This window comes from Paenalcaligenes hominis (genome assembly GCF_011927625.1).
In the GTDB taxonomy this organism is placed as follows: domain Bacteria; phylum Pseudomonadota; class Gammaproteobacteria; order Burkholderiales; family Burkholderiaceae_B; genus Paenalcaligenes; species Paenalcaligenes hominis.
In genome coordinates, this window is sequence record NZ_JAATIZ010000005.1 from 1 (window position 1) to 115,343 (window position 115,343).

A 115,343-nucleotide genomic window follows, 5' to 3' on the forward strand; every position below is an offset into this window, starting at 1 on the left:
ATAACTATGTGGCGCATCCTCGTGAAAGGATGTTAGCTCACTCATTCCAAGCGCCCACACTTATCGGCTGTTAAATTGTTAAAGAGCAAAGAAATACGCCCGAAGGTTTCTTTCTAGGCCGCTACGCTGACAAACGTGTTAACGTTGCAGTAAGTAGCGAAAGATGAATTATGAAGTGTTTTTTAAAACCTGTCAAGCATTTTTTGCAAGACCTTCATTTCACCGCTTAAATCAAAACACTTGGCAAAGCACTTCAATTTAAGCCCTGACTAAGCAGGTAAGCTTTAAATCATAACTTGAAAAAATTATTTTTGCAAGCTTTTCTTTTTTTCTGCCCTGCGGGCTAGGAAAGAAAAGAATTATGACTTGTTTTTTATTTGGCGTCAAGTGGTTTTTAACACCGACTTGTTTTTGCTGCGCTTTATAAGCCGCGATCGCCAAAGAAATGAAACTATAGCAAGACTAAAGTAAAAGTGCAAGCCCTATTTTAAAATTAATCCATATAGCGCTTTACCAAGTCACCACATTGAACGCAGCTAGCGTGGTTAAGAGATCTATTCTTTTTATTTGTGCTGCTCGTTAGTGCTGCCCTGAACCTTTAGGCTTTTCGCCTTATCTCAGTAAAATGCCGTAAGCTATGTGTTTCCTCCCCCTCTCTATATAAGTGCACTTATGTCTGAAGATATTCTAATTAATGTAACCCCTTTTGAAACTCGCGTTGCGTTGGTCGAACAAGGGCAAGTTCAAGAGCTTCATATAGAACGCAGTATTCAACGTGGCTATGTCGGTAATATCTATTTAGGCAAAGTCGTACGCGTACTGCCTGGCATGCAAAGCGCGTTTATAGAGATCGGGCTAGAACGCGCTGCGTTTATTCATGTGGCTGATTTACGGCAAAACCGTAAAGAACGACTTGAAGGTTCACCTACCACACCCATAGAAAAGCTCTTATTTGAGGGGCAGTCATTAATTGTGCAGGTAACTAAAGACCCGATTGGTACTAAAGGGGCGCGCCTATCAACTCAAATTAGTATTGCTGGGCGCATGCTGGTTTACCTACCTTACGATCCGCATATAGGGGTGTCACAAAAAATAGACGAGGAAGAACGCCGTCAAGAACTTAAAGAGCGCGTACAAGAACTCGCGGCTAATCAAGACGGAGGGTTTATTGTGCGTACGCAAGCAGAAATGGCCACCGATGATGAGCTGATTGCCGACAGTCTTTATTTGAGAAAACTGTGGGGGATTTTATTACAACGCCTTAAAACGCATGGCGCTCCTTCTACCTTATATACCGAGCTGCATTTACACCAACGTATCTTGCGCGACGTGGCGTCGCCCCATACAGATAAAATCATTGTGGATTCCCGGATGGTATTTCAACAAATGCAGGAGTGGGCCGAGGTATATACACCCGCCTTGGTTGAGCGCATTCATCATCATAGTGGTAGCCGCCCCCTCTTTGATACAGTACGTGCCGAGGAAGAAATTCAGCGCGCATTAGCTCGACGTGTAGAACTTAAATCCGGCGGCTACTTAATTATTGACCAAACCGAAGCGCTGACTACGGTCGATGTCAATACAGGCGGCTATGTAGGCGGCAAAAACTTTGGCGATACCATTTTTAAAACTAACCTAGAAGCCAGCGTAGCTATAGCTCGGCAATTACGTCTACGCAATTTGGGCGGGATTATTATTCTTGATTTTATTGATATGGATAACCTAGAGCACCGCGAGTCCGTATTAAAAGAACTCCGCAGTGCGTTAGCCAAGGATCGCACCCGGATCACCATTAGTGGCTTTAGTCAGCTAGGTTTAGTAGAAATGACACGTAAACGCACACGGGACTCTCTTAATAACCAGCTCTGTGAACCCTGCCCTACTTGTCAATCAAGAGGCTCTGTATTAACGGCTCGCAGCGTGTGCTATGAAATTTTACGTGAAGTCCTACGCGAATCACGTCAATTTAATCCACGCGAGTTTCGAATCCTCGCGTCCCAAGACGTGGTGGATTTATTTTTAGAAGAAGAAAGTCAACATCTAGCACAAACCGGTGATTTTATTGGTAAGCCCATTTCACTAGAGGTTGACAGTCATTACTCGCAAGAACAATACGATATTATTTTGTTTTAGGTGACGCGGCTGGGCATAGCTCAGGTTTTGCTAAGGCTTGCAAAAAGGCATCAACCAAAAAAGCTTGGCGGTTGTAATAGGTATACCCTTTTACTTGTAGCTTGCCATTCGCAAAATAGGTGAGATCCAACAACGCTTGCTCGCTAGGGTCTGTTTGGTCCGCTAAGCCATAATACACCGTTGCATAGTGCACCTCGTTAGGTTGCAAGCTAAAGTTAAAATCAACCGCGCACTGAGCTCGATGCTGATAAAGACGACTTTGAACCTGGGGTAAGGTCAGATCCGCAAACACTTTAGTGGTGCGTAAATTAGTTTCCGCCCGTATGGTTTCGGCCTCTAGGGAAATCTCTTGGGTGCTAGCGCACCCTGCAAGCCATATCGCCAGGCCTGCTCCTAGTAAAATTCGTGTGCTCATGCTTTTCCTTCAGTTAAGTCAAATTGCATTTCATACAAACTGGCATAGATGCCTCCTAAAGCGACTAGCTCGTTGTGTGTGCCAGACTCTAGAATTTGCCCTTCATCTAAAACAATAATACGGTCTGCTTTTTGCACAGTGGAAAGACGATGGGCAATAACTAGGGTGCTGCGATTTGTCATCAAGCGTTCGAGTGACTGTTGAACTTGACGTTCCGACTCATTATCTAAGGCTGAGGTAGCTTCGTCTAATACCAAAATCGGGGCATTTTTAATTAACGCACGTGCAATGGCAAGACGTTGGCGCTGGCCGCCAGATAAGTGACCGGCATTCTCACCGACTTGCGTATCGAGTCCCGCAGGAAGTGAATGCACAAACTGAGTGAGATTCGCGGCATCAAGGGCTTGCCAAATTTGCTCCTCGGTGACTTCCTCAAACGCCCCATAGGCCACATTTTCGCGGATAGTGCCTTCGAACAGCACAACGTCTTGACTCACAAATGATTGAAATTGGCGCAATGAAGCCAGGCTTAATTCACTGGTGGGAATGTCATCAATGAAGAGCTCTCCCGCCGTCGGGATCACAAAACGAGGCAGCATGTTAGCGAGCGTCGTTTTACCACTCCCTGAGCGGCCGACTAAGGCCACTGTTTGCCCAGGCTCAATGGTAAATGACACATTATTAATGGTTAACCGATCTTGGCTTGGGTAACGATGACTGATGCCACGGAATTCAATTTTTCCAGTAATGGGAGCGGTTAAGGTGCGCGTACCTTGGTCTAGCTCTGGCTCCTCGTCTACTAAAGCAAACACACTTTCCGCAGCAGTGAGCATTTTTTGTACTGTGCCAGCCATATTGGCTAGGCGACGGATCGGATCAAACAATTGCACCAAGGCAGCCATAAACGCAGCAAAGCCACCCACTGTTAAACCTTTGGTGCTGGCTTGATATAACGCTACCGTAATAACCGCCGCTACGGCAATAGAGATAAAAAACTGCGTAATGGGGGAAAGGGCTGCACTGGCACTGGCGGCACGCATTGCAAAACGTCGAATCCGCCCGTTCACATAATGAAAACGCTCTGTTTCGCGTCGATAGCCGTTAAAAAGTTTCACTACGCGCTGACCATCGATACTTTCGCCTACAACGCGTGTGAGCTCAGCATTCATGTCTAAGGCGCCACGATTAATAGTCCGTAAGCGTTTAGAAATGATACGCGCTGTAGCGTACGCCAAGGGCAGCATAACAAAAACAATAAGCGTTAATTGCCAAGACATATAAAGCAATACGGCGATCAGCGCTACAACGGTCAGAATTTCCCGTACTAAAACCGTAATGACTTCGGTGGCAACGTTCGTTAAGGTACCTGCATCAATAGTAAAACGATTTAATAATCGCCCCGTATCACCCTCTTTGAACTTGCTGTCGGGCAGCTGTAAAAGGCGCTCAAACATCTCGGCACGTAAATTGCGCAACATATTATTAGCGACCAAGGCAAGCAAGTAATTACTCGCATAAGCCGCCATACCGCGTATGAGCATGATGCCCACCACAGAGAGAGGAATTAGCCAAATGTAATACGGTTTGGCTCCGGTGAAACCATCGTCTAGCAAAGGCTTCATAATCACCGCTAAAATGGGCTTGGTTGCCGATACCACGCTAACGAGAATAACGGCAAAAAGAGTAATTTTCCAATACGGACGCAATCGACCATAGATACGGCGCCAAATATCGGCTTCCACATTAAAATTGCTTTTTAGTGTGCTGGTCTTAGAACTAGTCAACAGAAGTCTCACTTTAATACTCGAGGATATGCGTATTCTAACGCTTAAGCCTCTCTGCTCCTAGCTAGATCATCCATTAGGTTTGTTTTATGAGTTCTTCCCCTATTTTGTATTTACGTTTACCGAACTGGCTGGGTGACGTATGTATGACACTGCCTGTACTTGAGGCATTTTTAGCGCGCAACTATCAGGTCATTGTTTGCGCTAGGCCTTGGGCTAAACCGTTATTATCTGGGTATGCGTTAACCGACTTTGTTCCCATGACAGGAAAACTCAAAACTGATGCCTCAGCCTTACGACATCATAAAAAAGACCACGGCCATGGCGAAGCAGTAGGACTTAGCCTGCCCGATTCGTTGTCAAGTGCGTTAATTTTCAAATGGGCGGGTGTGCCCTGTGCGGGCTATAAAGACGATGGTCGTAGCTGGCTCTTAACCTGGCCAATTGCAAAGTCTACTGCACGCTTGCATGCGGTAGAATCTTGGTATTATCTTGCGCACCGCGCTGCCGAATACTGGCAACATTCTATTGCACCTACGCCCATTAAAAGCTTACATTTAGCTGGCGTTCCTTCGGCAAATCCTGCTAAATTTGGGTTGGACCCCACCCAAAGGAATGTACTCATTGCCCCTACTGCCATAGGGTTACATAAAGGACGCATCAAGGTGTGGCCTCATTTTGAAGAGCTAACTCAGCAGCTGCAAGCGCATTCAGTTAACGTAATTATGTGTCCGCCTCCTAATGAAATTGACCAGGCTTTGCAGAATGCCCCCTCGGCAATGCGTTTAGAGCCTTTACCTCTGCTTGAGTTTGCCCAACTTTGCAAGAGCGTGGATTGGGTGGTGTGTAACGATTCTGGTGTGTCGCATTTGGCGGCAGCCGTAGGCAGTACCCAGCTCACCTTAATTGGCGTCACAGACCCAGCTCATACAGGACCTTGGTCTGATCAAGCAACGTGTCTTGGCTCCCTTAATCATTGGCCTACGGTTCAAACGGTACTGACTCCTTTAATCGAATCAATGACCTTAAAAAAATAAATTTTATTTATGAGTATTGCTCAATATCTGGCTCAGTTAATTATTCCCAGCAACCTCATGGTGGCACTACTGCTTATTGCTACGGTGCTTTGGATAATCAAACAGCGACGAATTGCTTTATTTATTGCCTTAGCTGGCAGCGGTTGGGCGCTATTTTGGTCCTTGCCGGTATCATCTATGTGGTTAGGCGGTCACTTAGAAAACCGCTATGAGTACGTTCAGGCAGAGCAAATGCCGAACGCTCAAGCTATTGTGGTGCTAGGGGGGCACACTGCCAACAATCGAGCTAACTGGTTTGAGGCGTTTGACCCAAGTACAGCGAGAAGTCGCATTCAGCGCGGAGCTAAGCTATTTGATGCCCAACGGGCGCCCTTAATATTGGTCTCGGGGGCTGCATTAGATGGCGGTACAAGCGAAGCCCAAGTGATGGCGCGCTATTTACGTCAACATGGAATCAATGACGACCATATCTTGATCGAAGAACGCAGCTACACCACCAAAGAAAATGCGCTATTTAGCGCAGAGCTGCTGCACAAATTACAATTAAACCAAATTTTATTAGTGACTTCGGCATTGCATATGCCACGCTCTGTCGCCGCCTTTGAAAAAGAAGGGCTTGAAGTCATTGCGGCCCCCGTAGCTCCACAGATTACGCCCCCAAAAAACGATTTAGGACGTTTATGGAAACCCAGCTTACAAGCCATGAACGCGAGCCGGTCTATTATTAAAGAGTATGCAGGCTTGTTGGTGTATTGGGTACGAAGTTGGATCTAAACCTACGCTTTATTCACCTGGCGGCGGCTTAGGTTGCCAATTCGTTTTGCGGTTAAGCAACCACAGCTTACTGTAACGAAAAAAGCTGCCGGAGGCCGCTACCCCCGCCAAAATAAAACCTGCTCGACCATCTAAAAAACCTCGTCGTAGCACATAGATTCGTATAAAGGTCCAGAACGCTTTCAGAGCTATGCCAGCAATAGGGATGTGTTTGCCTTTTTCATAAAGACTTAATGCAGCAGCCGTTGAATAAAAATTGGTTTTTGTAATAAGGGTTTCTAAGCTGTCATAGGGATAATGCAGCAAGTGACCACGTAGTTCTGCAACGAGGCCTTCCACTACTACGCTTTCATGAACGCGCACGTCCTTAAAACGCCCGGCATCCCGTTTAAACAAGCGTACTAAACGATCTGGCCACCATCCGCTGTGACGAATCCATCGGCCAGCAAAACAGGATAAGCGCGCTACGCTATAAGCATTGGCTTGAGGGGCCCGCAATACGCTTTGTATTTCTGCGGCTAATGCCTCTGGCACTCGTTCATCGGCATCAATAGATAACACCCACTCATGGGTGGCCAATGCGAGGGCACGATTTTTTTGTACACCAAAGCCAGGCCAGTCTGTCGTGTGGTGAACTTGCGCGCCATGTGCCGTAGCTAGCTCGCAGGTTTTATCGGTACTGCCCGAGTCCAACACAATGATTTCATCGGCAAATTGCACCGACTTTAGGCACGCTGCAATGTGCGCCTCTTCATTTTTGGTAATGATGATGACTGATAACATAGTGCGCTAACGCCACACCTTTTATAAAAGTTTGTACTGGCTGAGCCACTGTCGATAATGGCTTTCGGTGAGTTGCTGCTGGGTTGCCTGAGTAAAACGACCTGAGCCTACAATGTAGTCATAACCCGCTGCTGCCATTGATTGACGTAAAGCGGGGTCTTGAACTAAACGCTGTAATGCCTTACGTAATGCCACAATGTCATGCACCGGCACTAACATGCCACTTTTCCCTACCTCTATCATTTCAGGAATCGAACCAACCTGAGCGGCCACTACGGCCACCTGAGCCGCGGCCTTGGCAAACACGATAGCACTGGCTTCGGTCGGTGCGGCTAATGCAAAAACATCCAGCTCACCCATAAAAGACACGATTGATTCGGTTGGCGCTAGGCGATGCACCTGCTTGTGTACGTCTAGTTGTTCGGCAAACGACACTAAGGTATCGTCTGAATCTGTGTTATTTGCTATGACCAGATGGAGCTGAGGCGACTCGCGCATCAAGGGCGCTAAGGCTTGAATAAGTTCTAGGGCCCCTTTTTCTTTGCCAGCAGCCACCATACTGCCCACCATTGTCGCCTCGTCAGCTACACCAAGGCGCTGGCGCAAGGAAGTTGTGTTGAGTGATGGTGTATCGACCGCCGGATAGACCACCTCGATACGCGAAGCAGTTACTCCTTTTTGGACTCGACTTTTTTTCACAAAGTGACTTAAGGCGATCACCCCATGTGCTAACCATCGATCTGTAAAGGCGGAATCTGACTGACCAAAATGCTGAGTACGTACGATGAGGGGGTGACGTGCAAGACGAGCAGCCAGCCCTACGGACAATGAATCGTGGTGGGTTTGGGTGTGAACCACGTCAAAATGCTGCGATAGTAAAAGACGTTTTAATGGCAATACGGTACGTAAAACACCCCAGCCTGAGCCCATGTGCAATGGATGAACATGGAATCCGTCTTGTTCAAGACGTTGTTTTAATGGCGCCTTGGGCTGGCATAAGGCCTCGACGTGGTGACCTTGCGCACGCATCGCTTGCATCAGGTTATGCGTGTAGCGTTCAGGCTCACCCTCATCCAAACTTGCATTCGCATAAAGTATCCGTAACGGGTTCATTAGTAGGCGATCTCCACTGCATGTTGGCCAAGCCAATCGTGTAACTGCTCAAGCATCGTATCGGCCAAGCGGACTCGCCATTCGGAACCTAAGCGTAATTGACACTCATAACGACTATTTTCCAAAAGCAGCTCAACCGCTACCCCAGGAATATTGTTTTCTGGTTCGGCACGATACGGGTTCAGTATCTGATACAGTTTCTGAGTGTCGTAATTCTTTTCATCCAACAAAAGCTGCAGGCTGCGCGCACGGGCTTCTCTAGCTAATTGCAAATCATAGATCTCATCGGCTGTGATTCGTAAACCACCGGAATAGTCATCATAGCTGACTTTTCCTTTGACTATAATGAGTTGGTCTTCTTTGAGGCGTTGACGGTTTTGTTCAAATACCTCATTAAATATAGTGACCTCTATTTGCGCTGACCCATCGTCTAAGGTGGCAATTAGCATCCGCCCGCGTCGCGTCATGCGCACCCGAACACCCGATAACACGCCAGCAAACCATTGTGGTTCACGTGATGGCTCTAGATTGGCCAATGGGCGTGGGGCAAAGCGACGTACCTCATCGCGCCACGCATCGAACAAATGCCCGCTAAAATAAAAACCAAGGGCAGTTTTTTCCTGCCGTAATTTTGTTTGTAAATCCCACTCGGGTACTTGCTCTAGCTCGAGTTCGATTAAATCATCAGACGTGTCATCAAATAAAGAAACCTGATGGGCATTGCGAGCCGCCTGATCCGCTGCCTCCATGGCTTTACCCACGGTAGCCAATAGCGCAGCTCGGTTTGAGTCAATGGAGTCAAAGGCACCGGCTTTAATTAAGGCTTCTAAGGTACGACGGTTTAAGGTGCTGCGATCAACACGTTTACAAAAGTCAAAAAGACTTTTAAACGCCCCGCCAGTTTGTCGGGCAGCCACAATAGCATGAATGGCTGCCTCGCCTGCCCCTTTTACAGCGCCTAACCCATATCGGATCGTACGCGGTGGCTTAGCTTGGGCGCTGTGGGTATCCTTGACAGGTACAAAGCGGTACTCAGACGCATTCACATCTGGAGGCAATACCGCCACCCCGTTTGCTAAGGCATCTTTCCAAAAGATCTGCATCTTATCGGTGTCATCCATATCGGACAACAGGGTTGCCGCTAAAAACTCGGCCGGATGATAGGCTTTTAACCACGCTGTATGGTAAGCAATTAATGCATAAGCCGCAGAGTGACTTTTATTAAAGCCGTAGCCTGCAAATTTTTCCATCAAGTCAAAGAGCTTGACCGCTAAATCGCCATCGTAGCCCTTTTCTACGGCACCTTTTTCAAATATCTCGCGGTGCATGGCCATTTCTTCGGGTTTTTTCTTACCCATGGCACGGCGTAATAAATCGGCGCCCCCTAGCGAGTAACCTCCGATGATTTGTGAGATCAGCATGACCTGTTCTTGGTACACAATCACACCATAGGTACTCTCGAGCACAGACTCAAGATCGGGGTGAAAGTAGTCCACTTCGGCTCGACCGTGCTTACGATTCACAAAGTCAACCACCATACCAGACTCAAGCGGGCCGGGACGGTACAACGCCAACATCGCAATAATGTCTTCAAAGTTACTAGGACGTAAGTTGCGCAGTAGTTCCTTCATGCCCCGCGACTCAAGCTGGAACACAGCGGTGGTATTGCCATCACACAAGACTTGATAGGCATTTGCGTCATCAAGGCTAAGCGCCATGAGGTCAAAGTCTTTCTTATCTTCGTTAAACTCGCGCACGTATTTGACGGCCCAGTCCAGAATCGTCAGATTACGTAAGCCCAAAAAGTCGAACTTAACGAGTCCTGCATCCTCAACGTCGTCTTTATCGTACTGCGATACCGCATTGGCGTCCTCGCCTGGCTGCCGATAAAGAGGACAGAAATCAATGAGCTTGCCCGGAGCAATCAAAACACCCCCCGCGTGCATACCGACACTGCGCGTTAAGCCTTCGAGGGGTTTAGCTAAGTCAATTAACGCTTTTACTTCCTCGTCGGTTTCATAACGTTCTTTGAAAGCGGGCTCATCGGATAGAGCGCGACTTAGGCTCCAGGGGTCAGCTGGACTAAATGGAATCAGTTTGGATAAGCCATCACACAAACCATATGGCAACTCTAATACTCGCCCCACGTCACGAATCACCGCTTTTGCGCCTAATGTGCCAAAGGTGGCAATTTGACTGACCGCTTGACGCCCATACTGATGTTTTACGTAATCGATCACTCGCTCTCGGTTGTCTTGACAGAAGTCAATATCAAAGTCAGGCATCGAAACGCGTTCGGGATTTAAAAAGCGCTCAAAAAGCAAGTCGTAACGTAACGGGTCTAGGTCTGTAATACCCATGCTGTAAGCCACTAATGACCCAGCACCGGACCCTCGACCTGGCCCAACGGGAACACCATTAGCCTTGCCCCAATTAATAAAATCAGCGACGATCAAAAAGTAGCCGGGAAAACCCATATCAATAATGGTTTTGCATTCCCAGCGTAATCGCTCTAAGTATTTAGGGCGCTCGGCATCGCGTTCGGCGGTGTCAGCATACAGCTGCTCTAGCCGCAACTCGAGCCCGCGCTCTGCCTCGTGCGTTAAAAAGTCACCTAAGCTCATGCCCTCGGGGGTGGGGAAATCAGGCAAATGAGGCTTACCTAGCTTTAGCTCTAAGTTACATCGTTTGGCAATTTCAACCGTGTTTGCTAAAGCTGAAGGAATATCAGCAAACCGTTGCTGCATGAACTCAGAGCTAACAAAATACTGCTCTGGGGTAAATTTACGCACCCGACGGGGGTTAGCTAACTGCTCACCTTCTGCAATACATACTCGCACCTCGTGAGCCCGGAAATCCTCGGGCTCGGCAAATTGAATGGGGTGCGTTGCAACGACGGGCAGGCCTATGTCTTGAGCCAGTCCGAGGGCTGATTGGATATAACGCTCTTCGTCTTCAAACCCGGCACGCTGCAGCTCAAGAAAATAGCGATTGGGGTAGTGCTGCTGCCATTTTTTAGCCCACGCCCAAGCCTGATCAAGCTTGCCTGATAATAAGGCTTGGCCTACATCGCCTTGATGCGCTCCTGAAAGCAAGATTAAGTCATCTTGGCCATACAACCACTCGCGTTTTACTTCGCCACGGCCTTTGTACTGATTATCTAGCCACGCTTTGGTGAGGATATCGCATAACGCCAGATAACCCGCATGGTTCATGGCCAACACCGCTACACGAAAAGGCTTGTCTCTGTCTTGTTCGTTTTCTAGGTAGAGATCACTGCCTGCAATCGCTTTAATACCATTTTTACGGGCAGCCTTATAGAATTTAATTAATCCAAATAAGTTACCTAAGTCAGTTAACGCCAATGCGGGTTGATTGAATTCTTTTGCTTTGCTGACCATTGCTGAGATTCGGGTGATTCCGTCCACGACCGAAAACTCTGAATGACAGCGCAAATGCACAAATGATGGAGTGCTCATAAATAAAAACTCTATTGATCTTAATACTGCATGGCGTGCCAAGCACGTTCGAGGCGTTTTACAGAAATAGGCATAGGGGTACGAAGCTCTTGGGCAAATAAAGACACACGTAGTTCCTCAAGCATCCAAGCAAACCGTTCTAGTTGCGTATCGTCTGCCCCTTTTAAGGCAATTTTGGCACGTAAGAACTTGGTCTGCCAAGGCAGTACCTCGCCTAACAGGCGTTGATCGCGGCTGGGATCGGTGCGCAATTTATCGAGACGCACTTGAGCCGCCTTTAGATAACGGGGCAAATGCACTAACTGTTGGGGGTCGGTATCACGAATAAACCACTTGTGTATTAAACGTGTGTGTTGAGCCTGAATGTCTTCGTAAGCCTGAGTATGGGCTTTAAAACCGGCCAGTTTACGGGTGAGCTCAGCCCATGCCTGTAAAATAACATAGGCTTGCTTGGCGATTTCCTGTGCCACCAGACCTAAACGTTGGCGCGCATCGACAACTCGCTGTTCAAACTCTTGTTCGTTAGTAGGCCAAGGTTCCATCAAACACGTCTGATCAATGGCCGCATCAATAATTTGTTGCCTTAGATCGTCTTGGGTGCCCAAATTCATATACAGCATAGCCATACGCGTTAAGTCAGGGATGTTTTTTTCCTGATAACGCACTGTTTCACGTAAAGCCAACCTAAAGAGACGACGCAAACCTAACTTATGCTGCTTAAGGGCCACGTGTTGGTCATCAAACACATCCAACTCGCAGTATTCGCCTTGGTCTACCAAAGCCGGATACCCTACTACAGCCTGACCTTTACGACGTATTTCCAAAATTTCAGGTAGCTTGCCAAAAGACCAACCGGTAATGCGATCGTGATCTAAGGCTTTGGCCACTGATTTGTCTTTGACCGCAACCTCTTGGAATGATTCCTGAGCCGCCTTGCCATGCTCTGTTTTTAATTTATCTAGGTTGCGCCCCCCCGACAACATACGCCCATGCTCATCAATAACTTTGAAATTCATTAGCAAATGGGGCGGTACATTTTCCAACTTAAAGTCAGAGGGCTGTAAACGTACGCGTTTTTGCTGCCAGACATCGTCGATTAAGGCGTCGATCAAGCTTTTGGATGGGGCGTGGGCACGGTCAAACCAACGCGCATGAAAGGCTTCAGCATAATCCGGAATCGGTACACAGCTACGTCGTAATCGTTGGGGCAAGGAACGCAATAGATGCTGAACCTTTTCCTTTAACATACCGGGCACAAGCCACTCTGCTCGTTCGGCATCAATCTGGTTTAAATGGAATAACGGCACAGTAACGGTCAAGCCATCGCGTACTGAGCCTGGCTCAAAGTGATAATCAGCTTTGAGCTTAACGCCTTTCCACTCAATGCTACGAGGAAACACATCGGTGGTTACCCCCGCGGCTTCGTGCTGCATCAGTTGATCTCGATGTAGCTCGAGCTCTTTGGCTTTGGTTGGGCTTAACTTTTTATACCAGCGCTCTAGCGTAGCGGTTTGGTACATGTCAGCGGGCAGCAAGCGATCATAAAAAGCGTAAATTAAGGCATCATCTACAAGAATGTCAGGTCGACGAGCTCGATGCTCTAAGCGTTCAATGGCTTCAATTTGCTGCTGATTGTGCTTAATAAAGGGTAGGTGTGATTGAATATCTAGACCCACTAGCGCATCGCGAATAAAAATCTCTCTTGCTTCAACGGGATTAATGCGGCCATAGTGAACCCGACGCCCACTGTAAATCGTTAACCCATATAACGTGGCTTTTTCATTAGCAACCACTCGACCCGCTTTCTTTTCCCATCGGGCATCAGACCAGGTGCGCTTAAGCAAATGCTCGCCAACGCGCTCTATCCAACCTGGCTCAATCCGAGCGACACAACGCGCATATAAACGCGTGGTCTCGACTAGCTCTGCCGCCAACACCCAACGGCCAGCTTTTTTGCCTAAGGTAGACCCAGGGTGCAAGTAAAAACGAATATCACGCGTACCTTGGTATACATGGCTGTCTTCGGTTTTGTGACCAATATTTCCTAGTAAACCGGTCAGCAAGCACAGGTGAACTTGCTCATACGTTGCCTCGGTCTCGTTAAGACGCCATTTTTGTTCACGCACCAACGTTAATAACTGCTTGTGGACTTCGCGCCACTCTCTAAAGCGCATGGGCGATAAAAAACGTTCTTTGAGGGTAGCGGCCAGCTTACGATGTGAGAGACGGCTTTTTACCTGGTCCCCGTACCATTGCCACATTTTAAGGTAGGACAAGAATTCGGACTGAGCCTCTACAAAAACCTGATGCGCTCGTTCGACGACGTCACGGCTTTCTAGCGGCCGCTCACGCGGATCTTGCACGGACAACGCGGAAGCAATAATTAGCATTTCGTTTAAACACTGTTGATCGCGGGCCGCTAAGATCATACGAGCAATACGTGGGTCAACCGGCAACCGAGAGACCTCTTTACCAATCGCGGTGAGTGTGCGTTGGTCATCAATGGCTCCGATTTCCTGTAAGAGCTGATAGCCGTCAGCAATGGCGCGCCCAGAAGGCGCATCGACGAAGGGAAAATCTTCGACCTCGTTTAAACGCAATGCTTTCATGCGTAAGATGACAGACGCTAACGAGGAACGTAGGATTTCTGGATCCGTAAAAGGTGGGCGTTGGCTAAAATCGGCCTCGTCATAGAGCCGAATGCATACACCCGGGCCTACACGCCCGCACCGCCCCGCACGCTGACTAGCTGAAGCCTGACTAATTGGTTCAATACGAAGCTGTTCAACCTTGTTACGCCACGAATAACGTTTTACTCGTGCTAAGCCACTGTCAATCACATACCGAATACCCGGTACGGTTAAAGAGGTCTCAGCCACGTTGGTCGCTAAGACGACTCGTCTTGCATTGCCTTGGGGTCTAAAAATACGCGACTGTTCGGCATGACTTAAGCGTGCATATAAAGGCAGAATATCCGTGCCAATTAAGTTTTGTTTTCGTAATGCATCAGCGGCTTCGCGAATTTCACGCTCGCCGGGCAGAAATACTAAGATATCACCACTACCCATACGTTGGCATTCGTGCACGGCATCAAGAATGCCATCATTTAAATCACGTTCTTCGGTCTCAGTTTTTTTATCACCATGTTCGTTAGCTTTATCCGTCAAAATGGGACGATAGCGTATTTCAACAGGATAGAGCCGACCAGAGACCTCAATAATTGGGGCAGGCTTGCCACCTACTGCGAAATGCTCAGAAAACTGCTTAGCATCAATAGTGGCAGACGTAATAATGATTTTCAGATCACTTCGCTTGTCGATGAGCTGTCGTAAAAAGCCCAACAAAAAATCAATATTTAAGCTGCGCTCATGGGCCTCATCAATAATGATGGTGTCATAAGCTCGCAGTAACGGGTCGCGCTGGGTTTCTGCAAGCAAAATCCCATCGGTCATAAGCTTAATTGCAGAGTGCGGGCTGGTTTTATCTGTGAAGCGAATTTGATATCCTACCCATTCACCGATTTCTGTTTTAAGTTCTTCAGCAATACGATAGGCGACGGAAGTCGCTGCAATACGACGTGGCTGGGTATGCCCAATCATTTTTTTACGCCCACGGCCAAGCTCTAAGCAAATTTTAGGCAGCTGTGTGGTTTTCCCTGAACCGGTTTCACCGCTTACAATAACGACTTGATGGTTTTGTATGGCTTCGGCTATTTCATTGCGACGCGCACTAACTGGTAAATCCTCTGGGTAGAGAATATCTGGAAAAGGAAAAGGTTCAGTTGATTGTTCTAAGGTCTTATGCATGAAATTCGTTTTTTCGTAATCAGTCCATCATTATAATTTTGGTTTTGTCTTTGTTCACCCCTATTCATCACATCATTATGAGCCAACCTGACCTTGATACCCTCTCTGCCCTTGATGCACCCGAGTATGCCCCTGCGCAATTTGTGCGTTGGTTTCGCGAGGTGGCGCCCTATGTGCATCGATTCAGAGGCAAGACCTTTGTGATTGGTTTTGGCGGAGAGTTAATACGCGATGGGGTGTTAAGCACTCTTATTCCGGATCTTTCCTTAATGTCCGCCCTAGGAATTAAACTGGTGTTGGTACATGGCTCTAGGCCTCAGGTGAATGAGCAACTGCGTGTCAAAGGGTATGACTTAAGCTTTGGTCGCAAAAATGAGCCAACCAGCGCCGCCGCCCTAGAGTGTGTAAAAGAAGCCGCCGGAGAAATTCGCTTAGACATCGAAGCGGCATTTAGCCAAGGCTTACCGAATACCCCTATGTCGCATGCTCAAATTCGAGTCATTTCTGGAAACTTCGTGACGGCGCGCCCCATGGGGATTATTGATGGGATCGACTACAAACACGCAGGTGCTGTGCGCAAAATCGACACCAACTCTATTCTACGCTCATTAGAGCAAGAAGCCATTGTACTGCTTTCCCCTCTGGGTTTTTCACCTACTGGCGAAGCGTTTAACTTGGCCATGGAAGAGCTCGCTTTAAGTACCGCCGTGGCGTTGCGCGCAGAAAAGCTGATTTACTTAACCCCTAGTACGCTGACTGTTGGCACAGAGCACGAGGAAATAGCTGGCGAGCTGGCCCGACTCGAGGCTGACAAACTTTTGGCATCTAACACCTTAGACGAAGACGCCTCTTTTTTTCTTGCATCGGCCTCTCAGGCCGTTAAACGCGGCGTGCCTCGAGCGCATTTGGTGCCCTACGAAGCCGATGGTAGCGTATTACTTGAAATTTTCACTCACGATGGGGTGGGTACTATGGTGGTCGAGGACAAGCTAGATGACCTACGACCCGCCACGCTGGATGATGTGGGAGCCATTTTACAGCTTATCGAGCCACTTGAAGCCGACGGTACTCTCGTGCCTCGGGGCCGCGCTGTGGTAGAGCGCGAAGTGGAACGTTTCACTGTACTAGAACACGACGGCATTATTTATGGCTGTGTATCTATTACTCCGTATCTTAGCGAAGGTATGGTTGAAATGGCCTGCTTAATTGTTCAACCCGAGTGGCAAGGCGAAGGCGAAGGCGAGTTGCTGTTACGTCACGCCGAGAGCCGTGCACGCACTCTAGGGGCCACGCATTTATTTGTCCTTACTACGCGCACATCTCATTGGTTTATTAAACGGGGGTTTGTGCAAGGCTCGGTTACTGATTTACCTAAAGAGAAAAAAGCCCATTATAATCGGGCCCGCAATAGCCTCGTTTTTATTAAAAAGCTATAGACACATAAACTCCGCGACATCGTAGATGTTGTAAGCCTGCTCTACTACAATGGGGGCAGATTACTATTTTATAAAGGGATGATATGACCAGAATGGTGCAATGTGTGAAATTAAAAAAAGAAGCCGAAGGCTTAGAGTTCCCTCCGTATCCTGGCGAGCTTGGCGTCAAAATTTGGCAGTCAATTTCTCAAGAAGCATGGACAAACTGGGTACAAATTCAAACGCGTATTGTGAATGAAAACCGTTTAAATCTTGCGGACTCACGCTCACGTAAATACCTAGCCGAGCAAATGAAGCAATATCTATTCGAAGACCAAGATATCGAAGCCCAAGGTTTTGTCCCCCCTGGGCCATAAAACAAAAAAGCCTGATATTTTCCTATCAGGCTTTTTTAACAACCATTACGTGTTACTCGTCGAAGTTGACATCTTTACCCAAAGCAGTACGTACGGTATTTTTCATGCCGGTGTGACGAACATCGTCGCCAAGCACCATATAAATGACGCGCTCGGCCATGTTTTTGGCATGATCGCCCATTCGCTCAAGAGCTCGAGCAATAAAAATTAAATCAATGGATCGGGAAATAGTACGCGGGTCTTCGATCATGTAAGTGATGACATGACGTAGTGAACCTTTCCATTCTTTGTCTACGTCTTTGTCTTTGCGCACCACATCGGCGGCAACCACCATGTCTTGGCGTGCAAACGCATCTAAAGACTGGTTGATCATGCTTGCCACTGAGTTGCTCATGTGACGTAGCTCGACCACAGGCTCGTAACCGGAATCCGCCTCGTGCAAGCGTCGTGCCATTTTTGCTATGCGTTCGGCCTCATCACCACACCGCTCTAGGTCGGTCAACATTTTAGAAATGGATAGCAACGTGCGCAAATCAATAGCCGTAGGCTGATTACGTGCAATGATATACGTAATGCGCTCGTCAATTTCGACCTCTAGACTGTTGACCTCTTTTTCACGCTCTCGGACCTGATCGACGAGCCGCAAGTCGCCGCTGAATAACGCCTCCATGGCTTGTTCGACCATGGATTCTACCACCCCACCCATTTGTAAGAAAAGAGAGCGAGTGGCTTCGAGCTCGGTATGAAACTGTTTATTTGTATGTTCAATCATAGGAACCAACGTAAACGCAAAAGATCACCAGAAATGGACGCTAGGATTACTATACTACGGCATTATGACAGCGTGGTGACACCGTCTTGCCCAGCAACTAAGGCAATACTAGCCCCAGTAATGGCAAACAGGCCACAACATACCACCCCAGGGATATCATTAATCTGGGCTTCGAGTTGCGCAGGTGCTGTAATCTGTAGCCCATGCACATCTAAAATGCTGTTGCCGTTGTCAGTGACAAAGCCTTCGCGCCACACAACACGGCCACCGATGGCTTCGAGTCGTTGCGTTACGATACGACGCGCCATAGGAATGACTTCTATGGGCAGCGGAAATGCACCTAGCTGCTCTACGACCTTGCTCTGGTCAACAATACACAGAAAGTGTTTGGCGACGGACGCCACAATTTTTTCACGAGTTAAAGCGCCACCGCCCCCTTTGGTCATATGCAGATGATGAGTAATCTCGTCGGCACCATCGATATACCAATCCATCGAATCCACGTCGTTTAAATCAAGCACTGTAATACCGTGCTGTTGCAAACGTAAGGTGGAGCGCTCTGAACTTGAAACCGCGGCTTTAAATAAATGCTTGTGTTGAGCAAGCGTGTCGATAAATACATCAACCGTTGACCCAGTACCTATACCCAGTAGTGTGTCAGGGGTAAGCATAGGCAAGAGATAGTCAACCGCTGCAGTAGCGGCGTGTTGTTTTAATTGGTCTTGAGAATACATAATAAATTAAGCGAAACGCTGTGCGTAAGCGTCGGCCTTGAAGCCAACAGAGACGTGGTGTGCATCGACTGTGACGGGGCGACGAACTAAGGTGGGATATTCAGCAATTAATTGTAGCCAATCTTCATCACTTTCTGGTGATTTACTTGTTTCAGGTAATTGACGCCACGTAGGTGAAGCCCGATTGACTAACTTGGCCCAGCCTCCCAGTTGTTGCGCCCAAGCCGTTAAATCGGTGGCAGGGATGGGGTGGTCTCGGTAATCAATAAACGTATGCGTTATGTGGTGGTCGTTGAGCCATTTCAACGCGTTTTTACATGTACTGCAATTTTTTAAACCAAAAATCGTAACCATAATAAAAAACAGCCGCTATGCACGGCTGTATAAAAAGTTAATGATCCTTTTTCTGTAAACGGCTTGCTAAGATCACAAACAAACCAATTACAAAAATAAACAAGGTGGCTAATGCATTAATTTCCGGCTTTAACCCAAGCCGCACCCGTGAGAACACCTCGACGGGCAAAGTAGTGTAACCCGGGCCTGATAAAAACGATGCAATCACTACATCATCTAAGGACAGCGTAAATGCCAGCAACCACGCAGCCATCAGTGCAGGCATGATTAGAGGCAACGTAATACTAAAAAACACCTTGATGGGCGTAGCGCCTAAATCCAATGCGGCTTCTTCCAGGGATTTATCAAAATCACGGATCCGCGCCTGAATCACCACCGCCACATAGGCCACACACAGCACCACATGCCCTACCCAAATAGTGAAAATCCCATTGCCATCGGGCCAACCAAATAACTTGGACATTTCCACAAACATTAGCAACAGCGAAATGCCTAACACGACCTCAGGAATAACTAAGGGCGCACTTAGCATACCTACATAGAGTGTAAAGCCCTTGAATTTGCCCATGCGTGACAACACATAAGCCGCCCAGGTCCCTAATGCTACAGCGGCAGTGGCCGTAAGCGCAGCAATCAAAAAAGAAAGCTTAGCTGCGTTTAATAACGCTTGATCATTGAACAATGACTGATACCAGCGCAAAGAAAAGCCCGACCACGACGTCATAATGGCGGAGTCGTTAAAGGAAAACACCACCAAAAACACAATAGGCAGGTACAAAAAACCAAAGCCCACGGTTAGACTGAGCGCACGCCAATATGGATTTGTTTTCATTAGGATTACCCCTTCTTTTTATCGGCATGCAGGTGCTTTACCTGACTGTATTGGAAAAAGATCAAGGGCACAATTAACAGCACTACCATGACGCATGTAACGGCTGCTGCCATAGGCCAGTCTGCATTATTGAAGAACTCGTTCCACATAACACGACCCATCATAAGCGTATTCGCACCGCCTAACATTTCAGGCACAACGTATTCCCCCACTGCGGGAATAAAAACTAGCATCGCCCCCGATATCACACCGGGCATCGATAACGGCAAAGTGATCTGACGAAAAGCGGTAAAAGGTCTGGCGCCAAGATCGTAAGCCGCTTCAAGTAACCGCGTATCCAGTTTTACTAAACTGGCATATAACGGCAAAATAAAAAACGGCAAATACGCATACACCAAACCAATGTAAACCGCCAAATCGGTACGGTAAATTTCTAAAGGCGCATCCACTACGCCTAGCCATAACAAAATGGAATTAAGTATGCCATCGTTACGTAAAATACCCACCCACGCATAGACCCGTAACAGCAATGAAGTCCAAAAAGGCAAAATTACTGCCAATAACAACAAATTACGTGTCGCAGGATTAGACCGAGCGATGTAATACGCCATGGGGTAGCCAATAAGCGCACAACATAGCGTAGTAATCAGCGCCATTTTAACGGAGCTAAAGTACGTTGCTAAATACAGGTTATCGGTGACTAATAAGATATAGCCCCGTAGGTGCATCACCAGATTTAGCGTTTCATCGCTGTAATCAATTAGGGGCGTATAGGGGGGTACCCCAAACTGTAGATCCGCAAAACTGATTTTAAATACCAGCAAAAACGGAATGAACAAAAACACCAATAACCAAGCAAACGGGGCAGCAATAAGTAAACTGCGCCCCGATGGTTTTAAATGAGAGAGCTGGAGCTTTTTCATGAGGCTAACACCGTTGCACTGTCATCAGACCAAGACACATACACTTCGTCTTCTACCTCGGGCGCATCGGCTTGCGTTAACACCATGCTGGGTACATTTGCTTCCATGAGCATGCCGCTATCGAGTCGAATTTGATAGCGCACGTAGCTGCCCATCCAAGCCACATGAGTGACCTCGCCCCGCGCCCAGTTTTTTTCCTGCGTAGGTTGTGTGTGACTGACGTGAATTTCTTCGGGTCGAATGGACACATGCACTTCCATGCCTAGTGGCTCGCTGACACCGTGGTCTACTAATAGATTAACGGGTAGCTCTTCACTATGAATTTCCACGCGATCCGCCTCATCCACCACAATTTCACCTGTGAATAAATTGGTGGAGCCAATAAAGCTGGCCACAAAACGAGAGTTAGGAAACGCATACACATCGTAAGGGGTGCCAAGCTGAACAATCTGGCCCCCTGTCATGACGGCAATACGGTCTGCCATGGTCATGGCTTCCTCTTGGTCATGCGTGACCATAATGCATGTCACACCCACCTGTTCTAGAATTTTCACCAGCTCCACTTGGGTTTTTTGGCGAATTTGTTTGTCTAATGCTGACATGGGCTCATCAAGCAATAACAGCTTGGGGCGTTTCACTAGACTGCGAGCCAAAGCGACACGTTGTTGCTGCCCACCCGAAAGTTGGCTGGGCTTGCGACGGGCAAAGCCCGCCATTTGCACTAGGTCGAGTGCCTCAAAAACGCGCTCGTGAATCTCGTTCGCTGCCACCCCTTCTTGCTTTAGACCAAATGCCACATTGGCCTCGACTGTCATATGCGGAAATAAAGCATAGGACTGGAACATCATGTTGATGGGGCGTTTATAAGGCGGCAAATCCGTTATGTCTTCGTTGTCTAAATAAATTCGACCTGAAGTCGCTTCTTCAAACCCCGCTAACATACGCAACAAGGTCGATTTGCCTGACCCTGAGCTGCCTAATAACGCAAAGAACTCGTGACGCCGCACGGACAAGTCAACCGATTTAACGGCGACCGTGTCCCCAAAAATCTTAACTACATTTTCTACGCGAACGAATTCATCTTCTACCCCCGCCCAAGAGGAGGCACCCGAACGATTTTCAACCATTGATTTACCCTTAAATCGTAGAGTAGGTAAAAATTAACGACCTGATTTAAGCTCAGACCACATGCGTGTTTGTAAACGCTGAATAGCAAGCGGCTGGGGCTTAATCACATACAAGGTTTTTGCTACATCAGCAGGCGGATAAATCATCGGGTTATTGGCCACCTCTGGCATGACAAACTCGCGTGCCGATTTATTCGCATTGGGGAAGAACATCGTATTAGTGATAGCAGCATGGACCTCGGGCGTTTCAATATAGTTGATAAACACATGGGCAGCATCGACGTGGGCCGCGCCCTTAGGAATAGCCATTGTGTCAAACCAAGCAGGCGCACCGCCAGCAGGAATGTAGTAGTCAACGGTATAGTCTTTATTGGCTTGTTTGGCTCGATAAGACGAAATCATGACATCGCCCGAGAAACCATACACCATGCATAAATCGCCGGCAGCTAGCTCATCAATATAGCCTGATGAGCTAAATTGACGAATATAAGGACGAATGCTTTTTAATAGCTCTAGCGCCTCTTTGTAGTCATCCGGGTTAGAGCTGTTTGGATCCTTGCCTAAGTAATGCAACACAGCAGGAAATACTTGAGCCGCCTCATCAAGCATGGAGATACCGCACGCTTTCATTTTTTCTGCATTTTCAGGCTTGAAGAGAAGATCCCAATTGCCTAGCTCGACATCCTCGCCAAAAACTTCCTTGGCGCGCGTCACGTTAAAACCCAAGCCGTTGGTGCCATAACCCCAAGGGATAAGGTACTCGTTGCCAGGGTCCACTTCGGCCAGCACGGCCATAAGATCTGGATCAAGGTGCTCCCAGTTAGGTATTTTGGACTTATCCAGTTTTTGAAAAAGCCCCCCTTCAATTTGACGAGCCGCATAGTGCGTAGACGGCACAACGACGTCATAACCGGACTTCCCGGTTAATAGCTTAGCTTGTAAGGTGTCATTGCTGTCAAAGGTGTCGTAGCGCGCTTTGATGCCGGTGGCTTTTTCAAAGCCAGAAATCGTATCAGGCGCCGTGTATTCCGCCCAGTTATAAACGTTAACAACGTTTTCCTGCGCCTGAGTTGCAGAAAAAGCAGCAGTAAGAGCCGCCCCCACAAAAATTTGTTTGGCTAAGCCGAAGTTCATAATGTTGAACCCCTTTAAATAAAACATGGAAAACCAAAAGGCGAGTTGCGTTTAACTCAACGCAAAAAATAGGACTAGGCTTGAGAGAGTTGTTGATAGGCCTGATAAAACTGCTCATACCATTGCTGCCCCGTATCGCCCCGCACTTTAATCAAGGAGCGACGTAGACGCAACAAATTATTTAGACGCTGTTTGCTATCCACAACAGTTAATCGGCGCGCCCGGTCAAAATCAATCAAGTAAATGCGGTCGCTTTCGTCTTTTAAAATATTAAAAACATTTAAATCCGCATGCCATACTCCGGCATCATGCATTTGTTTCACCGCAAAGGCAACGGCTTTTGGTGGGGTTTTTTCAAGCTGGTGCGCTATAGGTAAAGCCTGTGGAATGCGAGCCACCAGTATGGCGGCTTTATAGCCCCCTAACTGCTTTTTCCACTGTGCTGCAATGGGCAGTGGCACCGCCACACCGCTGTTGTAAAGGTGCAACAAAACACCATATTCTGCCCAAGAACGCGTGCGCTCCGCCCCCAGCCAAAAATAACTAGAGCGAATCACTTTTGCTATGAGACCCCCACGCTTGTAATGCCTTAATACCGCAGCTACGCCCTCTATCTGCACAAACCACGCTGCATTGCGCCCGCCTTGCGTGACAGGTTGTGCATTGAGCTTAGGATTGCTTGGGTCAAATAAATGCGCTGATGGCTGCGACAGTACAGTGGCGTTAAAACGTATGCCTTGATGCGCTAAGGTTTGGGTGGTGAAGGAACAGGTCATTATTTAGAGCGTAGATAGTCCACAGCTTCTTCGATGCGCTCTACCGCCCACACCTCGAGCCCTTCAATTGCCTGCTTGGGCGCATTCGCTTTAGGAATAAGAGCAATAGAAAAGCCCAATTTTGCTGCCTCGCGTAAGCGCTCCTGACCTCGGGGGGCAGGACGTATTTCCCCTGCTAAGCCTACCTCGCCAAATACTACCAAGCCCTTAGGTAAGGGGCGGTCGTTAAGCGATGACATAATAGCAAGCAATACTGCTAAGTCGGATGCTGGTTCAGTAATACGCACCCCACCCACCGCATTGACAAAGACGTCCTGATCATAGGTAACAATGCCTGCGTGACGATTCATTACCGCCAACAACATAGATAAACGCGCCCCTTCGAGGCCAACTGACAAGCGACGCGGATTAGGCACGTGGGCGGTGTCGACTAAGGCTTGGATTTCCACTAATAAAGGCCGTGTGCCTTCTTGGGTGGCCATCACACATGAGCCAGCGACCTGCTGTTGATGTCTAGACAAAAAGAGTGCTGAAGGATTGGTTACCCCTCGCAGCCCTTTGTCTGTCATGGCAAAAACCCCTAGTTCATTCACCGCACCAAAACGGTTTTTAAATGCGCGAATGAGCCGATAGGATGACTGTGGGTCGCCTTCAAAATACAATACCGTATCGACAATGTGCTCTAAAACACGCGGCCCAGCCAACGAGCCGTCTTTGGTGACGTGACCAATTAACACCATAGCGATACCATTCTGCTTAGCCAACCGCGTCAGCTGAGCCGCGCACTCTCGAACTTGGGACACAGAACCTGGTGCTGCGGTGAGCTGAGCCGAGTACAGCGTTTGGATTGAGTCGATCACCGCAACTTTAGGTTTACGTTCAAGCAAGGTTTGCGTGATGTGCTCAAGCTGAATTTCGGCCAGTAAATCTACCCCTTGAGTCGGCAAGTCTAACCGGCGTGCCCGTAAGGCGACCTGTTCCGCGGATTCTTCTCCGGTGACATATAAAACTGGCACGACTTGCGCCAAGGTAGACATCGCCTGCAAGAGCAGTGTCGATTTTCCTACGCCAGGGTCACCCCCGATGAGAATCACCCCCCCGTCCACTAGCCCTCCACCTAAGGCGCGATCAAGTTCTGATAAGCCCGTGGGTTGACGTGGTAGCTCGCGTGCTTGAACATCGGTCAAGCTTTGTACTGGGCTAGCCCCACCTAAAGATTCGTAACGATTGCTTACGCTACTGCTAGAGGCAGGCTCGACCACCACCTCTTGCATCGTATTCCACTGATGGCACTGAGAGCAGCGTCCCTCCCAGCGGGGACTATCTGCCCCGCATTCGGAGCATACATAGGCCGTTTTGGCTTTTTTACTGGTTTTTCGCGTCACCATACTGTTATCGCCCTGTTAGGCTACTGCCGCCATCAATGAGCAGCTCTTGACCGGTAATATACCCGGCTGCATCACTTAGCAAAAAGGCAACGGCAGCGGCAATTTCTTCGGTTTGGGCGAAACGGCCCATCGGAATGCTTTTTAACAAACGCAACTCGTCTTCGCTGCGCTCTGGACAGTTTTGTCTAAAAAGCGCCGTTTCGGTAGCGCCAGGAGAAATCGCATTGACCGTAATGCCATAGGGCGCCAGCTCGAGCGCCCACGTATTAGTACAACCAAGCAGTGCACTTTTTGCCGCTGCATAGCTAGTGCGATCATACGCCCCATGGGCTGCTCGGCTAGAAATATTGATGATGCGCCCTTCTTGTCTGGCTTTCATTGAGGGGATAAAGGTTTGGGCCACTTGCACAGCAGCTCGCACGTTTAAATCGAAGACCTGATATAGGACATTTAGGTCGACCTCGCCGATTGGCTGCGGCATGACGGAGCCGACATTATTCACTACGGCATCGATTGGGTATTTTTCGCGCAGCATCCGTAAGACTTCTTCGCTTTCCCCTGCATTCGCTAAATCACAGGCATACAAATAGCCTGGAAAGTCGATGTCTTGGGTATTACGTGCTAAACCCACCACATGAGCCCCTAAATCTGCCAGATGTTGGCTAATCGCCCAGCCGATGCCTTTGGTGGCGCCGGTTACTAATACACATTTATTTTTCATTTGTATTCCTACTTTTCAACTACTACACGTGGCACGCGTGGCGCAACCGCACATAATAACTCATAGCCAATGGTGCCTGCCGCCAACGCTACCTCGTCCACAGAAGGCCCATCCTGCCCCCACAACACCACCTCTGAGCCCACTTGAGCCTGAGGAATAGAAGTTAAATCCACCATCAGCATATCCATAGAGACGCGGCCGACTAACTGTGTAGCTTGACCTTGGACCCAAATGGGGGTGCCTGATGGGGCATGACGAGGGTACCCATCGGCATACCCGCAGGCCACCACCCCAAGGCGCATAGGGTGCTGACTAATAAAACTGTGGCCATAGCCTACCCCTTGGTGGGCAGCGAGATCACGAATGCTAATAATTTCGGCCCGCAAGCTTTGAGCGGGAACTAGACCCAAACTGTGTGCTGGCACCGCAGCAAAAGGAGACGCACCATACAAGCAAATACCAGGGCGCACCCATTGTTCAAACTGTGTCGACAAATGTTGTTGCAAACTGGCAGTGAGTGTACCTGCTGAATTACAGACACTGATGCGTCCGGGCAGCTGAGAGGTGTACTGCGTAAAACATTGTAGCTGCTGATAAGTGATACTAGGATCGTCATCAGCGCGAGCGAAATGGGTCATTTTTCCTAGTTGACCAATCGTACCTTGGGACTGCAATTGGAGAAGTCGGCGATAAACGGACTCGAAGTGCTCGGGGGCAAACCCTAAACGGTTCATCCCGGTATTGAGTTTCACCATCACATCAAGTGGATGTCGTAGCCGAGCCGCATGCTGCTCTAGGAGCTGCAGCTGTTCAATACTGTGAATCACGGTAGTAATCTGGTGTTCATCAATAGTAGTCAAGTCTTCTGGACCAAAGAAGCCCTCGAGTAACATGAGTGGCTTGTTCCATCCTCGTTCACGACAGCGTACCACTTCGTTAATATCTAGCATTGCTAAGCCATCAGCTGCTGCAAACCCCTGCACCGCCTGGTCAATGCCATGGCCATAAGCATTGGCTTTAATTACCGCCCAGATAGACGGCGTAGGACGCTGTAATGGCTGCACCTGATGAGTTAACGCAGTACGTATTTGTGCTAAGTTGTGACGTAAGGCAGGAATAGAAACCTGAACACGTATGGGACGGGGCATGAAAAAACCTAAAAATAAAAAACGCCTAAAGACTACCTATATAATGCCTCATTAAAACGTAGATCAATCCGTTTACGCAATGGTGCTTTATACTTGCAGCTATGTCAGTCGATCATTATGAAAATTTCCCTGTCGCCTCGTGGCTGTTGCCTAGACGACTACGTCGCCCCATTCACCATATCTATTGGTTTTCACGTAGTGCGGATGATATTGCCGATGAAGGTGACCACTGCCCTAACTGGCGCCTAGACCAGCTGCAAAGTTACCGCGATGCGCTACAGCAAATTGCCTCTGGTCAGCTCCAACTAAGCCCTAACGATTCGCGTTTTGCTATTTTCACGCCGCTGGCCCCCGTCATTATTGAGCAGCAGCTGCCTATATCGTTATTTAATGACCTCATCACGGCATTTGAGCAAGATGTGACCGTAAAACGGCATACAAATTATGAGGCGCTTTATTATTATTGCACTCATTCAGCTAATCCAGTAGGACGCATTCTATTACATTTATATAACGAGCAGCGCCCAGACAGTTTGGACATGTCCGATGCCATTTGCACGGGATTGCAACTCACTAACTTTTGGCAAGATATTGCTATCGATTGGGAAAAAGATCGCGTCTATATCCCAACAGACACCTTAACTCAATTTGAGCTCAGCGAAACCTACATCGCAGATCGCTGTGCTCAGAGGCCCACTTCTGTCACAGACAACAAGCACTGGCTTCGTATGATGCAACAGCAAGTCGAACACGCACGACAATTGCTGCTTAGCGGTATGCCACTTGCTACTCGGTTACCCGGGCGTATTGGGCTTGAATTACGATTAATTATTTTAGGTGGTTTACGTATTCTTGAGCGTTTGGACGAGGTTGATTACGATGTGTTTAACCATCGCCCCCAATTAGCTAAAGCAGACTGGATGCGCTTAGGCCTACGTCTTTTGACCACTTCATTTCACAATAAATAACGATGACACCTGATGAATACTGCCAAGACAAGGCAGCCCAAAGCGGCTCGAGCTTTTATTATGCTTTTTTATTTCTACCCCCCGAGCGTCGTAAAGCCATAACGGCTTTGTATGCCTTTTGTCGTGAAGTGGATGATGTGGTCGATGAAACCTTAGAGTCTTCGGTAGCACGCATGAAGCTCGTCTGGTGGCGCGATCAAGTCAATGCACTCTACCATAGCCCTAAAGACGTAACACACCCTGTTATGAAAGCACTGGCACCGCATATTCCTGTCTATGATTTAAAAATCACCGAACTGCTTGCCGTCATTGATGGCATGGAAATGGACCTAGAGGAAGTGCGCTACCAGACTTGGGAAGACTTGAAGCGTTATTGTTGGCATGTAGCCAGCGTAGTAGGCATCTTATCCGCTAAAATCTTTGGTCAAACGACCCCAGCCACCAGTGACTATGCCACTAAGCTAGGGCTTGCCTTTCAGCTAACAAATATTATTCGTGACGTAGGCGATGACGCGCGTCGTGGTCGTATCTACTTACCCCTCGAGGACTTAGAGCGGTTTCAAGTACGCCCGAATGAAATCTTAGATGCCCAGCACAGTGATCGATTTGAGGCATTAATGCAATTTCAAACTCAACGTGCGTATCAGCTCTACAAAGAGGCCGCCGAAGCCCTTCCCGAAGCCGATCGACGTAGTCAGCGTCCTGGCTTGTTGATGGCGGCCATTTATTTCGCTCTATTAGAAGAAATTGCTGCCGATCGTTGGGAGGTGTTAGATAAACGCACCTCTCTCACCCCTATCCGTAAGTTTTGGTTAGCGTGGAAAACCTGGGTGACTGGGGGTAAATCGCTCTTACGTCGGCTCAAGCAATGCGCATAGGAATTATTGGTGCAGGTTGGGCGGGTGCAGCGGCTGCCTGGCAACTGCACAAAGACGGGCACGAGGCCATCGTCTTCGAGGCGGCACCTCAAATAGGGGGGCGTGCCCGCAATTACCACTCTAAGCTTTTAGGCCAAACCCTAGATAATGGGCAGCATATTTTGCTGGGGGCGTATACCTCAACCTTAGCGATTATGGATGAACTCGGCCTTAGCCCAGACAAGCATTTTTACCGTTTCGACTTGGATATTTATAGCGCTGATCAGCGTTTTCGTTTTAAGACGGCCCCCCTTCCTGCCCCCTTTCATTTGCTTGGTCCTTTAGTGAATGCTAAGGGCTTAGCGTTTAAAGACCGCTTCGCTTTGGGTAAGCTGTATCGCTACTTGCGTACGCGTCAGTGGCAGGTTCCAGCTGGGCAAACCGTGGCAATGCTGTTACAGCACACCCAACAACCCGAGGTATTAATACAAAAGCTCTGGCACCCACTGTGTTTAGCAGCACTAAATACACCTATTGATGCGGCCTGCGCCCAGCTTTTTGCCCATGTATTACGGGATAGTTTGGGGGGGGCCCGTGCCGCTACGCAAATGCTAATACCGTTACGTCCTATGGGCAGTCTTTGGGCTGAGCAGGCATTGCAACATGCGCAAATACACACGGGCAGCCCTGTACGTACTATAGAAACCACAGCCAACGGTTATCAAATTAATGGTCACCACCTAGATGGGGTGATTGTGGCAACAAACTCCCCGTCTTGTCATCGCCTGCTACAAAATCTGGATAAAGACAATCAAAACAAGGCTTTTATTGATTCGATATCGCACTTTTGTTTCAACCCGATTGCCACTTTGTATTTGTTGCCCCAGCACGCCTGGGAAAACCCGCACCCCATGTTGATGCTTGAAGAGGATCTACATGGCCTCCAAGCGGGTCAGTGGGTATTCAATCATGCAGCTTTACCTGACAGCGATTTGGGTCAAGTCATTGCCGTCACCATTAGTTATGCCAATCGCTTACAAGGCCACAGTAAAGAAGCAATCACAGCAGCAATTAGGCAGCAATTACAAACCCAGTCTGTGTTTCCTTTGCCGCCTATCGTGGCTAGTGAACTCATTACAGAAAAAAGAGCGACGTTTGTGGCTCGTCCCCATTTAACTCGACCTAGTACTCACACCCCATGGCCGCGTCTTATGCTGGCGGGTGACTGGGTCCAAAACCCTTATCCAGCAGTGCTTGAGGGTGCCGTACAAAGTGGGTTAGCTGCAGCATGCGCTTTTCACTGAATCCCCACTGACAAAAAAACCCACATACTGATATGTGGGTTTTTTGTCTAAGGCAGTGTGAAACCACCTAGGTGTGCTGTTCCATATAAGTACGCACCTGTTCCACATCGGCATCCATTATCACCACACGTTGTGGTAAATCATTGAGATGTGTTAGGTGCTGAGGCACAGGAGCTGGCTGACCAATGGCTTCCTCGATGGTTTCAGAGAATTTCGCAGGTAGCGCGGTTTCCAGTACCAACATGGGTATACCTGGCTGCACATAATCAGCAGCCACCTTTACGCCATCGGCTGTGTGGGGGTCGATAAGAACACCCGTACTTTGGTAGGTTTGAGCAATGGTATGCAACCTATCGTTATGCGAGCTTTGGCCGGCCACAAACCCGTAGTGTTGCTCAAACAAAGGCAACATATGGCTAAGATCGAAGTAGCCTTGCTGAGCCAGCTGCCCCCACAGCGCATTGAGTTTGGCCGCATCACGTCCAACTAAATCAAACACAAAGCGTTCAAAGTTAGAGGCACGAGAAATGTCCATAGAAGGGCTGGAGGTCGCAAAGGTATTTTGTGCCGTACGAGGACGATAAATACCTGTGCGGAAAAACTCTTCCAGAACGTTGTTCTCGTTAGTGGCTAAAACTAGGCGCGCAATAGGCAAGCCCATTTGGCGTGCAATGTGGCCGGCTAGGATATTACCAAAGTTCCCAGAAGGAACCGTGTAAGACACCTGTTGCGACGCATGGGTTGTAGCGCGCAACCAACCCCAAAAGTAGTAGACGACCTGAGCTGCAATACGGGCCCAGTTAATGGAGTTTACCGCGCCCAAATGCATAGACTGCTTGAAGGCGAGGTCTCCGCCTAACTGTTTAACAATGTCTTGGCAATCATCAAAGACGCCTTTCACCGCTAAGTTATGAATGTTTTCGTCTTGGAGCGAATACATTTGCGCGCGTTGAAAAGCGCTCATGCGACCATAAGGCGATAACATAAACACATTGACGCGCTTTTTACCACGCAACGCGTATTCAGCGGCTGAACCGGTATCGCCAGACGTCGCACCTAAGATATTAATGCGACCATCGCGCTTTTCTAAAACGTATTCAAAGACTTGCCCCAGAAACTGCATAGCCATGTCTTTAAATGCAAGCGTAGGCCCTTGAGACAAGCCAAGCAGCGCCATTTCCCCTTGCAAGGGTTTGACAGGAACCATGTTGGTGCCTACATACAGGCTTGGGTCATACGCTGCCTGCGTCAAGGTGCGCAGGTCTTCCGCAGGAATGTCATCAATGAATAATGACAAAATCTCAAAAGCCAGCTCGGCATAAGAGAGCTGGCGCCACTGTTCTAGCGTCGCCGTGGTGATTTGAGGATAGTGTTCGGGAATAGCTAAGCCCCCATCAGGGGCCAAGCCTTCGAGCAAAATATCACTGAATGGTTGTGGCGTCATGCCGCCACGCGTGGATATATAGTTCATCACAAAGTCTCTACACGCAAACGTGTAACAGGTGAGCGCACAAAATCAAGCGTTTGTATTTTTAATATAGCATTAAGAATATCGCCTTCGCGAGCTTCGTGCGTCAAGAAGATAATATCCGTCTCGTCATTGACGGCTGGCTCTTGAAACATGGAGCCAATGGATATGGAAGTGTCAGCCAAAATGCGAGCAATGTCTGCCAATACCCCTGGACGGTCCTCGACGCGTAAGCGTAAGTAATACGCTGACTGCACGTCATCCATGGCCATAATTGGGGTGTCAGCCATGGCGTTTTGTTGAAAAGCCAAATACGGCACACGGTGATCGTGGTCCGCATCGACCAAACGGGCGACATCGACTAAATCGGCAACTACCGCTGACGCAGTAGGCAGCTCGCCCGCCCCAGCGCCATAGTACACCGTAGAGCCTACGGCGTCGCCGTGCACCATGACGGCATTCATAGCCCCTTGGACATTGGCTAACATACTTTCAGAAGGAACCAACGTGGGGTGAACACGTAGCTCGATGCCCTGCTCGCGCGCACGCGTAATACCTAATAGCTTAACCGTGTAACCCAAGCGCTCGGCATGAGCAATATCTTCGGCCGCCAACGTAGTAATGCCTTCGATGTGGGCTTTATCAAACTGTACCGGCACCCCAAAAGCAAGCGAAGACAGCAAGCTAAGCTTGTGTGCGGCATCGACACCCTCGATATCGAAGGTGGGATCTGCTTCGGCATAGCCTAAACGCTGCGCATCGGCTAATGCGTCAGCAAATGACAAGCCCTGACTACGCATTTCAGACAAGATGAAGTTGGTGGTGCCATTAATAATGCCTGCCACCCACTGAATACGGTTTGCTGTTAGGCCTTCGCGCATGGCTTTAATAATGGGAATTCCCCCTGCCACCGCGGCCTCAAATGCCACCATTACATTTTGCTTTTGCGCGGCAGCAAATACCTCGTTGCCATGCGTTGCCAACAAGGCCTTATTGGCAGTGACCACATGCTTGCCTTGCTCAATCGCTTTCATGACCCAGTCTTTGGCCAGCGTGTCGCCGCCCACTAGCTCGACCACTACATCAATGTCGGGATTCAACACTACATCCATACCATCGGTAGTAATGTGAATGTGATCACCAACTAGCTCTTTTGCTTTTGCAACATCACGTACGGCTACGGCAGCAACCTCAATACGACGACCTGCACGACGAGCAATTTCGTCTGCGTTTTGGTTGAGGACTTTCCACGTACCGCCCCCGACCACGCCTAAACCAAGTAGGCCAACCTTGATTGGTTTCATTTAAGCAACCCATCCTTTCGGAACATATCTTTAATGCCGCGTATCGCTTGACGGATACGCTGCTCGTTTTCAATTAGCGCAAAGCGCACGTAATCATCACCGTACTCACCAAAGCCCACACCAGGGGACACAGCCACCTTGGCTTCAGACAACAACCGTTTAGAAAACTCTAAGGAGCCGTCTTTACTGTAGTGCTCTGGAATTTTGGCCCAAATATACATAGAAGCTTTAGGAATATCGACATTCCAGCCGATTTCCTGTAAGCCTTTGGCCAATACGTCTCGGCGGTTTTTATAACTGGCGGTGATTTCGGCCACACAATCTTGTGGGCCTTCAAGCGCTGCAATAGCCGCCACCTGAATAGGCGTAAAAGTGCCATAGTCATGGTAGCTTTTTATGCGTGCTAGCGCATGAACCAGCTTTTCATTTCCCACCATAAAACCAATGCGCCACCCCGCCATGTTATAGCTTTTACTCATAGTAAAAAATTCAACGGCCACGTCGCGGGCACCCTCTACTTGTAAAATGGAGGGGGCAACGTAACCGTCGAAGGTGATGTCTGCATAGGCTAAATCATGCACAACTAAAATGTCGTGCTCACGAGCCAACGCCACAATACGCTCGAAAAACTCGAGCTCTACACATTGTGCGGTTGGATTGCTAGGAAAGCCTAAAATCATCATTTTGGGCTTAGGAATCGTCTCTTTAACGGCTCGTTCAATTTCTTCGAAAAAATCAACACCGGGCACCATCGGTACAGAACGAATATTTGCCCCAGCAATGACCGCCCCATAAATATGAATGGGGTAGCTCGGGTTGGGCACCAATACCGTATCCCCACGATCTAAGGTGGCCAACATTAAATGGGCGAGACCTTCTTTGGAGCCAATGGTCACAATTGCTTCGGTCTCTGGATCAAGTTTGACCTGATAGCGGCGATCATACCAATTAACAATCGCTTTCCGTAGACGAGGAATACCACGCGAGACGGAATAACCGTGGGTATCTGGACGGCTTGAGGCCTCGACCAATTTGTCTACAATGTGTTGTGGAGTGGCACCATCAGGATTACCCATCGACATATCAATAATGTCTTCGCCGCGACGTCGCGCCGCCATTTTAAGTTCGCCGGTAATATTAAATACATAGGGTGGCAAACGATCTATGCGAGGAAAGCTACTCATGGGATTCCTTAGATGTGCAAAAATGAACAAAAAGTCCGAATCAATTAGTTTAATCGAACATAGGCAAAGTGGAAAATCCACATTCTAAAAAGACTAGGCTTTGCGTTATGATCAAGGTATGTTTTGTGGAGATGGATCGTGCATATTCAAAAAGAAGTTAACCCAGCACTTAACACCGTAACGGCCTATGGTGATGATTATATTGAAATCAATAAAACACGCCATACGCAGTCTGTTTATTTCACCCCCGAGGGGCAAATCCATGATCTAGGCATTCAAAGCCCCACTGATTTTACTACAGAGCTCTTACAAAAGATCACTGGATTAGTGCCTATTAAAGCCGATGCGATGGCTTTTTTAGATAATTCGCCACCCTCCTTTGATAACCCAGAGCAAATAGAAGTAGTACTGATCGGCACGGGTGCGCACCAACACTTTTTACCTCCTCAATTAACGAACCTGTTATTGATGGCTCGTATTGGCGTAGAGGTCATGGACAGCCAAGCCGCTGCACGCACGTATAATATCCTTATGTCTGAAGGCCGACGCGTTGTCGCCGCCTTAATTATTTAACTATCTAAAGGAAGACTATGACCCCCATTGCAGTAGGCCAAACCGTTCCCTCATTTAGCGCCGAAAGCACCGAAGGCCTTATTCATTCCGCCGAATTAATTGGTCAGGCCTATGTGTTGTACTTTTACCCTCGCGACAACACACCAGGCTGCACCACCCAAGCGCAAAACTTTAGAGACCTCGCCCAAGAATTCAATGACGCAGGAGTTAAAATCATTGGCGTTTCTCGCGATACCATGAGCTCTCATGAACGTTTCGCTGCTAAACAAGAACTCCCTTTCGCTCTCATTAGTGACCCCGAGGAAACCCTTTGCGAGTTATTCGGTGTCATGAAAATGAAAAATATGTACGGTAAACAAGTACGAGGCATTGAGCGTAGTACCTTTTTAGTCAATGCCAATGGTGAGCTTGTTCAAGAGTGGCGTGGTTTACGTGTACCTGGCCATGTGGATCAGGTTCTAGAGGCCGCGCGCGCCCTATAATTTTTTTCGCGTTGCTGCCCTTAAGCAGCGCAAGTCTGGAGTACTTTATGCCACTACCTTCGCTACCCTCTAAACTAGGGGAAATTTTAAGCGCAGATGAAATTAAACATGCACCTAAAGCGACTCCGCCCAAACAGGTGCTGAAACCGACCCAAACTAAAGCAAAAACGGTGACAGCCAGCCCCACCCCTCCCCCTGCAACGCCTTTAGAGACTGGGCCTGCTCCCATCGTCGAGAGCGCACCCCCAACAACCCCTGCCACCCCACGACTCAGCAACAAAAAAAAGAAAAACCAAGCCAAGTCCGTCACAGAACCAGTTAGCCCCTCTATCAAAAAGCTTTTTGTGTTGGACACCAACGTGCTCTTGCACGACGCCAACTGCTTATTCAAGTTCGAAGAGCATGATGTGTTCATTCCAATGATTGTCTTAGAGGAACTCGACCATCAGAAAAAGGGGCTTTCTGAGGTGGCGCGCAATGCACGCCAAGTTAGCCGCCACCTCGAAGCGCTTGTGGACGACCAAGATATCCATCAAGGCATTGCATTAAATCACCTCGGCCATATCGAGGCCCGAGGGCAGCTCTTTTTCCAAATTTCCGCACTGGAATCAAAGCTACCGATCGAGATCCCTAAAGGGGTAGCGGATAACGCCATTTTGCATGTAGTGCATGCGTTACAAAACCAGCATCCCGACAAGCAAATTGCGTTGGTGTCAAAAGACATCAACATGCGTCTTAAAGCACGCACCCTAGGTATCCCTACCGAAGACTATCGCCACGACCATGTCATTGATGATTCCGATCTATTGTTTTCAGGGGCGCGTGAACTTCCTGACGATTTCTGGCAGACTCACGGCCACAACATGGAATCATGGCAGCAAAACGGCGTTACTTATTACAAAATTCAAGGCTCCCTTTGCTCTGAACTGTACGTCAACGAGTTTGTCTATACGAACCAAGAGCCTGGTCTCATTGCCCAAGTCAAACAGGTCAATACCAATAAAGCCGTCTTAGCCACCATTCGCGACTACAGCCATAACAAAAATAATGTGTGGGGCATTACAGCGCGCAATCAAGAGCAAAACTTTGCTCTGAATCTGCTTATGAACCCCGATTGCGATTTTGTTTCTTTATTGGGTCAAGCCGGAACAGGAAAAACCTTGTTAGCTTTAGCAAGCGCGTTAACTCAAACACTGGAAACCCAACTTTATAACGAAATCATTATCACGCGCGCTACGGTCCCCGTTGGCGATGAAATCGGCTTTCTACCTGGCACCGAAGAGGAAAAAATGGCGCCATGGATGGGCGCACTTGAAGACAACCTCGAGGTTTTGCACTTAGGCAACAATCGTCTATCCGCATTAAAACAAGACGCTAACCGTAACGCCACCATGGACATTATTCGGTCTCACATCAAAGTTAAATCCATGAGCTTCATGCGAGGCCGCACGTTCCAAAACAAGTTTCTTATTATTGACGAGGCCCAAAACCTGACCTCTAAGCAAATGAAAACCTTGGTGACACGCGCTGGTCCCGGCACAAAAATTGTATGTATGGGGAACATTGCTCAAATTGACACGCCCTATTTAACAGAAGGCAGCTCGGGGCTTACGTATGTGGTAGATCGCTTTAAAGGCTGGCCTCATTCAGGCCATATTACCTTGCATCGTGGCGAGCGTTCCCGTTTGGCTGATTATGCTAACGAGGCTTTATAATGAAAGTCACTGACTTACCCATCGGCATCACTATGGGCGATGCCGCCGGTATTGGTCCTGAAATCATTTTAAAGCTGTTTGATCAAGGCCTGCCGCACCCGGCTGTCGTGTATGGCGATAGGGGGGCGCTTCAGCGTTGCGCCACCGACCTTCAGCTAGACATTCCCATTTTCAGCATCACCTCACCTGACCAGTGTCCTGCTACGGGCATTGGCGTACTAAACCGATGGCAAGCCTTGCCCGAGCTGCCCTATGGGCAAATCAACGGGCTTGCTGGTCGGGGCGCTTACGAATACCTTTGCCACGCTATTGATGATGCTACGCAACACCGCCTACGCGCTATTGTCACTGCCCCTTTGCATAAAGACGCCATGAAAGCCGGCGGCATTGACGCGCCAGGCCATACGGAGATTCTTGCTGAAAAAACAGGCACAACGAATTTTGCCATGATGCTGAGCAACCCTGAGCTTCGCGTGTTGTTGGTCACCATTCATATTCCTATTACTCAAGTCAGTGCTACGCTAAGCATAGAGCGAGAGCTAACAACGATTCGCTTGGCTCATCAGGCGTGTCTGCATGCAGGTATTACCGCACCACGGGTTGCTGTGGCCGGACTTAACCCCCATGCCGGCGAAAACGGTCGCTTTGGCGTCGAAGAAAAGCATATTATCGAGCCCGCGATTGCTGCGGCTCAAGCCGAGGGCATTTTGGCTTCTGGCCCATGGCCTGGTGATACCATTTTCATGCGGGCTCGCCGAGGTGAATTCGATATTGTGGTGGCACAATACCACGATCAAGGCTTAATTCCTGTCAAATACCTAGGTGTAGAGGAAGGCGTCAACACCACCATTGGTCTCCCTTTTATCCGCACTAGTGTAGATCATGGCACGGCCTTTGATATTGCGGGGCAAGGTATAGCTGACCCAGGCTCTTTATTAGCGGCCTTTAAGGCTGCATTAACGATGACCACCTCCCCCCTGCCTTAAAAAGAAAACCCGATGCATGCATCGGGTTTTTTTCATTGGCTAAACTCTAATTCAATGAGGCCTGAGTCGCCCCACTTAGCTTAAACACACTAACCAGTCGCACTAAATGCTCAGCCTGTTCATTTAAATTCGTCGTGGCTGCAGTGGACTGTTCGACCAACGAAGCATTATGTTGAGTAACGCTATCTAACTGGCTAACTGCTTGATTTACTTGCTCGACGCCCATGCTTTGCTCTAGAGTTGCAGTGCTAATTTCATCAATCAATGTAGTCACTTGTTTAACTTGCGTCACCATTTTTTCAATGGCTGCGCCGGCCTCATTGGCGTTGCCCCAACCTACTTCAACTGTGGCAGCGCTCTGTTCAATGAGAGCTTTAATTTCCTGAGCCGCTGTGGCACTGCGCTGCGCTAAGGTGCGGACTTCACTGGCGACTACTGCGAAACCTCGCCCTTCTGTGCCTGCCCGAGCGGCCTCAACCGCCGCATTTAACGCTAAGATATTAGTTTGAAAAGCAATACTATCGATCACGCCTAATATATTGGTGATTTTCTCTGAAGCGTTTTTAATCTCTTGCATTGAGGCAATGGTGGCCTGGACAGCATCTTGACCACTAATCGCTGAAGCACGCACCACACCTGTAAGTTGCGTTGCCTCTTTAGACGAGGCTGCATTGGAATGCAAAGTGCTCGCAATCTGGTTCACCGCCGAAGCCGTTTCTGTGACATTGGCCGCTTGTTCATCAGTACGTTGACACAAATCCAGATTCCCTTTAGCGATTTGCTCCAGCCCCACCGCCATCTGCTGCGTGCTTGAGCGGACATTGCTGACAATACCACGCAATGCAACTTGCATTTGTGCTATTGAATACATAACGCTTTGTGGATAGACCTGGGTTGATTCCACCTCATCGGTTAAATCACCTGCAGCAATGGCATTAGCTACCTGACGCAAACGCACTGGTTCCGCACCTAACTGGCACATCAAATGATGGGCCAAAAGCAACCCTAAGGCTAAACCTAATGCGACCCCAATTGCTGTAAAACCTATTAGCCAACCTAAAGATCGGCCAAATACAGAGGCAATTTCTGCGTTGTAGGCATGCGCAGCAGATTCTTTACGCGTGACTAGACGCTCCATCATTTGCTCAGCACGATCTCCCGTCGTCACCACTTGCGCCCCAATGTACGCCGTTAAATCTGATTCCTCATAAAAAGGCTCGTTTTTTATTTGCGCTAGTACATACCCCACATGCTTTTTATAGGCAGCAACTTCGTCTTGAAGCTGCTTCACCATGCTTTGGCCTTCAGCACTAGCGAAACGGGTTAAGCCTAGGGCTAATGTGTTTTCTAATTGTTGAAATAATTGCTGAATGGTTTGTTCTCGTTGCTGCCGTTCTTTTAGCGAAGAGGCTAAAAACAAACCGCGCAGCTCTCGACCTACGGCGACCAACTGCACATGCGCCTCGGCTGTATCACGTATTCCTAATGTCTCGTAGCTATACATGCGTTCTGACATATGATTTACGTTGTTCAATGACAACCAGCCCACCAGACCAATCAGTGCACCAATCACTGAAATCAATAAAAAACCGATAAGTAGTTTAGTTTTAACGCTAAACCTTGTTAAAAAAGACACTGCATTTCCTTAAATTACTGTATTTACTATCATTGATTACTATTTACATTAACTCGGCCGCTGATCTGTGTTTAATAAATCACATCAAAGACTTAAAAATAAATGAATAATTCTAAAACCGAGCTTAAGAAGATCCATTGCAAATAATATAAAAAAACCCCTCTTTCTAAATGAAAAGAAAGAGGGGTAAAAATACAATATCAATAGGTATTAAACCGGACTGTAATTTAGGAATCGCGTACTTGACCCTTGGAATGCCACTCGAACTGTGCCAATAGGACCATTACGCTGCTTACCAATAATGAGCTCGGCTGTGCCTTTGTCGGGCGAGTCCGGGTTATAGACCTCGTCTCGATAAATGAACAAAATCAAATCCGCATCTTGTTCAATGGCACCGGATTCGCGCAAATCTGACATAACAGGCCGTTTATTTGGACGTTGTTCTAGACTGCGGTTGAGCTGTGACAAAGCAATTAAAGGGCAATTTAACTCTCGCGCCAACCCTTTCAACGCTCGACTGATCTCTGAAATTTCTGTGGCTCGGTTTTCCGAGCCAGAACTGCCAGACATTAACTGCAAATAGTCAATAATAATTAGACCTAGCTGCCCACATTGACGCGCCAAGCGTCGGGCCCGCGCTCGGACCTCCATGGCGGTTAAACCTGGACTTTCATCAATATAAATTTGCGCCTCTTGAACTTTTTTTACTGCATGCGTCAAGCGCGGCCAATCTTCATCGGTTAGTTTTCCAGTACGCATACGGTGTTGATCCAACAGCCCCACCGAACCCACCATACGCATGGCCAACTGTACCGCACCCATCTCCATAGAAAACACAGCAACGGGTAAGCCCTGCTCGATAGCAATATGCTCGCCGATATTCATCGACAAAGACGTTTTACCCATAGAGGGTCGGCCCGCAACAATGATTAAATCACCCGGCTGTAAACCAGAGGTCATGCGATCTAAATCCACAAAACCGGTAGGCACGCCAGTAATTTCCGAGTCGCCTTCTCGGTGATAGAGCTCGTCGATACGCTCTACGACTTGCGCTAAAAGAGGTTGGATATCTTGAAAGCCTTTATTCCCTTTGGCGCCTTCTTGGGCAATTTGAAAGACACGCGCCTCGGCATCGTCCAAAATTTGGCGAGCTTCTTTGCCTTTAGGATCAAAGGCTGCCGAGGAAATTTCATCAGCCACTGAAACCAGTTTGCGTAACATTGATCGTTCGCGCACGATCTCAGCATAGCGTCGAATATTGGCGGCCGAAGGCGTGTTGTGCGCCAAGGCATTTAAATAGGCCAAACCGCCAGAATCCTCGTGTTTGCCCGCCGTTTCCAACGATTCAAAAACGGTCACTACGTCCGCTGGTCGTGCCAAACCAATTAAACGGGTAATATGCTGCCAAATAAGACGGTGATCAAAACGGTAAAAATCATCGTCTGTAATAATATCGGCAATGCTATCCCAAGCACTATTGTCTAACAACAAGCCACCCAGCACGGATTGCTCGGCCTCAACAGAATGAGGCGGTACACGTAAATAGCCCAGCTCATGCTCTTCTGCGGTTGAACTTTGTTCTAACATAAGCCCTCAAAATAAAACAAAAAAGCCGGCTTGCACCGGCTTTTTATTTGGTACAGATCAAACTGTACCATGCATCAAGACGAGACGTCTTAAGCGATATCACCCAGTACTGCTACAGTAATATCTACTGATACGTCTGGATGCAATACGATAGTTGCGGGGTATTCGCCCACTGCTTTGTAAGCACCATCTGCTTGACGAACCTGTGATTTAGCAATGCCCTCGAAACCTAAGGCAGCCAATGCAGCCGCTACGTCCATGGTGGTAACGGAACCAAATAGGCGACCGTCAACACCGGCTTTTTGGGTGACTTCAACACGTAGATCATTGAGCTTAGAAGCCAATGCTTGTGCAGCAGCCAAACGATCAGCTTGAAGTTTTTCTAGCTCAGCACGACGTGCTTCGAACTCAGCAATAGCATCAGGTGTAGCACGACGAGCCATTTTTTGCGGGATGAGGAAGTTACGTGCGTAACCGTTGCGTACACGCACCACATCGCCCAAATCACCTAGGTTTACGACCTTTTCGAGCAAAATAACTTGCATGATTATTCCCCGGATTATTTGTGGTTGTCAGTGTAAGGCAACAAAGCCAAGAAACGAGCACGCTTGATAGCGGAGTCGAGTTGGCGCTGGTAGTTAGCCTTGGTACCTGTCAAACGAGCAGGAATGATCTTGCCGTTTTCTTGGATGAAATCACGCAAAGTGTCTAAATCTTTGTAGTCGATTTCTTTCACACCGGCCACGGTGAAGCGGCAGAATTTACGGCGTTTGAATAGGGGGTTTTGTTGACCAAAACGACGACGGCGTTCTTTGCCTTTACGAGCGAAAGCCATAATTAACCTCTTTAAATTCAGTACAACGGAATACGCAATACTACGTGGAACCGTTTGCTAGTTATACGAGCACATTAGGCGCCGCATTTGGAGTTTGAAATGATTGAATATGCAAAATCAAACGCGACGAAGATTTACGTAAGGGAGCAATAAAGCCATGGATGTCTATGAACTGCCCTACTTCTAGGGAGCTAAGCAACACCGCGGTATCGCCCATCGCAATGGCATCTACCTCGAAGCTAAGCTGACGTGGTAGAGAGGCTTGCTGCACCGTGGAGTCATGCTGCAATACGATTTCACATACTGCGACCCCTGCCGGACTATAACGTAGGGGGTTAACTGATACCACCCACCCTTGAAAACGTAAATGATTCACCTAACTGCAATTAGTCTTCGGACTCTTCGTCCTCGCCATCTTCCTCGTCTGCTGCGTAGTCAGCACGTGTGTCTGCAGTGGCTGCAGTTTTACGGCTTTCTTCGCGCTCGACGGACTTCATCATTACTGATGCGCCTTCAGGAGCCTCTTTGGTCTTAGCGATTAAGTAGCGTAAAATCGCATCGTTGTAACGGAAAGAATGCTCTAGCTCGTCTAAAGTGGACTGACCAATTTCGATGTTTAAGCAAACGTAGTGCGCTTTAACGAGTTTCTGAATAGGGTAAGCCAACTGACGACGACCCCAGTCTTCTAGGCGATGAATTTGACCGCCTTCGTTTTTGATAATGGCTTCGTAGCGCTCGATCATGGCGGGCACTTGCTCGCTTTGATCGGGGTGCACAATAAACACTACTTCGTAGTGACGCATGTATGACTCCTTGTGGATATCGCTCTAATGAGCCTGACAGCCCGACTCCACCTAATAAAGTAAAATTCGAGCAAGAAATAAGCCTATAACTATAACGTAAAATGGGTTTTAAGCGCAAGCATTGCACCTAAAACCCACAGTTTTTCGCATAATAAAGTTATGCGTTGTTAGCTTAGCCCTCTACAACAGCGTAAGCAGAGTGATTATGGATAGATTCAAAGTTTTCTGCTTCAATGCGGTAGCCCTGAATACCCTCGAGCTGCTCTATAGCCACTGCCACATCACGCACTAAATCCTCGACAAATTTAGGGTTCTCGTAGGCTTGCTCTGTGACATACTTTTCATCAGTACGCTTAAGCAGACCCCACAGCTCGCATGAGGCTTGCGCCTCGATAGCCTGGATCAACTGATTGATGTTTAGTTGGTCTGGGTGCGCCACCACTGATACGGTGACATGTGAACGCTGATTGTGGGCCCCATATTTTGAAATGGCTTTAGAGCACGGGCATAAACTGGTAACTGGTACCAGTACAGTAAGCTCGAACTGCACATCCACTTCGTTATCGACGGTAGCCACGGCATTGGCTGCCCAACTGACCTGATAATCTAACAAACTAGACACCTCGGAAACAGGAGCCACCTTGTTAATGAAGTAGGGGAAGGTAGCTGTCACATCGCCCTCTGTGGCATTAAGTAGCTCTAACATTTCTGCCGTCATGTGACAAAAACCCTGCATAGACATGGGCTGTGCACGATGTTGTTCGAGCAAGGCCAAGAAACGCGACATATGTGTGCCTTTTTCCTCGGCAGGCAAAGCAACGGTTAGCTCCCACTCGGCAACAGTAGGTAACGCTTCTGTACCTGTATCAATAAGCATTGGATAGGTCACATCACGCACCCCTACTTTTTGAATAGGAATATGACGAGTATCCACACTGCTTTGAACATCAGGCATGGTTTCGACTAGGGAAGTCATCGTAGACATAATGGTTCCGATTTACGCTATTACGTATATATAAATAAAAATCAATAGGTTTATTATTCAATAATTGAAGCTTAAACCCTAGGATATCCTGAGTTCGATGTGGGCTTTAGACCGCAGGCACAGCCAAAAGCTCGGCAAATCGTTTTTCTATACGTTGTTGAATGCCCAGGCTATCTAAACCAATTTCTTGGTGCAGCTGCTTTTGATCGCCATGGTCAATAAACCGATCGGGATACCCTAATAGCAACGTCGGCACAGGTTGTTCTGTCGCACTGAGGTATTCCAGTACGGCACTGCCAGCGCCACCCATCATGCAGCCGTCTTCGATCGTAACGAAGGCTTGGTGAGTACGCGCCAACTGCGTTAAAAGCGCCTCGTCTAGAGGCTTTACAAAGCGCATATCAACCAGTGTTAAATCATGCGCCTCGGCGACTTGCCAAGCATTTTGCAACAAGGTGCCAAATGCCAAAATGGCAATTTTTTTTCCCTGACGACGCACCACCGCTTTACCTAATGGCACGCCATCTAAGGTATCGGTAGGCTCAGCCCCACAACCCGCCCCCCGGGGATAACGGACCGAGGCAGGCCCTGGGTATTGATAACAGGTATTAAGCAATAAACGGGTTTCATGTTCATCTGAAGGGGTGCTGATCACCATTTTGGGTAAACAACGTAAAAACGCAATGTCATAGTTGCCCGCATGGGTAGCCCCGTCAGCCCCAACTAGCCCTGCACGGTCTAAAGCAAAGGTCACGTCTAAATCTTGGAGCGCCACATCGTGCACGACTTGATCGTAGCCTCGTTGTAAAAACGTGGAGTAAATAGCTACCACGGGCTTAAGACCTTCGCATGCGATTCCAGCAGCAAAGGTCACGGCGTGCTGCTCGGCAATTCCCACATCAAAATACCGCTTGGGGAATTTTTTCTCGAAAGCCACCATGCCGCTGCCCTCACGCATCGCGGGCGTAATACCGATGAGCTTTTCATCTGCCGCCGCTTGATCGCAGAGCCATTGACCAAAAACGTGGGTAAACGTAGTAGGGCCAGGCTGGGTGGGTTTCTGGATACCTACAGCAGGATCAAACTTGCCAGGACCGTGATAAAGCACAGGGTCGGCTTCAGCTAATTTATACCCCTGCCCTTTACGGGTGACGACATGAAGAAACTGCAACCCGCCTAAATGACGTAAGTTTTCTAATGTGGGCAACAAAGAATCAAGGTCATGCCCATCAATAGGGCCAACGTAATTAAAACCTAACTCTTCAAATAGCGTAGCTGGCGTCAGAACGCCCTTGGCATGCCCCTCGAAACGACGTGCTAACTCGAGCACAGGCGGTACGTGTTGCAATACGGCCTTGCCTACGTTTTTGGCTTTAGCATAAAACTGCCCTGACATTAACCGTGCAAAATAACGGTTTAATGCACCTACTGGCGGCGATATAGACATATCGTTGTCATTTAATATCACCAACATATTGATGTCTGGTGTTACCCCTGCATTATTTAGGGCCTCGAATGCCATACCAGCAGTCATCGCCCCATCGCCAATCACAGCAATATGCTGGCGAGAGATGCCTTGGTTGCGCGAAGCAACTGCCATACCCAATATGGCAGAAATAGAGGTGGATGAGTGGGCGGTACCGAAATCGTCGTAGTCCGACTCAGAACGCTTTGGAAAACCGGAAATCCCACCATGCTGACGTAACCCCGCCATTTGATCGCGTCTGCCCGTCAAAATCTTATGGGGATAGGACTGATGCCCAACATCCCACACAATACGATCATGCGGAGTATTAAATACATAGTGCAAGGCAACGGTAAGCTCGACCGTGCCTAAATTTGAGGAAAGATGTCCACCAGTACGTGCTACCGATTGCAGTATATATTCACGCAACTGGTTAGTGATCTGATCTAGGTCTGCACGCTTAAGGGCGCGAAGATCCTGAGGAGATTGAATATGCTGCAAAGATATATTAGCCATACAAGTCGTGTTGGGCAAAAAATAGGCGCTATAGCGCCTATAAAGTAAATCAAATAGGGTCTATTGTAGACCTAATTGCGACCATTGCGGAATGTGTTAGTGATTTCGATCAACAATAAAGTTAGCTAGCGCATTAAGACTCTGTGCGCCCGACCCTAGAGGAAGAATGGCTTTCTGAGCTTGCTGCTTTAAGTCAAGCAAAAGCTGCTGCGAAGCCTGTAAGCCCATGATGGTCACATACGTTGGCTTGTTATCAGCCACATCTTTTCCTGCCGTTTTACCTAAAGTGGCGGTATCGGCTGTGACATCAAGCACGTCATCGGCTATTTGAAAAGCTAAACCAATAGTCTGTGCATAATCAGTTAAGTGTTCACGTGCAGTAGAGCTAGCCCCTGCCACTATTCCACCCAGCAATACGGACACCTCGAGCATTGCTCCGGTTTTCATGCGATGCATTTGACGTAGTTCCTCTAAGCGTAGAGTTTTATCTACGCTGGCACAATCAATGGCTTGGCCACCGACCATACCTTGACTGCCGGCCGCCTTAGCCAAGGCGCTGATGGCTTGAACAACTAATGCAGGTGCGATGGGCATGGCCGCCAGAAACTCAAAGGCGAGCGGCTGCAAGGCATCGCCAACTAACATGGCCGTGGCCTCGTCATAAGCCACATGCACCGTGGGACGCCCACGACGTAGCTCATCATCATCCATGCAAGGCAAATCATCGTGCACTAAGGAGTACGCATGAATTAACTCGACCGCAGCAGCAGCATGATCTAAGGCTTTGGCTTGGGCGGAACTGATTTCAGCCCCTTGTAAAGCGGCCTCGCCTGCGGCATACACCAACGCCGCCCGCACTCGTTTACCCCCGCCAAGCACAGCATAGCGCATGGCATCATGTAAGGTAGCTGGCACTGACGCAGCAGTAGGCATCTGCTGTTCTAGAAACGTTTCCACTCGTTCTAATTGCTGTTCTAACCACTGCTGACTTTGTTGTTTCTGGGACATACATTAATCCTGATCGGTAGGAATCTCTGTTAAAGGACGCATCAACTGCCCTTGCAGTACTTGGACTTGCTGCTCTACTTTATCTAAACGTTGCTGACAAATTTGAGCAAGCTTAACGCCTTTTTCATAGGCGACCAAGGATTGCTCTAAGGGCAAATCACCCCTTTCCATTTGAGCGACTAAGTGCTCTAAGGCTGCCAACGCCCCCTCGAAGTCATCAGGCAACGAGCTGCTTACATCATGTTCAGACATGGTTTTATTCCATTAGTTTATAGAGAACCGACCTATTTTAACTGTAATTAGACTGCAAACCTAAAGAGAGGTTCACGGTACGCGTGGGCGGTTGAGATCAGACACCCACTCGCTCCAAGAACCAGGATAGAGTTTTGCTCCGTCTAAGCCAGCTAAAGCCAAAGCAAACAAGTTATGACATGCAGTAATGCCAGAGCCGCAATAACACACAACAGACTCGATAGGCGTTGAGCCCAGTAGCTCGGAAAACTCCTCTCGTAATTGCTGAGCGGGCTTGAAACGACCATCGGCCTGCAAGTTTAGGGTGCTAGGCCTATTTAAGGCGCCCGGTATATGCCCTGCTACTGGATCAATGGGTTCTTTTTCACCGCGATAGCGCTCGGCAGCTCGCGCATCAATCAAAGTCCAGCGTGGCTGATCTAGCTGCTGTAAGATTTGATCCGCAGTGACGGTAGGAAGTTTAGACTCTGGTTTTATATCGTGATGTTTATCCAATACGGCCGGTAATGTGAGATGCGAATCCGTTAACCCGCCCGCCTCTAGCCAGGCCTGCCAGCCCCCATCTAAAATCATCACATTTTCACAACCCGCCCATCGCAGCATCCACCATGTACGTGCTGCCATGTGCCCCTGACTGGCGTCATACACCACAATACGGGTCTGAGGGCCAATACCATACTGCAACAATAAATGCGCGAATTCATTTAGGTTCGGCAGAGGATGTCTGCCATTAGTCCCATCGGCCTCGCCCACGAGCTCGGCTTCATTATCTAAAAAATAAGCGCCTGGAATATGGGCTTGCATGTACTGCTGCCGCCCCAGACGATGATTCATTAAATCGTGACGCACATCAAACACAACCACATCGGGTTCATGCAACAGTTGTTGCAATTGCATCGCGCTAATAAGTAGCTCAGACATAGTAATTCCTTGTTTTAACGACTTGAGACTTGCCCCTGCATAATGCGGTCTTCTGTGTAGGTGCGCCAGGCTGAAATTAAGCCCGAAGCAATAATTAATAGCATACCGCCCCACGCGATGGTGTCAGGTACATCGGACCAAATGGCAATGCCTAAACCTGCCGCAAAGATAATAGTGGAATATTGCAAAACGGCGGTTAGCAGTGTTGAGCCTAGGCCAAATGCTCGTGTCATAGCTAGCTGACCGAATAGTCCACTGATGCCCACCCCAGCTAAAGCCGCATAAGCTTGCCAATGGATGTGAGGCCAACCTAAATACCCTAAGGCCAGTAATCCTGTACAACACACAAAGCAAGAGAATATAAAGACGGTACGCCATTCGGGCTCGCCCAAGCGCCCTAATTGGCGAATTTGCATCATGGCCACGGCGGCGCACGAACCAGCCAACAACCCAAGTAGCGCATACGGCAAATCGTGCGCATTGATACTGGGACGCAGTACCGCCAACACCCCGAAAAACCCGAGTAAAACAGCAATAATACGAATGGGATCGCGTTGCGTACCGCCAAAAAAGAGCATCCAAACCCCAATAAACAAAGGGGCCGTATAGTTCAAGCTGATGGCAGTAGATAACGGCAACATGGAAAGCGCGGTAAAACCTAACCACATTGAGCTGACACCAAACCCATTACGTAATAAATGCGCTTTCCAACTAAGAGGGCGTAGGCTCTTTTTATGATAGCGCGCCCAAAAGAAGATTAATAATACAGATGGCAAGCCACGAAAAAGTATAATTTGCGGCATATTAGCCTCATAGTCGGCAGCAAACTTTACAAAAGCTCCCATGAGCGCAAACATGGCACAGGCCACCAACATCCATAACGACTGCATGTAAAATCACCCTAGGTCTGGCGCAAATCATTACTATACTCTGCGCCCATTTAAACGATACAATTGGATCATTCTAACAACCAACAGTCGGACACTCTGACTTTTTTGCTTGACACTTTCATCTAGCAATAGGATGTATACGCATGAAGCGAATTTTTTTATTTTTAGCCACTAACTTAGCGGTCATGCTGGTTCTCAGCATTATTCTTAACCTCTTAGGCGCTAATCGTTTTCTTGCTGGCTCTGGTATTAATGTGCCGCAGTTGCTGGTGTTTTCGCTAGTCATCGGCTTTACGGGCTCTATTATGTCTTTATTAATGAGCAAATGGATGGCTAAACGCAGTACAGGCGCCTATGTTATTGACCCAAACAACCCACGTAGCCAACAAGAGGCCTGGTTAGTCAGCACCGTGCACCAGCTAGCAGATAATGCAGGTATTGGTCACCCCGAAGTCGCTATTTACGAAGGAGAGCCTAACGCTTTCGCCACCGGCGCCTTTAAAAACGATGCCTTAGTGGCTGTATCCACGGGTCTACTCCAAAGCATGACCCAAGAGGAAGTCGCTGCCGTTTTAGGTCACGAGGTCGCTCACGTTGCCAATGGCGATATGGTTACTCTGACATTAATTCAGGGTGTAGTTAATACTTTTGTGGTGTTTTTTGCTCGTGTAGTCGGCTACTTTGTCGATCGCGTCTTACTTAAAAACGACCGCGATGGTATTGGCCCGGGTTATTATGTGGCAGTTATAGTCTGTGAAATTGTGTTCGGTGTGTTGGCTTCGATTATTGTGGCGTGGTTCTCTAGGCAGCGCGAATTCCGAGCCGATGCAGGTGCAGCACAGCTGATGGGGTCGCCGCGTCCCATGATTAACGCCTTGGCTCGACTTGGCAACGTCGAAGTTTCAGATCTACCCAAATCGTTCGAGGCCTCGGGCATTGCCGGCGGACGCTCTTTAGGCGCGTTGTTTGCCTCGCACCCGCCTATCGAAGATCGGATTCGCGCTTTGCAACAGTAAACTGTTAACTTAAAGCCCTACCTAGCTAGGGCTTTTTAGTGCCTAAAGCATAGTCAGGCCGTAAGCGGACGAGGGCGCCATTTTTCGCATCTGTCAGCACCATCACTGAACCATCTTGGGCAACCTCCACATCCCGTATACGCGACCACCCTTGTAAATAACGCGCTTCGCCAACCACACGATTGTTGTCAATCACCAATCGAACCAAAGCCTGACCACCTAAGGCCCCAATGAGCAAGCTATGCCGCCAACCAGTAAATAAATCGTGATCGTAAAAGCTCATTCCCGAGGGCGCAATGACAGGATCCCAATAATACACTGGCTGCTCCATTCCTTCGTGAGCCGTTAACCCTTTACCTACATCGAACCCGGTATACTCGGTTCCGTAACTAATAATAGGCCAGCCATAATTAAGACCACGCTGCGGTTGATTGAGCTCATCGCCGCCCCGAGGGCCATGCTCTACGGTCCAGAGCTGCCCTGTTTGATCTAAAGCCGCGGCTTGAATATTGCGATGCCCATACGACCAAATTTCAGCTAAGGCGTTGGCCGCTATAGGTGGGTTCATCCCCGCACCACTTTGCGGATCTAAATACAACACTTTGCCTAGATGGGTAGTGAGGTCTTGGGCCAACCCTCGTGCAGCGCGCACAGATCGTTCGCCTGTCGTCACAAACAGTCGACCTTCTGAGTCAAAGACTAACCGTGAGCCAAAATGCAAGGTGGAATCCCATGCAGGCTGCTGCTGAAAGATCACACGAACTTTTTCTACTGTACGCTCGTCGGCCGATAGATAGCCCGTGGCGACCGCTGTGGCATTATTACCAGAACTACGTGGTTCGGCGTAGCTCCACCATAACTGCCGCGTTTGGGTGAAATCGGGCTTTACCACCACATCAAGCAAGCCACCTTGACCACGCGCATCTACCACAGGCAGTCCCTGAATAGGCTCTGAGACCTGACCCGCGGCAGTAATTAAACGCAAACGACCGGGGCGCTCTGTGACTAACCATCTGCCATCAGGTAATTGGCTCATACCCCAAGGGTGCTCTAAGTCTTGCGCTATGACCTCTGCCACCAATTTCGTCTGGTCTTGGATTTGAGGGGCGCGTGTTTGTTGCGCAAAAGCAGGCTGTTGCTCGGACCCATGGGGGGCGCGTGCGTTAAAGTCTTGTGCCCAAAGCCCAGCACTGGATAGAGCAATCCCACCACTGATTAACCACATCCACGTATACATGGTGTTGTCTCCTTGGGGTAGTTCGCAGAACGTGTATGCCCCGTCATTGAGGACGGGGAGACTGCCATTAGCATAGAGTAGCGGTTTAGTGGGCTTGCCCCCAATTAGCGCCAACCCCTACCTCGGCAATTAACGGTACCTCTAACTGCGCAACTTCACACATTAACTTAGGCAACGCCTCTATGAGTGTGGGCACTTCGTCCTCTGGCACATCAAAAACCAATTCATCATGCACCTGCATCACCATCAATGTGCGCATATTTTGCTTTGTGAGCCAGTGCTGAACGGCAACCATAGCCATTTTAATTAGGTCAGCCGCTGTGCCTTGCATAGGCGCATTAATCGCCGCACGTTGTGCTCCAGCGGCGCGAGGCCCTTTAACATTAATATCAGGAAAATACAGACGGCGCCCGAAAACCGTTTCCACATAGCCTTGTTGTTTAGCTTGCGCTTTGATGGTTTCCATATATTGAGCCACCCCAGGATAGCGAGCAAAGTAACGGTCAATATAAGATTTGGCCGCTGCGTTGCTAATCCCCAGGTTTTTTGCCAAACCGTATTGGCCCATGCCATAAATTAGACCAAAGTTAATGGCTTTAGCGGCATTACGTTGTTCAGAGCTGACGGCGGCGGGTTCAATATGAAAAATTTCTGCTGCGGTAGCACGGTGTACATCACCGCCCTCTTCAAATACACGCTGTAGGTTTTTATCGCCTGATACGTGGGCCATGATGCGCAGTTCAATTTGGGAGTAATCCGCAGCGACCACTTTTCCTAACGAGGACACAAACGCATCTCGCACCTGACGCCCTTCGGGGGTACGAATAGGAATATTTTGTAAGTTTGGATCCGATGATGCCAGACGACCTGTAATGACCGCAGCCTGTGCATAGCGCGTATGAACCCGCCCTGTTTTGGCATCAATCATTTTAGGGAGTTTGTCGGTGTAGGTAGACTTAAGTTTAGCAATACCCCGGTATTCCAACATTAACTTGGGCAAAGGGTAATCCAGTGCTAATTCTTGTAGGACATCTTCACTTGTCGAAGGAGCGCCACTCGCTGTTTTACGTTTGATCGGTAATGCCAGCTTATCAAAGAGGATGTCTCCTACCTGTTTTGGAGAGTTCATATTAAATGGCTGCCCAGCCAACTCATATGCTTTTTGCTCTAGCTCGACCAAGCGCTGTCCTAAGGCTTGGCTTTGCTTTTGCAGCAACGCGCTATCAATAGCCACGCCATTGCGTTCAACTTGCGTTAACACCACTGAGGTTTGAATTTCCAAGTCATAAATACGCAACAACCCCGGTTGGGCCTGAATTTGCGGGTACAAGATATGGTGTAAACGCAGCGTCATGTCTGCATCTTCAGCAGCATAATGAGCCGCTGTGGGGATATCGAGCTCGGCAAAGCCAATTTGTTTTGCCCCTTTACCACAAATGCTTTCATAGGAAGTGCCTTCTATACCTAGCCAACGCTGCATGAGCTCTTCCATGTTTACACGTTGATGTGCCTCTAACACATAGGCTTGCAGCATCGTGTCGTGCGCTATGCCCTGCAACTGAATGCCCTCGTTAGCAAGCACATGGCTATCGTATTTTGCATTTTGCAGAATCTTTGTTGCTCTGGTGGACTCAAACCAAGGACGTAACGCCTCTAAGGTAGCCACTTTGTCTAGCTGTTGGTTTTGCGCCATGCCTGTATGTGCGAGAGGAATATAACAAGCCTGCCCCATTTGTACCGATAACGATAACCCCACTAATTGGGCCTGCATGGGATCTAACGAGGTGGTCTCTGTATCTAAAGCAACCCATTCTGCCTGCTCTATACGCTCTAGCCACTGCTGTAATTGCTCGGGGCGAGTAACAGTCTCATACTCTACCTGCTCAATCTTAGGCAAAGTGGAAGGTGTGGCTTGAGGGGTTTCTACTGGCTCAGTAGAAAGCGGTGCCTTGCTACGGTCTTGGCGTGGTACCTGCTCTTCATTTCCTGTGAGCTCGCGCAGCCAGGTGCGAAAACCGTATTCGTTGTAATAATGCTCTAGTTTGGCTTTGTCTGGGGCTTTAGGTAAAAGATGATCAATTTCACAAATCCCATCAGGCAAATCGCAATTCACTCGGATTGTCACTAACTGACGTGTTAGCTCGAAACGAGGAATAAACTCGCGCAAGTTATCCCCAACCACCCCTTTAATTTCATCGGCATGCGCAATTAAGTTATCAAGGGTTTGGTATTGTTGTATCCATTTTTGCGCTGTTTTAGGCCCCACTTTGGGTACACCGGGTATGTTGTCCGAGGTATCACCCATTAGCATTAAGTAATCAATGATTTGATCTGGACGCACCCCGTATTTCTCTACCACACCTGCCTCGTCAAGGCGTTCATCTTTCATGGTGTCAATAAGCTCGACCTGCGGATTGACTAATTGAGCTAAATCTTTATCGCCCGTAGAAATAATTGTGTGCAAGCCGTGCTCTGTAGCGTGATGTGCTAGAGTGCCTATTATGTCGTCTGCTTCGACTCCGGGTACGCAAAGCAAAGGCCAGCCCATTGCTTGAATGATCTCATGCAGGGGTTTGACTTGTTGTGCTAGGTCTTCAGGCATAGACTCGCGCTGGGCTTTGTAGTCCGCAAATAGGTCATCTCTGAACGTGCTCCCTTTTGCATCAAACACACACGCCATATAATCAGCATCAATGTCTTGTAAAAGTTTACGCAACATATTGATGACACCATACATGGCTCCAGTGGGTTCGCCGCGTGCATTCGTTAAATTACTACGAAACATCGCATAATAAGCACGATACAAATAACTGGATCCATCAACTAGCAACAAGGTTTTTTTCATGTCTAATAATAAAATCGTTCGTTTACCGGCCGCTATACAAATACCTGTGATTAGCAATGAGCTACAAACTGCTGCTGATACTCTACAGGAAATCGGCTGGGGTGTAAGTGTATTTGGTAGTGCGCGCACCAAAACAGATCATCTTTACTATGGGTTAGCAGAGCAACTGGGCCAAAAGCTAGCCGAGGCTGGTTTTCCCGTGATTGCTGGGGGCGGGCCAGGTATTATGGAGGCCGCCAATAAAGGGGCCTACGAGGCGGGTGGCAAAAGCGTGGGCTTAAATATTCGCCTACCCCGTGAAACCACGAATAACCCATATCAAACACATAGCTTACAGTTTGAATATTTCTATTCGCGCAAAGCAACTTTTTTCATGCACAGCGCAGCGTATATAGCACTACCTGGTGGTTTTGGCACGTTGGATGAATTATTCGAAGCCCTCACCCTAGTCCAAACCCATAAAAACCCACCTGCCCCTATTGTACTCGTGGGCACTCAGTTTTGGAGCGGCTTGGTCGACTGGATTAAAAATCAATTAATTAGTCATGCGTACATTGCGCCAAATGACGTAAACTTAATCACCCTAACTGACGATCTTGACGAAGTCATGCAAATCATTCAAAGCTGCTGCTCAGGCTTTGCCTCCAAACCCGAGGAAGCACCGGCACTTCCAAAAGAAATGCCCTATGACAAGGATTAAAGATGAAAAAAAATCTACTACGTTTAGCCCTCGCTGCTTTATTTACTGTCTCCGCTGCTACCCAAGCCGCTGATTTAAAAGAAATTCGCATTGCCACCGAAGCCGGTTACCCTCCCTTCGAGTTCATTGCCCCAAATGGTGAAATCCAAGGCTTTAATATTGATATAGGCAATGAAATCTGTAAACGCCTCGAAGCCAAATGCGTTTGGATTGACCAATCTTTCGACAGTCTTATTCCGGGTCTGCAGGCACGTAAGTTTGACTTGGCCAACTCGACCATGACCGCCACGGATGCACGTCGCAAGGTGATTGATTTCACTACGCCTTTATACATTGTGGCCTCCCGTCTTGTGGCTTCTAAAGATAAAAATCTCGAGCCTACCGCCGAGTCGCTAAAAGGTTTACGCATTGGGGTACAACAAGGCACCACCATGGAAACCTATGCGCGCAAAGAGTGGGCCCCTAAAGGCGTACAAATCATTGCCTACCCCAGCTACACTAACGCGTTTACTGACTTAGCCGCTGGGCGTATTGATGCCTCATTCCAAGAAGCCCCTAACGCGGTAGACGGCTTCTTAGATAAACCCGAAGGCGCTAACTTTCACCTGACGGGTGCCGTCATCAACAACAGCCCTATTCTTAACGAACCCATTGCCATAGGTTTGCGCAAAGGCAACAAAGAGCTTAAAGCAGCTGTAGACGATGCCATCAAGGCCATGCTTGCAGACGGTACAATCCAACAATTTAGCGAAAAATACTTTCAACCGCAGACAATTGAACTACCATCTGGCCATTAAGCCCCGTATAATCAACGGATTTGCCCGCAAAACCCGCATTTAAGACGGGTTTTGTGATTTATTTAGTCTTTATCCTTCATTCTCATGTCATTAATGGGTTACGGTCCGCAACTAGTCGCGGGCACTTGGGAAACCATTAAATTAGCCATTCTGTCGTTAATTGTGGCAGTGCTATTGGGGCTAATTGCAGCCAGCGCCAAACTCTCTAAAAATCGAGTAGCGCGGTTTGTGGCTGCGCTTTACACCACGCTTATACGCGGCATTCCCGATTTAGTGCTGTTGCTGCTTATTTTCTTTAGCATGCAGCTCTATCTCAATACATTGACCGATGCGCTGCACTTACCCTATATCGATATCGAGCCTTTTTCTGCGGGTGTGCTGACCTTAGGCTTTATTTATGGTGCCTATTTTACGGAAACCTTTCGCGGCGCATTTATGGCCATTCCTGCAGGCCAAGCCGAAGCCGCCGTGGCTTATGGATTTTCGCGTTGGCAGGTTTTTAGCCGTATTCAGTTTCCTCAAATGATGCGTCATGCAATTCCTGGTTTGGGCAATAACTGGCAAGTTTTACTTAAGGCCACGGCGTTGGTGTCATTAATTGGTCTTAACGACCTTGTCAAAGTCGCGCAAAATGCAGGCAATGTGACCTTTAAGGTCTTCCTCTTCATTAGTGTGACCGGCCTGATTTATCTGGCTTTAACCACGGTATCCAATGCTGTCCTGTACCTATTGGAAAAACGTTATTCTGTGGGCGTAAAACGAGCTGAGCTATGAACACCGTTTTAGAAGAATTTTGGCAGGCCTATCTCTATAGCAACAATGGCCAGCTCTCTGGCCTAGCTGTTACCCTTTGGTTGCTGGCCTTATCCTTAGCCATTGGCTTTGTGTTATCTATTTTTATGGCAATTGGGCGTAACTCCAAGCGCGCTTATATTGCCAAGCCTATCTGGTTTTTTACTTATGTGTTTCGTGGAACACCACTGTATGTGCAAATCCTGTTTATTTACACGGGCATGTACAGCCTTGAGATCATCAAACAAACGCCTGCATTAAATGCTTTTTTTCAAAGTGGCTTTAACTGTATGGTGCTCGCTTTGGTTTTAAACAATATGGCGTACACGACGGAAATCTTTGCTGGTGCAATTCGTCAAACCCCGGCGGGCGACATTGAGGCCGCTCGAGCCTATGGGATGAAAAAAAGTGTGATGTATCGTCGTATTATACTGCCTTCGGCATTACGTCGCGCTTTGCCAGGTTATAGCAATGAAGTCATTTTAATGCTACATGCTACCTCCTTGGCTTTTACAGCTACCGTACCCGATATTTTGAAAATAGCGCGCGACGCAAACTCTGCCACCTATGAAACGTTTGCTTCGTATGGCATTGCCGCACTGATTTATCTTAGTGTTTCCTTTTTGTTTGTCGGCATTTTTCGTTTACTAGAAAAACGTCTTCTTGTTCCGTTACAGCCTACTAAAGCCCATTAATCGCTATGACCACACCTAAGCTCTCAGTACAAAATATTCATAAAAGCTATGGCGCACATCAGGTACTAAAAGGCGTCTCGTTAACGGCGGCAGCTGGAGACGTTATTTCAATTATTGGCTCTAGCGGCTCAGGCAAGAGCACGTTTTTACGCTGCATTAACTTTCTTGAGCTGCCCGATCAAGGCAAAGTACAACTGGATAACGACCAAGTGGAAGCCATTAACCACAAGGGCCAAATTAAGATTTCTGATCTTAATACCTTACGTAAAATGCGTACACGCTTAGCGATGGTGTTTCAGCACTTTAACCTATGGGGCCACATGAATGTGCTGGCTAATGTAATGGAGGCCCCCACTCAGGTTCTTAAACTCAGCCGAGCAGAAGCCCAAGATCGCGCCGAGCATTACCTAAACAAAGTCGGTTTGGCTGCTAGCACATTTAAGCAATACCCAGCTCATATGTCGGGTGGCCAACAACAACGGGTAGCGATTGCTCGTGCTTTAGCCATGGAGCCCGAGGTCATGTTGTTTGATGAACCCACTTCTGCGCTGGACCCCGAGTTAGTCGGCGATGTCTTACGAGTCATGCAACAATTAGCTGACGAAGGCCGTACGATGCTAGTCGTTACCCATGAGATGGGCTTTGCACGCAATGTCAGCAACGAGCTCATCTTCCTCCACCAAGGCGTAATTGAAGAGCAAGGAACCCCTAAAGACCTGCTCGATACCCCCACCAGCCCCCGTTTACAGCAGTTTTTATCCGGTAATTTAAAATAACCTCTTAGCTGACTTTAAGACCTACATCAAAAAACCCCGCTTTTTAAAGCGGGGTTTTTTTAGCTAGCACTTTTAACGATTAATAATCGTCGCGCGCATGTTTACGGCGCTCGTGCTCTTTGAGGTAGCGTTTACGCAAGCGAATTGATTTTGGTGTCACCTCGACCAACTCGTCGTCATCAATAAAGTCAACGGCGTACTCTAGAGTCAAACGAATAGGTGGTACTAAGTCAATGTGCTCATCTTTGCCAGAAGCGCGCACGTTCGTGAGCTTTTTCTCGCGGATTGGATTAACGACCAAATCGTTGTCGCGGCTATGAATACCGATAATCATTCCCTCGTAGACGGAATCATTAGGGCTAACAAACATACGGCCACGCTCTTGAAGTTTCCACAAAGCATAGGCCACGGCATCGCCATCGTCCTGACTAATTAACACCCCATTACGGCGCTCACCAACAGCTCCTTCACGTAAAGGGCGGTACTCGTCGTAAATGTGACTCATTAGTCCTGTACCACGAGTCAAGGTCATGAACTCACCTTGGAAACCGATTAAACCACGCGCGGGAATACGGTACTCTAGACGGGTACGCCCATTACCATCTGCCTGCATGTCTAAGAGCTCGCCACGACGACGACCTAGCTCTTCCATAATGCCACCCTGATGATTGTCTTCCACGTCAACCGTTAGCAACTCGTAGGGCTCTAACTTGACGCCGTTTTCCTCACGGATCAAAACACGAGGACGTGATACGGCTAACTCGTAACCCTCACGACGCATGTTTTCAATTAGAATCGTTAGATGTAGCTCACCACGGCCACATACTTCGAAGGTGGTGTCATCACCCGTTTCATTAACACGTAATGCGACGTTAGATTTCAGCTCTAGGTCTAACCGATCACGAATCTGACGACTCGTAACAAACTTACCTTCGCGCCCTGCTAATGGCGAGGAATTCACCATAAAATTCATGGTAAGAGTTGGCTCGTCAATGCGCAACAAAGGCAATGGCTCTACATGGTTTGGATCTGTCAAAGTACAACCAATACCAATTTCCTCGATACCATTGATCAGTACAATGTCGCCAGCTTGCGCTTCGGCAACCTGTTGACGATCTAAGCCTTTAAAGGTTTGTACTTGATTGACTCGACCCTTAATGCTTTCGCCATCTGGACCAAACTTCACGACGACTTCTTGTCCAGCACGAACGCGACCACGGTTGACTCGGCCTACACCGATCTTACCGACGTACGAGTTATAGTCCAACGAGCAAATTTGCAATTGCAAAGGGCCATCAGGATCGTCCTCACGTTGTGGCACGTGGTCTAAGATAGCTTGAAATAACGGACGCATATCGCCTTCGCGAATATCCGGACTGTCGCCGGCAAATCCGGACAAACCAGACGCATAAATAATGGGGAAATCCAACTGCTCATCGGTAGCGCCTAACTTGTCAAACAAGTCAAAGGTTTCATTCACCGCAAAGTCAGGACGCGCACCACCTCGATCGATCTTATTCACGACCACGATCGGTTTTAAACCTAGCTCTAAGGCTTTGCGGGTCACGAAGCGTGTTTGCGGCATGGGTCCTTCAACCGCATCCACCAAGAGCAGCACGCCATCCACCATAGAAAGAACGCGCTCTACCTCACCACCAAAGTCAGCGTGGCCGGGAGTATCAATAATATTGATATGAGTACCTTCAAATTCAGCCGCACAGTTTTTGGCCAAAATCGTGATACCACGTTCTTTTTCAATATCGCCCGAGTCCATCACACGATCAGACACGTGTTCATTAGTACGGAAGGTACCGGATTGTTTAAGTAATTGGTCAACCAAGGTTGTTTTACCATGGTCAACGTGGGCAATAATTGCCACATTGCGCAAGGCGCGAGTCATAGTGCTTCCTTCTTGAGATTGTCTAGCTGTAATCCATCCGGCAAATCGGCTAAAGCAATCAGCGTGGTTTCCGGTTCGGACTGGTTTTGTAAGGCCTCGAGTTCAATCGAAGTCTCTATGGAAAAAGGCCCAACTTGCGTGCGACGCAATGCGGTTAAATGCGCATAACAACCTAAAGCACGACCGATATCTTGGGCTAATGTACGAATATAAGTGCCTTTGCTGCAATGCACAAAAACACGTAATTCAGTGGGTGTAAATGAAATTAACTCTAGCTGATGAATCACCACATCACGTGGCGGGCGTTCAAGCTCTATCCCTTGACGAGCATATTCGTACAAGGGCTTCCCATCGCGTTTCAGCGCAGAGAACATAGGTGGAATTTGCTGTATGGGGCCACGAAATTGAGCTAAGGCCGCATCAACTTGGGCTTGAGTTACGCCCAAAAAGTTGTCTGCTGTGGCAACAACGGTGCCGGTTAGATCACCGGAATCCGTTTCAGAGCCTAATTGAATAGTGGCTTCGTAGGCTTTGTCTGCATCGAGCAAGAGCCCAGAAATTTTCGTTGCCTTTCCAAAACAACAAACTAATAAACCGGTTGCAAACGGGTCTAGAGTACCGGTATGACCGGCCTTGCGCGCGTCCATTGCTCGACGAGCGCGTTGCAAAGCGTGATTACTGGATAGACCTTCGGGCTTATCTAACAGCAACACGCCGTCCAACAAGCGTCCACGTCGTCGGCTTGCCATGATTGTAATTCCTACAGTTAATTGACGGCAGCCGATCAGGAGCGATCGTCAGGGTCGTCGTCAGGCTTGAGATCGGCGGCGCTAAATGGGCGATTTGCTTCCTCGATGAGCTTGCTCATCTCCATGCCACGCACTACATGATCATCATAAAAGAAACGCAAAGTCGGTACGGTATGGATATGCAGCATTTTATACAACTGCGAATGGAACCAACCTGCTTTGGTGTTAAGAATTTCCGTTGCTGTGTCGGGCTCGGCACCTAACACAGTAAAGTGAACTTTGGCGTGCGCGTAGTCAGCAGACAGGTCTACCCCTGTTAAGGTGATCAGACCTGCTTTAGACATATCAATTTCACGCTGGATAAGCTCGGCCAGATCCTTTTGGATCTGGTCGGCTAAGCGGACGTTACGCCCGCTTGCTGGTTTGGATTTATGTCTTGCCATAAAAATTATAAAGTACGGGCAATTTCTTTGATTTCGAAGATTTCAAGCTGATCGCCGACTTCGAGATCATTATTACCACGTAAGGTAATACCGCAATCAAAACCTTGACGTACTTCACGTACATCGTCTTTGAAGCGACGTAGGGATTCAAGATGGCCAGTCCAGATGACCACGTTGTCACGTAACAAACGAACCTGCGAGTCACGTTTGACGATGCCTTCAGTAACCATACAACCGGCAACCTTACCGATGCGAGAAATATGGTAGACCTCGCGGATTTCAACCATACCAATGACTTCTTCGCGCTCTTCGGGAGTCAACATGCCAGACAAGGCAGCTTTAACTTCATCTACCGCATCGTAAATGACGTTGTAGTAACGAATATCAATACCGTTAAGTTCTGCCTGTTTACGCGCTGTGGCTTCAGCTCGCACGTTAAAGCCTAGAATCACTGCATTCGACGCAATAGCTAGGTTGACGTCGCTTTCAGAGATACCCCCTACTGCCGCGTGTACCACTTGAACCTTGACTTCGTCAGTGGCAAGTTTCAACAAGGAGCTAACCAAAGCCTCTTGGGAACCTTGAACGTCCGTTTTAATAATAAGCGACAACACTTTGGCTTCTTCGCCGGCATTCTCGAATAAAGATTCAAGACGCGCTGCCTGTTGACGGGCGAGTTTGACGTCGCGGAACTTACCTTGACGGAACAGGGCAATTTCGCGTGCTTTACGCTCGTCGGCCATCGCGATGAGCTCGTCACCAGCTGCAGGAACCTCGGTTAAACCTTGAATTTCCACAGGAATGGATGGACCGGCTTCGGCCAAATTTTTCCCTGTTTCATTTGTCATAGCACGAACGCGACCAAAGCTAGCCCCTACCAACACGGTGTCGCCGCGATGTAAGGTACCACTTTGAACCAAGATGGTTGCTACAGGGCCACGACCGCGATCTAAACGGGCTTCGATTACTGTACCACGGGCTGGTGTGTTAACCGGTGCAGTAAGTTCAAGCATTTCAGCTTGAAGCAAGACGTTTTCGAGAAGCTCATCAATGCCTTCGCCTGTACGTGCAGAAACCGGTACAAACGGTACATCACCGCCGTATTCTTCGGGGATGACCTCTTCGGCCACGAGTTCTTGTTTAACGCGCTCGGGGTTACCTTCAGGTTTATCAATTTTGGTGACGGCAACCACTAGTGGCACCCCTGCAGCACGAGCATGGTGAATGGCTTCACGGGTTTGTGGCATCACGCCATCATCAGAAGCAACCACTAAAATCACCACGTCAGTGGACTTCGTTCCACGGGCACGCATGGCGGTAAAGGCTTCGTGACCGGGAGTATCCAAAAATGTGATCGTGCCGCGATCTGTTTTAACGTTGTAAGCACCAATGTGCTGAGTAATACCACCGGCTTCGCCAGCTGCAATCTTGGCACGACGAATATGGTCAAGTAAAGAGGTTTTACCGTGGTCAACGTGCCCCATGACGGTGACAACAGGAGCACGACTTTCTTCTTCAACCTCGCCCACAAAAGCGTCTTCGAGGAAGGACTCGGGGTCATCCAGTTTCGCTAGGATGGCCTTGTGACCCATTTCTTCGACCAGAATCATCGCAGTTTCTTGGTCAAGGACTTGGTTGATCGTGACCATCTGGCCAAGTTTCATCAAGTGCTTGATGACTTCGGTGGCCTTGATAGACATTTTGTGTGCCAAGTCAGCCACAGTGATGGTCTCTGGCACGGCAATTTCGCGAGAAATAAACTCGGGTTGCTGAGGCTGCTGTTGACGCTGCTCGTCTTCGCGACCACGACGACCACGACGGCCACCGCGTGATGACGCGCGCCAGGATTCCTTTCCTGCCGCCGCTGCCGCAACATCTGCCTTGGATGTTTTACGACGGTTATCCGTCCATGCGCTGTCTGCCGCCGCTTTAGCGGGTTTAACGACTTTTTTAACCTCTGGTGCTTTGCTTTCTTTTTTGCTGCTCGTTTTCGTCGCTTTTTTATTTTCTTTTTCAGGCTCTGCAGCACGCAGCACTTTGCGAGGACGATTTAGCATTTCACTAATCGCTGCGGCCTCTTCGGCGGCAGCGCGTCGTGCACGCTCGCGTTCACGCTCGGCGGCGGGATCCGCAGATGCCTCGGAAATCGGGTGACGATCTGCTGCCGGCGCAACGGTCTTGGTTGCTGGGCGAGGTTTATTAGATGCTGCACCACGACCCTTGGATTGATCGTTACGTGCAGGGCTTGGTTTTTTAGGGGAGGATTTTTTATCTTCGACCACGTTATCCTGTTTCTTCGTCTGTTCTGCCACGGCAGGCTTTACCTCATCAGCCTTTTCCACAGAATCAGGCTGTTTGTTAACTGGAGTCTGTTTGGCTTCGGGCGTAGGCTCTGGCGTTGAAGCGGGAGCGGAAGGCGTCACAGACTGCTCGATTGGTGCGGCACCCTGCTCGGCCTGAGGCTCGGCGGGTGATGGTATAGCGGGAGATTCCGCTTTAGGTGCGGTTTCCTCTTGAGCTACTTGAGTTGAAGTAGTCTCTGGTTTAGGAGCATCTTTAGGTGCGGCTACAGGAGCCGGGGAAACGGCGACAGGCTGAGGCGCCTTGACCGCTTCTTCGTTGGACTGAGTCGATGCTTTTGCTGCGTTTGCAACCACGGCAGCTTGCTCCTGTGCTTTGTCAGCCTCTGCCAATAACTCAGTAGTATCACGTTTTACAAAAACACGTCGCTTGCGTGTTTCTACAGGGATAGTGCGCGAACGACCCGAGCCGTCGGCTTGGCGTATCTCTGATGTTTTACGGCGCGTTAGGGTAATTTTATCGCCCCGCACCGACTCCATCAATTTAGCCTTATCTGCTGCAGTGATGACATCGTTTACCGATTTTACCTGAACCCCTGCACTACGCAGTTGCTCTAACAACGTTTCAGCGGGTGTTTTTAGCTCTTTGGCGAACTGTTCAACTGTGTTACTCGGCATTCGACTCTCTCTATAACGACTTATTCTAATAAATATGACCCTAATCGCCGCCCATAAAGGCGGCGCATAAGCATGAATCGCTTACTCATCGAACCAGTGGGCTCGGGCACGCATGATCATGGCACTTGCCTCTGCGTTGTCTAAGCCAGCTATTTCAGCGAGTTCGTCTGTAGCAAGCTCTGCTAGATCATCGAGGGTTAGCACCCCTTTTTCTGCTAAACTTGCCAAAATATCAGGAGTCATTCCTTCTAGTTCTTGTAAGGACTGCGCGACGGATTGCACTAATTCCTCTTTAGCAATCGCATCTGACAACAGCACATTACGAGCACGGGTGCGCAATGCATTAACGAGCTCTTCGTCAAACTCGTCAATATCCAGTAGCTCTTGAAGAGGAACATAAGCGACCTCTTCGAGACCCGTAAAGCCTTCGTCAACCAATACCTCTGCAATGGATTCATCAACATCTAAACGCTGAATGAAAAGATTGAGTATCTCGGAGCGTTCTTCAGCCTGACGATTTTGATTTTCCTCGGGCGTCATGATGTTGATTTGCCAGCCTGTTAGCTCTGAAGCCAAGCGGACGTTTTGTCCGCGAGAACCAATCGCTTTAGGTAGGTTTTCTTCATCTACCACCACATCCATAGCATGTTTATCTTCGTCAACCAAGATGGACTGTACGTTAGCAGGTGCTAGCGCGCCGATCACGAACTCGGCGGGATCTTCGGACCATAAAACAATATCTACTTGTTCGCCGCCCAGTTCATTGCGTACAGCGGTAACACGTGAGCCACGCATCCCGACACACGTGCCGATAGGATCAATACGTTGATCATAGGCGATCACTGCTATTTTAGCGCGAACACCCGCATCACGAGCAGCGGCTTTAATTTCTAATAAGCCTTGCTCGATCTCGGGCACCTCGTTTTCAAAGAGCTCACGGATGAACTCTGGTGCAGTGCGTGATAAAAAGACTTGCTGACCACGTGCAGCACGATCGACGCGTTGGACCCAAGCACGAACCCGATCGCCCATACGGATGTTTTCCTTGGGAATCATCTCGCTACGGGGCAAACGGGCTTCGATCTTGCCCATTTCAATGATGGCATCGCCTTTGTCAATACGCTTTACCGTACCTGAGACAATGGTTTCGCCACGATCTAAAAAGTCGTTTAGCATTTGCTCGCGTTCAGCATCGCGAATGCGCTGCAAAATGGCTTGCTTTGCGGCTTGGGCACCGATACGACCAAACTCGATTGATTCGAGCGGCTCTTCGATGTAATCGCCGACCTCAATTTCAGGTGCGTACTCGAGTGCATCGGAATACATTTCCTGTTTATCTGGCTCTTGGAGGCCGGCTTCGTCTGGCACAACCAACCAACGGCGGTAACTCTCGTATTCGCCGGTGTTACGGTCTATGTCTACGCGAATGTCCACATCTTCTTCGAAGCGTCTTTTCATGGCTGATGCCAATGCCCCTTCGAGGGCTCCAAATACGACTTCTGGCTCTACGCCTTTTTCACGCGCCAGTGCATCGACTAGCAAAAGAATTTCGCGACTCATCGCTTTCTACCCTTGAAATCAAGAATGGGATCCAATTTAGCTCGATCAACATCATCAAAACAGAAAGTTAAATCGAGTACGTCTCCCGAAGACTGTTCTAGCTCTAACACAAATTCGGTATCGGCTGTGGCCTGGGAGGGCTCTAAACCCTCGGGCGCATACAGCACACCGCGAAATACCTTTTGGTTGTTTACAGGCTCGAATAAACGCAGTTCTATACGAGCGCCTGCAAAGCGGACAAAATCAGCCAAACGCTTTAACGGACGGTCTACGCCAGGAGACGTTACCTCGAGACGGTTGTAGTCAACGTTTTCGACTTCGAAAACACGCGACAGCTGTTTAGAGACCTGTTCACAGTGGTCAATAGTAATACCACCTGGATGATCAATAACAACCCGTAACAAGCCTTTGGGGGCACGCTCTACATCGACGAGCTCTATGTCGGTACCCAGTAGGCTTTCTTGAGTTAGTGCAAAAATATCTGTCATAAAATCCAAAAAAAATGGGCTGTATGCCAGCCCACTGCTACTGTATAGCGTTAATACGCTATCAGTTCATTGCTAAACGATGCTCTAAAGAGCGTCACGATCTTTTATTTACGATGATACCTAAGATATTCATTTACAAAAAGACCGTATTAAGCCCTATATTCTAACAGAAAAATAAAACTTTTCTTGGTAGATTATAAGGCTACGTCATTAAGCAGTGAGCAAGTCGGCGTTTACACAACACTCGACTTATATAGCCAGTTCAATTTAGGTTTAGCGGCCACGACGGCCTACACGACCTAGCTTTGATTCGTGAGCACCCGCACCGGGTTGACGCTCGTCACGACGCCCACCACTACTACGTGTGGTACGACGCGCTTCGGTGCCTGCTTTACGCTCGGCAAAACGACGTTGCCCGGAACTTGCTGGAGCAGAACGTTGATTACCTCGTTGGGTGCGACTGGAACGCCCTGCGTCAGGATGGCCATTAGCCAAACCACCGCTAACCAACAACCCCGTCCCTGCGGCCTCGCCAACTAACAACGGCTGCCCTAGGCCAGAACTTTGGCGAGGAATACGACGCGCTGGACGTTCTGGACGCTCAAACCCTGGAGGCATCGCGCTATCGTGAGACAACGGCTGCTGAGAACGACGTGCGCCACGCTGGCGCCCTTCGTTGACTGAACCATCTGTACGCAGTAGCCCTAAGCGCACCATTAACGCAGTCACCATCTCAGGGGAAAGCTCTTCCCAGCGACCACGACGTAAGTTGCGCGGCAACACCACTTCGCCAAAGCGTGTACGAATCAATCGGCTGACGGTTAAACCGACGGCTTCGAACATACGTCGAACTTCGCGATTACGGCCTTCAGAAATGGTAACGCGATACCAGCGATTGCTGCCTTCGCCACCCACGAACTCGATAGAGCCAAATTGAGCCACGCCGTCATCAAGCTCGACGCCGGTTTTTAATAGATCCATTTGCTCGGGGGTAAGCTCGCCCAGTACGCGCACGGCGTATTCTCGTTCAGCACCAAAACGTGGGTGCATAAAACGATGCGCCATGTCTCCGGAGGTGGTGAAAATTAATAAGCCTTCAGTATTTAAGTCTAGACGCCCTACAGAGAGCCATTTACCCACTTTAATTTTAGGCAAACGCGAAAAAACCGTTTCTCGCTTGCCTGGGTCGTCATGACTCACAATTTCGCCTGCTGGCTTGTGATAGAGAATAATACGAGGTGGTTTATCGGCATTAGGACGTTTAATAATGCGCCCATTAACTCGCACCACGTCTTCTGTCGCTACACGCTGGCCAATATAAGCCGGCTCACCATTTACAGACACCCGTCCAGAAACGATAAGCTCTTCCATTTCTCGGCGAGAGCCCACGCCTGCATCAGCTAAGACCTTGTGTAATTTAGGTTTGACTGCATCAGAACTAAGAAAGCGCCCTAAACGTTGCGCAGTAGGCTCGGCATTTTCTAAAAAGGATAAGCCCAAATCGGAATCATCAGTTTGGCGAATGGGACGTGGCTTTTTGGGATGAGCGCGCTGTCTTCGATTGACAGGAGCCACCGCCTTTTCGGTCTCAACCTGTGGTTGATAGGGTGCGTTGCTGGTGCTTTTACGTGTTTTTTGTTCTTGTACGGCATCACCGCGACGACGCCTAAAAGGGGTGCGCAGTTTGCGCCCTTTGCCTTTCGATGCAGAGGTCGAAGCACCCACCGCCCCGTCGGCAGCTGGCTGTGTGGTATCAGTCATTGGACTAAAAAACTCCTTGAATATTATTTATCTTCGCTATCAACGCCCGAATCAGAAGGAGCATAATCACTATGGTCTTTTTGCGAATCTGATAGGGCTTTTTGAATAACATCAATCTCTTGTGGTGAGTCTAAAGCTGGTAAGTCCTGAATGGAGCGTAATGACAAGTCATCTAAGAATTGTTTTGTTGTCCCAAACAATGCGGGCTTGCCGGGCGCATCGCGATAACCGAGCACCTCTATCCAGCCACGATCTTCTAAAGTTCGAATAATTTGGGTCGATACCCCTACACCGCGTATGTCCTCAATGTCGCCGCGTGTTACGGGCTGACGCCAAGCAATAATAGCGAGAGTTTCAAGTGTAGCGCGAGAGTATCGGGCAGGCTTTTCGTTTTGCAAACGCAATAAATAAGGTTGGATATCGGCGCGATTTTGAAAGCGCCACCCGCTTGCAACATGGACTAGTTCTAAGCCACGATCCTGCCAAATTTGCTGTAAACCAGCCAAGTGATCTTTTATTATATCCGCAGATAGCTCAAAAGGCTCGAAAGCTCTGCGCAACTGTTGTATAGATAACGGTTGCCTTGAACATAATAATACCGCTTCTAGTATGCGCTGTACGTCATTTTCCTTCATTTTTATACTTTTTCCCAGTGCGCCTTGCTATTTATTTTTACATAGGCTATTATATCAAATCTGACGCGGGATGGAGCAGCATGGTAGCTCGTCGGGCTCATAACCCGAAGGTCGTCAGTTCAAATCTGGCTCCCGCAACCAAATTTAGAAAGCCCCAAACAATGTATGTTGTTTGGGGCTTTTTTTTTAGACAACCCTTTTATAACCATAATGCTAGGGCAGTGGCCAATAATTAGAGGTTAACCACTATCTTCTAAGCATATCTACTTATTTGCGCTTAGTTTTATTTGTTTCAGAATAGAACGAATTTGTTCAATATTTTAGATCTACGACTTTAGTTGTAGGCTTGACTCAACTCAAGTCAAGCTATTCTAAACTACTATGATTTGTAGATTTATCGCTACAATATTAACGCTACATATAAGAGAGCCTTAAAATTACCAACCTTATTAAGGCATCCAAACCCAAAAGGAGATCCCTCATGATTAAGCTTACAGCTAAGGCAATGGTAGTAGCCTTAACGTTTGGTATTGCGGGTCTAGCTCACGCTGACAACCCCATTACTATTAAATTTTCACACGTAGTGGCCGAGCACACCCCTAAAGGGCAAGGTGCATTGCTATTTAAAAAGCTAGCCGAAGAGCGTTTACCTGGCAAAGTTAAAGTAGAGGTATATCCGAACTCTTCCCTATTTGGCGATGGCAAAGAAATGGAAGCCTTGCTTTTAGGTGACGTACAAATTATTGCGCCATCTTTAGCCAAGTTCGAACACTACTCCAAGCCTATCCAGATTTTTGACTTGCCTTTCTTGTTCGATGATATGGCAGCCCTTGATCGTTTCCAAAAAGGTGAAACAGGCCAAGAGCTCCTCACGTCCATGGAAGACAAAGGCATTACCGGTTTAGGTTACTGGCATAACGGGTTAAAACAGCTTTCAGCCAATAAAAAGCTGATTGATCCCAAAGATGCACGCGGCCTAAAATTCCGTGTTCAGGCCTCTGCTGTACTTGACGAGCAGTTCAAAGCGCTACGTGCTATTCCCCGCAAAATGAGCTTCTCCGAGGTCTACCAAGGCCTACAAACCGGCGTAGTGAACGGTGCAGAAAACCCGTACTCCAACATCTACTCACAAAAGATGAACGAGGTACAAAAATACATCACCGAATCCAACCACGGCGTATTGGATTACATGGTCATTACCAACACCAAATTCTGGAATGGTCTACCTGACGATGTACGCACCACCCTCTCTGAAGTCATGGATGAAGTGACGGTCGAGGTAAATAAACACGCTGCTGAGCTAAACGAGCGCGATAAACAATCTATTATCGACTCTGGCACCACCGAAGTGCTTTATCTCACCCCCGAGCAACGTGAAAAGTGGCGCGATGCCATGCGTCCAGTTTGGAAAAAGTTTGAAGATGAAATTGGCGCCGAGCGCATCAAAGCAGCCGAAGCAGCTAACAAACAATAACTCTTCACAGCCTATTTTTCTTAGCTAACCTAACTCAACGCAGCATTCGCTGCGTTGGGTTTATTACCGACTTCTTATGTTTTTCCCTCTGTCACCGAAAGCACCTGGAGCCTCATCATGAAGATGCTCGAAACTCTCTGGAATCGCTTCGAGGAAGGCTTTATCGTTTTTCTCTTAACGGTAATGACCTTAGTCACATTTGTATATGTGCTATTAAATAACTTTTACGCTGTTTTTTATTATTTTGGTGGCTTATTTGAGAGCAGTGCGACTGTCTCAGATTTCTTTTACTCTATCGGTGACCACTTACTCGATATGGCCCAGGCCATGACATGGAGTAACGCTATCACCAAAGCTACCTTTGCTTGGTTGATTTTCTTTGGTATTGCCTACGGCGTACGTATAGGCGGCCATATTGGCGTTGACGCCCTTGTCAAACTCGCTCGCACTAAAACCCAACGCGTCATTGCTCTAATTGCTTGCTTAGCCTGTCTAGGTTATGCCGGCCTCTTGACATATGGCAGCTTTGAGTGGTTTCACACTCTTATGCAAGCCCACATTGGCGCTGATGACCTGGGTCAATATGGCGTAAAGCAATGGCATATTGCAATTATTGTTCCCTTTGGCTTTGCCATGGTATTTATTCGCTACCTAGAAATTTTGTACCGTATTGTCTTTAAAGAACAGCTCGGTCTAGGCCTAATGGATGAGGCTGCAGACGCCGCCAAACTAACAGCAAACGACTAAGGCCTCGACATGACTATTTTATTTTTATTCGTCTCGCTGTTTGTTTTAATGTTCATGGGCATTCCCGTGGCGATTTCTTTGGGCTTGGCTGGGTCTACCACGATCATGCTCTTTAGCCCGGACACAGTGCGCTCTTTGGCCATTAAACTCTTTGAGACTAGCGAACACTACACATTACTCGCTATTCCTTTTTTCTTGCTTGCTGGCTCATTCATGACCACAGGCGGCGTAGCACGTCGTTTAATTGATTTTGCTAATGCCTGCGTAGGCCACATACGTGGTGGCTTAGCGATTGGTTCAGTGCTAGCGTGTATGCTTTTTGCTGCCCTGTCTGGCTCTAGCCCAGCTACTGTTGCCGCAGTCGGCTCCATTGCTATTGCCGGCATGGTGCGCTCGGGCTACCCTCAGGCTTTTGCCGCAGGTATTGTCACCAACGCGGGTACCCTAGGGATCCTCATCCCTCCTTCCGTGGTCATGGTGGTGTACGCTGCAGCAACCGAAACCTCGTTAGGCAATCTATTTATGGCAGGGGTAGTGCCAGGCTTGCTGCTCGGTTTAATCCTGATGGCAGTTATCTACATTATTGCCGTTAAACGCAACTTGCCAGCGATGCCTCGGGTCACATTACGCGAATGGTTTGCTGCTGCACGTCGTGCCATCTGGGGCTTATTGCTTATTTTTATCATCCTGGGCGGTATTTACTCAGGCATGTTTACCCCAACCGAAGCCGCTGCGGTCGCTGCGGTGTATTCTGCGTTTATTGCGTTATTTGTCTACAAAGACATGACCATTCGCGAAGCACCCAAAGTGGTTTTAGAGTCAGCCAAACTCAGCATTATGCTGATGTTTATTATTGCCAATGCCATGTTGTTTGCTCATGTTCTCACGACAGAGCAAATTCCACAGCAAATCACGGCATGGGTGACAGAAGCCGGCCTCCAGCCTTGGATGTTCTTGATTGTAGTAAACCTGGTGTTACTGGTAGCGGGTGCTTTTATGGAGCCCTCTGCTATTATCTTGATCTTGGCACCTATTTTGTTCCCCATTGCCATGGAGCTAGGTATTGATCCTATCCACTTCGGTATTATTATGGTGGTGAACATGGAAATTGGTTTGATCACACCTCCGGTTGGGTTAAACCTATTTGTGACCTCAGCCATCACAGGGATGCCTATTGGGCAAGTCATACGTGCTGCCCTGCCGTGGCTCAGTCTATTATTGCTGTTCCTGGTTATTGTGACCTACGTTCCCGTTGTCTCGTTGGGTCTACCCACCTTGCTCGGTATGTAAATGCTTCGTCTTGCGCAGCCCTTAACGGCTACGTCACACAGCAAAGCCTCAAGCCATTGTGCTTGGGGCTTTTTTCTTAACAATAAACGTTAATGCTATTAAATAAGCGGTACCGGAGCCTGCCATTGAGTTAGCAACCCGTTTATTTAGACTACCCCAAATAAATAGTTGCTTTTTTTATTTACTTAACCTATACTTATATTTCTGACGCGGGATGGAGCAGCATGGTAGCTCGTCGGGCTCATAACCCGAAGGTCGTCAGTTCAAATCTGGCTCCCGCAACCAAATTTAGAAAAGCCCCAAGCAATGTATGTTGCTTGGGGCTTTTTTTATGTGTCACTCGATTTGAGGCGTAGTATCTGCCTTATTAAAAGAAAAAGACAGCCCCTCTTATTTTACCTGTATAGTGACGGCATCAAGCACCGTATTGGAATCGGGTCGTAGCAGTTCAATCCGATGTTGACCCGGCTCTAGAGCCCAGGCATAGGTAGATTGCTTAGTTACGGTCGTACCATTAATACGCCATGCCACCGCTTGCGTTGCGGCCAAATCCGAATTCAATGCAATACGCTGCTGGTTTAACGGAATATCAGGGTCTATGGCATAGGTAGCTCGATCAATGGGATGAGTAATACGCCCTTTGTTTAAACCGGCGCTGACTAACTGCACACGCTCACGCTCTGTACCCGCTACAAAGCACTCCTGCCGCGCCGATTCCTTATGATCAATAAACGTGACACGAGTGCATACCACGCCGCCCGGCAAGGGCGGCTTTAAACTAGCAGAGGCAGCTGTTAAAAACTGCATTAATTCTTGCCAGATCGGAGCAGCGCCGCTTACCCCGGAAATCGCGCCCCGCATTGCGGAGCCATCGGTGTTGCCCACCCACACTCCGACGGTATAGTCTGCAGAAAAACCGATGGTCCAATTGTCACGCATGTCTTTAGAGGTACCGGTTTTTACCGCTGACCAAAAAGGCGTCTGCAATACGCTGCTTAAGCCAAACGTCAGCGCTCGCGCCGTATTATCAGACAACATATCTTGCACAAGCCACGTAGCTGCAGCAGGCATTAATGATGTAGCGGATGCCGTACAGGCTGCTTGAACACACGGCACACTGTAATGACCTAAGTTGGCTAGGCTTCTATAGGCATTGGTCAATTCCCATAAGCTGACCTCTACGCCCCCAAGCGCCAAGCCTAAACCATAATAGTCGGCCGCATAGGGCAACTCAAACCCCAGCTGTTTTAAATACATCTGAAAGTCTTCGATACCAACTTGTGATAAGAGACGCACAGCAGGGATATTTAACGAGCTGGCCAGCGCTACCCGTGCAGAGACCCATCCCATAAATTGCTCATCGTAATTTTGGGGCACATACATGCCATAAGGGGTACTAAACTGAGCCGGCGTGTCGGCTAATAGCGAGGCGGGTGTAATCCGCTGCTGCGCAAGCGCTAGCTGATATAAAAAAGGCTTTAAGGTTGAGCCGGCTTGTCGTTTGGCTTGGACATGATCAAAGTCCACAGCCAGTGACTCGGTACTGCTGCCTACGTAAGCAAGCACTTGACCTGTTGTATTGTGCAATACCAAAACGGCGGCATCAGTGGCATGATGCGCTTTTAAATCCACTAAATGGCGCTGCATAAGCCGTTGAGCCTCGTGTTGTATGGTTTGATCCAAGCTACTGCGTAATGATGAGCTTAACAACCCGTTGCGCTGAATAAACCGCGCCGCATGGGGAGCACTGTTTGGGTTACCCCAGGCCGGTTGCGCTAAACGCTTTAAAGCCTGCATCCCAGGCCCGTATTGCGCCCTGCAGTCGGCTTCTGGAGCCACACTACGCCACAACACACAACTACGCTGCAGTAGCTGCTCGGGCCGGGCATTGGGACTAGGCAACATGGCTATCGCTAACGCGGCCTCGGGCAAGGACAAGGCGACGGCATGTTTTTGCCAGACCACGCGCGCTAAGGCGTTAATACCAATTAACTCGCCCCGAAACGGTGCCAGGTTCAAATACGCCTCAAGAACCTGTGACTTAGACCATTCTTTTTCGAGTTGGCGAGCGAGCTGAGCCTGTTGCCATTTTGCTTTCCAACTACGTCGCCCTGCCGTTCGTTTAGGCCCTATGTCCAACAGGTCCACTAATTGCATACTAAGGGTGGAGGTACCACGCAACGGTTTACCCCATAGAGCGGCCCAAGTGCTTCCCGCCACCGCGTACCAATCTACGCCGCTGTGCGTATAGAAACGCCGGTCTTCTGCTTGCAATACCAGGCTCAGTACAGCGGGGGAAATGGCCTCTAAATCAAGCCATTCCCCTTGGCGACGATGCCAATCAATTCGCTGTGTTTGCAGTAAGCGCCCCTGTTTATCATGTAATAAAAAATCCGAATGCGGCGACTGCTGCTTGACTTGAGCAAAAGTAGGAATGACTGCCGGCTGTACATTGAGGCCAGCACTAATCCCCACCATGATGATTAGTGTTACACACCCACTTTTAAGGAGCCGAATGAACATGCATGGCCTCTACAGGCAATTGTGCTTGGACACTGGCATCGTAGAGCGCCTCGACGGTGGTGGGCGGCAAGTCAAACTGCCCTGCCGTATTTAGGCGTACACGGTACCGCAATACCGACGTGCCAGCTGGCAAGAACTCGATATAGGCCCTGTAACCTGTAAACAATCGCTCTACATAGCTAGGGTGGATTTCATTATCAGTCTCGGCATTATATTGATCTATGACCATAGCTCCAGCGGGAATGGCATCGTTTATCACTGCCCAAACGCTGCTATGTTCTGCTTGAATACGCAACGTCACCTCATAGCTATCCCCCACCTGCCACTGCCCTGCCTGAGCTTGCTCTACGGCGGTGACCTGTCGCTCGATGGTATAGCCATCAAACACAGGCTGGCTAACAGGCACAGCAGCCTCGGCTCGCAACTGAACCCATGCGGCTGCCTCATCGGATGGTGCCACTTGCACGATATGTACCGGCCCGTTTTGCTGCCATTCCCACTGGGTCTCAAAGGGAACCGAGGCTTGTACAGGGGCTTGGTTTGCGACGGTGTATTCTATTTGAGTTGGCATTGAGGCAGGCGCATTGACCTTTTCTAATGCTAATAATGCCCAACTGTTCTCGGTGGTTGTACCCCACCGACCTTGCTGCTGCTGAGCCAGCAACCCATGCACTAAGGCCGGTACATACGGCTGCCACTCAGGACGATCTGCTACGGCCAAAAGCAGTCGAGCTTGGTTGGTAACAGGGCTGACCATTAAAGCTGGCATACTGTTTAAGGGGTTATCCGCACTAAACTGCCATGCTGTTCCCCGTCTTACTAAGCGTTCCTGCAGCGCTTGCTCGATTTGATCGCGCTGTTCAGCATTTATCACGATGCGCAACCCATCAATAAGCGCTGATGTTGGCCAATGCTTGGGCGCTAAGGCAACGCTATCTAAGCGCTCAGCAGGCACATTACCGTAATGAGAGACGGCATCAAGGGCAGCCAAATAAAAAGCCACTTGTTCTATGGCATCGGTGCGCGGTTGATCACGGCGCCCTTGAATGTAGTCATGTAGGCCTTCTTGTAACCGCTGCGCTATGCCTGATGGCAGCTTGAGGTTATCGGGTGCGTACGCGCTAAGACTTAACACATACGCCGTTAACCCAGCACTGCCTGACAAATACGGGCTAGGGAAATAACGTAAAAGTTGGTTCTTATCAAGGTAACTGGGCAGTTCATGCATTAATGCTTGCCAGCGTTCGGCATCGTGTAAGGCGACAAATTTAGAGGCTTGCTGTTCGAAACACGTATAGGCATATTGCTCAAACCACGCTGTAACGGCGCTTTGATCACCCAGTTGATTATGCACAGCAAGGGTCAGTTGCCCTAAGGGGCGATCGTCGTACGACAAGGCTCCTGTAGGCAAACTAAATGCCAGGGTTTGAGGTTGATCGGCTACCAAGCGACGCCAATCTGCATAGAGCGTGGTAACGGGTACATGCGCTTGCCACTGTTGGGTAAATTGCACCGCATCCACGACCGTATCCGTTGCCGTATTCATAGCACGCACGGTCCACTGCAGCACGCCCTCGTTCAGCCCTAACTGCAATGGCATCGTTACGGTTCCGGTGAAACGTTGGCTAGACTGAGCAGGAATTTGCTGTGAACCCAAAGACAAAGTCAGCACCGATTTACCATCTATGCTTGCTTCAGCCTCTACAGCGATGGTGACTGCGTTGCTTTCCCGGTTACGGACGCTAAACACCGCTTCATAGGCATCCCCTGTACGCACCACAGCAGGTAACCCCGACATGATTTGTATCGGCTGATGCGTTTGGATTTGCGTTTTTGCTACCCCAAATTGGCTTCCTGCGTAATCCGCTAAGGCAACGAGTTCAAACTGCGTAATACTATGATTTAACGGTACATCAACCACTGCACGGCCTTGCTCATCTAGCACGACCTCGGGAAGCCAAACTAATAAGCTATCTAAAATTTCACGTGTCGGTGCACCACCGCCACCCCCACCTGCAGCAACTGCCTTACGGCCGTAATGCCGACGACCGATTACCTCTGATTGCATGGTAGCAGTGCGTATCCCATATCCAACAGGTGGGTACATGGCATCAAGTAAATCCCAGCTTGAGTTTTCCATTAGCTCTAACAAGGCTTGGTCTACACCCACGACCAAGACCGAAGCCTGTGCTGCAGGCTGACTATCAGCCAAGGTCGCTTGAAGCTGCAATTGAGCCGTTTCACCCACCTGATAAACCGATTGGTGTGGCGTTAATTGCACATTTAAGGTGTGGGCTTTATTGGCTACGGCCAATTGTGCAATGCCATATCTAAAACTGGGCTTGGCTAGATCAATGGAATGAGTTGGAGCCGGTGCAACCTCTTTATTGGCTTGATACGCTTTATACCAATCTATAGGGGAACGCCATCCGCCATCTAAAAAGCTTTGCCATGTGGCTGGGTACACACGACCTCGTAAAGCCAATACCGATACGTACACATTCGGCCCCCAGTCGTCGCGCACCGTTAAGTCAAAAAAAGGCTGCTCTCGTGTTAATGTCACGACCTCAGTATGCAAAATGCGATCTTGTTCCACAGCAATTAGAGCGGTTGCTTGGGCAAAGGGTATAGCGGCATGAAAGCGGACAGTTTGCCCTGGTTCAACGTTTTTCTGATCAGCAAGCACATCCATTCGATCATGATTTGCTCCGGCAGTGGCTTGGGCTTCGCCCCCTAGCCATAAGGAAGTCTCTGTGGTGTAGGTTTGACCGTGTTTATCTTTGCTATGACTATGCAGCATGATTTGCCCACCATCGGGTATGTGAATCTCGCACTGCCATGTTCCCTTGGCATCGGTTTGCGTCTGACATACCGTGCCTACCTCCTCGAGCTGCTCAACACTGTCATAACGGTAAAACCCACCCACCATACGCTGGCGTGTGGTGTAGTAATGCTGTTTTTGTGCGCTCAACTCTACTTTTTGTTCAGAAACAGGTTGCCCTTCAGGAGTGAGTACCACCCCTTTGATAGTAGCGCGATCGCCTTGCTCCCAATACGAGTGCTGAACGCCCACGACCACCTGAGCAGGCCAAAGCGTCTGGCGCTGCTGCACACTCTGTATTTGGCCGCTAGGGTCCATAAAACTGGCCTCGACCACTAGATCTTGAACAGAGGCAGAAGGCACCAAAGTAATAGGTAACTGCGCGGCACCCTGCTGATCTAGCTGCAGAGCGGTTTTATCTACCACCACATGCGGTCGAGTGAGCTCGGTAGAGGCCGTATGAAATTGATACTCGTCATACTCTGCAAAATACGGGGTGCTGTTTTGAGTTAAGGCGGTGATATTTACGGGTAGCTCAGCGGCTACCCCACCAGAAATATAGTTAAACTGCATATCAACCAAAGCACGTTTTGCTGCCACAAGCGCTCCACCTTGTTCGGTGGTGGCATTGAGCTTGCCAGTTAAATAAGGTCGCTTGAAGGCCTCGATGTAGAAGCTGGCGCTGTGTGTGTCGCGCTGCGCACCCTGCAGCCACACCTCGTACTGCCCTAAGGTCATGTTTTTGGCTAGCTCTAGCGTACTCAGAGCGTACCAGCCCCCGCTGGGACTACGTTGCCACTGCAAGGGCTGTGTGATTTCATCGCCGCTTCCGGCATGACGTATGACGACTTGGTTGATGGCCTGATTGAGCTCTTGCTCGGCAGGTGCTTGACCACGCCAATAATGTTTTAAATGAACGGTTTCGCCGGCTAAATATAAAGGCCTATCTGTAACAGTATGCAGAATTTCAGATGGCTCTGCGCCGTAAAAGTAAGGCAAATTAAAACGCCATGTTTCTATGCCTTGGTCGGCATGACTGAGCACAAAACTGCGATCATCGCCTTCTGTAGCGACAATAAATAGACCGCTCAAGCCGGTGTCAGAGCAATAGGTGTCCTCGAAAGGTTGCTCACGTAGCCATTTACCCTGCGCGTCAGTCACGCCACTAGCGACTTCAACCCCATCACAACGTAATACATTAATTTTGGCATTCGCCACTGGCTGTGCGGTATCCAGAGTACTTACCCAAACCAGTAATTGATCCTGAGCCAGTTTGCTATGCACAGCTAGATTAGTAACCAATGCAGCCGTATTGACATACATCGTCGCTGCGTCATTGTGGTAGGTGTTTCCTAGCGGAGCAGACTGGGCTTCAAGCACATGCAAACCTGTCCCCTCTAGCGACACACCAATAAGTTCAATCGCTTGATCCGTACTAAGTGGGGCAGCCGGTAACTGTAACGACTGCTTGCCCGTTGATTGAGGCGCTGTAGTAAAGAGAGATTTGTCGCTAGCATGGTGGTTTTTCACACGCACATACCAATCAAACATGTCTTTGGGTGCGGTCAAACGCAGCTGCTGTACCGTTCCTGCGGACTCTGCCGCTGAATCATGCCCCCCATGCGCATCAACACCTCGTATTGCCAAAGGGAGCAACGCTGGGTTGTCAGCAGAATGCTCTAATACGCCAATGCCTTCATGGGGGAATTTTAATAAGGGGGGAAACGGAGCCGTTATGACAGGCGCTTGAAAAAACTGAGGGTTAGCTAAAGAGCGACCCGCGTCATCTTTTAATTGAGCCCATTTGGCGGGAAGCTGCCAACGTAACTGCGTTTGCCCAAGCTTAGGGGCCTCAAACCTGACGCTCTCAACAAAGGTATCCGTAGCGGGCGAGGCGTCTGAGTCCATTATCTGGGGCAGTCGTTGATTATCTGGCGTGAGCAATTGCAATTGCTGGACTAAGGCGGCAGCTACCGGTGCAGAAAAATGCACCGCTATAGGGCGTAACGGGTTACAGTCGGCGGTACTTTTTGTTTTTTCGCACACGAGTTGCGCTCGCAGCGGACTACGTACAGTAAAAGCCAAACCCTCTTGGTCATCAACAAAGGCTTTAGGGACTCTATTACGATGCTGGCGGTCCTGTAAATGAATACGTACTGTAGACCCAGCGGCCAAGCGCTGTGCACACGTTACTACCGCAAATTGATTCGCTGTCTCTGGGGTGTAATCGTAGCTGTGTTCAGTTAGTACAGTTTGTGCCGCTAAAGGCTCTACCGCCACAAGAGGAATTTGTTCGCCTAAGGCACTACTTTGGCAATAGCTATAAGGCAAAACGTCTTGTAATTGTATATCTTGATTAAAACGCAGAATAAAAGCTTGATCTTCGGCAATATCACCATAGCCGGCCTGAACCGACTCGAGCATAGGCACATCTACAGCCCACGCTGCACTGGCACCTAACCCAATGACTGTCGCCACACAGCCAGCACGCAGCTTTGCTGATAATGATGTGATTCGCATCAACGCCCTCTGTATTTGTCTTGTTAGCATTAGGCATTAACATACCTCATTTTGCTTAGCTCTAATACAAATACAGGCCCCTCCATTCATAAAAACGTGCTATGAAGTGGGTAATAGGCTCGTGTCAACATCATGCGCTTAGGTACAGGTTAGATACGGATAGCTTAATGATTGTGGTTTGGCGATGAGCCAAAGGTGCGCAAATAAAGTTGCTCTACCTCGGCACGAGCCCAAGGTGTACGTCGTAAAAAGTACAAAGACGATTTAAGAGATGGCTCGTATTTAAAACAATTAATGTTGACATGTTGTGCCAACCCGTCCCACCCATAATGCTGGTGCAAAGCAGTAAGCAACTGACTTAAAGTAAGGCCATGTAAAGGATTATTGGGCTGGGTAGACATAGACAATACAGTCACTTTATTCTTTTTTCTTTGGAGGGGTAGCTACAGGGAATGGAAAAGCATTAAACATAGAAAATGTCTGCCCTTGCATTTGATCTTGCATTTGCACAAATATATTTTTACTTTGCTCGATATAGCTATTCATCACGTTTTGCAACACAGGGGCCTGACCAGCCATAAATTGTGTCCAGGCCTCTGGACCCAGTTGTGCATCATACAGCCCTTTAGACTGCTCAGCCATGCTTTCTTGGATTTCAATAAAAGCCTGAATGTTTTTTTCTATGTACGTGCCCATTAAACCCTGCATCGTGCTGCCATAAAACCGAATGATATGAGCTAATGCGTTCGCAGAAAACATAGGGACGTCTCCGGCTTCTTCTTCGAGAATAATTTGTAAAAGCACACTTCGGGTGAGGTCCTCGTTGGATTTTGCATCCACTACTTGCACGACCTCGTGACCCAGTATCAGTTGCTTGACATCCGCCAAGGTGATGTAAGCGCTTGTTTGCGTATCGTATAAACGTCGGTTGGGGTATTTTTTAATTAGTCGTACAGAGTCGGGTGTGTTGTTTGTATTTGTCATAATTAAAAATTAGTAGTGATCGAAGTGAGCAGTGACTGGGGTTAGCTCATGTGCAAGCCACCGTTTAATGAGAAGTCGGCTCCTGTAGCAAAAGCGGCTTGATCTGAGGCCAGCCATGCCACCATGGAAGCAATTTCGTCGGGCTCGCCCAGACGGCGCACAGGGATCGTAGCGATGATTTTTTCCAGTACGTCCTCGCGAATGGCTCGTACCATGTCAGTCCCAATATAACCTGGGGATACGGTGTTTACGGTCACGCCTTTAGCGGCTAGCTCTTGAGCGAGGGCTTTGGTAAACCCATGCATGCCTGCTTTGGCAGTGGCATAATTCGTTTGACCAAATTGGCCTTTTTGACCATTGACCGAACCAATATTAATAATACGCCCCCACCCTTTCTGAACCATATCGTCAATAACCTGTTTAGTGACATTAAACAGACTATTTAAGTTCGTGTCCATGACGTCGCGCCATTCCTGGGCAGACATACGAGCAAACTGGCGGTCTCGTGTAATGCCCGCATTATTGACAAGTATATCGACCCCACCCAGCTGATCGCGAATACGTTGGAATGCCGTCTCAGCAGAATCCCAATCGGTCACGTCAATTGAGGACGCATGAAACTGATAACCCTGTGCAGACTGCTGATTTAGCCATGACTCGGGGTCTCGTGAAGGACTACACCCTGCCACGACAGTATAGCCCTCGTCGGCTAACCGCTGGCAAATGGCTGTCCCTATCCCCCCCATGCCACCTGTAACATAAGCAATTTTTACAGACATCTCGTTCTCCTTTATGTGATTTGGTATGACTTAACGCTGGCTAAGCCAAGCATTGGGTATCGCTGCCCCCAACGCCATGGCTAAGGCACCGCTTTAACTTTGACATAACGGCCTGGTGCAGGCTCGATTTCTGGGTAGGCGGCATGGCCAAGCTGTTTTGGCGCCGCCATTTTTTCACCTGCTTTAGTACTGAGCCATTGAATCCAATCGGGCCACCAGCTTCCTGTATGCTGTTTTGCATTTTCTTGCCATCGGTTAGCTAAGCCAGGAAATACCGTAGGGGTATCTGGAGTGTAAGCCCAATAATAACGACGATTTTGAGCAGGTGGATTAATTACACCCGCTATATGCCCTGAGGCCCCCAGCACAAAACGCTCTACAGAAGGTAATAATTGCGTACTGGCATAAGCAGTACGCCAAGGCACAATATGATCGTCTTCAGAGGCAAAGATATACACTGGCACATCTAAACGACTTAGATCAATCGGGTATCCGTCTACTTGCACTTTGCCATGCAAACGTAAATTGTTTTCTAAATACGTATTGCGGAAGTACCAAGTGAAAAAAGGCCCTGGTAAATTTGTGCTATCGGCATTCCAAAACAAAATATCAAAAGGAGGAGGCGTTTTGCCCTGCAGGTAATTGCTAGCCACGTAATTCCACACTAACTCGGAGGGTCGTAAAAAGGAAAATGTGGTGGCTAAATCGCTGCCAAGCATTAAGCGCGTTGCCGCAAGTTGGTACTCGCGTAACAAGGCCAATGTTTCATCAACAAATACGCTTAAGACCCCCACATCATGGAAGTCCAACATGGCGGTTAATAGGGTCAAGCTTGCAGCGGGGGCCTCGCCTTTTGCCTGAGCTAAGCTTAGGGCTGATGCTAGCATTGTGCCCCCTACACAAAACCCTAACGTATTGAGCTGTTTTTGATTGCTGACCTGTTGGGCGACCTGCAATGCCGTCAAAATACCATGCTGTAGGTAGTCGCCCCAACTCGCATCTAAAATGCCATCGGTATCGTTTTGAAGTGGGTTGCGCCAAGAAATTAAAAATACTTGCATTCCCTGCTGAAGTGCATAGCGCACAAAGGAATTTTCAGGCTGTAAATCAAGTATGTAATATTTATTTATATTGGGCGGAACAATGAATAAAGGCGTGCTATAGACGTTTTCAGTTTGTGGTGTGTATTGAATTAATTGTAATAATTCGTTTTCGTAGATCACAGCACCGGGAGTGACAGCGATATTTTCGCCTAATGCAAATTTTGTTTCATCGGTCTGCAGCATGCGCCCCTTTTGCAGGTCGCGCAAAAAATGCTGAGCGCCTTGGAGCAAGCTTTGACCTTGAGTTTGCACCGCCTCGTTTAAGGCTTCCGGATTAGAAAAAAGGTAATTGGCTGGATTAATGGCCTCGGCCCATTGCATTAATGCAAAAGCTAATCGCTCTTGAGCCTGAGGGTGCAGGTCAAACGCGTGCACCATTCGGTTTAATGTTTCGGTATATAAATGCCATAAATGGGCATTAATTAGAGCCGTCTGGTTTTCCTGCCAAGCCTGATGTTTAAAACGACGATGCGGTACAGGCCCTAATGCCCCCTGTTGCGCTTGCCGATGAAGCGCATGCCAACTTTCTAAAAAGTCGGCCTGAATCTCTTTTAAAACAGTTTGATTAATAAAAGAGAAACTTGGCCATTCATTTGTTGTATTACTTTGCATGCGGCACCTAATCAGATTAAATAAATCAAAAAGCTGTACCTTTATTATTACTTAATGTAATCATTTTTCAGCTAGAGTGCCAGTAGCAAGCAATTATCTTATTATCCTAACCATGCAATTGTCGCTATTCTACCTGTAAGATTGTGACGTCTATATGAATAATAGTTTTCTGTTTCTGCATAGGTACAGGCATGACTTACATGTACCTGCATTGTAGAATCACACTGGTTTAATAAATAGCGGGCGATACGCGGAAGATCAGCCCAGTAACGTTGGCTAGCCTGATCATAAATAAAATAAGCCGCTAAATCCGTATTCACGTGCAAAAAAGTCTCGTAGACCTCTGCGCCTACCTCAAAATGGGCTTGGCTAATTGCTGGACCAATCCAGGCACGCCACTGGGCTGATGAGTCACATTGACTTTGCAACTGTGTAAACAAGCGTTGTAGCACCCCGCCTGCTAGCCCGCGCCATCCGGCATGAGCTACACCAATGACTTGTGCGCGGTGATCGGTAATCACAACGGGCAAACAATCCGCAGTCAAAATAGCCAAGACCGTGTTTTTTTGATCAGTCCACATTGCATCGGCACGGGGTGCATCGTGCCACGCCGCCTCATGCGCGCCAGCGCCAGTGGCATAGTACAAATCCGTACCATGTACCTGCTGCACCCAATGGGGGGTATTGGGTAGATGAGATCTAAGCAAAGCCCGATTCTGTGCCACATGAATCGGGTTATCCCCACAGTGCTGACCTAAATTTAAACCACGCCATGGTCCCTGGCTATATCCCCCAGCTATCTGAGTCGTGAAATAGTGCACACCGGGCCACGTTGGGCCAGTTAAGGTTGCGAGGGATTTTTCCATTCAATTTGCTCGTAGACAGCTTGGAAATCTGCAGGAGCCTCGGCATCAACACGCACAGGCGATTCCGTAGCGGGGTCAATAAACTGTAAAGCCCGTGCATGGAGCATTTGTCGCGCTGCTCCCGCTAATGGTTTGCCCCCATAAATCTCATCGCCCAATAAAGGATGATTTTGGCTGCTTAAATGCACTCGAATTTGATGAGTACGCCCTGTTTCTAAACGGCATTGCACATAACTCACAGCAATGCCCCTATCAAAGAGGCCCTGATTTAAGACCTCATAATGGGTTTTAGCATGACGCGGGGCAATAGCGTTTTGTGTGGCCATGCGCACAGGAACGCGTGCATCGCGCCCTACGGCTAAATCTATGGTGCCTGAGCCATATAAAAAGCCGTGGCATAGAGCAATGTATTCACGCAGTACAGAGCGTTCTTGTAATTGACGCACCAGATGCGTTTGGGCTTGTTCGGTGAGCGCCACCACCATTAAGCCAGAGGTGTCTTTATCTAACCGATGTACGATACCGGCTCGTGCGACATGGGTCAGTTGGGGAAAATGATGCAGCAACCCATTTAATAATGTGCCCGTCCAGTTGCCTGCCCCAGGGTGCGTAACTAGCCCTGCAGGCTTGTTAATCACTACCCAATGCGGGGACTGAGCCACAATATGTAAGGGAATGTCTTCAGCCTCGTACGCTAGCTCTTCGGGTCGAGCCTGAGGGTGAACTAACAAAACATCGCCTGGCATCACCATATGTCGGGTACGTACTGACTGCCCATTTACCAAAACATGGCCAGATTCAATCCACGCTTGGATACGGCTACGGGAATGCTCGGGCAGCAATTGCGCAACTGTTTTATCTAAACGCTCAGGCAAGGCGCTTAGGGGAACTCTAAACTCGAGTTCCGGTGAGTTTTCTGTATTATGTGGGGCTGAATTCATGATAAAACCTTAAGGATGAGGTTAAATTTTGACATAGCTTAGGGCGCACTGTACAGAATGACTAGCCTAGATTACCAATAGGCATTTAAAATGCGCTATTCTTAGTGCTATTGTTTTATTCAATTAGACTTAACCGTTTGCAAACCGCAAAGGATGTTCTTGTGACGCGCTTATTTTCCACTTTGACTCAACTTCCTGCTACTCGACGTCTAGTACGTACTTTCTCTATTGCATGTGCTTGCCTAGTTTTAGCAGCATGTGGCTCAGTCAAAACCACTGTAGACCCCACTTCTGGCTGGACCGCCGAGCGCCTCTATCAAGACGCTCGTCAGGAAATAAGTGCTCGAAACTGGTCTGCTGCCCGTACACGACTTGAGTCCATCGAAGCGCGCTATCCTTTTGGTGTGTATGCCCAACAATCCCTCATCGACCAAGCCTACATTAACTGGAAAGACGAAGAACCAGAAAAGGCCTTAGCTGCTATCGATCGTTTCCAAAAGCAATACCCGAATCATCCTGGTAGCGATTACATGCTGTATTTGAAAGGGTTAATTTCATTTACCCCCCCTAGTGCTGCACTCATGCGTTTTACGCGCCAAGATCCTAGCGAGCGCGACCCAAAAGGGTTAACTGAGTCCTATCAAGCCTTCACCCAGCTCATCGAACAATACCCAGAAAGCCGCTATGCCAATGACGCTCGCCTACGTGCCAGCTGGTTAGTCAACACCATTGCTGAAAACGAGGTACACGTTGCCGAATACTATTACTCACGCAACGCCTACGTAGCGGCTATTAACCGCGCCCAACGGGTTATTACTGATTTCGAAGGCGTACCCGTCGCCGAGCGCGCGCTCTACATTATGTATTTGTCTTACGATAAACTGGGTAAAACAGATTTACGCGATGACACCAAGCGCGTCTTAGATCAAAACTTTCCCAATTCCACTTATTATAAAAATGGCCTAAAAGACAAGAAAAACATGTGGAACCCAATTAACTGGTTCTAGGTGTTGGTCTATAAAAAAAGCTCACCATAAGGTGAGCTTTTTTATTGCCTTAAGGGTTGAGCTTGCTAAGCCTTGTCATGCTTTTTATTTTGATAAAACTGTAATGCCTGCTGAGCATTGCGTGTACGCGTAAACGGAGGCAGCCCACGCCACAGCACTTTGCCATAGGGCTTTTCCACCAACCGGGCATCGCCCATAACAAGCACACCCCAATCTTTTTCTGTACGAATAAGCCGCCCTGCCCCCTGCTTTAATGCAATAGCTGCCTCGGGTAGCTGATACTCAATGAACGGATTGCCGCCCCGGTCTCTGCAGGCTTTAATCCGTGCCTCAAGCACAGGGTCATCAGGTGGCGCAAAAGGGAGCTTATCAATGGCGACTACGGTTAAAGCATCACCTGGCACATCAATTCCCTCCCAGAAGCTTGCACTTCCCACCAAAATGGCATTGGCTTTAGAGCGAAAATCATGCAATAGCACTTGGCGTGAACGTTCACCCTGACGCATCACTAAACGTTTTAGCCCCAAGCGTTTGACTTGCTCTTCGATTAGGTCAGCCATTACGTCTACACCGCGTAGGGTGGTACTAAGCACTAACACGCCCCCCTGAGCCTTTTCAATAAATGGAACCAACTGCTCGATGAACTTAGGGTAAAACTCGGCGCTTGAGCTAACTGGCAACTGTTGTGGCACATACAGCAAAGCTTGCTCTGGGTAATTGAATGGAGAAGGCCAAACCTCTACCCGCGCCTCCCAGAGCCCTAACTGGTGCACAAAATGATTAAAATTTCCGTGCACAGATAGGGTAGCTGAGGTGAAAATCCAGCTTTGATCTTCGCCTTTATAGCGTGAGAAAATTTGTGCCACCGATAAGGGAGCGCGATGCAAGCGTAAGTATGTAGCACCGTGCTCTACCCAGCGTACCGACTCTTGTTCTAGCTGCTGGATAGTGGCGGAATCCGCCCCAGGCAAGGTCGCATTTTTGCCGTTACGGTCTGGCTGAGTCCACACAAACAACTGAGCGCGCAATTGCAATGCCGTTTTATAAGCAGCGGCTAAATCGGGATGGTGCTCTTTGAGTAAATCCAAAAGCTTAATGAGCTTGTCTAGCCGATCTAAGAGGGCTTCTAGCGATTCATCAAACGCTGCTGCATTGGGTAAATCATGAAAGGTGCTTTTCTGCCCCGACAACTGTTGAATCGGCGCGGCTTGGAGTCGTAAATCGTGTACGCATTGGCGTAATGTGCCTGCGACTGCGCTCCAGTCGGCCGTGCCTTTAGCATGAGCTAGGCCAGCTGCCTCGACCAAATGCGCTAAATCGTTCACCTGATGCATAGAAACCGTCGTGCCTAGGAAACGTGTGGCCACATCAGGTAATTGATGTGCTTCATCAAATACCACCACGTCTACCTCTGGTAACAGGTCGGTGATGCCTTCTTCGCGCAAAGCCAGATCTGCCATAAATAGCGCATGGTTAACCACGACAATATCGGCTTCCTGCGCTTTGCGCCGGGCTTTGAGCACAAAACATTCATTGATATAGGGGCAGTCTTGACCTAAGCAGCTTTCGCGCGTTGAGGTGACCCGATGCCAAATAGGGGCGTCTTCGGGTATTTCGGCTAAGTCACTTTTATCGCCTGTTTTACTGCGCTCGATGAATTGCTGAATAATACGGATCTGTTCGACTTCTTGTTTGGAACTAAAACCACGCTCGTCGTTTTCGTATTTCTCGAAATAATAATGGCATGCGTAATTGCCGCGCCCTTTTAGTAAGGCCACGTTTAACGACATCGAGAGGGCTTTGCGCAAGTGAGGTAGATCGCGCTTAAAGAGCTGATCTTGTAAGGTGCGCGTGCCAGTTGAAACCAAGGCTTTACGACCACTTAAAAACAAAGGGACCAAATAGGCCCATGTTTTACCTGTACCCGTGCCGGCCTCGGCAACCAACACCGAGGGGGTTTCCACTGCTTCTTGGATAGAACGCGCTAGCTCTAGTTGCTGCTGTCGTAAAAAGTAGTGGGAAACGGATGCGGCTAATGGACCGTCGTTGGCAAAGACCTGGTCAAGTTCCTGCAAAAGCATGGTGAGGAGAGAAAGTGATTAAGGATAAAGAATCGATAAAAGGCTTATCGTGGCTTTGGAATCATACTACACTGCTACACTTATGTTGCATAGGAAGCGCCTGTTTCTTTCTCGCTTTATTTTCAAAATACCATGACAAATACCTCTACCATCGACTCTGCCCGTTTACTTCACCAACTTGCTGAAGAACTTGCTATTCGCCCAGCCCAAGCCTCTGCCGCGGTTGATTTACTTGACGATGGCGCCACGGTGCCTTTTATTGCGCGTTACCGCAAAGAAGCCACAGGCGGTTTGGATGATGCTGTATTACGTGATCTAGAGGTTCGTTTGCTGTATTTGCGCGACTTAGAAAGTCGACGTCTTGCCATTTTAGAAAGCATTGAGTCACAAGAAAAACTCACCCCCGAGCTAAAAACAGAGATTCTTGAAGCCAATACTAAACAGCGTCTTGAAGACTTATACGCCCCGTATAAACCCAAGCGCCGTACACGTGCTCAAATTGCTCTTGAAGCAGGCTTAGATGCCCTAGTCAGTGCTATTTTGGCTGATCCGCAATGCGATCCTTTGTCTTTGGCTGAGCAGTATGTGAACGCGGAAGCAGGCTTTGATGAGCCAAAAAAGGCATTAGATGGCGCACGCGAAATTTTAGCGCAACGCTTTGCCGAAGATGCCCATGTGCTAGAGAACTTGCGTAGCTACCTCTGGCAGCACGGCTTGCTTTATGCTTCAGTCATGGAAGGCAAAGAGCAAGAAGGCGATAAGTTCAGAGACTGGTTTGAGTTTTCTGAGCGACTTCAAACCCTGCCCTCGCACCGTGTGCTGGCTTTATTACGTGGACGACAACAGGGTATTTTGAATTTACGTTTAGGTTTAAGCGAGGAAATGGAGGCTTTACAGCCGCACCCGTGTATCGAGCGGTTAATAAAACTGGTGAATATCCCTGCTGACTTTAGCGTAGAGGCTAGCCCACAACGCAAGTGGTTGGCCGAGGTCAGTCGCATTGCGTGGCGCGTCAAACTGCTGACGGCCTTTGAAACTGAACTGATTGGCCGGTTACGCGAGGAAGCAGAAACCGAAGCCACCCGTGTTTTTGCTGCGAATTTACGCGATTTACTCCTCAGTGCCCCAGCAGGCAACAAGCGGGTTTTAGGCTTAGACCCGGGTATTCGCACAGGGGTAAAAGTCGCGGCTATTGATGAAACAGGAAAAGTGATTGCTACGGATACGGTTTACCCTTTTGGTGGCCGAAAAGATGTTCAGGGTACACAACGTACGCTAGCGCAGTTAATCCGTCAGCATCACCTTGAACTTATTGCGATCGGCAACGGCACTGCCTCACGTGAAACCGAACAGCTTGTTAAAGAGCTATTAACTTCGCAGTCTGATTTATCTCAGGTCCAACACATTGTGGTATCCGAAGCCGGCGCATCGGTCTACTCTGCTTCCGAGCTCGCTAGTCAAGAGTTCCCCGATCTGGATGTTAGCCTGCGCGGTGCCGTCTCTATTGCACGTCGTCTTCAAGACCCCCTAGCTGAACTCGTTAAAATCGACCCTAAAGCGATTGGGGTGGGTCAATACCAACATGATGTGAACCAGCGAGAGCTTGAACGATCGCTTGACGCGGTCGTTGAGGACTGTGTAAACGCGGTGGGGGTAGATGTGAACACGGCCTCTTCTGCGTTATTAGCCCGTGTTTCAGGCCTCAACAAAACACTAGCAGAAAATATTGTGGAATGGCGGGACGAGTTTGGTGCTTTTCCTGACCGCCAGACCTTATTAAAAGTAAAACGGTTTGGTCCTAAAACCTTTGAGCAGGCTGCCGGTTTTCTACGCATCTTAAACGGCACCAACCCCCTAGATGCTTCAGCTGTACACCCAGAGGCCTACCCAGTGGCTCAACAAATTTTGCAAAAAGCTGCAGCCTCTGCTGCAGAGGTAATTGGTAAGACCAATGCGTTAAAAGGGTTATCACCCAATGACTTTATCAACGAACAGTTTGGTTTACCGACCGTGCAAGATATTTTTATTGAATTAGAGCGGCCTGGCCGTGACCCGCGGCCCGAGTTCAAAACCGTGCAATTTTTGGAAGGGGTAACGGAAATCAAAGACTTACGTGTAGGCATGGTGCTCGAAGGCGTCGTCAGTAATGTGGCCAACTTTGGTGCTTTTGTAGATATTGGCGTACACCAAGACGGTTTGGTGCATATCTCGGCCTTATCCAATAAGTTTGTATCGGATCCACGTGAGGTCGTGCGTGTGGGGCAAACCGTCCAAGTCAAAGTACTGGAAGTCGATGAGGCTCGTAAACGGATTAGCCTAACCATGCGCTTAGATGAGCCGGCAGCCCCCACAAGAAAAAACGCTAACCCTAACCCCAAAGCATCGCGCCCTGCGCGCTCTGAACGCACTGAACGCAAAGCACCCGATGCCGATAACAATGCCATGGCAGCCGCTTTTGCCAAGCTAAAACGTTAAGAGTTATTCCCATGCATTTGGCATTACTCGGATGTGGCTTGATGGGTGGCTCATTTGCTTTAGCCGCTTTGCGCTCTGGCCTAGTCACTAAGGTGACGGGTTACTCTGTGCCACAGCATTCGGCAGAGCACTTTTTACAACAAGGCGTCATCCATCAAATGGCCACGAGTGCTGCGGCAGCGGTACAAAAAGCCGATGTGGTGTTGATTGCCACACCAGTGGCCGCCATCCCTGTTGTGCTGCAACAGATTGCCCCGGCTCTACCTCAGCATTGCTTGATTATGGATGTGGGCAGTACTAAACGCAGCGTACAACGCGCTGCTAAAAAGATATTAGGCGCCCATGCCCGGTTTTTTGTACCGACTCACCCTATTGCAGGCAAGGAACAAGCTGGCCATGCCGAGCCCCGGGCTACACTGTATCAGGACAAAACAGTAGTGCTTTGCCCCGATGCAGACACCGACTCACACGCGCTGGCTCTAGCGCATCAGCTTTGGCAACATGCCGGTGCCCGTACGACTGAACTCAGTGCTGCGGCCCATGATAGAGGCTTAGCTGCTGTCAGCCACCTGCCCCATTTGGTGGCATTTGCCTATATGGATGCGTTATTAAACCAACCCGATCACACAGCGCTCTTAGATTTAGGCGGTCCTGGATTTAGGGACTTTTCACGCATCGCAGGCTGTGAAGCCAGTATTTGGCGTGATATTTTAATTGATAATCAAGATGAGGTTCTGCCGCTTTTAAATGCTGTACGCCAGTCCCTAGATCACCTCGAAGCACTTATTACACAATCCCAACCTGATGTGCTGGAGCCGGTTTTGCAACGAGCCAGTCAAGCACGGATTCATTGGAAAAAGGAGAAAAACAATGTTTAAACCTACATTACGACGTACTGTGGTGGCTGTGGCAGCCCTGTGTTTGTCTGGTGCTGCTTTGGCCCAGCAAAACGTAACTCGTATTATTGTGCCTTTTGCAGCAGGCGGCCCGATTGATGTCACCGCGCGCGTCTTAGCTGAAGGGGTTAAAGACGAGCTGGGCACAGTCATTATTGAAAATAAGCCGGGTGCAGGCGGTAATATTGGTTCGGATTACGTTGCTAAAGCTAAACCCGATGGTAAAACCATCGGTATTGCAACGCTAGCTTCACATGCGGTCAATCCTTGGATCTACTCACAAATCCCTTACGATGCCGACAAAGACTTTGCTGCCGTCACCATGATGGTCAATGTGCCTAACGTTCTCGTTATGAATACCTTGCATGCAGAAAAGTTGGGTATCAACTCTGTTGAAGAGCTCATTGCTTATGCCAAAGCGAATCCAAACAAGTTGAACTACGGCTCGGGGGGTAATGGTAGCGGCGGTCACTTGGCAGGTGAGCTATTCAAAAAGCAAGCAGGTATCGACATTATGCATATTCCTTATAATGGCGGTGCTCCTGCACAACTGGCCCTGCTTTCTGCTGAGGTAGATTTTACTTTTGATAACCTTGCCACAGCGGCGCCTAATATTAATGCTGGTAAGCTCAAAGCATTAGCTGTTACAACGGATGAGCGTTCCGACGTGTTACCTGATGTGCCTACAGTCAAAGAAAGCGGCTTAGAAAACTTTTCTGTTTCCACTTGGTGGGGGCTGGTTGCACCCGCTAATACCCCTAAAGAAGAGATCGATAAACTCAATGCGGCGTTTAGCGCTGCTATGAAGTCCGAGCAAGCCCAAGAACGTTTTGCGAATTTACTCGTGACTCCGGCTCCTAACACCCCCGCTGAGTTTGATGAATTCATGCGCGAAGAACGCACCCGCTACAAGCAAATCGTTGAAGACGCCGGCGCACAGGTAGACTAATCCAGTTTCCGCACGTGCTGCTTTGTCATCAAGCCCCTCTACTGAGGGGCTTGTGCCATCAACTGCTTTAAACGATGAACTACCCATTCAATAAACGTATCCATGACATCGGGCAGTTGACGCCCTCGCATGACTTGGACTTGTAATACGCGAGCATGCATTTCCGTATTGCGCATAGGAATCGCCACTAACTCATAGTCGTGCAAAAGCCCTGCTACTGAAGTATAGCTGGCAAATAAAACGGCTTGGCTATGTTTAACATACGCATGTAAGGCCTCAGCATGGTTACTGATCACACTTGGTTCTACCCATTTACCAATCCGGTTGCATGCCAGTTGGTAAAGTTTATGGGTCGATGTGTCTTGGTCTGTTAGGGCTAGCGGGAAGCGTTGGATATCGTCTAACTGTAAACGCTTGCGCTTAGCTAAAGGATGATGCTTGCTCATTACTGCCAATGCCGAAGCACTACACGCATAGCGAACCTCTACCGCGTCGCTGGGGGTAGTACTAAAAGTGATGGCTATGTCGGACTCCCCCGTCGCCACCCGCTCGGTGGCCACTTTCGCACTACTAACAAAAATACTAAATCGCGTCTCTGGATATTGTTGAGTAAAACGCGCCATCACATAGGGCGCTAAATCATGAGCCACCCCTTGGGTACAAGCGACCCGAATTGGTTGCTTGCCCGCGTCGTTAAGCTCGGCGATTGCATGAAATGTGGCTTCGGTTTCTAGATTAACGCGCCGTACGTGTTTTAAGAGCATCTGCCCTGCTGCGGTTAAATGCATGCCTCGTGAGCTACGATCAAATAACGCGGTACCTACGCGTTTTTCTAATTGATTTATTTGACGACTGACAGCAGAAACGGCCACATCCAATGACTCGGCAGCCCCACTTAAGCTGCCTCGTTGAGCCACTTCATAGAAATATTTAAAGGCTAATGATTGCATCTAATTACGCTTGTGATCCTCTAAAACATACGGTTTAGTCTTATCTAAGACTCGGGTTATCCCTAAATACTCTTTCTAATAAAAGCAAAGCTATCTCTCATTCTTGTTATTGTATAGAAAGATTACGCTCTATATACTTGCACACTCAATTTATTAATAATCGTTGATTCTTTGGAGACACTATGAGTCTACGTTTTACTGCGAAGGCTGTATCGATCAGCATAGCGTGCGCTTGGGCCTCAATGGCCTCCGCCCAGACCTTAAAGGTTGGTTTAGCGTCTGAGCCTACTGCTATCGACCCGCACTACCATCAAACTACGCCTAACGAGGCGTTAATTGCTCACATTTTCGAGCCGTTAGTGCGCATGAGTCCTGACATGGAACTGCAACCCGCCTTAGCTGAAACCTGGGAAGCTACCGATGACCACACTTGGACATTCAAACTAGACAAAAATGCCAAGTTTTCAAACGGCGAGCCATTTACTGCCGACGATGTGATTTTTAGTTTCTGTAGAATCCATAACAATGAAACCGGGATTGCTGGAGGCTTTGTCAACACGGCCAACCGCATTAAAGCCATCGAAGCCCCCGATGCCTATACGGTTAAACTGACTACTGAAAACCCGTACCCTGTCCTGCCCAACGAGTTGGCTCGTATTCCGATGATCTGGAACGGCATTGCTGAACACGGCGACCTCAGTTACACCCCTAAAGAAGGCTGTGGCGTAACAGGCCCTTGGCCCGAAGTGAATTCTTTTAACCAAGGCACTGCGGTAATTGGTACTGGCCCCTACACATTGAAATCGTATGTAAAAGGTTCAACCATAGAACTGAGCCGTAACGATAACTACTGGGGCACCAAGCCTGATTGGGAAACTGTTCGCTTAACTTCTGTCCCTAGCGATGGCCCTCGCTTAACGGGCTTGCTAGCGGGTGACTTTGATTTAATTGAAAACCCAGCAGCACGCGATTTAAAACGCATTAGTGACAGCGGCTTTGAATACACCATTAAGCCCTCTGTACGTGTGATGTTCTTCCAACTTGATGCGGGGCGTGAGCAAAGTCCTCTAGTCAAGTCACCTAAAGGTGACAACCCACTCCAGAACGCTAAAGTGCGTCAAGCCATGTCCTTGGCTATCGATCGCAAAGCCATTATTGAACGCATTATGGACGGCGTAGCAACACCGGCGAATCAATACATTCCTGTAGGCATGTTTGGCTCTATTACTGACGCCCCCGATCTGCCCTACGATCCTAAAAAAGCTAAAGAGCTCTTAACTGAAGCCGGCTACCCGGATGGCTTTGAGCTGACCTTATCGGCCACCAATGATCGTTATATTAACGATGCGCAGTTGACCCAAGCCGTTGCTCAATACCTCACACGTATCGGCATCAAAACACAGGTTGATACCATGACGCGTTCTGTGTATTTTCCTAAACGCGCTAAACGTGAGTTCAGTGCATCACTAGGTGGTTGGGGTTCCGAGACCGGTGAAGCTAGCAACTTCTTACAGTACTGGGTTACCACCACCAATAAAGATTTAGGTGTAGGTAGCAGTAACTACGGTGCGTACTCTAATCCTGAGCTCGATAAGTTGTACCTCGAAGCGACCCGCACATTGGATGACACAAAACGCAGCCAATTACTCCAAGAGGCCGTTAAGTTGTCTATCGATGACATGGGGCACATCCCTCTGCACTTTGAGAGTGGGGTATGGGCTTATCGCAAAGGCATCAATTACGTAGGCCGTGCTGACCAACGTACTATTGCTACCAATGCAACGCTGGCTAAATAAAAAATAGATGTTGTAGGCTGACTAAGGAGTTTATTTTGGCCGTTTTTATTGTTCGCAGATTACTACAAAGCCTAATGGTGTTATTGGCAGTATCTGTGGTGGTGTTTTTTGCAGTATACGCCGTGGGTGATCCCATTGAACTATTAGTCAGCCCTGACGTGGGTCAAGATCAGCGCGATGCGCTGATCGCCCGTCTTGGGTTAGATCTACCTATCTGGCAACAATACCTGCACTTTTTATGGCGTGCGCTACATGGCGATTTAGGTAACTCCTTTGTCCATGGTATGCCTGCTGTTGAACTGATTTTGCAGCGTTTCCCCGCCACCCTTGAGCTAGTCGTGGTGGCTATCAGTTTGACCTGTATTTTAGGTATTCCTCTAGGCTTGATTGCCGGTTTACACCGCGATAACTTGCTCGGCAAAAGCATTATGAATACGTCTATCTTGGGTTTTTCTTTGCCTAATTTCTGGCAAGGGATGGTTTTCATCTTACTGTTTGCTGTTTGGCTAGGCTGGCTGCCTGCTTCAGGCCGTGGCCCTACGGTCGAGTTCTTAGGCATGCGTCTCAGCATTTTTAGCCCTGAAGGCTGGCGTCATATTGCCTTACCTGCGGTGAACTTAGCCATTGCCAATATTGCTCTGGTATTGCGTATGACGGCTTCTGGTGTTAGCGAAGCACAAAGTCAAGACTACGTGCGTTTTGCTCGTGCTAAAGGGGTTAAACCAGGCCGTATCGTACGTCGTCACATCTTACGCAACATCATGATTCCTGTTGTGACTGTGATTGGTATGGAGTTTGGTTCGCTCATTGCTTACTCCACTATTACGGAAACCGTTTTCTCTTGGCCTGGCATGGGTAAGCTTTTGATTGATAGTGTGTATCAACTTGATCGCCCTGTGGTGGTGGCCTATGTGATGCTCGTCACCATGCTTTTTGTTGTGATTAACCTAGTGGTGGATATTTTGTACGCCCTGCTTGATCCTCGTGTTCAACTCTTGGAGCCTAGCGCCTAATGAAAACTGATCAACTTGAGTCACCTGTGCAACCAGCGGCTATCCCTACCGTGCAACCAGTACAAAGCACACCGCAGCGTCAAAAAATCTTAAAAAGTTTGCGCAGCCGTCCTTCTACCAAACGCTGCTTGATTGCTTTATTTTTATTAATTGCTGTGGTGTTAGTGGCGCCCTATTTTGCGCCTCAAAACCCCTATGACCTATTGGCCTTAGATATTATGGACGGGCGCCTGCCGCCGGGCTCAGAAAGCTTCTCGGGTCAAACCTATTGGTTAGGTACCGACTCACAAGGTCGAGACATGCTAAGCGCTATTTTATATGGCCTACGCATCAGTCTACTGGTCGGTTTAGGCGCAGTTATTATTTCTGCCATTATTGGCATGATGATGGGCTTAATTGCTGCCTTTCATGGTGGTTGGGTAGATAGTCTTATCATGCGCACCGTGGACTTTATTTTAGGCTTCCCCACCATTTTAGTTGCCCTTGTGCTGCTTTCGGTGTTGGGTAAAGGTATTGATAAAGTCATTATTGCTTTGGTGATCGTGCAATGGGCTAATTACGCTCGTATTATGCGCGGCCGTGCTTTACAAGAACGCCGCAAAGAATACATTGAAGCCGCCACCAACCTAGGGTTCTCGTCATGGCGCATCATGTTTAAACACCTGATGCCAAACTGTTTTGGCCCCATCATGGTGTTTGCCACTATCCAAATTGCTACCGCAATTGTGCTTGAGGCAACCCTTTCATTCCTAGGGGTTGGGGTACCCGTCACCGAGCCATCCTTAGGTTTACTCATTTCCAGTGGCTTTGAGTTCTTACTGTCTGGTGATTACTGGATCAGTATCTTCCCCGGTGTCGCTTTATTGTTGCTTATTTTATCGATCAATATCGTGGGCGATCGCCTACGTGAAAGTTTGGATCCACGACGCTAATGAATCAGACTCATTTATTAACTGTAAACAATTTGCAAACGGCGTTTCATACCGAAGCAGGCGCCTGGTTAGCCGTCGACGGGGTCAACCTTCAGGTCAAACGAGGCGAAATTTTAGGTCTAGTGGGGGAATCTGGTTCGGGAAAATCCGTGACTGGGTTTTCCCTGCTAGGCTTAATCGACCCGCCGGGTGAAGTCATAGAGGGTCAGGTCATTTTCAACGGTCAAGACTTACGTCAAAGTAGCGAAGAGCAATTGCGACAACTGCGTGGTGACCGTATTGCCATGATCTTTCAAGATCCACTGATGACCTTAAATCCTGTCTTGAAAGTGGGGGAACAAATGATGGAGGCAATCTTCACGCATTATCCCCAAACGAGTAAAGCCGAAGCCAGACAACGCTGCTGCGACGCTCTGGCTCAGGTAGGTATCCCCGCGCCCGAGTCACGCCTTGACAATTACCCCCATGAATTCTCGGGCGGCATGCGTCAACGCGTAGCGATTGCGATTGCCATGCTGAACAAGCCAGATTTAATCATTGCTGATGAGCCGACTACTGCCTTAGACGTGACGATTCAAGCGCAAATTCTGTATGAAATACAAAAATTGTGTAAAGAACAAAACACGGCTTTGATTTGGATCACACACGACCTTGGGGTGGTTGCAGAATTAGCCGATAACGTAGCAGTTATGTATGCAGGTCGCATTGTGGAGTACGGCGCGGTGGACGACGTATTAAGTCAGCCCATTCATCCTTATACCCAAGGCCTACTGAACTCCATGCCTGGTACCAGTCAGCCAGGAACACGACTACAGCAAATTGATGGCATGGCGCCCACCTTAACAAGCCGTGAGCAGGGCTGCACCTTTAGACCGCGTTGTGCTCAAGCGCATCCTTCGTGTGCAGACGCCCCTCCCCCTGAAACGCATTTAGCGGGACGCCAATACCGCTGTTATTTCCCTCTGCATCTTGAGGTTGCATCATGAGCGCCCCCATTATTGAAATCCAAAACCTGCATAAGCAGTTCAGTAAATCGCCCGACTTAGCGCATCGTCTTTTGCAAACGCTAGGTAAAGCGGATCCGGTCCCCACGGTGCATGCAGTCAATGGCGTTAATCTTTCTATACACAAGGGCGAGGTGGTTGGCCTTGTGGGTGAGTCTGGGTGCGGTAAATCCACCTTGGGTCGCATGGTCGCCGGTCTAATTAAGCCCAGTTCGGGTCAGGTATTGTATGAAGGTCAAAATACGCAACGCTTAAACAGCGCCGACAAGCTGGCTTATACGCTTGGAGTACAGCTAATTTTCCAAGACCCCCTGGCTTCGCTTAATCCTAAACACAAGCTGGGTGACATTATCAGTGAAGCCCTACTCGTGCATAAGTTAGCTCCTAAAGACCAACTCACCCAGCGCATTCATCATGCCTTAGCTGAGGTTGGCCTGGACGTCGACTACAAAGACCGCTTGCCCCACCAAATTTCAGGCGGCCAACGTCAACGTATTGGTATTGCTCGTGCTCTGATGGTGGAGCCTACGTTTTTGGTGTGCGATGAGCCGGTTGCCGCTTTAGACGTTTCGATTCAAGCCCAAGTGATTAACTTGTTTATGGACTTGCGCGATAGGCATGAGCTGACTTATTTATTTATCAGTCACGATTTAGGTGTGGTTCGTCACATCTCAGATCGCGTGGCCATTATGTATTTGGGTCGTATTGTGGAAATAGCAGACAGTGCGTCAATTTTTAACCGTGCTGCCCATCCTTATACCCAGGCCCTATTGGCAGAAATGCCTGATGTAACTAAAAAAGGGCGTAACTTCACGCCCATTAAAGGAGAGATTCCATCTCCATTAAACCCACCGAGTGGTTGTACTTTTCATCCTCGCTGCCCCTTAGCTACAGAGGCTTGTAAGCTGACTGTACCTGAACTTAAAACCATCGCTCCTGGGCACGAAGCGGCTTGTCATTTGATTTAATCATTGCATAGGACATTTTTTATGAATCCCGATTCCATGCAGGAACTATCCGATAGCTTGCGCCAACAAATCATTCGTTGGGTCGAACTTGAGTCTCCCTCACACGAAGCCGAGGATCTACGCCGTATGGCTGATCTTATTCTAAGTGAACTCGAAGACAGCACGTTACGTGTCGAGCAGATCGACTTAGGTCCAGAAACGGGGCCCTTATTACACATCCATAATCGTGCCTCCACGGATACCCGCCCTGGTATCTTGATACTGGGTCATTACGACACGGTGCACCCACGTGGTACGCTAGAGAAAAACCCCTGCCGCCAAGAAGACGACAAGCTCTACGGCCCGGGGATTTACGACATGAAGTCAGGCATTGTGTTGGCACTATCGGCCCTAAAAGAACTCGCTAGCCCCGATGCAACCCACTTACCTATTGATATGGTTTTGGTGCCCGACGAAGAAACCGGTAGCCATTACTCACGAGAGCACATCGAGCTCTTTGCGCAAAAATCTGTCTATACTCTAGTATGCGAACCGGCTCGTGCCGAAGAAGGCCGCTGTGTAACCGCACGCAAAGGCACCGGAAATATTGTGATTACGGCTCATGGCCGTCCTGCTCATGCCGGTGTGCAGCATGAAAAAGGTCGCAATGCCATCGAAGAAATCGCTCACCATGTTTTAGCTTTAGAAAAGCTCACTGATTACGAGCGCGGGATTACCGTCAGTGTGGGCACAATCAAAGGGGGAACCACTTCTAATGTGGTGCCTGCTTGGTGTCAAATCGTGGCGGATTTCCGTGTGCCTAATGCAGAAATGGCCGAACGCCTAGAGTCGCAGGTTCAAAACATCAAAGCCGTTAACCCCGATATTACGATTGATGTTGCGTTTACCTTAAACCGCCCTGCTATGGCTCGTACCGACGCCACTGCTGCTCTTTTAGAGCGCTGCCAAGCCTTTGCCCAACAAGCCGGCTTTGAGCTAAAAGAAGCCCCTATGACAGGGGGGGCAAGTGATGCAAACTTTACAGCGGCGTTAGGCATTCCTACGTTGGATGGTCTGGGGGCCGATGGTAACAGCGCGCATACTTTGCGTGAGCACATCTTGGTGTCCACCTTAGCTGAACGCCGTCAATTTTGGCTGCACACCTTAGCCCAACTCGACTAAGGCGTACTAGCTCACTTAATTCGTTACAAGGCCGCTTTTAAGCGGTCTTGTTGCTCTTGCGTGAGTTCAGCCACAAGAACTTCATCCACGAATAGCTGATAGTAGTTAGCGGTGGATTCAAGGCGGTACTCGCCTGCTTGAAGTTTTTTACTAAGCTGGCCGGCTTGTTTAGGATCTGGAAAAGGCACTGACAAGAACACTTCATGATCTGCCGCGTCAAACAAACGGAACTGAAAACCCTCATCACCACGGAAGCTTGCAACCCGCACCGCTTTAGCTTTTTCTTTATGCGTCTTGGGTTGTGCCACCTGCATGGATTGGGGTGAGCGTAAACCCACCGCCGCACGTAATGTTTGAATCATCGGTGTGGCTATACGACGAGCTTTAACGGCGCCATCCAAAAGCATGTCCTCAAGGCGATCTGGGTTTGCCATTAAGTCGTTATAAATTTCACGCATAGGACTGAGCTCTTCGTTGACTAAATCGAACAGCTTTTTCTTGGCTTCGCCCCAGCCCAATCCATCGTGGAGCTCGTGCTCAAACTGGGCGGTTTGCTCGACCGACGCAAAGGCCTTATACAGCTCAAACAAATGGGAGCCTTCGGTTTGTTTGGGTTCCCCGGGTAGCTTAGAGTCCGTCACAATGCTATTGATGGCTGAGCGCAACAATTTTTCCCCACCCTCAAATAACGGAATGGTATTGTCATAGCTCTTTGACATTTTTCTGCCATCTAAGCCAGGCAATGTCGCCACCGAATCATCAATTAGCTCGTAAGGCGGAGTCAGCAGTGTTTGACCCTGTCCATAAAGATGATTAAAACGATGCGCAATATCACGCGCCATTTCTAAGTGCTGAATCTGATCACGCCCTACTGGGACTAAATGCGCGCTAAATAACAAAATATCAGCGGCCATTAAAATAGGATAAGAAAACAACCCCATGTTAATACCGTCGTCGGGCTCTACCCCTTTAGCGGTATTTTGATCCACTGCCCCTTTGTACGCATGAGCACGATTCATAAGCCCTTTGTTGGTGACACAAGTTAACATCCAACAGAACTCGGGAATCTCAGGAATATCAGACTGGCGATAGAAGGTGACCTTATTGGGATCTAAACCTGCTGCAATCCAGGTGGCCGCAATCTCTAGCCTAGAGCGTGCCACACGGCTTGGATCTTCACATTTTACTAGCGCATGATAGTCCGCTAAAAAGAAAAAAGCATCGGTGTCGGGCTGTGTGCTGGCGCGTACCGCTGGACGAATGGCCCCAGCATAGTTGCCTAGATGGGGGGTACCGGAGGGTGTAATACCGGTCAAGACTCGTTGTGTCATGATAAAACCTAAACAAGAGAGAAATTGTTTTTCTTCATTTATTAAAGCACGGCACTTTGTCTGCGCTCTGCTTCGAGATATTCTTTGGATTGCATTTCCATTAAACGCGATTCGGTACGGTGAAACTCACTAGACATAGGCCCTGAAGTATAGAGCTCAGCGGCCTCGACGGCAGCGGAAATGATCAGCTTCACTTTATGGTCATACAATACGTCTACCAGCCAGGTAAATCGACGTGCAGCCGAAGCATCTTGTGCCGTCATTTTAGGCACATCCGACACAATGACGCTGGCAAAGCGACTGGCTAAATCGAGGTAGTCATTTTGTGACCGCGGCCCTGCACATAGTGTTTCAAAGTCAAACCAGACCACTTCGTTATGGCAAGCGATAACAGGCAAATGACGTTGCTCTACCTCTATGGTGCTCGCTTGGGGAGCGGCACCCGTTAGGGCTTCAAAGATGTCGGTCAATTCGTGTTGGGCTTGTTCATTTAATGGCGTTAGATACAAACGTACCTGCTCAAGCGTACGACGGCGGTAGTCCACTCCGGTGTCCACATTGAGGATATCCATGCGTTGTTTAATCAAGGCAATTGCGGGCAAAATCCGGTCGCGGTGCAAACCATCGGTATACAGTAGATCAGGTTGGTAGTTCGATGTCATCACAAAACTTACCCCCTGATTAAACAGCTCATCTAATAACTTATAGAGAATCATGGCATCGGCAATGTCCGACACGTGAAACTCATCAAAACAAATAATTTCGTAACGATGTGCAATGGTTTTTGCAACGACCTCGAGCGGATCAGATTGGCTACGTAGCTGTTTAAGCTGCTGATGCACGCCCCGCATAAACTCGTGGAAATGCAACCGTGCCTTGCGTTTTACAGGCAAGCATTCGTAGAAGGCATCCATTAAGAAGCTTTTACCACGCCCTACCCCACCCCATAAATACACGCCTTGAGGCGCCTGCGATTTACTGAGCCACCGCTTTAAAATGGATTGCTGAGTGCGGCGATAATCTAAAAACTCGTCAAATAAACGTTGTAAACGCTGAATGGCGTGTTCTTGGGCTGCATCGGCCTGATAGCCTTTTTGAGCTAAGGCATTTTGGTAATAATGAATGACGTCCATGAGAATACTTATCTAAACAGAAAAAAGGGGCAGACAATGTCGGCCCCTTTCCTAAACCACATTAAACTATCTTAGAAGTTTAATGCTCGTTTATCAACAGCTAATGCAGCCTCTTTCATGGCTTCAGATAGTGTTGGGTGCGCATGACAAATGCGAGCAATGTCTTCCGCTGCGCCACGGAATTCCATGATGACTACGCCTTCGGCAATAAGCTCGGACGCAGTTGGGCCTACGATATGAATCCCTAAGACCTCATCCGTTTTAGCATCAGCTAACACCTTTACAAAACCTGTGGTATCACCCAGGGCACGGGCACGACCATTGGCCATAAAGGGGAACTGACCTGCACGGTATTCACGCCCTTCTTTTTTTAACTCTTGCTCGTTTTTACCTACCCAAGCAATTTCAGGCGAAGTATAAATAACCCAAGGAATGGTATCGAAATTAACATGTGGCTGTTGACCGGCAATGCGTTCGGCTACAGCGACCCCTTCCTCTTCGGCTTTGTGCGCCAACATTGGGCCACGCACCACATCGCCTACAGCCCACACATTGGGTAAATTGGTGCGACAATCTTCGTCAACCTCTACAAAACCACGCTCGTCCAATTTTAAACCAACGGTTTCGGCACCTAGACCTTGGGTATTCGGTACACGGCCAATTGCTACGACTAGCTTGTCAAACTCGGCTTTGTGTTCTTTGCCTTCGGCATCGTGGTATTTCACTTTGACGTGTTTACCTGCGTCGACGGAATCCACTTTGACGCCAAGATTAATTTCCAGCCCTTGTTTTTTAAAAGCTTTTAGAGCTTCTTTGGCCACATCGCGGTCAGCCGCAGCCAAGAACTCGGGTGAGCCTTCGAGAACAGTGACCTCAGAGCCCAAGCGACGCCATACGCTGCCTAGCTCTAGACCAATCACGCCTGCACCGATTACACCAAGTTTTTTAGGTACGTCTGTTAAACGTAAGGCGCCATCGTTGGAAAGAATTTGCTCTTCGTCAAACGGCAAACCAGGGAATTCACGTGCAGAAGAACCTGTGGCCACCACGACTTGTTTGGCAATGAGCTCTTCGGGTTTGTCCCCTGCTACGTTAATCGACCAACCTGCGTCCACTTTGGCATTGAATGACGCTGTGCCATGAAAATAAGTGACTTTGTTCTTTTTGAATAAGAACAGAATCCCTTGGTTGTTTTCACCTACGACTTTGTCTTTGCGGCCCAGTAAGGTTTTAAGATCGAGATCAAGACCTTTTACCTTGATACCGTGATCGGCAAAGTGCTTGTCGGCTTGCTCGTAGTGCTCGGAGGACTGAAGCAAGGCTTTGGAGGGAATACATCCCACGTTGGTACATGTACCACCTGGGGCGGGTTTGCCTTTGGTATCAGACCAGGCGTCCACGCATGCAACTGATAGACCTAATTGGGCAGCTCGAATGGCGGCTATGTAGCCGCCAGGACCTGCACCAATGACAACTAAATCAAAATTTTTTGCCATGATGCTGTTATTCCTTAGATATCTAACAAGAGACGCTGTGGGTCTTCGAGGGCATCTTTCATTGCCACTAGGCCCAGCACAGCTTCACGACCATCAATAATGCGGTGATCGTAAGACATTGCCAAGTAGTTCATGGGGCGGATAACCACCTGACCATTTTCAACTACAGCACGGTCTTTAGTAGCATGAATACCTAAGATAGCGGACTGAGGTGGGTTGATAATTGGAGTAGAAAGCATAGAACCAAATACCCCGCCGTTAGAGATAGAGAAGGTACCACCAGTTAAGTCTTCAAGCGCTAGCTTGCCGTCTTGGGCGCGGCGACCAAAGTCAGCAATTTGCTTTTCAATGTCAGCAATAGACATTTGATCGGCGTTGCGCAAAATGGGCACAACTAGACCACGTGGGCTGCTGACGGCAATACCAATATCAAAATAGCCGTGGTAAATAATGTCTTTACCATCTACTGACGCGTTCAAGATGGGGTATTTTTTCAAAGCAGCAACAGCAGCTTTTACAAAGAAAGACATAAAGCCTAATTTTACGCCGTGCTCTTTTTCGAAAGTATCACGGTACTGCTTGCGGAGCTCGATAACGGCTTGCATGTTGACCTCGTTAAACGTGGTCAAAATGGCATTTTCCTGCTGAGATTGCAATAAGCGTTCGGCCACGCGAGCACGTAGACGGCTCATGGGCACGCGCTGTTCAGGACGACCATCTAAGGACAAGGTAGCAGGAGCAGCAGGTGCAGACGCTGCTTTAGGGGCACCGGCTTGAGCGGCTACGGCGTCAGCTTTAGTGACACGGCCATCGCGACCTGTACCCGCTACGTCGGCAACCTCTACGCCTTTTTCTGCCAAAATTTTGCTGGCAGCAGGTGATGCTGCGGTGACGCTAGCAGCAGGTGCAGCGGCGGGCGCGGCAGCGGGAGTTTCCTGGGGGGCTGCGTCCTGGGCAGGAGCTGCTGCTTTGGCTTCAGTATCAATACGTGCTAGGACTTCGCCCGACGTCACTGTACTGCCATCACCTTTTACAATTTCAACAAGTACCCCAGCAGAAGGTGCTGGGACTTCTAGCACAACTTTATCGGTTTCTACGTCGATTAAAATTTCGTCTTGACCAACGGCTTCGCCGGGTTGTTTTTTCCACTCGAGCAGGGTTGCCTCGGATACAGACTCGGATAACTCCGGTACTAAAATTTCAATAATAGCCATAATATTTTCCGTGTAATAAATGTGTCTTGGTTATGTTATTAGCGCACTATCTAGAGAGCGAAAAACCTTTGATGTTGTCAGCAAATGCTTGGTCAATCAGCGCTTTTTGCTGTTCATTGTGCTTGGCTAAGTAGCCCACCGCTGGAGAAGATGACGCGGCTCGGCCTGCATAACTGAGCTTTTGGTTTGCGGTCATGTTTTCTACTAAGTGATGCTGAATATAGAACCAAGCGCCCTGGTTTTGAGGTTCGTCTTGTACCCACACTAACTCGGTGGCGTTAGGGTACTTGCGAAGCTCTTCTTGGTAGGACTTGTGCGCGAACGGATATAACTGCTCGATGCGAATCACGGCCACATCATCACGTTCACGTTCGGTACGCGCATTGATGAGGTCGTAATAAACCTTGCCAGAACAAACCAACACACGTTTTACTTTGTCGGCTTTAATGTGATCTTGAGTTTCACCGATAACAGGTTTAAAGCTGCCTTCGACTAGCTCGGAGAGCGGTGACGTGGCCGCTTTGTTGCGCAGCAACGACTTTGGTGTCAGCAATACCAAAGGTTTGCGGAAAGGACGTAGCATTTGACGACGCAACACATGGAAAATCTGTGCGCCCGAAGTGGGCTGAATGACTTGCATGTTGTTGTCGGCACATAGCTGTAAAAAGCGCTCTAGGCGTGCAGAAGAGTGCTCTGGGCCTTGGCCTTCGTAGCCGTGCGGTAACATCATTGTTAAACCACAATGACGACCCCACTTGGCTTCGCCTGAGGCAATAAACTGGTCAATCACGACCTGAGCACCGTTAACAAAGTCACCAAACTGGGCTTCCCAGATAGTAAGCGTGTTGGGCTCGGCCGATGCATAACCGTACTCGAACGCCAATACGGCTTCCTCGGATAAGACCGAGTCAATCACAGTGAAGTTGGCTTGGTTTTCCGCTACGTTTTGCAATGGAATGTAGGTACCATCGTCCCAACGCTCGCGATTTTGGTCGTGCAACACCGCATGACGGTGTACAAACGTGCCGCGACCCGAGTCCTGACCTGTAATACGTACGGTATAGCCATTCGCTACGAGGGAGGCAAAGGCCAAGTGCTCGCCCATACCCCAGTCGATACTTAGCTCGCCGCGCACCATGGCCCGACGATCGTTTAGCATGCGTTTTACTAGAGGGTGTACATTAAAGCCTTCGGGCACAGAGGTGATTTTCTCGCCAATGCGAGTGAGCTCGGCAAGCGGCAAGCCGGTATCCGCGTGATCTGTCCATTTCGCGTTAAGGAAAGGCGTCCAATCGGTGGCGTACTTGTTCTTGTAGTCAGTAAGCACTGGCTCGACTGTGCGCTGCCCGTCTTCCATAAGCTGACGGTAGGCTTTCACCATTTCATCAGGCTCGTTATCAGCCAGCAGCCCTTGAGCGACTAGTTTGTCTGCATAGAGCTTGCGTGTACCCGGATGCTGAGCAACCGCTTTGTACATGAGAGGCTGAGTCAGTGATGGCGTGTCTTGTTCGTTGTGGCCGAGTTTGCGGTAACACACAAGGTCAATCACGACGTCATGACGGAATGTTTGGCGATAATCAAGAGCGAGCTGCGTTACAAAAGCCACGGCTTCGGGGTCGTCTGCGTTGACGTGGAACACAGGGGCTTCGATCATTTTCACTACGTCCGTGCAATACAAGGTAGAACGTGTATCGCGTGGGTCGGAAGTGGTAAAACCAATTTGGTTGTTAATAACAATATGAAGCGTACCGCCAGTACCGTAACCACGGGTTTGAGCCAAGTTAAGGGTTTCCATGACCACGCCTTGACCAGCAAACGCGGCATCACCATGCACCAGTACAGGTAAAACCTGTTCGCCAGCGGTGTCCCCGCGACGATCTTGACGAGCACGCGTGCTGCCCTCGACCACCGGATTCACAATCTCTAGGTGGGAGGGGTTAAACGCGAGGGACAAATGAACTGCGCCACCTCGTGCAGAAATATCACTGGAAAAACCATTGTGATATTTGACGTCGCCATCGGTTAGATTTTCAGCATGTTTTCCTTCGAACTCGGCAAACAAGTCGGCGGGCATTTTGCCCATGATATTGACCAACATGTTTAAACGACCACGGTGGGCCATGCCGACAATAATTTCCTGCACGCCTAAGTCACTACCGTGGTTAACCACTTCGTCCATACATGCGATAAAGCTTTCGCCCCCTTCGAGGGAGAAACGCTTTTGACCTACGTATTTGGTATGCAAGAAACGCTCTAGACCTTCGGCTTCGGTAAGCTGCTGTAAGATATTGCGTTTTTGCTCTGCGCTAAAATCCATACGGCCGTGTACAGACTCTAAGCGCTCTTGGATCCAGCGCTTAGCGACAGGATCGGACATATACATGAACTCTGCACCAATGGTCTGACAGTACGTATCGCGCAATGCTTTTAGCATGTCGCGTAATGTCATGGTGTCTGACTTGGTGAAATAGGTGTTAGTGGCAGAGTAGACTTGATCAAGATCGGCTTCGGTTAGGCCATAAAAAGCAGGATCAAGCTCGGCGTAGGCCGCGCGCTCGGTGCGTTTTAGAGGGTCTAAGGCAGCTAAACGCGCGCCCAAAGAGCGGTAAGCCGCGATCAAAGATTGAACAGAAACTTGTTTAGTTGCAACGGAAAGATCCGGAGCAGCTGTGCGGACAGCCAATGCATTGGCTTTTGCGCGCTCTGCAAAGGATTGAATAATGGGGCTGTGCGCCTGATCGCGCGTGGCCTCTTTACCGTCCGTTGCAGGTAAATGTTGGAGTTGATCAAAATAATCTCGCCACTCAGATGGAACTGAGGATGGATTATCCAGATATAGCTCGTACAGTTCTTCGACGTAAGTCGCATTTGAACCAAAAAGGTACGAGGTAGATTGCAGTTCAGTTTGCGATGACATAGTTATAACGCTTCACCTATATGGATGCTTCACCCATCTTGATGCAGGAAAACCTTCCGCGACACGGCTTCACCGGTTAGCGGATAGCAGAGCAGAAGGCACGTAACGCCTTTCACAGCGATTCTATTCAGTATATATCACTAAAGGCTTACTTGTATCTTAGCTAACAGAAATTGTTCAACTCTTATATAAGTGTTGGCATTTACGAACAAATAACATGGTGCGTCGCAGCATGAAAAAGCTGCGATTTCAGTATATAAAGAGACTCTACACACGTAGCAGATACTACGGGGTAGAATTAGCTTTATTGTTTTGATTTATCACTCAGGAGCATTCCAACATGGAAGCCAAATCAGATCTAGCTCAACGCGCGCTGGATTACCACGCCCACCCTACGCCAGGCAAAATCTCTGTTGTTCCCACTAAAACATTAGCCGATGCAGACGATTTATCCCTTGCATACTCCCCTGGTGTTGCCTTTGCTTGTATGGCTATCCACGAAGACGGCGACGAGGCCGCAGCTAAATATACCTCTCGTGCCAATCTCGTGGGTGTCATCAGCAACGGAACGGCGGTGCTAGGCTTAGGCAATATCGGTCCCTTGGCCTCCAAACCGGTAATGGAAGGCAAAGGCTGCTTATTTAAAAAATTTGCTGGTATTGATGTCTTTGATATTGAACTCGCGGAAAACGACCCTGAAAAGCTGGTAGATATCATCGCAGCGATGGAGCCCACCTTAGGCGGCATTAACCTCGAAGACATCAAAGCCCCTGAATGCTTTTACATCGAAACCGAGTTGCGTAAACGCATGAAGATTCCAGTCTTCCACGATGACCAACACGGTACAGCCATTATTGCTTCCGCTGCAATTATTAACGGCCTCGAAGTTGTCAATAAAAAAATTAATGAAGTCCGTTTAGTGTGTTCGGGTGCGGGTGCCGCAGCCATTGCATGTTTAAATTTGCTCGTGAATCTCGGTCTACCTCGCGAAAACATTTATGTGACTGACTCGCGCGGTGTGATCTGGAAAGGCCGCGAAGACAACATGGAGCACCATAAAGCTGAATTTGCGCAAGACACCGAGCTCCGTACGCTTGCCGATGCTGTGAACGGCGCAGATATTTTCTTAGGTTGCTCAGGCCCAGGCCTACTTACACCTGAAATGCTGCTCACCATGAACGAGCGTCCCTTGGTCTTGGCTTTGGCTAACCCCGACCCAGAGATCCGTCCTGAAATTGCTAAAGCCACGCGTCCTGACGTGATAATTGCTACTGGACGCTCTGACTACCCGAACCAGGTTAATAACGTTTTGTGTTTCCCCTTTATTTTCCGTGGTGCCCTTGATTGCGGCGCCACCGAAATTAACGAGGAAATGAAGCGTGCGTGTGTTGAGGCTATTGCCCACCTTGCCCGCGAAGAACAATACGATGACGTCAATAGCGATACCGATACCGACTTAGGCTTTGGCCCAGACTATATCATTCCTAAACCGTTCGACCCTCGCCTCATCGCTCGCATTGCGCCTGCTGTGGCTAAAGCCGCGATGGAAACAGGGGTAGCTAGCCGCCCTATCGAAGACCTCGAAGCCTACCGTCAGCGTCTTATCGCCATGACCTATCGCTCAGGTGCGTTAATGCGCCCCTTGTTCAAACAAGCCAAAGAGCTGACTGATCTAAAGCGGGTTATTTATGCCGACGGCGAAGACGAGCGTGTCTTACGTGCCGCACAGACGGTGGTTGATGAAAAGCTCGCCTACCCCATTTTAGTGGGGCGCCCTTCTGTCATTGAAATGCGTATCAAGCGCTACGGCTTGCGTTTACAGGCAGGGATCAACTTTGAAATCGTCGATCCCGAAGACGACTACCGATTTAATGAAACATGGCAAGCGTATTACCAGATCAAGGGCCGCGAAGGCGTTACCCCTGAAATCGCCAAAGCTTTGGTACGCAAGCACAACACCTTAATTGGTGCCATGCTCATTCGTCGCGGCGACGCTGACGCTATGATTTGCGGTGTGACGACACGCTTTGACCATCAGCTTGTGCATGTCGAGGAAATCATTGGTCGTAAAGACGATGCTTCGGTATTTGCCGCTATGAATGCGCTTATGCTGCCCACACAGAATATTTTTGTGTGTGATACCCACGTCAATGAAAACCCCAGCGCCGAAGAAATTGCCGATATCACCTTAATGGCTGCTGAAAAAGTTCGTCAGTTTGGTTTGGTACCCCGTGTAGCCTTGCTATCGCATTCTAACTTTGGTAGCCGTTCTACCGAGTCCTCGCGCAAAATGGCGTTGGCTCGTCAGCTTATTGTGGAACGCGCCCCAGACTTAGAAATTGATGGCGAAATGCACGCTGACTCTGCTTTGTCTAACCGCATCCGTTTTAAAGCGCACCCTGACTCAACCTTGACGGCCCCAGCCAACCTGCTGATTACGCCCAATCTGGATGCAGGTAATATTACTTACAACGTATTGAAAATGGCAGGCAGTAATGGTGTGGCGATGGGACCTATTTTATTAGGTGCAGCACGACCCGTTCATATTCTTACTACCAGCACCACTACCCGTCGTATTATCAATATGACGGCTATTGCAGCGCTAGAAGCCACTGAGCTTGCCCAACAGGAACAAGTCTAAGCTTACATTGCCCAATAAAAAACGCTCCGACAAGGAGCGTTTTTTTGTGCTGTCTATTTACATATCGCGAGCCGCGTAGCCTGTGTAAAGCTGACGTGGACGACCGATCTTGTAGTTAGGATCAGAAATCATTTCATCCCACTGCGCAATCCAACCTACTGTACGTGCCAAAGCAAAAATACCTGTGAATAGCTCGGTAGGAATACCAATCGCACGTTGAACAATACCTGAGTAGAAGTCGACGTTAGGATAGAGTTTACGCTGAACGAAGTAATCGTCTTCGAGTGCAATACGCTCTAGCTCCATCGCAAGCTTGAACAATGGGTCGTTTTCTAGACCCAAGGCCTCGAGTACCTCTTTACATGTTTCCTGCATGAGTTTGGCGCGTGGATCGTAGTTTTTATACACACGGTGACCAAAGCCCATAAGGCGAACGCCCGAGGATTTGTCTTTCACTTTTTCCATGAAGTCGCCTACGGTTTCTAGGCCACCATTAGCTTGAATTTGCTCGAGCATGTTCAAGCAAGCCTCGTTTGCACCGCCGTGAGCAGGGCCCCACAAACACGCAATACCAGCTGAAATAGCGGCATACGGGTTAGTGCCTGAAGAACCACACAAACGAACCGTAGAGGTGGATGCGTTTTGTTCATGATCGGCATGGAGAATAAAGATACGATCTAAGGCACGCTCGACCACTTCGTTTACCTTGTAGTCTTCGCAGGGTGTACCAAACATCATACGTAAGAAATTACCGGTATAAGACAGGTCATTCTTGGGGTACATGAAAGGCTGATCAACACCGAACTTGTACGCCAAAGCCACTAAGGTTGGCATTTTAGCGATTAAGCGAATCGCAGAAATGCGGCGGTGCTCTGGGTTTGTGATATCAGTAGAGTCATGATAGAACGCAGACATCGCACCTACCATACCCGTCAGAATCGCCATGGGGTGGGCATCAGCACGGAAACCGCGCATAAAACTGTGCATCTGCTGCTTGACCATGGTGTGTTGCATGACCGTTTCATTAAACGCTTGTCTTTCTTCAGCGTTCGGTAGCTCACCATTCAGCAATAAGTAGCTCACCTCAAGGAAGTCGCAGTTTTTAGCAAGCTGCTCGATGGGGTAACCACGATACAACAACTGACCCTTATCCCCATCAATATAGGTAATCGCTGACTCGGTTGATGCAGTCGCCATAAAGCCCGGATCGTAGGTGAACATACCTGTTTGACCATAGAGCTTGCGGATGTCAATGACATCGGGACCGACCGTTCCCTTGTAGACAGGAAGTTCTATTGCAGGGGTAGCGTCTGAAAACGACAACGTCGCTTTTTTATCTGACAGTTCCATTTTGCTTTCCTTAAAAATCACAGCGATCGCATGATTGCGACCAAACGATGAATATCTGGGCTGTCGTACTCGCCCTGAGGCTCAGAACGGGCTAACAACACATCCAAAAGATCATAATCGCCCATTAAAAACAAGCGATCCAAAGCGGTAACGTCAACATCAGTTAGTTCCGCCTCGTACTTATCCAAAAACCGCGTGACGATTAAATCATTTTCAAGTAGTCCGCGGCGAGCACGCCAACGTAAGCGGGCTCGTTCTAACTGAGTTAACGTTCTCATTTCCTACCCTTATACAGTTCTACGTACCAACATTTCCTTGATTTTGCCAATCGCATGGGAAGGATTTAAACCTTTAGGACACACATCGGTACAGTTCATGATGGTGTGACAGCGGAATAAGCGGTAGGGATCTTCGAGATTATCCAAACGTTCACCTGTGGCTTGATCGCGAGAATCCGCAATAAAGCGATAGGCTTGAAGCAAACCTGCTGGACCAACGAACTTATCAGGGTTCCACCAAAACGATGGACATGATGTTGAACAACATGCACACAAAATACACTCGTATAAACCATCGAGCTCTTCACGTGCTTCGGGTGTTTGTAAACGCTCTTTTTCAGGAGGAGGCGTATCGTTAATGAGATACGGCTTCACTGAATGGTATTGATCGAAGAAATGCGTCATATCGACGATCAGGTCACGCACCACGGGTAAACCAGGCAAAGGACGCAACACAATGGGCTGCTTAAGATCATTTAGGTTTGTGGTACAGGCCAAACCGTTTTTGCCATTGATGTTCATAGCATCGGAGCCACAAACCCCTTCACGGCAAGAGCGGCGAATAGAGAGGCTATCATCTACATCGTTTTTGATGCGAACCAAAGCATCTAGCAACATTTTATCGGTTGGCTCAAGCTCGACCTCTAGCTTTTGCATGTAAGGACGCTCGTCCTTATCTGGGTCGTAGCGATAAATTTCAAATTTAAGTACGCGTTTGCTCATCGTAATACCTGCTTAGAAAGTGCGTGGCTGTGGAGCGATAGACTCAGCGGAGAGAGGTTTCATTTGGACAGGCTTGTAGCGCAAGGTGCTGCCCTCGGAGAACCAAACAGAGTGCTTCAACCACTCGTCATCGTTACGCTCTGGGTAATCGTTAAGCGCATGAGCGCCACGACTTTCAGTACGGTTGGCGGCTGATTTAGTGGTTGCACGTGCCACTTCAATCATGTTGGCCACCTCGAGCGCCTCGACACGTGCCGTGTTAAACACTTTGGATTTGTCTTGGAAATAGATTTCCTCGACTTCAGGAGCCAAGCTTTCGATAAGCGTTTCGCCTTTTTTCAATAAGTCCATCGTGCGGAATACGCCACAGTGGGCTTGCATGGTTTGACGAATTTTCTCGGCAACCTCTTGAGAGCGCTGGCCTGAGGTGCGTGACTCTAGGCGGTTAACGCGATCCATGGATTGCTCGATAGACCACTCAGGGATGTCATCGTGGCTATGAACTTTTTCAGGGTGTGACTCGACAATGTGGTTACCGGCTGCACGCCCAAATACAATCAAGTCAAGCAACGAGTTCGTACCCAAACGGTTTGCACCGTGGACGTTTGTAGCAGCGCATTCGCCAATGGCGTACAAGTTATTCACTATCTGGTTGTTTCCTAGCGCATCCATGGTCATGACTTGACCATAGTAGTTAGTAGGAATACCACCCATTTGATAATGAATAGTGGGTACAACAGGAATAGGATCTTTAATCGGGTCAACGTTAGCAAACTTCATTGCAATTTCGCGAATGGAGGGCAAACGTTTTAAGATGGTATCGGCACCAAGGTGATCGAGTTTTAGCACCACATAGTTACCGTCGGGGCCACAACCACGGCCCTCTTTGATTTCTTGGTCCATAGAGCGAGACACAAAGTCGCGCGGCGCCAAGTCTTTAAGGTTCGGGGCATAACGCTCCATGAAGCGCTCGCCATCTTTATTTAATAAGATACCGCCTTCGCCACGCACCCCTTCAGTAATGAGTACGCCCGCACCTGCTACGCCTGTGGGGTGGAATTGCCAGAACTCCATGTCCTGCAGTGGAATACCTGCACGAGCAGCCATGCCCAAGCCATCACCGGTATTAATGAACGCATTTGTAGACGCTGCCCAAATGCGGCCTGCACCGCCCGTGGCCAACACCGTACGTTTACCTTCGAGTATGTAGATTTGCCCTGTTTCCATTTCCAAGGCGGTGACACCTAATACATCACCGGCTTCGTTGCGTAACAAATCTAATGCCATCCACTCGACAAAAAAGTTGGTGCGAGCGGCTACGTTACGTTGGTAGAGGGTGTGGAGCATGGCGTGACCTGTACGGTCGGCCACAGCACAGGCGCGTTGTACGGGCTTTTCACCATTATTTGCCGTGTGTCCACCAAACGGACGCTGATAAATGGTACCGTCAGCGTTACGGTCAAAGGGCATACCAAAATGCTCGAGCTCGTACACCGCATTAGGTGCCTCGCGACACATAAACTCAATGGCGTCTTGATCGCCCAACCAGTCTGAACCTTTTACAGTATCGTACATGTGCCAGTACCAGTGGTCTTCGCTCATGTTGCCTAACGCAGCACTGACTCCACCTTGGGCAGCCACAGTATGAGAACGAGTTGGGAAGACTTTGGAGAGCACCGCTACAGACAAACCTGCCTCGGCAAGTTGTAGGGAACAGCGCATTCCGGCACCGCCGGCTCCAACTACCACCACATCAAACTGGCGGCGTGGTAAAGAAGTTTTAATAGCAGCCACGGTTACAGGCTCCAGATAATTTGTGCAAAATAAATAATACAGCCGGCTAGCCACAAGAGCGTTAGAGTTTGCAAACCTAAACGCAAACCAGTCGGTTTTACGTAATCCATCCAGATATCACGCACACCAATCCAGGCGTGCCAAGCTAAAGAGATGAAAAATAAAGTGGTTAAGAGCTGACCAATGGGCAGCGCACCGAAGGCTTTAAAAGCAAAAAGGTTACGCCAACCTTCGTAGTTCAGTTCGGGGGTTAGCAACACACCGACTAAAAAGACGAGGGTATAAATGATCATGATCACAGCCGTAATACGCTGGACAATAAAATCAATTGTGCCGTAATGTGCGCCCACTACAAGACGTTTTGTACCAATGCGTTCTTGGGCCATTAGAATACTCCGAACAATTTAAGTGCAAACACAAAGGTTAAGGTGAGGCTTA

General features: G+C 48.7%; 96 protein-coding genes and 2 tRNA genes (1 of these 98 running past the window's edge). 34 read left to right on the top strand and 64 right to left on the bottom strand.

Annotated features, from left to right (window positions below):
• Window positions 1-258: 258 nt before the first annotated feature.
• The gene (locus tag GGR41_RS11600) at window positions 259-441 is read right to left on the bottom strand and encodes a hypothetical protein (protein WP_167662000.1); all 183 of its coding nucleotides are present in this window, start codon (window positions 439-441) and stop codon (window positions 259-261) included.
• A gap of 231 nt (window positions 442-672) precedes the next feature.
• Between GGR41_RS11600 and rng the strand changes: the two genes are divergently transcribed.
• Complete coding sequence (rng, locus tag GGR41_RS11605) at window positions 673-2,133, top strand: ribonuclease G (protein ID WP_167662001.1); 1,461 nt, start codon at window positions 673-675, stop codon at window positions 2,131-2,133.
• Here the strand turns inward: rng and GGR41_RS11610 are convergent.
• A complete protein-coding gene (locus tag GGR41_RS11610; RefSeq protein ID WP_167662002.1) occupies window positions 2,120-2,548 on the bottom strand; it encodes a hypothetical protein in 429 nt (142 codons plus the stop codon). The genes rng and GGR41_RS11610 overlap by 14 nt on opposite strands.
• A complete protein-coding gene (gene msbA, locus GGR41_RS11615; RefSeq protein ID WP_371019929.1) occupies window positions 2,545-4,332 on the bottom strand; it encodes a lipid A export permease/ATP-binding protein MsbA in 1,788 nt (595 codons plus the stop codon). Before msbA ends, GGR41_RS11610 begins: the two co-directional genes overlap by 4 nt.
• A gap of 89 nt (window positions 4,333-4,421) precedes the next feature.
• Between msbA and GGR41_RS11620 the strand changes: the two genes are divergently transcribed.
• A complete protein-coding gene (locus tag GGR41_RS11620; RefSeq protein ID WP_188372625.1) occupies window positions 4,422-5,369 on the top strand; it encodes a glycosyltransferase family 9 protein in 948 nt (315 codons plus the stop codon).
• 9 nt (window positions 5,370-5,378) lie between these two features.
• Entirely contained in the window at window positions 5,379-6,143 is a 765-nt protein-coding gene (locus tag GGR41_RS11625) for a YdcF family protein (protein ID WP_167662004.1), read from the top strand.
• Between the two features lie 9 nt (window positions 6,144-6,152).
• Here the strand turns inward: GGR41_RS11625 and GGR41_RS11630 are convergent, their stop codons facing one another.
• The 4 genes from GGR41_RS11630 to hrpA are packed head-to-tail and all read right to left on the bottom strand — an operon-like array spanning window position 6,153 to window position 15,324.
• Window positions 6,153-6,926, bottom strand: a complete 774-nt coding sequence (locus GGR41_RS11630) for a glycosyltransferase family 2 protein (RefSeq protein ID WP_167662005.1) — start codon at window positions 6,924-6,926, stop codon at window positions 6,153-6,155.
• Between the two features lie 21 nt (window positions 6,927-6,947).
• Window positions 6,948-8,039 carry a glycosyltransferase family 4 protein gene (locus GGR41_RS11635; RefSeq protein ID WP_167662007.1) on the bottom strand — a complete coding sequence of 364 codons (1,092 nt, stop codon included), beginning with the start codon at window positions 8,037-8,039 and terminating at the stop codon, window positions 6,948-6,950.
• Entirely contained in the window at window positions 8,039-11,518 is a 3,480-nt protein-coding gene (gene dnaE, locus GGR41_RS11640) for a DNA polymerase III subunit alpha (RefSeq protein ID WP_167662008.1), read from the bottom strand. The genes GGR41_RS11635 and dnaE overlap by 1 nt, the downstream gene beginning before the upstream one ends.
• Before the next feature lie 20 nt (window positions 11,519-11,538).
• On the bottom strand, window positions 11,539-15,324 hold the full coding sequence (hrpA, locus tag GGR41_RS11645) for an ATP-dependent RNA helicase HrpA (RefSeq protein ID WP_167662009.1): 3,786 nt from the start codon (window positions 15,322-15,324) through the stop codon (window positions 11,539-11,541).
• A gap of 77 nt (window positions 15,325-15,401) precedes the next feature.
• On the opposite strand from hrpA, the gene argA reads away from it, so the two are divergent.
• The gene (gene argA, locus GGR41_RS11650) at window positions 15,402-16,760 is read left to right on the top strand and encodes an amino-acid N-acetyltransferase (RefSeq protein ID WP_167662011.1); all 1,359 of its coding nucleotides are present in this window, start codon (window positions 15,402-15,404) and stop codon (window positions 16,758-16,760) included.
• Between the two features lie 83 nt (window positions 16,761-16,843).
• On the top strand, window positions 16,844-17,116 hold the full coding sequence (locus GGR41_RS11655) for an oxidative damage protection protein (RefSeq protein WP_077734852.1): 273 nt from the start codon (window positions 16,844-16,846) through the stop codon (window positions 17,114-17,116).
• 52 nt (window positions 17,117-17,168) lie between these two features.
• On the opposite strand, the gene phoU is transcribed toward GGR41_RS11655, so the two are convergent.
• The 11 genes from phoU to alr all read right to left on the bottom strand — a co-directional run bounded on the left by phoU (window position 17,169) and on the right by alr (window position 27,025).
• On the bottom strand, window positions 17,169-17,888 hold the full coding sequence (phoU, locus tag GGR41_RS11660; protein ID WP_167662013.1) for a phosphate signaling complex protein PhoU: 720 nt from the start codon (window positions 17,886-17,888) through the stop codon (window positions 17,169-17,171).
• Between the two features lie 62 nt (window positions 17,889-17,950).
• Window positions 17,951-18,622: a ribose-5-phosphate isomerase RpiA gene (rpiA, locus tag GGR41_RS11665; RefSeq protein WP_167662014.1), complete on the bottom strand. Its 672-nt coding sequence runs from the start codon at window positions 18,620-18,622 to the stop codon at window positions 17,951-17,953.
• A 6-nt stretch (window positions 18,623-18,628) separates the two neighbouring features.
• A complete protein-coding gene (locus GGR41_RS11670; protein ID WP_167662016.1) occupies window positions 18,629-18,976 on the bottom strand; it encodes an arsenate reductase family protein in 348 nt (115 codons plus the stop codon).
• Window positions 18,977-19,013: 37 nt separating this feature from the next.
• The gene (locus GGR41_RS11675) at window positions 19,014-19,808 is read right to left on the bottom strand and encodes an ABC transporter permease subunit (RefSeq protein WP_077734849.1); all 795 of its coding nucleotides are present in this window, start codon (window positions 19,806-19,808) and stop codon (window positions 19,014-19,016) included.
• A gap of 5 nt (window positions 19,809-19,813) precedes the next feature.
• On the bottom strand, window positions 19,814-20,731 hold the full coding sequence (locus tag GGR41_RS11680) for an ABC transporter permease subunit (RefSeq protein WP_077734848.1): 918 nt from the start codon (window positions 20,729-20,731) through the stop codon (window positions 19,814-19,816).
• The gene (locus GGR41_RS11685; protein ID WP_077734847.1) at window positions 20,728-21,858 is read right to left on the bottom strand and encodes an ABC transporter ATP-binding protein; all 1,131 of its coding nucleotides are present in this window, start codon (window positions 21,856-21,858) and stop codon (window positions 20,728-20,730) included. Before GGR41_RS11685 ends, GGR41_RS11680 begins: the two co-directional genes overlap by 4 nt.
• A gap of 33 nt (window positions 21,859-21,891) precedes the next feature.
• Window positions 21,892-22,992 (bottom strand): polyamine ABC transporter substrate-binding protein, encoded by a 1,101-nt coding sequence (locus GGR41_RS11690; RefSeq protein ID WP_167662018.1) that lies wholly within the window; start codon window positions 22,990-22,992, stop codon window positions 21,892-21,894.
• A gap of 74 nt (window positions 22,993-23,066) precedes the next feature.
• Complete coding sequence (locus tag GGR41_RS11695; RefSeq protein WP_167662020.1) at window positions 23,067-23,768, bottom strand: 3-deoxy-D-manno-octulosonic acid kinase; 702 nt, start codon at window positions 23,766-23,768, stop codon at window positions 23,067-23,069.
• On the bottom strand, window positions 23,768-25,156 hold the full coding sequence (gene radA / locus GGR41_RS11700; protein WP_167662022.1) for a DNA repair protein RadA: 1,389 nt from the start codon (window positions 25,154-25,156) through the stop codon (window positions 23,768-23,770). Before radA ends, GGR41_RS11695 begins: the two co-directional genes overlap by 1 nt.
• 4 nt (window positions 25,157-25,160) lie before the next feature.
• Complete coding sequence (locus GGR41_RS11705) at window positions 25,161-25,877, bottom strand: SDR family oxidoreductase (protein WP_077734844.1); 717 nt, start codon at window positions 25,875-25,877, stop codon at window positions 25,161-25,163.
• 8 nt (window positions 25,878-25,885) lie between these two features.
• Complete coding sequence (gene alr, locus GGR41_RS11710; RefSeq protein ID WP_167662024.1) at window positions 25,886-27,025, bottom strand: alanine racemase; 1,140 nt, start codon at window positions 27,023-27,025, stop codon at window positions 25,886-25,888.
• A 101-nt stretch (window positions 27,026-27,126) separates the two neighbouring features.
• Between alr and hpnC the strand changes: the two genes are divergently transcribed.
• Genes hpnC through hpnE form a run of 3 tightly spaced genes read left to right on the top strand, consistent with a single transcriptional unit; the run spans window position 27,127 to window position 30,154 of the window.
• Window positions 27,127-27,993, top strand: a complete 867-nt coding sequence (gene hpnC / locus GGR41_RS11715; protein ID WP_167662026.1) for a squalene synthase HpnC — start codon at window positions 27,127-27,129, stop codon at window positions 27,991-27,993.
• A 2-nt stretch (window positions 27,994-27,995) separates the two neighbouring features.
• Complete coding sequence (gene hpnD, locus GGR41_RS11720) at window positions 27,996-28,871, top strand: presqualene diphosphate synthase HpnD (RefSeq protein WP_167662028.1); 876 nt, start codon at window positions 27,996-27,998, stop codon at window positions 28,869-28,871.
• Window positions 28,862-30,154 carry a hydroxysqualene dehydroxylase HpnE gene (gene hpnE / locus GGR41_RS11725; RefSeq protein ID WP_167662030.1) on the top strand — a complete coding sequence of 431 codons (1,293 nt, stop codon included), beginning with the start codon at window positions 28,862-28,864 and terminating at the stop codon, window positions 30,152-30,154. Before hpnD ends, hpnE begins: the two co-directional genes overlap by 10 nt.
• 67 nt (window positions 30,155-30,221) lie before the next feature.
• On the opposite strand, the gene thrC is transcribed toward hpnE, so the two are convergent.
• From thrC to alaC, 3 genes are read right to left on the bottom strand one after another with little or no spacing between them, the layout of a single operon-like run.
• The gene (gene thrC / locus GGR41_RS11730; protein WP_167662032.1) at window positions 30,222-31,625 is read right to left on the bottom strand and encodes a threonine synthase; all 1,404 of its coding nucleotides are present in this window, start codon (window positions 31,623-31,625) and stop codon (window positions 30,222-30,224) included.
• Window positions 31,625-32,926, bottom strand: coding sequence for a homoserine dehydrogenase (locus GGR41_RS11735; protein ID WP_077734840.1), 1,302 nt, complete (start codon window positions 32,924-32,926; stop codon window positions 31,625-31,627). Before GGR41_RS11735 ends, thrC begins: the two co-directional genes overlap by 1 nt.
• Complete coding sequence (alaC, locus tag GGR41_RS11740) at window positions 32,923-34,110, bottom strand: alanine transaminase (RefSeq protein WP_077734839.1); 1,188 nt, start codon at window positions 34,108-34,110, stop codon at window positions 32,923-32,925. Before alaC ends, GGR41_RS11735 begins: the two co-directional genes overlap by 4 nt.
• 138 nt (window positions 34,111-34,248) lie before the next feature.
• On the opposite strand from alaC, the gene GGR41_RS11745 reads away from it, so the two are divergent.
• Genes GGR41_RS11745 through pdxA form a run of 4 tightly spaced genes read left to right on the top strand, consistent with a single transcriptional unit; the run spans window position 34,249 to window position 37,866 of the window.
• Window positions 34,249-34,683, top strand: a complete 435-nt coding sequence (locus GGR41_RS11745; RefSeq protein WP_167662034.1) for an Mth938-like domain-containing protein — start codon at window positions 34,249-34,251, stop codon at window positions 34,681-34,683.
• Window positions 34,684-34,700: 17 nt separating this feature from the next.
• Window positions 34,701-35,165 (top strand): peroxiredoxin, encoded by a 465-nt coding sequence (locus GGR41_RS11750; RefSeq protein ID WP_077734838.1) that lies wholly within the window; start codon window positions 34,701-34,703, stop codon window positions 35,163-35,165.
• A 47-nt stretch (window positions 35,166-35,212) separates the two neighbouring features.
• Window positions 35,213-36,880, top strand: coding sequence for a PhoH family protein (locus GGR41_RS11755; protein ID WP_167662036.1), 1,668 nt, complete (start codon window positions 35,213-35,215; stop codon window positions 36,878-36,880).
• Window positions 36,880-37,866, top strand: coding sequence for a 4-hydroxythreonine-4-phosphate dehydrogenase PdxA (pdxA, locus tag GGR41_RS11760; protein WP_167662038.1), 987 nt, complete (start codon window positions 36,880-36,882; stop codon window positions 37,864-37,866). The genes GGR41_RS11755 and pdxA overlap by 1 nt, the downstream gene beginning before the upstream one ends.
• Window positions 37,867-37,912: 46 nt before the next feature.
• On the opposite strand, the gene GGR41_RS13280 is transcribed toward pdxA, so the two are convergent.
• The 12 genes from GGR41_RS13280 to GGR41_RS11820 form a co-directional block, all read right to left on the bottom strand.
• On the bottom strand, window positions 37,913-39,502 hold the full coding sequence (locus GGR41_RS13280) for a methyl-accepting chemotaxis protein (protein ID WP_167662040.1): 1,590 nt from the start codon (window positions 39,500-39,502) through the stop codon (window positions 37,913-37,915).
• Between the two features lie 210 nt (window positions 39,503-39,712).
• Complete coding sequence (locus GGR41_RS11770; RefSeq protein ID WP_077734835.1) at window positions 39,713-41,089, bottom strand: replicative DNA helicase; 1,377 nt, start codon at window positions 41,087-41,089, stop codon at window positions 39,713-39,715.
• Between the two features lie 89 nt (window positions 41,090-41,178).
• Window positions 41,179-41,634 carry a 50S ribosomal protein L9 gene (gene rplI, locus GGR41_RS11775; protein WP_077734834.1) on the bottom strand — a complete coding sequence of 152 codons (456 nt, stop codon included), beginning with the start codon at window positions 41,632-41,634 and terminating at the stop codon, window positions 41,179-41,181.
• A 14-nt stretch (window positions 41,635-41,648) separates the two neighbouring features.
• Window positions 41,649-41,924 (bottom strand): 30S ribosomal protein S18, encoded by a 276-nt coding sequence (rpsR, locus tag GGR41_RS11780; protein ID WP_077734833.1) that lies wholly within the window; start codon window positions 41,922-41,924, stop codon window positions 41,649-41,651.
• 61 nt (window positions 41,925-41,985) lie between these two features.
• Window positions 41,986-42,300 carry a primosomal replication protein N gene (gene priB / locus GGR41_RS11785; protein WP_167662043.1) on the bottom strand — a complete coding sequence of 105 codons (315 nt, stop codon included), beginning with the start codon at window positions 42,298-42,300 and terminating at the stop codon, window positions 41,986-41,988.
• A gap of 10 nt (window positions 42,301-42,310) precedes the next feature.
• Window positions 42,311-42,727: a 30S ribosomal protein S6 gene (rpsF, locus tag GGR41_RS11790; RefSeq protein ID WP_077734831.1), complete on the bottom strand. Its 417-nt coding sequence runs from the start codon at window positions 42,725-42,727 to the stop codon at window positions 42,311-42,313.
• 172 nt (window positions 42,728-42,899) lie between these two features.
• Window positions 42,900-43,712, bottom strand: a complete 813-nt coding sequence (gene folE2 / locus GGR41_RS11795; RefSeq protein ID WP_167662045.1) for a GTP cyclohydrolase FolE2 — start codon at window positions 43,710-43,712, stop codon at window positions 42,900-42,902.
• Between the two features lie 106 nt (window positions 43,713-43,818).
• Window positions 43,819-45,693 (bottom strand): 1-deoxy-D-xylulose-5-phosphate synthase, encoded by a 1,875-nt coding sequence (dxs, locus tag GGR41_RS11800; RefSeq protein WP_167662047.1) that lies wholly within the window; start codon window positions 45,691-45,693, stop codon window positions 43,819-43,821.
• 96 nt (window positions 45,694-45,789) lie between these two features.
• Window positions 45,790-46,701, bottom strand: a complete 912-nt coding sequence (locus GGR41_RS11805; RefSeq protein WP_167662049.1) for a polyprenyl synthetase family protein — start codon at window positions 46,699-46,701, stop codon at window positions 45,790-45,792.
• 3 nt (window positions 46,702-46,704) lie between these two features.
• Window positions 46,705-46,953 (bottom strand): exodeoxyribonuclease VII small subunit, encoded by a 249-nt coding sequence (locus GGR41_RS11810; RefSeq protein ID WP_167662051.1) that lies wholly within the window; start codon window positions 46,951-46,953, stop codon window positions 46,705-46,707.
• 72 nt (window positions 46,954-47,025) lie between these two features.
• Window positions 47,026-47,874, bottom strand: coding sequence for a sulfurtransferase (locus tag GGR41_RS11815; RefSeq protein ID WP_167662053.1), 849 nt, complete (start codon window positions 47,872-47,874; stop codon window positions 47,026-47,028).
• Between the two features lie 14 nt (window positions 47,875-47,888).
• Window positions 47,889-48,764, bottom strand: a complete 876-nt coding sequence (locus GGR41_RS11820) for a DMT family transporter (RefSeq protein ID WP_167662055.1) — start codon at window positions 48,762-48,764, stop codon at window positions 47,889-47,891.
• Window positions 48,765-48,907: 143 nt separating this feature from the next.
• Between GGR41_RS11820 and htpX the strand changes: the two genes are divergently transcribed.
• Window positions 48,908-49,780: a protease HtpX gene (gene htpX / locus GGR41_RS11825; protein ID WP_167662057.1), complete on the top strand. Its 873-nt coding sequence runs from the start codon at window positions 48,908-48,910 to the stop codon at window positions 49,778-49,780.
• A 25-nt stretch (window positions 49,781-49,805) separates the two neighbouring features.
• Here the strand turns inward: htpX and GGR41_RS11830 are convergent, their stop codons facing one another.
• Both GGR41_RS11830 and polA read right to left on the bottom strand, forming a co-directional pair.
• Window positions 49,806-51,017 (bottom strand): PQQ-dependent sugar dehydrogenase, encoded by a 1,212-nt coding sequence (locus tag GGR41_RS11830; protein ID WP_167662059.1) that lies wholly within the window; start codon window positions 51,015-51,017, stop codon window positions 49,806-49,808.
• A gap of 85 nt (window positions 51,018-51,102) precedes the next feature.
• Window positions 51,103-53,862, bottom strand: a complete 2,760-nt coding sequence (gene polA / locus GGR41_RS11835; RefSeq protein WP_167662061.1) for a DNA polymerase I — start codon at window positions 53,860-53,862, stop codon at window positions 51,103-51,105.
• Between polA and GGR41_RS11840 the strand changes: the two genes are divergently transcribed.
• From GGR41_RS11840 to GGR41_RS11860, 5 genes are all read left to right on the top strand, one after another.
• Window positions 53,861-54,562 (top strand): LOG family protein, encoded by a 702-nt coding sequence (locus tag GGR41_RS11840; RefSeq protein ID WP_167662064.1) that lies wholly within the window; start codon window positions 53,861-53,863, stop codon window positions 54,560-54,562. The genes polA and GGR41_RS11840 overlap by 2 nt on opposite strands.
• Before the next feature lie 2 nt (window positions 54,563-54,564).
• Window positions 54,565-55,359 (top strand): transporter substrate-binding domain-containing protein, encoded by a 795-nt coding sequence (locus GGR41_RS11845; protein WP_167662066.1) that lies wholly within the window; start codon window positions 54,565-54,567, stop codon window positions 55,357-55,359.
• A gap of 84 nt (window positions 55,360-55,443) precedes the next feature.
• Window positions 55,444-56,133, top strand: a complete 690-nt coding sequence (locus tag GGR41_RS11850) for an ABC transporter permease (protein WP_167662068.1) — start codon at window positions 55,444-55,446, stop codon at window positions 56,131-56,133.
• Complete coding sequence (hisM, locus tag GGR41_RS11855) at window positions 56,130-56,846, top strand: histidine ABC transporter permease HisM (RefSeq protein WP_077734820.1); 717 nt, start codon at window positions 56,130-56,132, stop codon at window positions 56,844-56,846. The genes GGR41_RS11850 and hisM overlap by 4 nt, the downstream gene beginning before the upstream one ends.
• 5 nt (window positions 56,847-56,851) lie before the next feature.
• Window positions 56,852-57,622, top strand: a complete 771-nt coding sequence (locus GGR41_RS11860; protein ID WP_167662070.1) for an ABC transporter ATP-binding protein — start codon at window positions 56,852-56,854, stop codon at window positions 57,620-57,622.
• 79 nt (window positions 57,623-57,701) lie between these two features.
• On the opposite strand, the gene typA is transcribed toward GGR41_RS11860, so the two are convergent.
• The 8 genes from typA to scpB all read right to left on the bottom strand — a co-directional run bounded on the left by typA (window position 57,702) and on the right by scpB (window position 68,136).
• Complete coding sequence (gene typA / locus GGR41_RS11865; protein ID WP_167662072.1) at window positions 57,702-59,522, bottom strand: translational GTPase TypA; 1,821 nt, start codon at window positions 59,520-59,522, stop codon at window positions 57,702-57,704.
• Complete coding sequence (truB, locus tag GGR41_RS11870; protein ID WP_167662074.1) at window positions 59,519-60,271, bottom strand: tRNA pseudouridine(55) synthase TruB; 753 nt, start codon at window positions 60,269-60,271, stop codon at window positions 59,519-59,521. The genes typA and truB overlap by 4 nt, the downstream gene beginning before the upstream one ends.
• A 35-nt stretch (window positions 60,272-60,306) precedes the next feature.
• Window positions 60,307-60,714 carry a 30S ribosome-binding factor RbfA gene (gene rbfA, locus GGR41_RS11875; protein WP_167662076.1) on the bottom strand — a complete coding sequence of 136 codons (408 nt, stop codon included), beginning with the start codon at window positions 60,712-60,714 and terminating at the stop codon, window positions 60,307-60,309.
• A 5-nt stretch (window positions 60,715-60,719) separates the two neighbouring features.
• On the bottom strand, window positions 60,720-63,692 hold the full coding sequence (gene infB, locus GGR41_RS11880; protein ID WP_167662078.1) for a translation initiation factor IF-2: 2,973 nt from the start codon (window positions 63,690-63,692) through the stop codon (window positions 60,720-60,722).
• Between the two features lie 81 nt (window positions 63,693-63,773).
• Window positions 63,774-65,252 carry a transcription termination factor NusA gene (nusA, locus tag GGR41_RS11885; protein ID WP_167662080.1) on the bottom strand — a complete coding sequence of 493 codons (1,479 nt, stop codon included), beginning with the start codon at window positions 65,250-65,252 and terminating at the stop codon, window positions 63,774-63,776.
• Complete coding sequence (rimP, locus tag GGR41_RS11890; protein ID WP_167662082.1) at window positions 65,249-65,740, bottom strand: ribosome maturation factor RimP; 492 nt, start codon at window positions 65,738-65,740, stop codon at window positions 65,249-65,251. The genes nusA and rimP overlap by 4 nt, the downstream gene beginning before the upstream one ends.
• 273 nt (window positions 65,741-66,013) lie before the next feature.
• The gene (locus GGR41_RS11895; RefSeq protein ID WP_167662084.1) at window positions 66,014-67,501 is read right to left on the bottom strand and encodes a pseudouridine synthase; all 1,488 of its coding nucleotides are present in this window, start codon (window positions 67,499-67,501) and stop codon (window positions 66,014-66,016) included.
• A gap of 23 nt (window positions 67,502-67,524) precedes the next feature.
• Window positions 67,525-68,136, bottom strand: coding sequence for an SMC-Scp complex subunit ScpB (gene scpB, locus GGR41_RS11900; protein WP_077734815.1), 612 nt, complete (start codon window positions 68,134-68,136; stop codon window positions 67,525-67,527).
• A gap of 64 nt (window positions 68,137-68,200) precedes the next feature.
• On the opposite strand from scpB, the gene GGR41_RS11905 reads away from it, so the two are divergent.
• The 5 genes from GGR41_RS11905 (at window position 68,201) to GGR41_RS11925 (ending at window position 71,932) form a co-directional block, all read left to right on the top strand.
• A tRNA-Met gene (locus GGR41_RS11905) sits at window positions 68,201-68,277 on the top strand.
• 340 nt (window positions 68,278-68,617) lie between these two features.
• On the top strand, window positions 68,618-69,610 hold the full coding sequence (locus GGR41_RS11910; protein ID WP_077734814.1) for a TRAP transporter substrate-binding protein: 993 nt from the start codon (window positions 68,618-68,620) through the stop codon (window positions 69,608-69,610).
• A 117-nt stretch (window positions 69,611-69,727) separates the two neighbouring features.
• Window positions 69,728-70,357 carry a TRAP transporter small permease gene (locus GGR41_RS11915; protein ID WP_167662086.1) on the top strand — a complete coding sequence of 210 codons (630 nt, stop codon included), beginning with the start codon at window positions 69,728-69,730 and terminating at the stop codon, window positions 70,355-70,357.
• A 9-nt stretch (window positions 70,358-70,366) separates the two neighbouring features.
• Window positions 70,367-71,647 (top strand): C4-dicarboxylate TRAP transporter large permease protein DctM, encoded by a 1,281-nt coding sequence (dctM, locus tag GGR41_RS11920; RefSeq protein WP_167662088.1) that lies wholly within the window; start codon window positions 70,367-70,369, stop codon window positions 71,645-71,647.
• Window positions 71,648-71,855: 208 nt separating this feature from the next.
• Window positions 71,856-71,932, top strand: a tRNA-Met gene (locus GGR41_RS11925).
• 105 nt (window positions 71,933-72,037) lie between these two features.
• Here the strand turns inward: GGR41_RS11925 and pbpC are convergent.
• From pbpC to GGR41_RS11965, 8 genes are all read right to left on the bottom strand, one after another.
• Window positions 72,038-74,170, bottom strand: coding sequence for a penicillin-binding protein 1C (gene pbpC / locus GGR41_RS11930; RefSeq protein WP_167662090.1), 2,133 nt, complete (start codon window positions 74,168-74,170; stop codon window positions 72,038-72,040).
• Window positions 74,151-79,511: an alpha-2-macroglobulin family protein gene (locus tag GGR41_RS11935; RefSeq protein WP_167662092.1), complete on the bottom strand. Its 5,361-nt coding sequence runs from the start codon at window positions 79,509-79,511 to the stop codon at window positions 74,151-74,153. The genes pbpC and GGR41_RS11935 overlap by 20 nt, the downstream gene beginning before the upstream one ends.
• A 164-nt stretch (window positions 79,512-79,675) precedes the next feature.
• The gene (locus GGR41_RS11940; protein ID WP_167662094.1) at window positions 79,676-79,912 is read right to left on the bottom strand and encodes a VF530 family protein; all 237 of its coding nucleotides are present in this window, start codon (window positions 79,910-79,912) and stop codon (window positions 79,676-79,678) included.
• Between the two features lie 16 nt (window positions 79,913-79,928).
• Window positions 79,929-80,495 (bottom strand): polyhydroxyalkanoate synthesis repressor PhaR, encoded by a 567-nt coding sequence (gene phaR / locus GGR41_RS11945; RefSeq protein WP_167662096.1) that lies wholly within the window; start codon window positions 80,493-80,495, stop codon window positions 79,929-79,931.
• Window positions 80,496-80,536: 41 nt separating this feature from the next.
• Window positions 80,537-81,274, bottom strand: coding sequence for a beta-ketoacyl-ACP reductase (gene phbB / locus GGR41_RS11950; protein ID WP_167662098.1), 738 nt, complete (start codon window positions 81,272-81,274; stop codon window positions 80,537-80,539).
• 80 nt (window positions 81,275-81,354) lie between these two features.
• Window positions 81,355-82,989, bottom strand: a complete 1,635-nt coding sequence (locus GGR41_RS11955) for a PHA/PHB synthase family protein (RefSeq protein ID WP_167662100.1) — start codon at window positions 82,987-82,989, stop codon at window positions 81,355-81,357.
• A 101-nt stretch (window positions 82,990-83,090) separates the two neighbouring features.
• On the bottom strand, window positions 83,091-83,855 hold the full coding sequence (gene pgeF, locus GGR41_RS11960; protein WP_167662101.1) for a peptidoglycan editing factor PgeF: 765 nt from the start codon (window positions 83,853-83,855) through the stop codon (window positions 83,091-83,093).
• On the bottom strand, window positions 83,831-84,796 hold the full coding sequence (locus tag GGR41_RS11965; RefSeq protein ID WP_167662102.1) for an RluA family pseudouridine synthase: 966 nt from the start codon (window positions 84,794-84,796) through the stop codon (window positions 83,831-83,833). The genes pgeF and GGR41_RS11965 overlap by 25 nt, the downstream gene beginning before the upstream one ends.
• Window positions 84,797-85,023: 227 nt before the next feature.
• Between GGR41_RS11965 and GGR41_RS11970 the strand changes: the two genes are divergently transcribed.
• Entirely contained in the window at window positions 85,024-85,803 is a 780-nt protein-coding gene (locus tag GGR41_RS11970; protein ID WP_167662147.1) for an outer membrane protein assembly factor BamD, read from the top strand.
• 65 nt (window positions 85,804-85,868) lie between these two features.
• On the opposite strand, the gene GGR41_RS11975 is transcribed toward GGR41_RS11970, so the two are convergent.
• Window positions 85,869-87,884: a DNA repair helicase YoaA gene (locus GGR41_RS11975; protein ID WP_167662103.1), complete on the bottom strand. Its 2,016-nt coding sequence runs from the start codon at window positions 87,882-87,884 to the stop codon at window positions 85,869-85,871.
• Window positions 87,885-88,016: 132 nt separating this feature from the next.
• Between GGR41_RS11975 and GGR41_RS11980 the strand changes: the two genes are divergently transcribed.
• The 3 genes from GGR41_RS11980 to GGR41_RS11990 are packed head-to-tail and all read left to right on the top strand — an operon-like array spanning window position 88,017 to window position 92,204.
• Window positions 88,017-90,359, top strand: coding sequence for a Tex family protein (locus GGR41_RS11980; RefSeq protein WP_167662104.1), 2,343 nt, complete (start codon window positions 88,017-88,019; stop codon window positions 90,357-90,359).
• A gap of 11 nt (window positions 90,360-90,370) precedes the next feature.
• Window positions 90,371-91,237, top strand: coding sequence for a prephenate dehydrogenase (locus GGR41_RS11985; protein ID WP_167662105.1), 867 nt, complete (start codon window positions 90,371-90,373; stop codon window positions 91,235-91,237).
• Window positions 91,230-92,204, top strand: a complete 975-nt coding sequence (locus GGR41_RS11990) for a Bug family tripartite tricarboxylate transporter substrate binding protein (protein ID WP_167662106.1) — start codon at window positions 91,230-91,232, stop codon at window positions 92,202-92,204. The genes GGR41_RS11985 and GGR41_RS11990 overlap by 8 nt, the downstream gene beginning before the upstream one ends.
• A 38-nt stretch (window positions 92,205-92,242) precedes the next feature.
• Here the strand turns inward: GGR41_RS11990 and GGR41_RS11995 are convergent, their stop codons facing one another.
• Window positions 92,243-93,154 carry a LysR family transcriptional regulator gene (locus tag GGR41_RS11995; protein WP_167662107.1) on the bottom strand — a complete coding sequence of 304 codons (912 nt, stop codon included), beginning with the start codon at window positions 93,152-93,154 and terminating at the stop codon, window positions 92,243-92,245.
• A gap of 182 nt (window positions 93,155-93,336) precedes the next feature.
• Between GGR41_RS11995 and GGR41_RS12000 the strand changes: the two genes are divergently transcribed.
• The 6 genes from GGR41_RS12000 to GGR41_RS12025 are packed head-to-tail and all read left to right on the top strand — an operon-like array spanning window position 93,337 to window position 100,028.
• Window positions 93,337-94,950 carry an ABC transporter substrate-binding protein gene (locus GGR41_RS12000; protein WP_167662108.1) on the top strand — a complete coding sequence of 538 codons (1,614 nt, stop codon included), beginning with the start codon at window positions 93,337-93,339 and terminating at the stop codon, window positions 94,948-94,950.
• Between the two features lie 35 nt (window positions 94,951-94,985).
• Window positions 94,986-95,963 carry an ABC transporter permease gene (locus GGR41_RS12005; protein WP_077734797.1) on the top strand — a complete coding sequence of 326 codons (978 nt, stop codon included), beginning with the start codon at window positions 94,986-94,988 and terminating at the stop codon, window positions 95,961-95,963.
• Window positions 95,963-96,895: an ABC transporter permease gene (locus tag GGR41_RS12010; protein ID WP_077734796.1), complete on the top strand. Its 933-nt coding sequence runs from the start codon at window positions 95,963-95,965 to the stop codon at window positions 96,893-96,895. Before GGR41_RS12005 ends, GGR41_RS12010 begins: the two co-directional genes overlap by 1 nt.
• Window positions 96,895-97,881, top strand: a complete 987-nt coding sequence (locus GGR41_RS12015) for an ABC transporter ATP-binding protein (protein ID WP_167662109.1) — start codon at window positions 96,895-96,897, stop codon at window positions 97,879-97,881. Before GGR41_RS12010 ends, GGR41_RS12015 begins: the two co-directional genes overlap by 1 nt.
• On the top strand, window positions 97,878-98,867 hold the full coding sequence (locus tag GGR41_RS12020) for an ABC transporter ATP-binding protein (protein ID WP_077734795.1): 990 nt from the start codon (window positions 97,878-97,880) through the stop codon (window positions 98,865-98,867). The genes GGR41_RS12015 and GGR41_RS12020 overlap by 4 nt, the downstream gene beginning before the upstream one ends.
• Window positions 98,868-98,888: 21 nt before the next feature.
• Window positions 98,889-100,028: a M20 family metallopeptidase gene (locus GGR41_RS12025; protein WP_229711237.1), complete on the top strand. Its 1,140-nt coding sequence runs from the start codon at window positions 98,889-98,891 to the stop codon at window positions 100,026-100,028.
• Window positions 100,029-100,051: 23 nt separating this feature from the next.
• Here the strand turns inward: GGR41_RS12025 and GGR41_RS12030 are convergent, their stop codons facing one another.
• The 5 genes from GGR41_RS12030 to GGR41_RS12050 all read right to left on the bottom strand — a co-directional run bounded on the left by GGR41_RS12030 (window position 100,052) and on the right by GGR41_RS12050 (window position 108,119).
• Window positions 100,052-101,359, bottom strand: coding sequence for a tryptophan--tRNA ligase (locus GGR41_RS12030; protein WP_167662110.1), 1,308 nt, complete (start codon window positions 101,357-101,359; stop codon window positions 100,052-100,054).
• Window positions 101,360-101,400: 41 nt separating this feature from the next.
• Complete coding sequence (zapE, locus tag GGR41_RS12035; RefSeq protein ID WP_167662111.1) at window positions 101,401-102,492, bottom strand: cell division protein ZapE; 1,092 nt, start codon at window positions 102,490-102,492, stop codon at window positions 101,401-101,403.
• A gap of 71 nt (window positions 102,493-102,563) precedes the next feature.
• A complete protein-coding gene (gene lpdA, locus GGR41_RS12040) occupies window positions 102,564-103,988 on the bottom strand; it encodes a dihydrolipoyl dehydrogenase (protein WP_167662112.1) in 1,425 nt (474 codons plus the stop codon).
• A gap of 14 nt (window positions 103,989-104,002) precedes the next feature.
• The gene (odhB, locus tag GGR41_RS12045; RefSeq protein WP_077734791.1) at window positions 104,003-105,202 is read right to left on the bottom strand and encodes a 2-oxoglutarate dehydrogenase complex dihydrolipoyllysine-residue succinyltransferase; all 1,200 of its coding nucleotides are present in this window, start codon (window positions 105,200-105,202) and stop codon (window positions 104,003-104,005) included.
• Window positions 105,203-105,248: 46 nt separating this feature from the next.
• Window positions 105,249-108,119 carry a 2-oxoglutarate dehydrogenase E1 component gene (locus tag GGR41_RS12050; protein WP_167662113.1) on the bottom strand — a complete coding sequence of 957 codons (2,871 nt, stop codon included), beginning with the start codon at window positions 108,117-108,119 and terminating at the stop codon, window positions 105,249-105,251.
• Between the two features lie 340 nt (window positions 108,120-108,459).
• On the opposite strand from GGR41_RS12050, the gene GGR41_RS12055 reads away from it, so the two are divergent.
• Complete coding sequence (locus GGR41_RS12055; RefSeq protein WP_167662114.1) at window positions 108,460-110,760, top strand: NADP-dependent malic enzyme; 2,301 nt, start codon at window positions 108,460-108,462, stop codon at window positions 110,758-110,760.
• A gap of 57 nt (window positions 110,761-110,817) precedes the next feature.
• Here the strand turns inward: GGR41_RS12055 and gltA are convergent, their stop codons facing one another.
• The 6 genes in view from gltA to sdhC are tightly spaced (at most 17 nt apart) and all read right to left on the bottom strand, a layout consistent with a single transcriptional unit that may run on beyond the window.
• A complete protein-coding gene (gene gltA, locus GGR41_RS12060) occupies window positions 110,818-112,110 on the bottom strand; it encodes a citrate synthase (protein ID WP_167662115.1) in 1,293 nt (430 codons plus the stop codon).
• Window positions 112,111-112,127: 17 nt separating this feature from the next.
• Window positions 112,128-112,388, bottom strand: coding sequence for an FAD assembly factor SdhE (locus GGR41_RS12065; protein WP_077734787.1), 261 nt, complete (start codon window positions 112,386-112,388; stop codon window positions 112,128-112,130).
• Between the two features lie 9 nt (window positions 112,389-112,397).
• Complete coding sequence (locus tag GGR41_RS12070) at window positions 112,398-113,111, bottom strand: succinate dehydrogenase iron-sulfur subunit (protein ID WP_077734786.1); 714 nt, start codon at window positions 113,109-113,111, stop codon at window positions 112,398-112,400.
• A 12-nt stretch (window positions 113,112-113,123) separates the two neighbouring features.
• Complete coding sequence (sdhA, locus tag GGR41_RS12075; protein ID WP_167662116.1) at window positions 113,124-114,905, bottom strand: succinate dehydrogenase flavoprotein subunit; 1,782 nt, start codon at window positions 114,903-114,905, stop codon at window positions 113,124-113,126.
• A 2-nt stretch (window positions 114,906-114,907) separates the two neighbouring features.
• Entirely contained in the window at window positions 114,908-115,291 is a 384-nt protein-coding gene (gene sdhD / locus GGR41_RS12080) for a succinate dehydrogenase, hydrophobic membrane anchor protein (protein WP_077734785.1), read from the bottom strand.
• On the bottom strand, window positions 115,291-115,343 hold the 3' portion of the coding sequence (gene sdhC, locus GGR41_RS12085) for a succinate dehydrogenase, cytochrome b556 subunit (protein WP_167662149.1). 361 nt of this gene lie beyond the right edge of the window; the window shows 53 of its 414 coding nt (coding positions 362-414); the start codon falls outside the window, past its right edge; its stop codon occupies window positions 115,291-115,293. The genes sdhD and sdhC overlap by 1 nt, the downstream gene beginning before the upstream one ends.

Excerpts from the sequence above, each read along its gene's own strand:
- GGR41_RS12070 (WP_077734786.1), bottom strand. The coding sequence starts at position 113,111 with ATGAGCAAACGCGTACTTAAATTTGAAATTTATCGCTACGACCCAGAT.
- GGR41_RS11830 (WP_167662059.1), bottom strand. The coding sequence starts at position 51,017 with ATGTATACGTGGATGTGGTTAATCAGTGGTGGGATTGCTCTATCCAGT.
- GGR41_RS11815 (WP_167662053.1), bottom strand. The coding sequence starts at position 47,874 with ATGTCTGAGCTACTTATTAGCGCGATGCAATTGCAACAACTGTTGCAT.
- GGR41_RS11990 (WP_167662106.1), top strand. The coding sequence starts at position 91,230 with ATGTTTAAACCTACATTACGACGTACTGTGGTGGCTGTGGCAGCCCTG.
- GGR41_RS11850 (WP_167662068.1), top strand. The coding sequence starts at position 55,444 with ATGTCATTAATGGGTTACGGTCCGCAACTAGTCGCGGGCACTTGGGAA.
- GGR41_RS12055 (WP_167662114.1), top strand. The coding sequence starts at position 108,460 with ATGGAAGCCAAATCAGATCTAGCTCAACGCGCGCTGGATTACCACGCC.
- rpiA (WP_167662014.1), bottom strand. The coding sequence starts at position 18,622 with ATGTATTCTCAAGACCAATTAAAACAACACGCCGCTACTGCAGCGGTT.
- rpsF (WP_077734831.1), bottom strand. The coding sequence starts at position 42,727 with ATGCGTCACTACGAAGTAGTGTTTATTGTGCACCCCGATCAAAGCGAG.
- hpnE (WP_167662030.1), top strand. The coding sequence starts at position 28,862 with ATGCGCATAGGAATTATTGGTGCAGGTTGGGCGGGTGCAGCGGCTGCC.
- GGR41_RS11675 (WP_077734849.1), bottom strand. The coding sequence starts at position 19,808 with ATGAAAACAAATCCATATTGGCGTGCGCTCAGTCTAACCGTGGGCTTT.
- GGR41_RS11860 (WP_167662070.1), top strand. The coding sequence starts at position 56,852 with ATGACCACACCTAAGCTCTCAGTACAAAATATTCATAAAAGCTATGGC.
- phbB (WP_167662098.1), bottom strand. The coding sequence starts at position 81,274 with ATGTCTGTAAAAATTGCTTATGTTACAGGTGGCATGGGGGGGATAGGG.
- GGR41_RS11935 (WP_167662092.1), bottom strand. The coding sequence starts at position 79,511 with ATGCGAATCACATCATTATCAGCAAAGCTGCGTGCTGGCTGTGTGGCG.
- rbfA (WP_167662076.1), bottom strand. The coding sequence starts at position 60,714 with ATGGCAAGACATAAATCCAAACCAGCAAGCGGGCGTAACGTCCGCTTA.
- GGR41_RS11610 (WP_167662002.1), bottom strand. The coding sequence starts at position 2,548 with ATGAGCACACGAATTTTACTAGGAGCAGGCCTGGCGATATGGCTTGCA.
- GGR41_RS11810 (WP_167662051.1), bottom strand. The coding sequence starts at position 46,953 with ATGTCTGAACATGATGTAAGCAGCTCGTTGCCTGATGACTTCGAGGGG.
- polA (WP_167662061.1), bottom strand. The coding sequence starts at position 53,862 with ATGAAAAAAACCTTGTTGCTAGTTGATGGATCCAGTTATTTGTATCGT.
- GGR41_RS11625 (WP_167662004.1), top strand. The coding sequence starts at position 5,379 with ATGAGTATTGCTCAATATCTGGCTCAGTTAATTATTCCCAGCAACCTC.
- GGR41_RS11630 (WP_167662005.1), bottom strand. The coding sequence starts at position 6,926 with ATGTTATCAGTCATCATCATTACCAAAAATGAAGAGGCGCACATTGCA.
- dctM (WP_167662088.1), top strand. The coding sequence starts at position 70,367 with ATGACTATTTTATTTTTATTCGTCTCGCTGTTTGTTTTAATGTTCATG.
- infB (WP_167662078.1), bottom strand. The coding sequence starts at position 63,692 with ATGCCGAGTAACACAGTTGAACAGTTCGCCAAAGAGCTAAAAACACCC.
- sdhD (WP_077734785.1), bottom strand. The coding sequence starts at position 115,291 with ATGGCCCAAGAACGCATTGGTACAAAACGTCTTGTAGTGGGCGCACAT.
- GGR41_RS11980 (WP_167662104.1), top strand. The coding sequence starts at position 88,017 with ATGACAAATACCTCTACCATCGACTCTGCCCGTTTACTTCACCAACTT.
- rng (WP_167662001.1), top strand. The coding sequence starts at position 673 with ATGTCTGAAGATATTCTAATTAATGTAACCCCTTTTGAAACTCGCGTT.
- GGR41_RS11705 (WP_077734844.1), bottom strand. The coding sequence starts at position 25,877 with ATGAAAAATAAATGTGTATTAGTAACCGGCGCCACCAAAGGCATCGGC.
- rplI (WP_077734834.1), bottom strand. The coding sequence starts at position 41,634 with ATGCAAGTTATTTTGCTCGAAAAGGTCGTAAACCTAGGTGATTTGGGC.
- GGR41_RS11910 (WP_077734814.1), top strand. The coding sequence starts at position 68,618 with ATGATTAAGCTTACAGCTAAGGCAATGGTAGTAGCCTTAACGTTTGGT.
- dxs (WP_167662047.1), bottom strand. The coding sequence starts at position 45,693 with ATGGCTAATATATCTTTGCAGCATATTCAATCTCCTCAGGATCTTCGC.
- GGR41_RS11670 (WP_167662016.1), bottom strand. The coding sequence starts at position 18,976 with ATGGTTACGATTTTTGGTTTAAAAAATTGCAGTACATGTAAAAACGCG.
- rpsR (WP_077734833.1), bottom strand. The coding sequence starts at position 41,924 with ATGGCTTTCGCTCGTAAAGGCAAAGAACGCCGTCGTCGTTTTGGTCAA.
- GGR41_RS11805 (WP_167662049.1), bottom strand. The coding sequence starts at position 46,701 with ATGTCCCAGAAACAACAAAGTCAGCAGTGGTTAGAACAGCAATTAGAA.
- GGR41_RS11840 (WP_167662064.1), top strand. The coding sequence starts at position 53,861 with ATGTCTAATAATAAAATCGTTCGTTTACCGGCCGCTATACAAATACCT.
- GGR41_RS11820 (WP_167662055.1), bottom strand. The coding sequence starts at position 48,764 with ATGCAGTCGTTATGGATGTTGGTGGCCTGTGCCATGTTTGCGCTCATG.
- GGR41_RS11895 (WP_167662084.1), bottom strand. The coding sequence starts at position 67,501 with ATGACTGATACCACACAGCCAGCTGCCGACGGGGCGGTGGGTGCTTCG.
- nusA (WP_167662080.1), bottom strand. The coding sequence starts at position 65,252 with ATGAGTCGCGAAATTCTTTTGCTAGTCGATGCACTGGCGCGTGAAAAA.
- alr (WP_167662024.1), bottom strand. The coding sequence starts at position 27,025 with ATGCCCCGTCCCATACGTGTTCAGGTTTCTATTCCTGCCTTACGTCAC.
- radA (WP_167662022.1), bottom strand. The coding sequence starts at position 25,156 with ATGGTGACGCGAAAAACCAGTAAAAAAGCCAAAACGGCCTATGTATGC.
- gltA (WP_167662115.1), bottom strand. The coding sequence starts at position 112,110 with ATGGAACTGTCAGATAAAAAAGCGACGTTGTCGTTTTCAGACGCTACC.
- rimP (WP_167662082.1), bottom strand. The coding sequence starts at position 65,740 with ATGACAGATATTTTTGCACTAACTCAAGAAAGCCTACTGGGTACCGAC.
- pgeF (WP_167662101.1), bottom strand. The coding sequence starts at position 83,855 with ATGGAAAAATCCCTCGCAACCTTAACTGGCCCAACGTGGCCCGGTGTG.
- GGR41_RS12050 (WP_167662113.1), bottom strand. The coding sequence starts at position 108,119 with ATGTCATCGCAAACTGAACTGCAATCTACCTCGTACCTTTTTGGTTCA.
- GGR41_RS11770 (WP_077734835.1), bottom strand. The coding sequence starts at position 41,089 with ATGTTAGAACAAAGTTCAACCGCAGAAGAGCATGAGCTGGGCTATTTA.
- hpnD (WP_167662028.1), top strand. The coding sequence starts at position 27,996 with ATGACACCTGATGAATACTGCCAAGACAAGGCAGCCCAAAGCGGCTCG.
- odhB (WP_077734791.1), bottom strand. The coding sequence starts at position 105,202 with ATGGCTATTATTGAAATTTTAGTACCGGAGTTATCCGAGTCTGTATCC.
- GGR41_RS11755 (WP_167662036.1), top strand. The coding sequence starts at position 35,213 with ATGCCACTACCTTCGCTACCCTCTAAACTAGGGGAAATTTTAAGCGCA.
- GGR41_RS11695 (WP_167662020.1), bottom strand. The coding sequence starts at position 23,768 with ATGACCTGTTCCTTCACCACCCAAACCTTAGCGCATCAAGGCATACGT.
- GGR41_RS12030 (WP_167662110.1), bottom strand. The coding sequence starts at position 101,359 with ATGACACAACGAGTCTTGACCGGTATTACACCCTCCGGTACCCCCCAT.
- truB (WP_167662074.1), bottom strand. The coding sequence starts at position 60,271 with ATGGCAAGCCGACGACGTGGACGCTTGTTGGACGGCGTGTTGCTGTTA.
- pdxA (WP_167662038.1), top strand. The coding sequence starts at position 36,880 with ATGAAAGTCACTGACTTACCCATCGGCATCACTATGGGCGATGCCGCC.
- GGR41_RS12010 (WP_077734796.1), top strand. The coding sequence starts at position 95,963 with ATGAAAACTGATCAACTTGAGTCACCTGTGCAACCAGCGGCTATCCCT.
- GGR41_RS11985 (WP_167662105.1), top strand. The coding sequence starts at position 90,371 with ATGCATTTGGCATTACTCGGATGTGGCTTGATGGGTGGCTCATTTGCT.
- typA (WP_167662072.1), bottom strand. The coding sequence starts at position 59,522 with ATGACTCGCGCCTTGCGCAATGTGGCAATTATTGCCCACGTTGACCAT.
- GGR41_RS11955 (WP_167662100.1), bottom strand. The coding sequence starts at position 82,989 with ATGCAAAGTAATACAACAAATGAATGGCCAAGTTTCTCTTTTATTAAT.
- GGR41_RS11915 (WP_167662086.1), top strand. The coding sequence starts at position 69,728 with ATGAAGATGCTCGAAACTCTCTGGAATCGCTTCGAGGAAGGCTTTATC.
- GGR41_RS12065 (WP_077734787.1), bottom strand. The coding sequence starts at position 112,388 with ATGAGAACGTTAACTCAGTTAGAACGAGCCCGCTTACGTTGGCGTGCT.
- GGR41_RS11750 (WP_077734838.1), top strand. The coding sequence starts at position 34,701 with ATGACCCCCATTGCAGTAGGCCAAACCGTTCCCTCATTTAGCGCCGAA.
- GGR41_RS11965 (WP_167662102.1), bottom strand. The coding sequence starts at position 84,796 with ATGAATTCAGCCCCACATAATACAGAAAACTCACCGGAACTCGAGTTT.
- phaR (WP_167662096.1), bottom strand. The coding sequence starts at position 80,495 with ATGACAAATACAAACAACACACCCGACTCTGTACGACTAATTAAAAAA.
- GGR41_RS11685 (WP_077734847.1), bottom strand. The coding sequence starts at position 21,858 with ATGGTTGAAAATCGTTCGGGTGCCTCCTCTTGGGCGGGGGTAGAAGAT.
- GGR41_RS11940 (WP_167662094.1), bottom strand. The coding sequence starts at position 79,912 with ATGTCTACCCAGCCCAATAATCCTTTACATGGCCTTACTTTAAGTCAG.
- hpnC (WP_167662026.1), top strand. The coding sequence starts at position 27,127 with ATGTCAGTCGATCATTATGAAAATTTCCCTGTCGCCTCGTGGCTGTTG.
- phoU (WP_167662013.1), bottom strand. The coding sequence starts at position 17,888 with ATGATTGAACATACAAATAAACAGTTTCATACCGAGCTCGAAGCCACT.
- thrC (WP_167662032.1), bottom strand. The coding sequence starts at position 31,625 with ATGAACTATATATCCACGCGTGGCGGCATGACGCCACAACCATTCAGT.
- lpdA (WP_167662112.1), bottom strand. The coding sequence starts at position 103,988 with ATGGCAAAAAATTTTGATTTAGTTGTCATTGGTGCAGGTCCTGGCGGC.
- hisM (WP_077734820.1), top strand. The coding sequence starts at position 56,130 with ATGAACACCGTTTTAGAAGAATTTTGGCAGGCCTATCTCTATAGCAAC.
- GGR41_RS11845 (WP_167662066.1), top strand. The coding sequence starts at position 54,565 with ATGAAAAAAAATCTACTACGTTTAGCCCTCGCTGCTTTATTTACTGTC.
- htpX (WP_167662057.1), top strand. The coding sequence starts at position 48,908 with ATGAAGCGAATTTTTTTATTTTTAGCCACTAACTTAGCGGTCATGCTG.
- GGR41_RS12020 (WP_077734795.1), top strand. The coding sequence starts at position 97,878 with ATGAGCGCCCCCATTATTGAAATCCAAAACCTGCATAAGCAGTTCAGT.
- dnaE (WP_167662008.1), bottom strand. The coding sequence starts at position 11,518 with ATGAGCACTCCATCATTTGTGCATTTGCGCTGTCATTCAGAGTTTTCG.
- GGR41_RS11635 (WP_167662007.1), bottom strand. The coding sequence starts at position 8,039 with ATGAACCCGTTACGGATACTTTATGCGAATGCAAGTTTGGATGAGGGT.
- folE2 (WP_167662045.1), bottom strand. The coding sequence starts at position 43,712 with ATGTCTACGATGACTTCCCTAGTCGAAACCATGCCTGATGTTCAAAGC.
- pbpC (WP_167662090.1), bottom strand. The coding sequence starts at position 74,170 with ATGTTCATTCGGCTCCTTAAAAGTGGGTGTGTAACACTAATCATCATG.
- GGR41_RS11680 (WP_077734848.1), bottom strand. The coding sequence starts at position 20,731 with ATGAAAAAGCTCCAGCTCTCTCATTTAAAACCATCGGGGCGCAGTTTA.
- zapE (WP_167662111.1), bottom strand. The coding sequence starts at position 102,492 with ATGGACGTCATTCATTATTACCAAAATGCCTTAGCTCAAAAAGGCTAT.
- GGR41_RS11620 (WP_188372625.1), top strand. The coding sequence starts at position 4,422 with ATGAGTTCTTCCCCTATTTTGTATTTACGTTTACCGAACTGGCTGGGT.
- argA (WP_167662011.1), top strand. The coding sequence starts at position 15,402 with ATGAGCCAACCTGACCTTGATACCCTCTCTGCCCTTGATGCACCCGAG.
- GGR41_RS11655 (WP_077734852.1), top strand. The coding sequence starts at position 16,844 with ATGACCAGAATGGTGCAATGTGTGAAATTAAAAAAAGAAGCCGAAGGC.
- GGR41_RS11995 (WP_167662107.1), bottom strand. The coding sequence starts at position 93,154 with ATGCAATCATTAGCCTTTAAATATTTCTATGAAGTGGCTCAACGAGGC.
- GGR41_RS11690 (WP_167662018.1), bottom strand. The coding sequence starts at position 22,992 with ATGAACTTCGGCTTAGCCAAACAAATTTTTGTGGGGGCGGCTCTTACT.
- GGR41_RS11735 (WP_077734840.1), bottom strand. The coding sequence starts at position 32,926 with ATGAAACCAATCAAGGTTGGCCTACTTGGTTTAGGCGTGGTCGGGGGC.
- scpB (WP_077734815.1), bottom strand. The coding sequence starts at position 68,136 with ATGAAGGAAAATGACGTACAGCGCATACTAGAAGCGGTATTATTATGT.
- GGR41_RS12015 (WP_167662109.1), top strand. The coding sequence starts at position 96,895 with ATGAATCAGACTCATTTATTAACTGTAAACAATTTGCAAACGGCGTTT.
- hrpA (WP_167662009.1), bottom strand. The coding sequence starts at position 15,324 with ATGCATAAGACCTTAGAACAATCAACTGAACCTTTTCCTTTTCCAGAT.
- alaC (WP_077734839.1), bottom strand. The coding sequence starts at position 34,110 with ATGAGTAGCTTTCCTCGCATAGATCGTTTGCCACCCTATGTATTTAAT.
- GGR41_RS12025 (WP_229711237.1), top strand. The coding sequence starts at position 98,889 with ATGAATCCCGATTCCATGCAGGAACTATCCGATAGCTTGCGCCAACAA.
- GGR41_RS11975 (WP_167662103.1), bottom strand. The coding sequence starts at position 87,884 with ATGCTTTTGCAGGAACTTGACCAGGTCTTTGCCAACGACGGTCCATTA.
- GGR41_RS12000 (WP_167662108.1), top strand. The coding sequence starts at position 93,337 with ATGAGTCTACGTTTTACTGCGAAGGCTGTATCGATCAGCATAGCGTGC.